This window comes from Polaromonas sp. JS666, from assembly GCF_900103405.1.
Classification (GTDB): domain Bacteria; phylum Pseudomonadota; class Gammaproteobacteria; order Burkholderiales; family Burkholderiaceae_C; genus Polaromonas.
In genome coordinates this window covers 438,656-537,110 of sequence record NZ_FNHX01000004.1, presented here as the reverse complement: position 1 = coordinate 537,110, position 98,455 = coordinate 438,656, and the positions used below count along the sequence as shown (strand labels likewise).

The 98,455-nt window shown below is 65.8% G+C and carries 80 protein-coding genes and 1 pseudogene (1 of these 81 only partly in view); 51 read left to right on the top strand and 30 right to left on the bottom strand.

The window, feature by feature from the left end; all coding sequences use genetic code 11:
• The 4 genes from BLQ85_RS13515 to BLQ85_RS24270 form a co-directional block, all read left to right on the top strand.
• A partial coding sequence (locus BLQ85_RS13515; protein WP_305790510.1) for a LamG-like jellyroll fold domain-containing protein occupies nucleotides 1–2,694 on the top strand: 2,694 nt, incomplete at its 5' end.
• A 371-nt stretch (nucleotides 2,695–3,065) separates the two neighbouring features.
• Nucleotides 3,066–4,877: a DUF6531 domain-containing protein gene (locus BLQ85_RS13510; protein WP_175456114.1), complete on the top strand. Its 1,812-nt coding sequence runs from the start codon at nucleotides 3,066–3,068 to the stop codon at nucleotides 4,875–4,877.
• A 38-nt stretch (nucleotides 4,878–4,915) separates the two neighbouring features.
• Complete coding sequence (locus tag BLQ85_RS13505) at nucleotides 4,916–7,522, top strand: Ig-like domain repeat protein (RefSeq protein ID WP_083336851.1); 2,607 nt, start codon at nucleotides 4,916–4,918, stop codon at nucleotides 7,520–7,522.
• A complete protein-coding gene (locus tag BLQ85_RS24270; RefSeq protein WP_139200970.1) occupies nucleotides 7,519–7,965 on the top strand; it encodes a hypothetical protein in 447 nt (148 codons plus the stop codon). Before BLQ85_RS13505 ends, BLQ85_RS24270 begins: the two co-directional genes overlap by 4 nt.
• Before the next feature lie 454 nt (nucleotides 7,966–8,419).
• On the opposite strand, the pseudogene BLQ85_RS13500 reads toward BLQ85_RS24270, so the two are convergent.
• Nucleotides 8,420–8,680, bottom strand: a pseudogene (locus tag BLQ85_RS13500) (alpha-hydroxy-acid oxidizing protein); the annotation flags it as partial.
• 136 nt (nucleotides 8,681–8,816) lie between these two features.
• Between BLQ85_RS13500 and BLQ85_RS13495 the strand changes: the two are divergent.
• Nucleotides 8,817–11,030: an acyltransferase family protein gene (locus BLQ85_RS13495; protein ID WP_074577727.1), complete on the top strand. Its 2,214-nt coding sequence runs from the start codon at nucleotides 8,817–8,819 to the stop codon at nucleotides 11,028–11,030.
• Nucleotides 11,031–11,210: 180 nt separating this feature from the next.
• Here the strand turns inward: BLQ85_RS13495 and BLQ85_RS13490 are convergent, their stop codons facing one another.
• From BLQ85_RS13490 to BLQ85_RS13465, 6 genes are all read right to left on the bottom strand, one after another.
• On the bottom strand, nucleotides 11,211–12,359 hold the full coding sequence (locus tag BLQ85_RS13490) for an alpha-hydroxy acid oxidase (RefSeq protein WP_074577726.1): 1,149 nt from the start codon (nucleotides 12,357–12,359) through the stop codon (nucleotides 11,211–11,213).
• A 117-nt stretch (nucleotides 12,360–12,476) separates the two neighbouring features.
• Nucleotides 12,477–13,802: a TPM domain-containing protein gene (locus BLQ85_RS13485; RefSeq protein ID WP_175456113.1), complete on the bottom strand. Its 1,326-nt coding sequence runs from the start codon at nucleotides 13,800–13,802 to the stop codon at nucleotides 12,477–12,479.
• A gap of 16 nt (nucleotides 13,803–13,818) precedes the next feature.
• Nucleotides 13,819–16,080: a penicillin-binding protein 1C gene (gene pbpC, locus BLQ85_RS13480; RefSeq protein ID WP_074577724.1), complete on the bottom strand. Its 2,262-nt coding sequence runs from the start codon at nucleotides 16,078–16,080 to the stop codon at nucleotides 13,819–13,821.
• 5 nt (nucleotides 16,081–16,085) lie between these two features.
• A complete protein-coding gene (locus BLQ85_RS13475) occupies nucleotides 16,086–16,400 on the bottom strand; it encodes a hypothetical protein (RefSeq protein ID WP_074577723.1) in 315 nt (104 codons plus the stop codon).
• Nucleotides 16,401–16,503: 103 nt separating this feature from the next.
• Nucleotides 16,504–17,193, bottom strand: a complete 690-nt coding sequence (locus BLQ85_RS13470; protein ID WP_074577722.1) for a hypothetical protein — start codon at nucleotides 17,191–17,193, stop codon at nucleotides 16,504–16,506.
• The gene (locus BLQ85_RS13465; protein ID WP_074577721.1) at nucleotides 17,190–23,171 is read right to left on the bottom strand and encodes an alpha-2-macroglobulin family protein; all 5,982 of its coding nucleotides are present in this window, start codon (nucleotides 23,169–23,171) and stop codon (nucleotides 17,190–17,192) included. Before BLQ85_RS13465 ends, BLQ85_RS13470 begins: the two co-directional genes overlap by 4 nt.
• Nucleotides 23,172–23,354: 183 nt before the next feature.
• On the opposite strand from BLQ85_RS13465, the gene BLQ85_RS24600 reads away from it, so the two are divergent.
• Nucleotides 23,355–24,083: a hypothetical protein gene (locus BLQ85_RS24600; protein WP_074577720.1), complete on the top strand. Its 729-nt coding sequence runs from the start codon at nucleotides 23,355–23,357 to the stop codon at nucleotides 24,081–24,083.
• Between the two features lie 25 nt (nucleotides 24,084–24,108).
• Here the strand turns inward: BLQ85_RS24600 and BLQ85_RS13455 are convergent, their stop codons facing one another.
• A complete protein-coding gene (locus BLQ85_RS13455) occupies nucleotides 24,109–24,846 on the bottom strand; it encodes an SDR family oxidoreductase (RefSeq protein WP_074577719.1) in 738 nt (245 codons plus the stop codon).
• Nucleotides 24,847–24,949: 103 nt separating this feature from the next.
• Between BLQ85_RS13455 and BLQ85_RS13450 the strand changes: the two genes are divergently transcribed.
• The 5 genes from BLQ85_RS13450 (at nucleotide 24,950) to BLQ85_RS13430 (ending at nucleotide 29,583) form a co-directional block, all read left to right on the top strand.
• Nucleotides 24,950–25,852: an AraC family transcriptional regulator gene (locus tag BLQ85_RS13450; protein ID WP_074577718.1), complete on the top strand. Its 903-nt coding sequence runs from the start codon at nucleotides 24,950–24,952 to the stop codon at nucleotides 25,850–25,852.
• A 65-nt stretch (nucleotides 25,853–25,917) separates the two neighbouring features.
• A complete protein-coding gene (locus tag BLQ85_RS13445) occupies nucleotides 25,918–27,138 on the top strand; it encodes a helix-turn-helix domain-containing protein (protein ID WP_074577717.1) in 1,221 nt (406 codons plus the stop codon).
• Between the two features lie 44 nt (nucleotides 27,139–27,182).
• Nucleotides 27,183–27,851 carry a Vgb family protein gene (locus tag BLQ85_RS13440; protein ID WP_074577716.1) on the top strand — a complete coding sequence of 223 codons (669 nt, stop codon included), beginning with the start codon at nucleotides 27,183–27,185 and terminating at the stop codon, nucleotides 27,849–27,851.
• A 139-nt stretch (nucleotides 27,852–27,990) separates the two neighbouring features.
• Entirely contained in the window at nucleotides 27,991–28,779 is a 789-nt protein-coding gene (locus tag BLQ85_RS13435) for a DUF899 domain-containing protein (protein WP_074577715.1), read from the top strand.
• 24 nt (nucleotides 28,780–28,803) lie between these two features.
• A complete protein-coding gene (locus tag BLQ85_RS13430) occupies nucleotides 28,804–29,583 on the top strand; it encodes a hypothetical protein (RefSeq protein WP_254806426.1) in 780 nt (259 codons plus the stop codon).
• Here BLQ85_RS13430 and BLQ85_RS13425 read toward each other — a convergent pair.
• Nucleotides 29,572–30,429, bottom strand: coding sequence for a YhjD/YihY/BrkB family envelope integrity protein (locus tag BLQ85_RS13425; RefSeq protein WP_074577714.1), 858 nt, complete (start codon nucleotides 30,427–30,429; stop codon nucleotides 29,572–29,574). The genes BLQ85_RS13430 and BLQ85_RS13425 overlap by 12 nt on opposite strands.
• 192 nt (nucleotides 30,430–30,621) lie before the next feature.
• On the opposite strand from BLQ85_RS13425, the gene BLQ85_RS13420 reads away from it, so the two are divergent.
• The 3 genes from BLQ85_RS13420 (at nucleotide 30,622) to BLQ85_RS13410 (ending at nucleotide 32,330) form a co-directional block, all read left to right on the top strand.
• The gene (locus BLQ85_RS13420; protein WP_139200969.1) at nucleotides 30,622–31,137 is read left to right on the top strand and encodes a hypothetical protein; all 516 of its coding nucleotides are present in this window, start codon (nucleotides 30,622–30,624) and stop codon (nucleotides 31,135–31,137) included.
• A gap of 72 nt (nucleotides 31,138–31,209) precedes the next feature.
• Nucleotides 31,210–31,674: a hypothetical protein gene (locus BLQ85_RS13415; RefSeq protein ID WP_139200968.1), complete on the top strand. Its 465-nt coding sequence runs from the start codon at nucleotides 31,210–31,212 to the stop codon at nucleotides 31,672–31,674.
• A gap of 8 nt (nucleotides 31,675–31,682) precedes the next feature.
• Nucleotides 31,683–32,330 (top strand): class I SAM-dependent methyltransferase, encoded by a 648-nt coding sequence (locus tag BLQ85_RS13410; RefSeq protein WP_074577711.1) that lies wholly within the window; start codon nucleotides 31,683–31,685, stop codon nucleotides 32,328–32,330.
• 44 nt (nucleotides 32,331–32,374) lie between these two features.
• Here the strand turns inward: BLQ85_RS13410 and BLQ85_RS13405 are convergent, their stop codons facing one another.
• From BLQ85_RS13405 to BLQ85_RS13395, 3 genes are all read right to left on the bottom strand, one after another.
• Complete coding sequence (locus tag BLQ85_RS13405; protein WP_074577710.1) at nucleotides 32,375–33,889, bottom strand: DegQ family serine endoprotease; 1,515 nt, start codon at nucleotides 33,887–33,889, stop codon at nucleotides 32,375–32,377.
• 74 nt (nucleotides 33,890–33,963) lie between these two features.
• On the bottom strand, nucleotides 33,964–35,358 hold the full coding sequence (locus tag BLQ85_RS13400) for an ATP-binding protein (protein WP_074577709.1): 1,395 nt from the start codon (nucleotides 35,356–35,358) through the stop codon (nucleotides 33,964–33,966).
• 2 nt (nucleotides 35,359–35,360) lie between these two features.
• The gene (locus BLQ85_RS13395; protein ID WP_074577708.1) at nucleotides 35,361–36,020 is read right to left on the bottom strand and encodes a response regulator; all 660 of its coding nucleotides are present in this window, start codon (nucleotides 36,018–36,020) and stop codon (nucleotides 35,361–35,363) included.
• Nucleotides 36,021–36,271: 251 nt separating this feature from the next.
• Here BLQ85_RS13395 and BLQ85_RS13390 point away from each other — a divergent pair, with 251 nt between their 5' ends.
• Nucleotides 36,272–37,564, top strand: coding sequence for a hypothetical protein (locus BLQ85_RS13390; protein ID WP_074577707.1), 1,293 nt, complete (start codon nucleotides 36,272–36,274; stop codon nucleotides 37,562–37,564).
• Nucleotides 37,565–37,582: 18 nt separating this feature from the next.
• Here the strand turns inward: BLQ85_RS13390 and BLQ85_RS13385 are convergent, their stop codons facing one another.
• The gene (locus BLQ85_RS13385) at nucleotides 37,583–39,049 is read right to left on the bottom strand and encodes a rhomboid family protein (RefSeq protein ID WP_074577706.1); all 1,467 of its coding nucleotides are present in this window, start codon (nucleotides 39,047–39,049) and stop codon (nucleotides 37,583–37,585) included.
• Between the two features lie 20 nt (nucleotides 39,050–39,069).
• Nucleotides 39,070–40,479: an argininosuccinate lyase gene (argH, locus tag BLQ85_RS13380; protein ID WP_074577783.1), complete on the bottom strand. Its 1,410-nt coding sequence runs from the start codon at nucleotides 40,477–40,479 to the stop codon at nucleotides 39,070–39,072.
• Between the two features lie 264 nt (nucleotides 40,480–40,743).
• On the opposite strand from argH, the gene BLQ85_RS13375 reads away from it, so the two are divergent.
• The 6 genes from BLQ85_RS13375 (at nucleotide 40,744) to BLQ85_RS13350 (ending at nucleotide 45,897) form a co-directional block, all read left to right on the top strand.
• A complete protein-coding gene (locus BLQ85_RS13375; protein ID WP_074577782.1) occupies nucleotides 40,744–41,763 on the top strand; it encodes a sensor histidine kinase in 1,020 nt (339 codons plus the stop codon).
• The gene (locus BLQ85_RS13370; protein ID WP_074577705.1) at nucleotides 41,760–42,497 is read left to right on the top strand and encodes a LytR/AlgR family response regulator transcription factor; all 738 of its coding nucleotides are present in this window, start codon (nucleotides 41,760–41,762) and stop codon (nucleotides 42,495–42,497) included. Before BLQ85_RS13375 ends, BLQ85_RS13370 begins: the two co-directional genes overlap by 4 nt.
• Nucleotides 42,498–42,562: 65 nt before the next feature.
• On the top strand, nucleotides 42,563–43,285 hold the full coding sequence (locus BLQ85_RS13365; protein ID WP_074577704.1) for an FkbM family methyltransferase: 723 nt from the start codon (nucleotides 42,563–42,565) through the stop codon (nucleotides 43,283–43,285).
• Between the two features lie 17 nt (nucleotides 43,286–43,302).
• Nucleotides 43,303–44,466, top strand: a complete 1,164-nt coding sequence (locus tag BLQ85_RS13360; RefSeq protein ID WP_074577703.1) for an AI-2E family transporter — start codon at nucleotides 43,303–43,305, stop codon at nucleotides 44,464–44,466.
• 59 nt (nucleotides 44,467–44,525) lie between these two features.
• On the top strand, nucleotides 44,526–45,302 hold the full coding sequence (locus tag BLQ85_RS13355) for a TerC family protein (protein WP_074577781.1): 777 nt from the start codon (nucleotides 44,526–44,528) through the stop codon (nucleotides 45,300–45,302).
• Nucleotides 45,295–45,897 (top strand): tRNA-uridine aminocarboxypropyltransferase, encoded by a 603-nt coding sequence (locus BLQ85_RS13350; RefSeq protein WP_074577702.1) that lies wholly within the window; start codon nucleotides 45,295–45,297, stop codon nucleotides 45,895–45,897. Before BLQ85_RS13355 ends, BLQ85_RS13350 begins: the two co-directional genes overlap by 8 nt.
• 1 nt (nucleotide 45,898) lies before the next feature.
• On the opposite strand, the gene BLQ85_RS13345 is transcribed toward BLQ85_RS13350, so the two are convergent.
• Entirely contained in the window at nucleotides 45,899–46,516 is a 618-nt protein-coding gene (locus tag BLQ85_RS13345) for an ABC transporter ATP-binding protein (protein WP_074577701.1), read from the bottom strand.
• Nucleotides 46,517–46,616: 100 nt separating this feature from the next.
• Here BLQ85_RS13345 and BLQ85_RS13340 point away from each other — a divergent pair, with 100 nt between their 5' ends.
• A complete protein-coding gene (locus tag BLQ85_RS13340) occupies nucleotides 46,617–47,087 on the top strand; it encodes a group II truncated hemoglobin (RefSeq protein ID WP_074577700.1) in 471 nt (156 codons plus the stop codon).
• A 15-nt stretch (nucleotides 47,088–47,102) separates the two neighbouring features.
• Here the strand turns inward: BLQ85_RS13340 and BLQ85_RS13335 are convergent, their stop codons facing one another.
• The 3 genes from BLQ85_RS13335 to ppc all read right to left on the bottom strand — a co-directional run bounded on the left by BLQ85_RS13335 (nucleotide 47,103) and on the right by ppc (nucleotide 58,789).
• Nucleotides 47,103–55,253, bottom strand: coding sequence for a glycoside hydrolase family 94 protein (locus BLQ85_RS13335; protein WP_074577699.1), 8,151 nt, complete (start codon nucleotides 55,251–55,253; stop codon nucleotides 47,103–47,105).
• 4 nt (nucleotides 55,254–55,257) lie between these two features.
• Nucleotides 55,258–55,485: a hypothetical protein gene (locus BLQ85_RS13330; RefSeq protein ID WP_139200967.1), complete on the bottom strand. Its 228-nt coding sequence runs from the start codon at nucleotides 55,483–55,485 to the stop codon at nucleotides 55,258–55,260.
• Between the two features lie 418 nt (nucleotides 55,486–55,903).
• Nucleotides 55,904–58,789 carry a phosphoenolpyruvate carboxylase gene (gene ppc, locus BLQ85_RS13325; protein WP_074577697.1) on the bottom strand — a complete coding sequence of 962 codons (2,886 nt, stop codon included), beginning with the start codon at nucleotides 58,787–58,789 and terminating at the stop codon, nucleotides 55,904–55,906.
• 116 nt (nucleotides 58,790–58,905) lie between these two features.
• Here ppc and hemC point away from each other — a divergent pair, with 116 nt between their 5' ends.
• Genes hemC through BLQ85_RS13305 form a run of 4 tightly spaced genes read left to right on the top strand, consistent with a single transcriptional unit; the run spans nucleotide 58,906 to nucleotide 63,161 of the window.
• Entirely contained in the window at nucleotides 58,906–59,868 is a 963-nt protein-coding gene (gene hemC / locus BLQ85_RS13320) for a hydroxymethylbilane synthase (RefSeq protein WP_074577696.1), read from the top strand.
• On the top strand, nucleotides 59,868–60,695 hold the full coding sequence (locus BLQ85_RS13315) for a uroporphyrinogen-III synthase (protein WP_074577695.1): 828 nt from the start codon (nucleotides 59,868–59,870) through the stop codon (nucleotides 60,693–60,695). Before hemC ends, BLQ85_RS13315 begins: the two co-directional genes overlap by 1 nt.
• Complete coding sequence (locus tag BLQ85_RS13310; RefSeq protein ID WP_074577694.1) at nucleotides 60,692–61,846, top strand: uroporphyrinogen-III C-methyltransferase; 1,155 nt, start codon at nucleotides 60,692–60,694, stop codon at nucleotides 61,844–61,846. The genes BLQ85_RS13315 and BLQ85_RS13310 overlap by 4 nt, the downstream gene beginning before the upstream one ends.
• 25 nt (nucleotides 61,847–61,871) lie before the next feature.
• Nucleotides 61,872–63,161: a heme biosynthesis HemY N-terminal domain-containing protein gene (locus BLQ85_RS13305; RefSeq protein ID WP_074577693.1), complete on the top strand. Its 1,290-nt coding sequence runs from the start codon at nucleotides 61,872–61,874 to the stop codon at nucleotides 63,159–63,161.
• A gap of 16 nt (nucleotides 63,162–63,177) precedes the next feature.
• Here the strand turns inward: BLQ85_RS13305 and BLQ85_RS13300 are convergent, their stop codons facing one another.
• The 10 genes from BLQ85_RS13300 to BLQ85_RS13255 all read right to left on the bottom strand — a co-directional run bounded on the left by BLQ85_RS13300 (nucleotide 63,178) and on the right by BLQ85_RS13255 (nucleotide 74,408).
• Nucleotides 63,178–63,720 (bottom strand): DUF805 domain-containing protein, encoded by a 543-nt coding sequence (locus BLQ85_RS13300; protein ID WP_074577692.1) that lies wholly within the window; start codon nucleotides 63,718–63,720, stop codon nucleotides 63,178–63,180.
• Between the two features lie 74 nt (nucleotides 63,721–63,794).
• Nucleotides 63,795–65,165 (bottom strand): DUF58 domain-containing protein, encoded by a 1,371-nt coding sequence (locus tag BLQ85_RS13295; protein ID WP_074577691.1) that lies wholly within the window; start codon nucleotides 65,163–65,165, stop codon nucleotides 63,795–63,797.
• 11 nt (nucleotides 65,166–65,176) lie between these two features.
• The gene (locus tag BLQ85_RS13290) at nucleotides 65,177–66,172 is read right to left on the bottom strand and encodes an AAA family ATPase (protein WP_074577690.1); all 996 of its coding nucleotides are present in this window, start codon (nucleotides 66,170–66,172) and stop codon (nucleotides 65,177–65,179) included.
• Nucleotides 66,173–66,187: 15 nt separating this feature from the next.
• On the bottom strand, nucleotides 66,188–67,408 hold the full coding sequence (locus BLQ85_RS13285; RefSeq protein ID WP_074577689.1) for a DUF4350 domain-containing protein: 1,221 nt from the start codon (nucleotides 67,406–67,408) through the stop codon (nucleotides 66,188–66,190).
• A complete protein-coding gene (locus BLQ85_RS13280; protein ID WP_074577688.1) occupies nucleotides 67,405–68,184 on the bottom strand; it encodes a DUF4129 domain-containing protein in 780 nt (259 codons plus the stop codon). Before BLQ85_RS13280 ends, BLQ85_RS13285 begins: the two co-directional genes overlap by 4 nt.
• Nucleotides 68,181–68,936 carry a hypothetical protein gene (locus tag BLQ85_RS13275; RefSeq protein WP_074577687.1) on the bottom strand — a complete coding sequence of 252 codons (756 nt, stop codon included), beginning with the start codon at nucleotides 68,934–68,936 and terminating at the stop codon, nucleotides 68,181–68,183. Before BLQ85_RS13275 ends, BLQ85_RS13280 begins: the two co-directional genes overlap by 4 nt.
• Complete coding sequence (locus tag BLQ85_RS13270; RefSeq protein WP_074577686.1) at nucleotides 68,926–69,924, bottom strand: stage II sporulation protein M; 999 nt, start codon at nucleotides 69,922–69,924, stop codon at nucleotides 68,926–68,928. Before BLQ85_RS13270 ends, BLQ85_RS13275 begins: the two co-directional genes overlap by 11 nt.
• Nucleotides 69,921–70,637: an RDD family protein gene (locus BLQ85_RS13265; RefSeq protein WP_074577685.1), complete on the bottom strand. Its 717-nt coding sequence runs from the start codon at nucleotides 70,635–70,637 to the stop codon at nucleotides 69,921–69,923. Before BLQ85_RS13265 ends, BLQ85_RS13270 begins: the two co-directional genes overlap by 4 nt.
• An 11-nt stretch (nucleotides 70,638–70,648) precedes the next feature.
• Complete coding sequence (locus tag BLQ85_RS13260; protein ID WP_074577684.1) at nucleotides 70,649–71,158, bottom strand: RDD family protein; 510 nt, start codon at nucleotides 71,156–71,158, stop codon at nucleotides 70,649–70,651.
• Between the two features lie 100 nt (nucleotides 71,159–71,258).
• On the bottom strand, nucleotides 71,259–74,408 hold the full coding sequence (locus BLQ85_RS13255) for an Rne/Rng family ribonuclease (protein ID WP_074577683.1): 3,150 nt from the start codon (nucleotides 74,406–74,408) through the stop codon (nucleotides 71,259–71,261).
• A 693-nt stretch (nucleotides 74,409–75,101) separates the two neighbouring features.
• Here BLQ85_RS13255 and BLQ85_RS13250 point away from each other — a divergent pair.
• The 5 genes from BLQ85_RS13250 (at nucleotide 75,102) to BLQ85_RS13230 (ending at nucleotide 79,020) form a co-directional block, all read left to right on the top strand.
• Nucleotides 75,102–76,187: an RluA family pseudouridine synthase gene (locus tag BLQ85_RS13250; RefSeq protein ID WP_074577682.1), complete on the top strand. Its 1,086-nt coding sequence runs from the start codon at nucleotides 75,102–75,104 to the stop codon at nucleotides 76,185–76,187.
• Nucleotides 76,188–76,195: 8 nt separating this feature from the next.
• Nucleotides 76,196–76,810, top strand: a complete 615-nt coding sequence (locus tag BLQ85_RS13245; RefSeq protein ID WP_074577681.1) for a hypothetical protein — start codon at nucleotides 76,196–76,198, stop codon at nucleotides 76,808–76,810.
• Between the two features lie 64 nt (nucleotides 76,811–76,874).
• Nucleotides 76,875–77,534: an HAD family hydrolase gene (locus BLQ85_RS13240; RefSeq protein ID WP_074577680.1), complete on the top strand. Its 660-nt coding sequence runs from the start codon at nucleotides 76,875–76,877 to the stop codon at nucleotides 77,532–77,534.
• Between the two features lie 28 nt (nucleotides 77,535–77,562).
• Nucleotides 77,563–77,928, top strand: a complete 366-nt coding sequence (locus tag BLQ85_RS13235; protein WP_074577679.1) for a Rieske (2Fe-2S) protein — start codon at nucleotides 77,563–77,565, stop codon at nucleotides 77,926–77,928.
• A gap of 21 nt (nucleotides 77,929–77,949) precedes the next feature.
• On the top strand, nucleotides 77,950–79,020 hold the full coding sequence (locus BLQ85_RS13230) for a S49 family peptidase (protein ID WP_074577678.1): 1,071 nt from the start codon (nucleotides 77,950–77,952) through the stop codon (nucleotides 79,018–79,020).
• 68 nt (nucleotides 79,021–79,088) lie between these two features.
• On the opposite strand, the gene BLQ85_RS13225 is transcribed toward BLQ85_RS13230, so the two are convergent.
• Both BLQ85_RS13225 and BLQ85_RS13220 read right to left on the bottom strand, forming a co-directional pair.
• On the bottom strand, nucleotides 79,089–79,856 hold the full coding sequence (locus BLQ85_RS13225) for an SAM-dependent methyltransferase (RefSeq protein WP_074577677.1): 768 nt from the start codon (nucleotides 79,854–79,856) through the stop codon (nucleotides 79,089–79,091).
• The gene (locus BLQ85_RS13220) at nucleotides 79,853–80,473 is read right to left on the bottom strand and encodes a Maf family nucleotide pyrophosphatase (protein WP_074577676.1); all 621 of its coding nucleotides are present in this window, start codon (nucleotides 80,471–80,473) and stop codon (nucleotides 79,853–79,855) included. Before BLQ85_RS13220 ends, BLQ85_RS13225 begins: the two co-directional genes overlap by 4 nt.
• A 26-nt stretch (nucleotides 80,474–80,499) precedes the next feature.
• On the opposite strand from BLQ85_RS13220, the gene BLQ85_RS13215 reads away from it, so the two are divergent.
• The 20 genes from BLQ85_RS13215 to era form a co-directional block, all read left to right on the top strand.
• Nucleotides 80,500–81,051, top strand: a complete 552-nt coding sequence (locus BLQ85_RS13215) for a YceD family protein (protein WP_074577675.1) — start codon at nucleotides 80,500–80,502, stop codon at nucleotides 81,049–81,051.
• 239 nt (nucleotides 81,052–81,290) lie between these two features.
• On the top strand, nucleotides 81,291–81,473 hold the full coding sequence (rpmF, locus tag BLQ85_RS13210) for a 50S ribosomal protein L32 (RefSeq protein WP_007873878.1): 183 nt from the start codon (nucleotides 81,291–81,293) through the stop codon (nucleotides 81,471–81,473).
• Nucleotides 81,474–81,558: 85 nt separating this feature from the next.
• Nucleotides 81,559–82,644, top strand: a complete 1,086-nt coding sequence (plsX, locus tag BLQ85_RS13205; RefSeq protein ID WP_074577674.1) for a phosphate acyltransferase PlsX — start codon at nucleotides 81,559–81,561, stop codon at nucleotides 82,642–82,644.
• Between the two features lie 30 nt (nucleotides 82,645–82,674).
• Nucleotides 82,675–83,652 (top strand): beta-ketoacyl-ACP synthase III, encoded by a 978-nt coding sequence (locus BLQ85_RS13200; RefSeq protein WP_074577673.1) that lies wholly within the window; start codon nucleotides 82,675–82,677, stop codon nucleotides 83,650–83,652.
• A gap of 45 nt (nucleotides 83,653–83,697) precedes the next feature.
• Complete coding sequence (locus tag BLQ85_RS13195; RefSeq protein WP_254806425.1) at nucleotides 83,698–85,050, top strand: sialidase family protein; 1,353 nt, start codon at nucleotides 83,698–83,700, stop codon at nucleotides 85,048–85,050.
• Complete coding sequence (locus BLQ85_RS13190) at nucleotides 85,031–85,672, top strand: hypothetical protein (protein ID WP_074577672.1); 642 nt, start codon at nucleotides 85,031–85,033, stop codon at nucleotides 85,670–85,672. Before BLQ85_RS13195 ends, BLQ85_RS13190 begins: the two co-directional genes overlap by 20 nt.
• A 92-nt stretch (nucleotides 85,673–85,764) precedes the next feature.
• Nucleotides 85,765–86,715, top strand: a complete 951-nt coding sequence (fabD, locus tag BLQ85_RS13185) for an ACP S-malonyltransferase (RefSeq protein WP_074577671.1) — start codon at nucleotides 85,765–85,767, stop codon at nucleotides 86,713–86,715.
• Complete coding sequence (gene fabG, locus BLQ85_RS13180; protein WP_074577670.1) at nucleotides 86,712–87,458, top strand: 3-oxoacyl-ACP reductase FabG; 747 nt, start codon at nucleotides 86,712–86,714, stop codon at nucleotides 87,456–87,458. The genes fabD and fabG overlap by 4 nt, the downstream gene beginning before the upstream one ends.
• Before the next feature lie 159 nt (nucleotides 87,459–87,617).
• Nucleotides 87,618–87,857, top strand: a complete 240-nt coding sequence (gene acpP / locus BLQ85_RS13175) for an acyl carrier protein (protein ID WP_007873885.1) — start codon at nucleotides 87,618–87,620, stop codon at nucleotides 87,855–87,857.
• 84 nt (nucleotides 87,858–87,941) lie between these two features.
• A complete protein-coding gene (fabF, locus tag BLQ85_RS13170; protein WP_074577669.1) occupies nucleotides 87,942–89,186 on the top strand; it encodes a beta-ketoacyl-ACP synthase II in 1,245 nt (414 codons plus the stop codon).
• Nucleotides 89,187–89,276: 90 nt separating this feature from the next.
• On the top strand, nucleotides 89,277–89,705 hold the full coding sequence (locus BLQ85_RS13165; protein WP_254806424.1) for a hypothetical protein: 429 nt from the start codon (nucleotides 89,277–89,279) through the stop codon (nucleotides 89,703–89,705).
• On the top strand, nucleotides 89,702–90,346 hold the full coding sequence (rpoE, locus tag BLQ85_RS13160; protein ID WP_074577668.1) for an RNA polymerase sigma factor RpoE: 645 nt from the start codon (nucleotides 89,702–89,704) through the stop codon (nucleotides 90,344–90,346). The genes BLQ85_RS13165 and rpoE overlap by 4 nt, the downstream gene beginning before the upstream one ends.
• Before the next feature lie 24 nt (nucleotides 90,347–90,370).
• The gene (locus BLQ85_RS13155; RefSeq protein WP_083336847.1) at nucleotides 90,371–91,021 is read left to right on the top strand and encodes a sigma-E factor negative regulatory protein; all 651 of its coding nucleotides are present in this window, start codon (nucleotides 90,371–90,373) and stop codon (nucleotides 91,019–91,021) included.
• A gap of 36 nt (nucleotides 91,022–91,057) precedes the next feature.
• Nucleotides 91,058–92,071, top strand: a complete 1,014-nt coding sequence (locus BLQ85_RS13150; protein ID WP_074577667.1) for a MucB/RseB C-terminal domain-containing protein — start codon at nucleotides 91,058–91,060, stop codon at nucleotides 92,069–92,071.
• A gap of 66 nt (nucleotides 92,072–92,137) precedes the next feature.
• Nucleotides 92,138–93,595, top strand: coding sequence for a DegQ family serine endoprotease (locus BLQ85_RS13145; RefSeq protein WP_007873891.1), 1,458 nt, complete (start codon nucleotides 92,138–92,140; stop codon nucleotides 93,593–93,595).
• A 611-nt stretch (nucleotides 93,596–94,206) separates the two neighbouring features.
• Entirely contained in the window at nucleotides 94,207–96,018 is a 1,812-nt protein-coding gene (lepA, locus tag BLQ85_RS13140) for a translation elongation factor 4 (protein ID WP_074577666.1), read from the top strand.
• 11 nt (nucleotides 96,019–96,029) lie between these two features.
• Complete coding sequence (gene lepB / locus BLQ85_RS13135) at nucleotides 96,030–97,004, top strand: signal peptidase I (protein WP_074577777.1); 975 nt, start codon at nucleotides 96,030–96,032, stop codon at nucleotides 97,002–97,004.
• A gap of 67 nt (nucleotides 97,005–97,071) precedes the next feature.
• The gene (locus BLQ85_RS13130) at nucleotides 97,072–97,413 is read left to right on the top strand and encodes a DUF4845 domain-containing protein (RefSeq protein WP_007873894.1); all 342 of its coding nucleotides are present in this window, start codon (nucleotides 97,072–97,074) and stop codon (nucleotides 97,411–97,413) included.
• Entirely contained in the window at nucleotides 97,414–98,115 is a 702-nt protein-coding gene (rnc, locus tag BLQ85_RS13125) for a ribonuclease III (protein ID WP_007873895.1), read from the top strand.
• Between the two features lie 162 nt (nucleotides 98,116–98,277).
• Nucleotides 98,278–98,455: the 5' portion of a GTPase Era gene (gene era, locus BLQ85_RS13120; RefSeq protein WP_074577776.1), read on the top strand. 767 nt of this gene lie beyond the right edge of the window; the window shows 178 of its 945 coding nt (coding positions 1–178); it begins with the start codon at nucleotides 98,278–98,280; its stop codon lies off the right edge, out of view.

The following is a 98,455-nucleotide window of genomic DNA, read 5'->3' as shown; positions in this document are numbered from 1 at the left end:
AACACCGGCCTGCCCTGGGCGCTGACCGGCAAGACCGACGAGAACAATGTGCGCCTGGCCACCTGGGCCTATGACACAGCAGGCCGTGCCATCTCCAGCGATGGCGCCCTGGGCACCGACCATTACAGCGCCACCTACACCACACCGCCGCAGGCGATCGTCACTGAAACCCTGGTGGCCGGCACTTACTACCGCAACCACACCTGGCAGGCGCCCACGGGCTTGCAGGTGACGGATGCCACCGGCACCACCTCGACCACCAATGTCGTGATGCCCAATGGTTATCCCATACTGGCGGGTATCAGCCAGCCCGCGGGCTCCGGTTCGCCGGCGACCAGCAATGCCTCGACGTATGACACGCGCGGCAACCTGCTGTCGCATGACAACTTCCAGGGTGTACGCACTTGCTACGCCTATGACGGCAAGAACCAGGAGGTCACGCGTGTCGAGGGCCTGGCCAACACGGTAGCGTGCGCCACGGTGCTGCCGACCACGGCTGCCTTGCCCGCAGGCGCGCGCAAGTACACCACCAGCTGGGACAGCAACTGGCGCGTTCCCAAACAGACCACCCAGCCTGGCTCCGTCACTACCCTGGTCTACCAGGGCCAGTCTGATCCCAAGAATGGCGGCGCGGCTGCCAATTGCTCGCCCGCCGCCGTATTGGCCACCGGCGCGCCCCTGAGCCTGCTGTGCAAATCGGTGGTCGAGATGGCGAACGGCGCCTACTTTGACAATCCCGCGGCCGCAGGCGGCGACGCCTTGATCGACAAGGTGGTCTTGTTGCTGCATGGTGAAGACGGCAATGGCTCACCGGTGATCGCGGACAGCAGCATTTACCGGAAAAGCCCAAGCAGCAAATGGGGCTATGCCTCTGCCACGACAGCCCAGAGTAAATTCGGCACTGGGTCCATCAGCCTGGACAGTGCAAGCGGAGGCGCTTTCGGCTTCGGCCCCGACAACACGCTCAAGCTCACCGGTGATTTCACCATTGAGACCTTTGTGAAACTCAACGCGCAGGCCAATCTGTCCCGGTACATCTTTGGCTGGGGCGGAGACGGTTGGAGCGGCCAGCCCACCGGCTATGTGGCCCTTGACGGGGGGGGGAATCTTGTTGCGAACTGGAGCGGGGGCGGCTCCATCACCGGGCCCGCCGTCCCGACCGGCGTGTGGCATCACGTGGCGCTGAGCCGCAGCAACGGCACCTGGGTCATGCACCTGAACGGTGTACAGGTCGGCGCCAGTGTGCTGTTCACCAATTCGGACGCATTGAACTATGGGCGCATTGAGTTGGGGCGCTCCACCTATACAACTTTTGGGAATCTGAACGGCTATCTTGATGAAGTCAGGGTCACCAATGGCGTTGCGCGCTACAGCGCCGCCTTCACGCCGCCCGCCCAGCAGTTTGGCGATCCCCTGGACCTCAACCCCACGCAGCCCAAGGTGGCGGACGTCCACTACGCCAAAAACATCTTGCTGCTGCACGCCGACGGTGCCCATGGCTCCCAGGTCATTGTGGACAGCAGTCCGCTGGCAGCTACCGGCGTGCTCAACGGGAGCGCGCAGGTTAGCACCACGGAGAGCAAATTTGGAGGTTCGTCCTTTTACGTTCCTGGCGCGACCAATTTCAGCAATTTCGGAAGAGTGAATGGTGACTTCTCGCTGACCGGGGACTTTACGGTGGAGTTCTGGATGAAGCCCGCCAGCACGACCCCCGCCACAATTGCACTTCGATTGGGCGGCAGCGGCATTCCTAACCAGGAATTCGTTTTTGTCAATGACCGCTTCGTACTCCAAACCAGCAGCGGTGCTCCATCCTGCGTATTCAGCGAGAGTCTTACCGGTTTGGCCAATGCGTGGACCCATGTGGCTTTTGTGAGGATTTCAGGGACTGTTTATTCCTATGTCAACGGTAAAAGCTACGGAAACTGCGCCTGGACCACCGCCTTCAGTGGTTCCAACGGTTACGTGATTTTTGGCTACAACAACACATCCAACGCCGTCTTTTACGACGACATCCGTATCACCAAGGGGCAGGCCCGATACACGGGCACGTTTACCCCCTCGGCCTATGCTGCGCCCAATGTGGCAACACTGTCAGCCGATGCATCGACCGTCACCACCCAGTACACCTACGACGCCACCGGCCGCTTGCTGACGGCCAAGGACACGCTGAACCGCACGACGACCTATGCCTACTACACGGCGGCCGCCTTCAGCGGCACCGCACCCAATGAAACCGGCCATGCCGCCGGTGACCTGCAGACCGTGACCAACCCCGCCGGCCATGTCACGCAGTTCACGCTGTATGACCGGGCAGGGCGCGTCAAGCAGATGGTGGATCCCAAAGGCGTGGTGACCGACATGGTTTACACCCCACGCGGCTGGACCAGCAGCGTGACGGTCACGCCTCCGGGTGGCACTGCACGGACCACGACCTACACCTATGACAACGCGGGCCAGATGACGGGCGCCACGCTGCCCGACGGCACAACTTTGGGCTACAGCTATGACGCCGCGCACAGGCTGACCGGCGTGACCGATGCCAAAGGCAACTCGGTGACCTACACCCTCGACAACGCCGGCAACAAGACCGGCGAGCAGATCAAGGACCCCTCGGGCAACCTGCAAAGAAATATCACGCGCGTCTACGACGCCCTGAACCGCGTGCAACAAGTCACGGGAGCGAGCAATTGAAAACAGTCATCCGTGCACACTGCAGAAATCTCGGGCTTGCCGTTTTTTCGGCATGGGTGCTGTCGGCTTCGGCGCAAGCCGCCCAAACCTACAGGTTCCCGCCCAATGCCTGCGGGGCTTCGGGGTATTACCCGGCGGCGGCGGGTGCTTGCACTGCCGGCGCGAACGCCATCGTCGCCTGCGGGAACAAGCTGGTGCCGGCGGCCGTGCGCACCCTGACGAGCGCGACCTTGACGGGGATGACTTGCAACGCTGTTTACCACGGTGTGCAGGTTTCGAACAACAGCAACTTCGATGACACCTTCTCCTTTACGGTTGCCGAAGAGTTGCCCCGCCCCGAAGCGGATTCCTGCAATTGCGGGAAAGATGGAATGGAAACCGCCAAGCCCATCAACCCGGCAACCGGGGAGAAGGCGCTCGACGATCACGGCTACGCCGGCGGTGGGCCGCACGCCTTAAGCCTGCTGCTCAGCTATCGAAGCGGCCGCGTGGTGGGTGCTCTCACGGGGGCGGCCGGTGCGGGCCTGGGCCAGGCCTGGTCCCACAACCACCGCGTCTACCTCAGGCTGGAAGGTCAAGCTGGAACGTCCGGCCACACCGCCAATCTTTATTTCGGCGACGACACCGTGCGCATCTTCGGCTGGGACCCTAACAGCGGCGCATGGCTCCCGGCCAACAGCGTGGACACCCTCACGGCTAACAGTGGGGGTTTTCTGTACAAGCGGCTGGAAGATGACAGCCTGTGGCAATTCGACGCTGCAGGCAAGCTGCTCACGATGACCCGGCGCAACGGCTGGGTTACCACCTATGCCTACAGCACCGGCACCACCTCCAGCGCCATCGCCCCGGTGCCCGGCCTGCTGATCGCGGTCACCAACCAGTTCGGCCGAAGCCTTGATTTTGCCTACAACGCCGCCAGCCAGCTGGTGGGCGTCACAGCCAATGGCCACCCGGTCGCCAGCTACACATACGACGGTACGGCGGAGGCTTCACGCCTGACCGCCGTGAGTTACCCCGGCAATGCCGGCGGCAGCGTCAGTAAGACTTACCTGTACGAAAACGCGGCTTTCCCGCAGCTGGTCACCGGCATCATCGACGAAACCGGCAACCGCCTGGCCACCATCGCCTACGACAGCCAGGGCCGGGCCACCAGCAGCGGCTATGCGCTCGGCGCGGACCTGTACAGCGTGAGCTACGCCAGTGCAGGCGACGCGGTGGTAACCGACCCGCAGGGCACGGCACGCACTTACCACTACGGCACCAATGCCGGTCGGCTCGCTGTTACCGGCGCCGACAAACCCAGCGGCACAGGCGCAAATTCGGCCACCAGCCGGGTGCAGGACGCCAACGGCTTTGTGACACAGGAGACCGACTTCCTGGGTGTGAACACCACGTACACCTGGGACGTCAACCGGCGCCTGCCTTTGACGACCACCCAGGCCGCCACACGGCCTGAAGCGCAGATTACGGCCACCCAGTGGCATCCGAACTTCAGGTTGCCAGTGCTGGTGACCGAAGCGGGGCGAACCACCGCCTATACCTACGACACGCAAGGCAACAAACTGAGCCAGACCGTCACCGATACGGCGACCAGCGTGGCTCGCACCACCAGCTGGACCTACAACCCCCAAGGCCAGGTAGCCACGCAGACTACCAATGGCGTCGTCTCACGGACCTATGCCTATTACGGCGCCACCAGCTTCACGGGTACGTCACCTAATGAAGTCGGTCAAACGGCGGGCGATCTCCAGTCCATCACCAACGCCGCAGGCCATGTCACGCAATTCACCCTGTACGACAGGGCGGGGCGGGTCAGGCAGATGGTGGACCCCAAAGGCGTGACCACCGACACGGTGTACACATCGGCAGGGCGGGTCAGCAGCGTGACGCTGACCCCGCCGGGTGGAGCGGCCCGGACCACGACCTACACCTATGACAACGCAGGCCAACTCACGGGCGTAGCCATGCCGGATGCCACAACGCTGAGCTACAGCTACGACGCCGCCCACCGCTTGACGGGCGTCACCGACGCCAAAGGCAACACCGTCACTTACACCCTGGACGCCATGGGCAACAAAGTCGGCGAGCAGGTCAAAGACCCCTCGGGCAACCTGCAAAGAAACATCACGCGCGTCTATGACGCCTTGAACCGGGTACAGCAAGTCACGGGAGCGAGCAATTGAACACCACCACGACCATCACTCAAGCAGGAGGAGTCAGCATGAGCAGCCTTAGCCCCAGCCGAGCTTTTACCGCGTGGCTAAGCCGCCTGGTGCTGCTCATTCTTTTGGCCCCGGCCATGGCCTTTGCCGGCCCGACGACCACGGCGCTTTCAAGCAGCGCTGGTACCGCCCCGGTCGGGCAAAACATCACGCTGACTGCGACCGTCACGGGTGCCAGTCCCACAGGCAACGTCACCTTCAAGGACGGCGGAACCACCGTGGGCAGCAGCGCCTTGAGTGGTGGCGTGGCAACCTTGACCACCAATTCGCTCGCCCTCGGGAGTCACACCCTGAGCGCTGAATACGCGGGTGACACCAACAACATCCCTTCAACTTCCGGCGCGGTCGTGGTTGCCATCAACACCGGAACCCTGACCTGGCAATACGGCTACGACGCCATGGGCCGGCCCACCACGGTGCTGGACCCCAATGGCCTGGCGACCTATACCTACTACGACAGCCTGGGCCGCCCCATCCAGACCCAGCAGCCGGCCAATATCGGCAGCGCCACCCCAACCACCACCGGCTTTGCCTACAACGCCGCCGACGGCCTGACCCAGGTCACTGACCCGCGCAACCTGGCCACGACCTACAGCCCCAATGGCCTCGGTGATGTCACCGCCCAGACCAGCCCGGACACAGGGGCCAGCCAGTACACCTATGACGGCAGGGGTAATGTGCTGAGCAAAACCGACGCCCGCGGCAAGCTGACCCAGTACACCTACGACAACATTGATCGCCTTAAAACCATCAGCTATGCCACCGGTACGGGAACGACGTTTGAATACGACGGTGGAGCCACGCCCACACCGGCTGTCATAGGCGAGCTGACCAAAATCACCGACGCCAGCGGCCAGGTGACTTACAGCTACGACAGCATGGGCCGCAAGACCGGCAAGGCCCAGACTACGGGTGCAAGGACTTTTACGGTGGGCTATACCTGGGGTGATAGCGGAAGCGCGCTCGACAAGCTGACGGCGATTACTTACCCCAGTGGAACCCGGGTCAACTACAGCTATGACGCGCAGGGTGTGGTTTCGGGCATTACCGTCAATCCACCAAACAGCAATGGCGTGGGTACCAATACCGGCTCCACCTTGCCGCTGCTATCGGGTATCACTACCAATGCCGAAAGCAAACTCACGGGCTGGACCTGGGCCAGCACCAAGACCCAGGCCATCAGCTATGACGCCAACGGCCTGATCAGTGCTTACAACCTGGGCGACCCGACAACAACCGGCATTCGCCGCACCATTCTTCGTGACACCGCGGGGCGCATCACGGGGTACACCCATGTCAGCAATGGAAGCCCTGTTCCCGCGCTTGACCAAAGCTTTGGTTATGACAATCTGAATCGCCTGATCAGCGCCACCTTGGGCAGCACGGCGATTCAGTACAGCTATGACGCCACGGGCAATCGGACTGCAAAGGTCATTAGCGGCACCAGCTATCCCAATACCATCTCGGCCACCAGCAACAAGCTGACCCAGACCCAGGATGTGGGGGGGACGGCGACCGTGGTGCATGATGCGGCGGGAAATATCACAAGCGATGGGACCAATACCTATACCTACAGTGACCGGGGTCGTTTGGCGACAATGACCAATGCGGGTGGTACGGTGACTTACAGCTACAACGCGCTGGGGCTGCGGGTTAGCAAGGTTGGACCGACAGTCTTGGTGCCTACTGGGACTACTTATTACGTCTTTGGCGATTCAGGCAAGCTGCTTGGAGAATATGACGCCAACGGAACTCCAATCTATGAAACCATTTACCTCGGTGTTCCAGTTGGGGTGGTCAAGCAAACGGGTGCGGCCACGGCGGGCGACATTGCGATCAACTTGTACAACGTCTCGACGGATCAAATTGGTGCGCCGCGCATTGTTACTCGTCAGAATGATGAAGCGATTGTCTGGCGTTGGGATTCGGCTGAGGCGTTTGGCGCGACAGCGCCGGATCAAAATCCAAGCAGCTTGGGCATTTTCAGTTTTAACCAGCGCCTGCCTGGTCAGGTTTTTGATGCAGAGAGCGGCTTGTTCCAGAACTGGAATCGGGAGTACAACCCGCGCATCGGACGGTATATGCAATCCGATCCTATTGGTCTTAAGGGCGGCATCAATACCTTTGCCTATGTTGCAGGAAATCCGTTGGGATTTAGTGACCCCCTCGGCTTGTTTGGATTTGCCGAACATGTCTGGATCACCAATAAAGCCGTCGACGGTGATCCCAACCTAGTGGAATTGGCTAAAGCAACTGCAATGGCTGATTTCTTACCAGGTAGCCAAGATCCGGAAAATTCATACTGGCACGCCATGCGGGATGGAACGGGGACCCAGACTGCTGAGCAGGCTAAGGTCCTATTTGATGAATACATCGAGCGACAGATGAGCAGTTGTACGATACAAGGCCTGGCACGTGCAGCTCATGCAGTACAGGATAGCTTCGCGGCAGGTCACCGGCATTTTCAGCCGTGGGCCGGAGGACTTCCTACGCCGAGCCACTTGCGCGGAGATGTATTACCGTCAGAGGCGACTCTTAACAAAGCAGTGGCCGCCACTAAAGCCCTTATCCTCAGATACAAACAAACCTGCGAGTGCCAAAAATGAAATTGATTGCTCTTTCGGAACGTTATGCTGCTGCTGTGCTGACGACTTCACTCGCGGTATCTGGCTGCTCAGCCGCACCGCTGGAGGTCACTCCTACTTGCGAGCGCAGCACGCTTAGCGAGTCAGCCGGTGTCAACTTTGTTGCGGGCTTGCCGTACTACGTATACCCAAAAAATGTTGACAAGCTGAATGGTTGCCAGACTATGTGGGATTCCAAAGGACGCATGGCTGTGCAGATAGTGTTTCGTGATGGAAACGCTGTGCAGTATTTGGAATACACGGATTCCGGAGCCGTACGACTCAGTTGTAGTTACGCTGAAGGCGTTGTCCGTGCGCAGACTTGCCCTGAAAAGCAAGATATTGCAACGGGTTTCAGGGTTTTGAGCATCGAACTTGAAAAATCGCTCCCCAACTTTGATGATTTACGTCGGCAAAAAAAGTAGCGCTAGTCAGAGGTAGAAGAGTTTGCGTTGGGAGACATATTTCTATTTGCCGAGTTTGCGACCTTAAATCATGACCTATCAGCGTGTTGAGTTGCATGAAGCAATTGAGAGTTCCCGAGGTGGGGTGGCCGGTGTATGGGAGTACTCTGCATCCCTAAGCGAACTCACTATCCGCGTTACCTGGAAAAGTAATACGGAGAATATGCATTTCATCTGCAATGGTTGCTCACGCATCGAAGCCTCGGCTGCATGGGGCCCTGTTGACTTTGAGATTCAGGAATTTGAAAGTGATCGATGGGTATTGAGCGATCACAAAGCCAAGTTCTTTGTAGAGTGTGGATCGATACGAGTATTTCGAATACGTACCACCTCTATTCAACGAAACTTTTGACAGATAGTCGGTGAGACCGCGCTACCCTGCAGCAGGGGATTTTGAGTCCCCTGCGCCTGACTTTCAATAAGTTCCAGGCACAAAAATCCCGCTATCCACCGCCTTGATATCTGTCCGCCCGCAAAACGCCATGGTCAAATCCAGCTCCTTGTGGATGATCTCCAGCGCCTTGGTCACGCCTTGCTCGCCCATGGCGCCCAGGCCATAGAGGAAGGCGTGGCCTATGTAAGTGCCTTTGGCGCCCGGGGCAACAGCCTTGAGCACGTTCTGGCCGGAGCGTATGCCGTAGTCCATATGCACTTCGATCTGCTTGCCGGCGGAGGCTCAATGCATACTCCATGGTTACACTGAGCAACAAGCGGCTTTTTTGAAGACGGCTCGGGTATGCAGAGGCAAATCGTATGAGATGCCAATACGCCAATAAGAAACCACATACGATCCTCTGTCGATCATTTCACGAATGACTGAATCGTTGCCAACGCGCTCCGGGCTTATCCAGCCCGCGGTAAAAAAACTTATCGCGGCGGGCGCGTTAGCCGGAAATCCGGTCTCTTCTTCCGCTGCGTTGCCCGGTAAAACCTTGACGCTCGGCAGTTCGTCATACCGGCCTGACATCGACGGCCTGCGTGCGATTGCCATACTGGCGGTTGTCATTTATCACGCCTTTCCCGGCAGCCTGCCTGGCGGGTTTGTCGGCGTAGACATCTTTTTTGTTATTTCCGGTTTTCTCATATCCAGCATCATTTTCAAAGGGCTGGAGAAGGGAGACTTCAGTTTTTCCCTCTTCTACGCGCATCGGATCAAGCGGATCTTCCCGGCCTTGATTCTTGTACTTGCAGGGTCCTATCTATTCGGCTGGTTTACGCTCGTCGCCGATGAGTTCAGGCAGCTGGGCCGGCATACCGCGGCGAGCATTGGCTTCATTCAGAATTTCGTTCTCTGGACGGAGGCGGGATATTTTGATACGGCGACAGAATTCAAGCCTTTGATGCATCTGTGGTCCCTGGCCATCGAAGAGCAGTTCTACCTGGTCTATCCACTGGCAATCTGGTGCGTATGGAAAGCACGCGTGAATGTTCTGGCGTTTGTCCTTGTTCTCGGCTTGCTCTCTTTCGGATCAGGCTTGGGGTCTCCCACCAAAACATTCCTCCTGTCTCAAACAAGGTTTTGGGAGATATTGGCGGGATCCGTGCTGGCGTATGTTCAGTTGTTTAAAAAACAGCAGCTGATGGCGTATCTGAATCTTTGGACCTCCAGATTATTTTCTCCAGAAACGGCGGGCTCGCGGTTTGACCGGACTGTCAGAAGCTCACTGTCCATAGCGGCTTTGCTCCTCCTGGCCGCAACGATTTTCGGGCTGGACAGTACGTGGGAATTCCCTGGGTGGTGGGCCTTGGCGCCCGTCACAGGAGCGGTTTTGTTGATTGGCGTGGGACCGGACGCATGGGTCAATCGAGTGATTCTCGCCAATCAAGGGATGGTGTTTGTGGGGCTTATCAGCTATCCCCTTTATCTGTGGCACTGGCCCCTCTTGTCGTTCTTGCAAATTCTGGCGCTCGGAGACGCATCCGGCATAGCCCGCCTTGTCGTGGTTGCACTGAGCTTTCTGCTGGCATGGCTGACGTACAGCTTGGTGGAGACTCCCATACGTGGCGGTTCGAATGGCCGTTTCAAAGTGGGCCTGCTTTGCGTGCTTGCCGCGGTGGTGTGGTGTGCCGGATATCACTCGGTCCTTTCGAAAGGCATAGCGTCCAGGCATGTTGTTGAACTTAACCCCGCGATTTCATCCGGACGGCTCCCCGCCTATCAGCACCACACGGTCTCCCGCTGCGGACTGGATGCGAGTGTCGAGAAAAAGTTTGAAAGATGCCTGAGCGACACCCGTGGTGCGGCGAGATTCGCATTATTGGGTGACAGCAAGGCTGCTGCGCTGGCGCCTGGTATTTTTCGGGAGTCAACTTCCAATGGCTACTGGGTATTTATTGGTGGAACGAATCGATGGGGTTCCGTTGTACCGGTAGTGACCGATGCTGTGCAATACGCCCCCTATCAAGAGGCAACAAAAATAGCTTTTGACGCCGTGATCGCAAACCCTGAAATTGAGGTGGTTGTGCTTACGACCGCAACCCGCGCGCTTTTTAAATTGAAGAATGAGCACTCCATCGAAGATCTACCCGCGCACGGAGGCTTCAACCTTGCGCTGGATGGGATGGACCGAGCTGTGGACCGGCTTGTCAAAGCGGGGAAAAAAGTGGTCATCACAGTGGACAACCCCACGTTGAAAGAGCCCAGGAAATGTGTTTCAAGAGCCAGCGGGCTTGACTTTGTGAATGATTTTCTGGGGCTGGTTCCAAACCAGTCTCTTTGCAATATCACTTTTGACAGGCATATGGAACTGTCGAGGCAATACCGCGGCTTGCTTGAAAATTTGCAAGTGAAATACGCGGGCCAACTCCGTATTTTTGATCCCCTGAATCTGCTTTGCGATATGAAGAGCCGAATATGCGGTTCATTCCTGGATGGTTTTATCCTTTACGGCTATTCAGACCATATTTCTGAGCGTGCCAGCGTGCTTGTTGCGAGCAAGCTGCTTCCGTTTGTCGAAAGCTTTGCTCGAGAGCGAAACAGCAGCGGGAGCCCGTCATCAAGCCGAGGCGCGATTGATAAAAAATAGCAAGTCCGCGGCCTTGTTTTCGGCAAGCGTGCCTCGATGCTTCCGCTGCGTGCAGAGATCGGTGCAGGCGAGCACTGCGTCGTGAAGCTCTCCCCGCCGCAACAGGGGCTGTTTGGGAACTCGCCGACGAACTGGCTGAATACCCGGCAAAGGACGATGGTCGGTCGCGGCGCTCTGCCCTCAATAAGTTCCAGGCACAAAAATCCCGCTATCCACCGCCTTGATATCTGTCCGCCCGCAAAACGCCATGGTCAAATCCAGCTCCTTGTGGATGATCTCCAGGGCCTTGGTCACACCTTGTTCGCCCATGGCGCCCAGGCCGTAGAGGAAGGCGCGGCCTATGTAAGTGCCTTTGGCGCCCAGGGCAATCGCCTTGAGCACGTCCTGGCCGGAGCGTATGCCGCCGTCCATATGCACTTCGATCTGGTTGCCGACGGCCGCGATGATCTCGGGCAGGCAGGAGATGGAGGACATCGCGCCATCCAGCTGGCGGCCGCCGTGGTTGGAGACGATGAGTGCATCAGCGCCTGAGTTGACGGCGAGTTTTGCGTCCTCAACATCCTGTATGCCTTTGAGGATCAGCTTGCCGCCCCAGCGTTTTTTGATCCATTCCACGTCGCCCCAGTTGAGGGCCGGGTCGAACTGTTTGGCCGTCCATTCCGAGAGCGAGCCCATGTTCTCCACGCCTTTGACGTGGCCGACGATGTTGCCGAAGCCGTGGCGTTTGGTGCCCAGCATGCCCAAACCCCAGCGCGGTTTGGTCATGAGGTTGAGGATGGTCGATAGCGTGGGTTTGGGCGGTGCGCTCAGGCCGTTCTTGAGGTCTTTGTGGCGCTGGCCGAGGATTTGCAAGTCGAGTGTGAGCACCAGCGCCGAGCAATTGGCCGCCTTGGCACGGTCTATCAGGCTTTCGATAAAAGCGCGGTCCTTCATCACATAGAGCTGGAACCAGAAAGGGTGGCGGTCCGTGCCGGCGGCCACGTCTTCGATGGAGCAGATGCTCATGGTCGAGAGCGTGAAGGGGATGCCGAATTTTTTGGCGGCGCGCGCGCCCAGGATTTCACCGTCGGCATGCTGCATGCCGGTCAGGCCCGTGGGTGCGATGGCGACCGGCATGGCGACCGGCTGGCCGATCATGGTGGTCGCCGTGCTGCGGTTTTCCATATTGACGGCGACGCGCTGGCGCAGCTTGATCTTCTGGAAGTCGCTTTCATTGGCGCGGTAGGTGCTTTCGGTCCACGAGCCGGAGTCGGCATAGTCGTAGAACATGCGGGGCACGCGTTTTTTGGCCAGGACGCGCAGGTCTTCAATATTGGTGATCACGGGCACGGCGATAGTCTCCTCAGGTGCCCAATGCTAAGGGTTCGGGCCGCCCGGCGATTGAATAAATTTTGGCGGGCTTCAAATTATTTCAATACGCGAGAGGCACCGGCTACGGCCGTCCTTCTACCAGCTGCCGGAAGCCCCACCGCCGCTACTGGAGCCGCCCGACGAGCTCCGGCTGCTGGAACTGGAGCTTGAACTGCTGCTCGATGAGCTGCCACCTCCGCTGCTGGTGCTGACGCTGCCCGGGAAGAAGCCAAACAGCATCGCCAGGCCGGCCGCGATCCCGGTGGGTAGCCAGGATTCCCAGTCCATAAAAAGCAGGTCGGGCGGGTTTTTGAAGGCCACATAGCCCACGATGCCGGCCACCACGGCGCAGCGCACGCCGAACTCCAGCAGGCTGCGCTTGAAGGCCATGTAAGCACCCGCACCGATGATGCCCAGCAGCAGGCAGGCAACAGCGCCCCCTGCGACGTAGAGAAAACCCAGGCCGAAGCTGTTGGCGCCCACCGCATAGGCGATGCCGGCCATCAGGCAGATCACCAGCGCGATACCGCCGACCACCCTGCGCAGGGTGCGCGAGCGGCCGCAGCCAAAACCCAGCGCAAACGCCAGCGGCACCGGGAAGGTCAGCATGACAATCGCCAGGCCGGGCGCCTTCAGGGCGGCGGCCGCCACCAGCGGCAGGGCGGCGGCCACGCCCATCGTCACCGGCCACTTCCATTTCCACTTGCGGCGCGCGCGAGCCGCACCTATGGCGAAACCCCACAGCAAGGAGGCCAAAAAGGCCCAGCCAAAGGGCGTAACGCCACGGCCCGTGTCTTCCATGGGCTGCACATCGCCGCGGACCGCTGCGCCTATGTGGTCGATGGCCGCTTGCAGCCCGCCCGCGTAGTCGCTGCGCTGAAAGCGCGGCTTCATCTGCTCGTCGATGATGCGGCCCGCCAGCACGTCGGGCACGCTGCCTTCCAGGCCCTGGCCCACCTCGATGCGCATGCGCCTGTCCTCTGTGGCGACCAGGATCAGGATGCCGTCGTCGCGCTTCGTGTCGCCGAGCTTCCATTTCTCGAACACGCGCATGGCGTATTCCTCTATGGCTTCTACGCCCGTGGTCGGCAGCATGAACACCACCACCGCCGCCCGGGTGTCGGCCTCCAGCGCCAGGATTTGTTCGTTCAAGGCCGCGACCTGCGCGGTGTTCAGCGTGCCGCTGGTGTCGAGTACGCGTGCGCTGTAGGGCGGAACGGGCACCTGCACGGCATCGATCGGCGCGGCCATCTGCGCGGCATCAGCCGATACGGCTGTCTGCGCGGCATCGACCGGCGGGGCTATCTGCCCGGCACCGGCGGTCAGCACGCACAGCGCCGCCCAGAGCACCAGCAGGGTTTGAAAGAGGCGCCGTGTGCTCGGCAGTGCTGGGGAGGGAAGGGCGGTCTGGAACTGAGGCATGGCGGGTTTGGAAAGGTCAGCGTTTGGCGGCTGGGGCGCCACGCGCGCTGGCTTCGCGCACGCCGGCGCCGCGCACTTCGAAGCGGATTTCATCGGCCACCTTGCCGCCGGCGTCGAGCAGTTGCACCACATGCCGGCCCGGCCAGGGCAGCCACTGGGCCTGCGGGCCACGCGCGAACTCCTTGCCGTCCATCAGCCAGCGCGTGCCGCGGCCTTCGGCGCTGAAGCTGATGCGCTGGTGTTTGGGCGGGATGTCCGGGTCCAGCGCGATGATGGTGCCCGAGGCCGGGGCGGTGATGCGGGGCGGGGCGTCGGGTTCGGCCGCCGTTTTTTTGCCGGACCTGGAGGCCTTGGCCGGGCCGAAATCGCCGGTGCTGGAATTCGCGGCAAATACCGCTTGCTCCGTGCCCTGGATAAACCACTCGCTGCGCGCCGCCTCCAGCGGCGTGCCGCCTTGCTTGCCGAATTGCGTGCGGCTTTGCACCAGGCCGGCGGGCGGTGTGGGCGCGCGGCTGCGTTCGGTCCTGTGCAGGTAGTTCATCAGCGCCGCCCAGATGGGCGCCGCGCCGCTGGTGCCGCTCACGTCCCACATGGGCGCGCCGCTGGCATTGCCCACCCACACGCCCACGGTGTAGCGCTGCGAGAAACCCATGGCCCAGTTGTCGCGCATGTCCTTGCTGGTGCCGGTTTTGACGGCCGTCCAGAAGCGCGTGGCCAGCACGCTGTCGGTGCCGAAGGTGCGTGCGCGCGCCAGCGGGTCGGCCATGATGTCGGTGGCGATAAAGGCGGCGCGCGCGTCCAGCGCCGGCCTGAAGACGGGCTTGGGATTTTTCGCGAGCGAGGGCGCGCTGTAGCGCCCGCCGTTGGCCAGCGTGCGGTAGGCGTTGGCAAGCGACAGCAGCGAAACCTCGCTGCTGCCCAGGGCCAGGCTGTAGCCGTAGTAGTCGCCTGATTCTTTCAGCGGCAGGCCCACGGCCTTGAGCTGTTTGTGAAAAGCATCGGGCGAGACCATCACCAGCGTGCGCACGGCCGGCACATTGAGTGAAGCGCCCAGCGCGGTGCGCGCCGACACCAGGCCCTTGAACTGCCGGTCATAGTTTTGCGGGATGTACAGCCCGCCCGAGGTCTGTATCTGGGAAGAGGAATCTTCCAGCAGCGAAGCGGCCGTGATGCGGCGCTCGGCAATCGCCTGCGCATACAAAAAGGGCTTGAGCGTGGAGCCCGGCTGGCGCAAGGCCGTCACGCCGTCGACTTCGGCCGCGTCGCTCAGTTCACCCGAGGAACCGACCCAGGCCAGCACCTCGCCCGTGGTGTTGTCCAGCACCACAATCGCGCCGTCTTCGACGTGGCGGCCGCGCAGCTCGCGCAGCTGCTGGGTCAGGGTCTGTACGGCGAAGCGTTGCAGCGGGGCGCGAACGGTGGAGGCCAACGCCAGGGGCGTGTTAGCCCGGCCTGGGGTGTTGCCGGCCTGGGCGGCCAGCAGCCTGCGCGCCAAATGCGGCGCCACGCCCTCGCTCGCATCAAAGGCCTTGCGCTGCAGCGCGGCGCTGGCAAACAGGTCCAGGCCCGTGCAATCCACCTTGGCGGGCGCTTGCATGGCTTTGAGCACGCCGCAGGCGCGCTGCGAGACCTGCGCCGCTTTGGCATTGGGCGCGCGCACCAGCGCGGCCGCGATCGCCGCTTCGCGCTCGTCCAGGCCGTGCGCGGCCTTGCCGAACAGCGTGCGGCTCAGCGCGTCTATGCCCACCATCTCGCCGCGAAAGGGCACGAGGTTGAGGTAAGCCTCCAGGATCTGGTCCTTGCGCCAGCGCGCCTCCAGCACCTGGGCCGAGACGGTCTGGCCGACTTTTTGCGTGAGGCTGCGCCCACCCGCACCGGCGCGCCAGTCTTCGTCCAGCAGGCCGGCCAGCTGCATGCTGATGGTGGAGGCGCCGCGCGTCCTGGTGTTCCACAGGTTGCCCCAGGCCGCGGCCGAGACCGCGCGCCAGTCCACGCCGCTGTGTTCGTAAAAACGCTTGTCCTCGCTGAGCACCAGCGCCGTGCGCAGTGCCGGCGACACATCGGGCAGCGCCACCCACTGGCCGCGCCGCACGGCCTTGTCGGTGCGAAGGCGCTGCAGCAGCTCGCCGTTGCGGTCCAGCACCAGGGTCTCGGAGGGTTTGAAGTCGCGTTTGACTTCGTCGAAGGTGGCCGCAGCCGACACCGTCTGCGCCTGGGCAGCCATGAGCAGGCCGGCCAGCAGCAGGGGTTTCAGGAGGGTGTCGCGCGGAAATGTCATGAGGCTCAAGGCGGTTGAATGGCGAGGTGAAAAGACAGCCAGGTCGCAGCTATGCCTGCCACTACCAGCGTGCTGATAGCCGCGCCCAGGAGGGTCAGGACTCTTTCTTTGCCTTGTGTGTTCTTCACGCCTATCCACTGGAGCGGCGCCGCCACTACCTGGCTTCCAAGCAGCCAGAAGATGGCGTGGAAAAAGCAGGTGATCTGGTTCCACCCTCGGCAGTTGATGGCCCCGCCATAAGCCTGGGCGCTGAAGATGGCCATGCCGGCGCCGAGGGCGCCGATCACCTGGCCGATGCGACCTATGAGCCGGGTGTTCATGGTATGGCTGTCTTCACTTTACCGCCTCCACCTTCACCTGCGCATGCATTACCTGCCGGAACAAGAGCTGGCGCGAAGCTTGAAAACGTCTTGGGCTTGCGATTCATTTCTTTGTGCAGAGTTTCAGGTTGGTTCGGGTCGCGCGTACGGCCGGCAGATACATGTCTGAATCGGCCGGTGGATAGTTCCCTGTGACTTCCTCGTCGGACATCGCGGCATCCTTTGCAAGGTCCTTCAAGGTCTGGATGCAGCCGGCGCGGTCGCCCAGCTTGAACTGCGTCAAGGCCAGGTCGTTCAATACCCAGGCTGAATCAACCCAATGAAGGAACGGTTTGCATTGCGTTGCAACCGGGTTGAGCACGGCCAAGGCAATGGTGTAGTTTTTGGCCTGGTACTCTTTTTTGAACTTTTTTCTCGACGCTTCCATATTCTTGAACTCGCAAAGCGGCGGGGGCTTTCGGTAAAGCCCCTCAAACCAGGCCCGCGCGCCGCAAAAATCCTGGCACGCGTCGGACCCATTGGTCGTCACCTGGAAATCCGGGCCTTGGGCTTTAAAGCTGAGCTGGCAAGCGGAGTTGTCGATCTTCGATTTGCCATTGACGATGACGCCGTCCAGGCCGCATATGTGTGCGTTGGCCCCTGTGGTTTCCAGCCTGAACTTTCCACGCGGTTCAACACTCAGCACGCCCCACGCGCCGTCATTGATCACATAGTCCCCCTCAGGGGGCGTGCTCAACTGTGCCGAGGCCGCGCTGGCGGTCAGCAACACAAGGGCGTAAACGGCCAGCTTCACTTCGCTGCCTCCACCTTCACCCGCGCATTCGGCCACTCACCGAACATCTCGGGCGCATACATGGCTTCCACGCGGCTGGGCGGCAGCGCGAAGTCGCCGACGTTGTTCAGGCGCACCGTGTATTCCATCTTCACCACACCTTTGGGCAGGTATTCGTAATAGCTGCGGAAGGCCTCGAAGCTGCGTTCTTCAAACGCGGGCCAGCCCGCGCCGGTCTTCTTCTCGCCGCTGGTGGCAATTTCAGAATCACGGCCCAGGCCACCGCCCAGGATGGTCGCGCCGCCGGGTACCGGGTCGCTGATGACGACCCAGGTCATGTCGGCGCTGGCGTTGACTTCCAGCGAGATGCGGATCACGTCGCCACGGGTGTAGACGCCCTTGACGGCCTGCTCCACCGGCGTGATGGTCTTCTTGATCTGGTAACCGGCGTTAAACGGCGCCTTGAGCTGTATGGCCGCGATGGACTGCAGTGTGAGCCAGGGCTTGCCCGGGCCCTGGTGTGTCACCGTCAGCGTGTCCTTGGGCGCAGTACCCCAAGGCAGGAACATGCTGTTGTTGCGCAGGTTGCCGGGCGAGGCGGGCGCGCCGAAGAAGGTGGTCTGGTTGGGCGCACCGGCCGCGTCCGTGGTCTTGACGCGGTCGACCTTGCTCCAGTCCACGCTCGCCACACTCGCGGCGGCCGCGGCCAGCGTGGCCTTGGTGACGCCGGCCACCGGCGTGGCTTCAAACTTGGCCGAGAACTTGTCCAGCGCCAGGCCGCCCCAGAGGTTGGCCGTGGTGGTGTGCCAGGCGCCTTTTTGCTGGCGCGCGATAAAGCCGTTGGCCAGGCGCCCCATGTCGTCTTTCCAGGCCGGGTCGTCCATCACGGCCAGCATCAGGCGCGCGGTGTTGACGTCGCCGTTGGTCATCAGCCACCACCAGTAGTCGTCCTTCTCGGTGCTGAAAATCAGCTTGGTGCCCTGGAAAGACAGGCGCGAGCGCAGCACCTGGTTGGCCTCGGCGATGCGCTGTTCGCGCTGCGGCGCGTCGGCCACACGTTTGAGGATGTTGAGCCAGTCGATCACCGCATGCGTGGGCCACTGGTTGGGCGCGATAGTGATGCTGCCCAGCATGCGGCCCTGGGCCTTGCCGTAGCGCGACAGCGCCTCCAGCGCGGCCAGCTTGCGCACGTCCAGGTCCTTGCGCGGGCTCCAGAAATCGCGCTGGATCCGGCCTTCCACGAACGCGATCAGGCCGCGCTCCATGGGCGCGCGGGCCTCGTCGGGCAGGGCAAAAGCCGGGTTGATGCCGGAGGCTTCATGCGTGGCGGCCAGCAAATAGGCCGTCAGCGCGTCGCTGCCGCGGTTGGCTTCACCGTCGCGCGGCGGGAAGTAGTTGGCCAGGCCGTCGCTGTCGAGGTAGGTGGGCAGTTGCGCCAGCACGGTCTGCCAGAGCTTGCCGTCGCGCAGGCCCACGGCCTTGCTGGTTTTTTGCTCCAGGCAGATAAAGGGGTACATCGCGAAGTAGTCGCGCACGCCGTCCATGCCTTCGGCCAATTTGGGCTGCAGCGACATCTTGAGGCCGCCGCGGCCGGGCAGGGCGTCGGCTGGCGGGTTCACGTCCAGCGTGAAGCTTCCGTCGACCTGCACCAGCGTGGCCTGCTGCACCGTCAGCGGCACAGCGGGGATGATGCGCTGGCGCGCCTTGAGGCCGTCGCGCGCGCCGCTGATCGTGTCTTTCGCTTCGATCTCCCACAGAATGGCCTCGGCCCGCGTGAGCGCCAGCTGCGCGGGCGCGGTGACCATCCAGGCCACCTCGCGCGCCTCGCCGGCGGGGATGTCCACGGTCTGCGGTTTCAGGTCGAGCAGGGTGGCGCGCGGGCTCACCTCGACCTTCATCGCGGCCTTGGTGGTGTTGCGCAAGGTCAGCTGCGCGCGGAACTGGTCGTCCTCGCGCACCAGCGGCGGCAGGCCGCTGATGATCTGCAAATCCTGCGTGGCGCGTATGGAGGTCTGGCCGGTGCCGAAGAGGCCGGTGCCGGCATCGGCCACGGCGACGATCTTGAAGGTGGTCAGCGCGTCATTGAGCGGCACCGTCACCACGGCCTGGCCCTTGGCGTCCAGCACCACGTTCGGGTTCCACAGCAGCAGGGTCTCCAGCAGCTCGCGCGTGTTGCTGCGCCCGCCGCCGCCGCCGGCCGCCACGGCCTTGCGCCCGTAGTGCCTGCGGCCAATGATTTCCATCTGCGCGGTCGAGGTCTCCACGCCCCAGGAACGGCGTTGCAGCATGGCGCCCAGCAAGTCCCAGCTGTCGTTGGGCATCAGCTCGAGCAGCGCCTGGTCCACCGCGGCCAGCGCCACTTCGGCATTGGCGGCCGGCTGGCCGTTGGGCAGCTTGGCCGTGATGGTGACCTTGGCCTGGCCGCGCACCGCGTAGCTTTCCTTGTCGGCCTTCACGCTCACCTCAAGCTGGTGGGCCTTGGTGCCCACGCGAATTTCAGCGAGGCCCAGGCGGAAGGCCGGCTTGCTCAAGTCGACCAGCGCGGTGGGCGCCACGTATTCACGGCCTTCGTACCAGAAGGAGGTCCACCACTCGCGCGGCGCCTTGTAGCCCCAGGTGAAGAAGCTGTACCAAGGCACCTCGCGCAGCCGGCCGCGCAGGGCCAGCACGCTGACGTACACATTCGGGCCCCAGCCGTCCTTGATCTGCAGGTTGACGGTCGGGTCCTGGCCGTTGAGCTGCACCACCTGGGTCTCGATCACGCCTTCGCGTTCAATCGCGACCAAGGCCGTGGCGAAACGGAAAGGCATGCGCACCTGGAATTTGGCGGTCTCGCCGGGCTGGTAGCTTTTCTTTTCGGGCAGCACGTCCATGCGGTCGTGGTCTTCGCCGCCGAACCAGAGCTCGCCCTGGCGCGTGACGTAGACATTGCTGGCCGCCTGGATGCTGTTGCCGTCCTTGTCCTTGGCCGTCACGATGAGTTCGACCTCGCCCGGCTCGCCGAGCTTGGTCTCGCACAGCAGCAGGCCGCGTGAATCGCTCTTGCCGCTGCAGACGCTGCCGAGGTCTTTGGTTTCCGTCTTGTTGTCGTAGGTGTAGAAGCCGCCCACCATGCGCTTGCGGCTGGTGGTGGTAATGCGCGCCACGGCTTTCACTTCAAGCGATACGTCCGGTGCGACTTTGCCCGTCAGGTCCAGCGCCAGGGCCTGGAACTTGATTTTCTGGCTGCTCGAGACCCAGCCCTCGGTCTTGATGCCGGCCACCACGGCGGCCGGCCAGACGGTGGAGACGCTGCGAATCGTCTGCACCTCGCCGTTGGGGTCGGCGTAGCTGGCTTCCAGCAGCAGCTCCTGGGGCTGCTTGTGCGCAGGGATGTCGTTGATGGTGAGCTTGCCCGCGCCGTTGCGGTCCAGCGTGAGCGGCAGCTTGTCGGCGATCACGCGCTGGTCCTGCGAGGCCGTGCGTTCCTCGTTGTCCTGGTTGCCGCCGCTGTCGCGGTTGTTGCGCGGCGGCATGAAGTTGAATTCCTCATAGTCGCTGTAGCTCAAACTCTTGGCGCGCACCAGCGCCGATACACGCACCGGCAGGTTGACGGCGCCGCCGCCCGAGACGTAGTTGATCTGCACGTCGGTGGGCACGGACTTCACGTTGATGAGTGCCTTCTTCTCGGAAGGGTTGATGCGCCCTTCGAGCACCGGCAGGCGGAACTCTTCCACACGGAACTGCCCGCTGCTGAAGCTGCGGGCGCGGTTGCCGCGGCCCTTGCCGCTGTCGTTCGGGGCCTTGAGCTGGACTTCGTAAATCCCCAGCTTGGCGGCCGGCGGGATCGCAAAAGTGTTCTCGGCGCTCAGGCCGCCGGTGGCCGTCTTGCGCCAGCTGATGGGCTGGGTGTATTGCTGGCCGCTGCCCACATGGGTGACGACCAGGGTGGCCGGCGTGCCCTCGGGCAGGCCGAAGCCCTTGCTGGTTTCGGTGCGCAGCACATGTTTCATGGACACGGTCTCGCCGGCCCGCAGCAAGGTGCGGTCGAATATCGTGTGGGCCCGCTCGTCGGGCATTGGGTCGCGGCTGGTCGGCACATTAAAGCGCCAGGGCTCTATGCCCTTGTGCCAGTCGCTCCAGGTAAAGGCCAGGTCCTCGACACCGGCCACTGTGCTGCGCGCGCTGACGAAGTAGGCGTTGCGGTAGTCGTCGTTGTTGCTGCCCGAGCAACGCGGCGGCTCGGACGACAGCTCGCTGAAATTCGCGATGCCTTGGGCGTTGGTGACCGCCTTGGCGATCTCAGTGCCATTGCAGCCCGAGACGCGCACCGTGGCGCCCGCCACCGGCGTGCCCTTGTCCAGCGTGGTGACCCAGGCCAGCGAATTCTCGCGGCCCAGCTTGAAATGCACGCCCAGGTTGGTCACCAGGGCCGAGGTGCGCACATACATGGTCCGGCTCGCGCCGTGGCGCTCGTCCAGCAGCGAGGTGCCGAGTTTTTGCGAGGCGATCTCGACCACGTGGAAACCGGGCGCCAGCGGGATGCCGACGACTTCAAAGGGGCGCGGGTCGTTGCCCACGGGCTTGGGCAGGTCCAGCGTCTTCACGCCGGCCTGGCCGCCCAGCAAGGACAGCATGCGCGACTGCACGTAGTCCTTGCCGCGCGCTTCCAGCGGCTTGGGCAGCGGGCCCTTGACGTCGGCGGCGGCCGCCTTGCGCGGGACCTCGTACTCGTCATAGCGCTGCACCTTGCGGAACCAGGCAATGATGTCGGCGTCGGTGCGCGGCTGCAGGTCGCTGACCTTGCCGGCGCCCGGGGCGAGGCCCTTGACCTGCAGGGCCGCTTCCACATTGCGCAGCGTGACCGGCAGCAGGGCCGGGTCGCCGGGTTTGGTATTGGGTTCGGCAAAGCGCTCGACGATGCCGAAGGGCGAGGCGGCGAATTTTGCCAGCGGCGGCATGGCGCCCGTGGCCACCTTCAGCGGAAAGCTGTCGGCATTGCGCAGCGTGCGGCCCGAGGCGTCCTTGAAATCCCGGGGCAGCTCCAGCGAGAACTGGGCCTGTTCCGGAAACAGCGGCTTGAAGGTGATGTTGGTGACCACGTTGTCGCCGTCGCTGTTGCCTTCCTCAAACGAGGGCTTGAGCGTGTCCTTGTCGCCTTTGAGGCGTATGCCCTCGGCCAGCTTGCGCGGCACGGGCGCGTTGAAAGACAGGCTCATGGGCCGCATCGGCAGGCAGGCCGACTGGGCGTTCTCGCGCTCGCAGCTGAAGGATGCCGAGAAGGGCTCGCGCACCTGGAAGTTGTAGCGTTTTTCGACCGAATTGGGCACGCCGCTGGGCGTGCTCACGCCCTTGCCGTAGACCAGCTGCAGCTTGGTAGCGGAGCTCAGGCGCCGGTTGCAGGCCAGGGTGACGTAGCGCAGCGGCTCGCTTGCCGCGGCCTTTTCCAGGCCCTGCGACTTGAGCAGTTCCTCGCGCTCCTTGCCCTCGATCAGCTTGACGGGCACGCGCTCGCCCAGGCCTTCGACGGCGCACCAGACGTTCTCGCGGACGCTTTGCAAGGTGGCCGGGCCGTTGAGCTGCAGCAGGAAGTACTGCTCTTCGTCGATGCGCTGGTAGGTGCCGGGGCGCAGGTTCTGGATGAACGGGCCACCGGTGTTGAACTTGTAGGAAGAGGGGCCGGCCACGGGCAGGCCCTTGGGCGACTTGAAGGTGCCGACCAGGTTGACTGTGCAGCTCACGCCGGGCGGCAGGTCGTTCTCGAATTCAAACGCCCATTCGCGCTCGTTGATCCAGCGGCCCGAGCCCTTGGTGGCCTGGGCGTCGCTGCAGCTCAGCGACAGCGGGGCGGGCGCTTTCGGGTCGCCAAAATTGACGGCGCCTTCATCGAACTTGGCGACGATCTGCCGCACGCGCGCGACCTCGCCCTGGGGCGAAAGGCTGGTGACCTGCAGGGCATGGGCATGCAGCGAGACCGCCGCGATCAGTGCCAGGGCGGCTTTTTTTATGGTTGGGCTCACGTTTCCTCCTCTTTCGGAAGGGCAAGCGTAGCCGATTTATATGTAACAAAATATGTATGGTGAGGGGAAAATTGCCGGGGCATTCACCGCGGGTCACCGTGGCGTACCCGGCGACAAAACAGCTGTCGTCGGCGCGGCCCACAGCGGATATGTAAGCTGTCGACATCTATCGGAAGCATCCAAATGCCAAACACAAACCCCTCACCAGGCCTTTCATCCCTCAAGTCCCTGTTCGCCTACAAGGCCTGGGCCAACCTGGCATGCCTGCTGATGCCCATGCTCTCATGGGCCGGTGGCGCGGAATTCGCGCTGCGCTGGAGCAGCGGCGGGCCGGTGTCCGCCGAAGAGGCCGTGGCGGTGATGGGCCTGGAGGGCGGTCGCAAGGTCACGGAATATGAGGTGGAGTACTTCACGGTGTCGGCGCCGCCGGTGGCCACCGATCCGCCGGCAATCGGCCGCAGGCGAACCCGGTCCGACGGCAAGGTCGAGCTGACGCTGAAATACCGCAGCCCGCAGCCCTTCGGCAGCGGCTTTGACACGGAGGCGGCCTGCGCCCTCGGGAAAAACACCAGCGTCAAACAAGAGACCGATATATCGGTGCTCCAGACGCTGCAACCCGGCCGGGCCTATTCGGTTTCCTGCGAGCGTGAAGCGAAGAAGACGCTCGATTTTCCCGAGGCCATGCGCGCGAAGGCCATGGGCTGCAAGAACCGCATGAAACGCGTTGCTGTCGGCGCGTTCAAGGTGGAGGAGTGGCAGCTCCCGCAGGGCCGGCTTCTGGAAGTGTCCATGCCGGGGAGTGACACGCCGCAGGACCTTGCGCTCTTTATGGCCAAGGTCAAGCCCCTGCTGGACAAGGGTGTGGTGCTCGTGGACCGCAGCAAGACCCAGGCGGGAAGCGGTTGCAGCTAGGATTTACGCAGGTTAAAGAGCAGGACTACCGGGCAAGCGCGACCGCATCGGCACCCGCCGGGTAGTGCAGCGTCCCGTCCGCATCGTTCACGGCACGCCATACCGCCTGCGCCACGTCCGCCGCGGTGGTCACGGCCGTCATCGTTCCCAGCGAGGCAAAAATGCTTTGCGCCAATGGCGCATAAGCCTCGGGAATCAGGCCCTGCATGCGTTCGGCCCCGTTCGCGGTGAAGCGCGTGCCCGGCCCGTAACCCGGCTCGACCAGCTTCACGCCGATATTGAAGGGCGCCAGCTCCAATGCGAGCGATTCGGTAAAACCGGTGATCGCCGTCTTGCTCGCGGTATAGGCGGCTACCAGCGGCATGGGCGCCAGCGTCACGGTGGATGTCACGTTGACCACCAGGCCGGCCTGGCGGGCGCGGAACTGCGGCAGCACGGCCTGGGCCATGGCCATCATGCCGAAAGTGTTGGTTTCGAAGATCTCGCGCACCGTGGCCATGGGCGTCGCCTCGAAGGCACCGAAGAGGCCCAGGCCGGCGTTGTTCACGAGGACGTCGATAGGGCCGGCGGCCTCGATCGCCGCGGCGATGCTCTCGGGCCGGGTCACGTCCAGCGGCAGCACGCGCAAGTGTTCCGAAGGCGGCAGCACCTCCGTTCGCGGTGTCCGCATGGTGGCAATGACCTTCCAGCCCTGGGCGTGGAAGTGGCGCGCGATTTCCAGGCCGTAGCCGGAGGAGCAGCCGGTGATCAGAATGGTTTTCATGTTGTGTTTCCTTGGGTGCGGGTTTGAGGTGGCGTAACGATATCGCCCAGGGACAGGACTTACTACAATTCAGAGTCCGTAATTAATTGGCGAAAGTCCGGATATGGTCGACCCCCTCGCCGAAGTCATCGCGCTGCTCAGGCCGCGCGCCGTGTACTCCAAGGTGATCAGCGGCGCTGGTGCCTGGGCCGTGCGCTATGCGGAATTCGGCCAGCCGAGCTTCTGCACCATGCTGGAGGGCGAATGCATCCTGGCCGTGGACGGGCAGCAGCCCATCACGCTGATGGCCGGCGATTTTTTGCTGATGCCGGCCACTCCCGGGTTCACGATGTCCGCGGTGGCGCCGGCGGCTCCCGTGTGGATCGATCCCAAGGCAGGGCCCGTGCCCGAGGGTGAAATTCGCCATGGCCATCCTGAAGGCCCGCCCGACGTGCGCATGCTGGGCGGCTACTTCGCTTTTGATTCACCCGATGCGGCCCTGATGGTCTCGCTGCTGCCGGCCGTGCTGCATGTGCGCGGCATAGGGCGGCTGCCGCTGCTGGTGCAGCTTGTGAGGGAGGAGTCCACGGCGCAGCGGCCCGGCCGTGAGCTGGTGCTCGGGCGGCTCATCGAAGTGCTGCTCATCGAAACGCTGCGTGGTGCGCCCACCGAAGGCGCACCGCCGGGCCTGCTGCGCGCCCTGGCCGACACCCGGCTGGCCGCCGCGATGCGGCACATGCACGGCGAGCCCGCGCGCGCCTGGACGGTGGTGGAGCTCGCGAAGAAGGCGGCGCTGTCGCGGTCGGCTTTCTTTGAGCGCTTCTCGCGCGCCGTGGGCCTGCCGCCCATGGAGTACCTGCTGGCCTGGCGCATGGCCATCGCGAAAGACCTGCTCAGCCGCGGCGGCGTCGCGCTGGCCGAGGTGGCCGAACGCGTGGGCTACAGCTCGGCCAGCACCTTCAGCACCGCGTTCAGCCGCCATGTGGGACAGGCACCCGGTCGCTATGCGCGGCGATCCCCGCCGTGATGGGCGCCCGCCCCGGATCCCGCGGCGTATCCATCTGCATTCGCAGGACGGTGTAGCCTACGCCCATGGATTCCCTGATCACCGCCTCTTCGCGCGCGCTGGCCGCCGGTGATGCGCTGGGCGCGCTCAAACGCGTGGCGCTGCGCGACGACCCGCCGGCGCTGGCCTTGCGCGGCATTGCCATGGCCCAGCTCGGTGAGCACCCGCGCGCGCGTGAGCTGCTGCGGCGCGCGGCGCGCGGCTTCGGCGTGCATGAAGCCTTGTCGCGTGCCCGCTGTGTGGTGGCCGAGGCTGAGGTGGCGCTGGCCATGCGCGACTTCACGGGTTCGCCGCGCGCGCTGGCGGCGGCTTCCGCCACGCTGGACGCGCATGCCGACCACGCCAATGCGCTGCAGGCCTGGCTGGTCACGGCGCGCCGGTTTCTGCTGCTGGGCCGGCTCGAGGAGGCCAGGGCCGCGCTGGCGCGGCTGGATGCGCGGGGCCTCAGGCCCTCGCTGAGGGCGGTGGCTGAAATGACCGCGGCCGAGCTGGCGCTGCGCTCGCTGCAGGTCGGCGAGGCGCGCCTGGCATTGGCGCGTGCGCAGGCGGCGGCCGAGCGCGCGCAGGTGCCTGCGCTGCAGGCCGAGGTGGCGGAGGCGCGCGCCGCGCTGGACAGACCCGCGGCCCGGCGGCTCACACCGGGTGGCGAGCAGCTGCTGCGCCTGGATGAGGTGTCGGCGCTGTTGGCTTCGGATGCGCTGGTGGTCGATGCCTGCCGGCATGGGGTGGGCGCCGGCGGGCAGTGGCGGCCGCTGGCGCGCCGGCCCGTGCTGTTTGCGCTGGCCCGGGCGCTGGCCGAAGCCTGGCCCGGCGATGTGGAGCGCGAGGCCTTGATTGCGAAGGTGTTTCGCACCAGGCACCCTGACGAGACACACAGGGCGCGCCTGCGGGTCGAGATAGGCCGGCTACGCGCATTGGTCAAGCCGCTCGCGGCGATTGAGGCGACCGGCCGGGGTTTTATCCTGAAACCGCTGGGCGGGCGCGACGTGGCCGTGCTGGCGCCGCCGCTGGACGGCGAGCAGGCCTCGCTGCTGGCGCTGCTGTCGGACGGCGCGGCCTGGTCCACCTCGGCCCTGGCGCTGGCCCTGGGGGCCAGCCAGCGCACGGTGCAGCGCGCCCTGGCCGAGCTGGAAGGCGAGCAGCGGGTGCGTTCCCTGGGGCGGGCAAGGGCCCAGCGCTGGCTGGCGCCGCCGCTGGCCGGATTCACGACGATCTTGTTACTCCCCGCTGCGCTGCCGATTGGATAGAGTTGTCTCCATGGCGTCGATGGACGGCGCGACAAGGAAGCACGATGACAAGCAAGACCCTCAAGCAAGCCCCCGAGCCCAAGGCGCGCCCCGCCGAGATCGTGCGCGAATACGGCTTCCCCGGCATCAACGACATCGCCGGCGTCACCCATGACGGCCAGCGCGTCTGGGCGGCCGCGGGCAGCCAGCTGATCGCTTTCGACCCGGCCAGCGGCGAGCAGACGCGCACGCTGGACTGCGCGGGCGACGCCGGTACCGCCTTTGACGGCAAATACCTGTACCAGATCGCCGAGTCGCGCATCACCAAGATAGACCCGGCCAGCGGCAAGGTGCTGGCCACCATCCCGGCGCCTGGCGGCGGCGGCGATTCGGGCCTGACCTGGGCCGAAGGCAGCCTGTGGGTGGGCCAGTACCGCGACCGCAAAATCCACCAGATAGACCCCAAGACGGGCGCCATCCAGCGCACGATTGAATCGAACCGCTTCGTCACCGGCGTGACCTGGGTGGACGGCGAACTCTGGCACGGCACCTGGGAGGGCGACGAAAGCGAGATACGCCGCATAGACCCCCAGAGCGGCGCCGTGATCACGCGGCTCGAAATGCCGCAGGGCGTGGGCGTCAGCGGGCTGGAGTCCGACGGCGCCGAGCTGTTTTACGCGGGCGGCGGCAAGAGCGGCAAGGTCCGCGCCGTGCGGCGGCCCAAGGCGGCGTAAAGCGATATAGAACGCAGCGCGCAAGGCAGGCAGAGCCCTTGCGCTGAGAGTTTCCCCGGCCTTAGTGCCACAACGAGCGCACCCGGAACCAGCACGGGTCGGGCAGCGCATTGACCCACGAAAAACTCAGGAGAACACCGTGAGCACAGCCAACACAGAAACCAGTACCGTGAACCATGCCATTGTGCCCAGGGACCAATGGCTGGCCGAGCGCAAAACCCTGCTCGCGCAGGAGAAGGAACTGACACGCCTGCGCGACCAGGTCGCCCGCGAGCGCCGCGCGCTGCCCTGGGTCCAGATCGAGAAGAACTACGTCTTCGACACGCCCCAAGGCAAACGTTCGCTGGCCGATCTATTTGAAGGCCGGCGCCAGCTGATGGTGCAGCACTTTATGTTCGGCCCGGGCTGGGAGCAGGGCTGCCCGAGCTGCTCTTACATGGCCGACCACACGGCCGGCATGCAGGTCCACCTGGAGCACCGCGACGTGACGTTTGTGGCCGTCTCGCGCGCGACCCTGCCCGAGATTGAGCGCTTTCGCCGGCGCATGGGCTGGCAGTTCGCCTGGGTGTCGTCCAACGGCAGCGACTTCAACTACGACTTCCATGTGAGCTTCAGGCCGCAAGACCGCGTCGACGGCATCGTCAACTACAACTACGGCATGACGGAATTCCCGGCCGAGGAAGCGCCCGGCATCAGCCTGTTCTACAAGGACGGCGAGGGCCGGGTCTTCCACACCTATTCCACCTACGGCCGCGGTGTGGAAGTGATGATGGGCACCTACAACATGCTGGACCTCACGCCCAAGGGCCGCGACGAGCATGACGGCTTTTACAAAATGGACTGGGTGCGCCACCACGACCGCTACGAGTCCCAGGCTGTGTTCACGCCCGCGCCCGAAGCGGCTTCGTGCTGCGGCGCAAAAGCCTGAGCGGGCAGGGTAGGCGAAAACACCATGGCAAGCCTTTGGCCCTGGCTGGCGGTGGCCGGCATGGGTGCCCTGCATGGGCTGAATCCCGCCAACGGCTGGGCTTGCGCCGCCGCCTGGGGCCTGCGTTCACACGACCGCGCGCAGGCCTTGCGGGCGCTGTGGCCTGTTGCCGTGGGGCATGTCGCCTCGATTGCGCTGGTGGCCGGCGCGGTGGTGTGGGGCGTCGCCATGGACCGCTTTGCATTGCAGATGCTCGCGGGCGGCCTGCTGGCGGCCTGTGTCGTGCTTCAGCTGTGGGGCCGTGCGCCCAGGGCGGCACGCGCACCCGCGGGCCATGCCGGCCTGGCGCTGTGGTCCTTCATGATGGCCGGCGCGCAGGGCGCGGGCCTGATGCTGGTGCCGGCACTGGTGCCGCTGTGCGCGGGAGAGGCATCGCTGGCCGGGATAGACGGCGTGGGCCCACTGGCACTGGCGTTCGCGGCCTTGGTGCTTCATACCGCGGCCATGCTGGCCGTCACCGGTCTGGTGGCCAGCGGGGTGTGCCGTGGTGCGGAGGCCGGCGCCCCTTGGCTGGGCCGCCTCAGGGATTTAGCCGAGCAGGCGAAACAGGCCGTAAAGCGACAGCAGCGCCGTCAACACCAGCATGCCGGTCTTGACGCCGCGGCCACCGACCAAAGTTCCGATCACGCTGCAGGCCAGGATGGCGCCGAGGATGTAAGTGGTTTTCATGCGGCAATGGTAAAGCCTTGTGCCCCGCAATTCGGCCCGAAAAGAACGGCTGTGGCTGGAAACCTACGCGCGTGAAAGCCGCCGTGTGGCCTGCGAGCCGCCGCGCGGCAGGCTGGCGCTGAGCAGCGCGGCGGCCAGCGTGACCAGCCACGAGTAATACACCCACAGCAGGAAAGCCAGCAGCGGCGCGAAGGCACCGTAAATCGTGCGGTAGGTCGGCACATTCGCCAGGTAGATCGCAAAGCCCTGCTTGCCGAGCTCGAAGGCGACACCGGCCAGCAGGCCGCCCGCGATCGCATCGCGCCAGCGCACCACGGTGTGCGGCACAAAGCGGAACAGGCAGGCAAAACCCGCGGCGCTGAGCGCCATAGGCCCGATGTTCAGCGCATGCGGCAGCCAGCCGGGCCGCGCCACCGGCAGCCCGCTGGAGGCCGTCGCCAGATAGGACGCGGCCCACAGGCTCGCGCCTATCAGCACAGGGCCGGTCAGCAGCATGCCGAGGTACAGGCCCAGCCGGCGCAGCAGCGGGCGCGGTTTTTTGACCTGCCAGATCCGGTTCAGCGTGGTCTCCACACTCATGAGCAGCGCCAGCGCCGACACCAGCAGCAATGCAAAGCCGACTTGCGTGAGGCCGCCTGTATTGCCCGCGAACTGAGCGAGGTGCTTGAGCATCGTACGCGCAATGCCGTCCGGCAGCAGGCCGCGCAGCAAGTGCTCACGTATCGCATCCCCGGCCGCATGCAGGGCCGGGATGCGCGCGAACAGCGCAAAGCTCAGCGCCAGCAAAGGCACCATGGACATCACCATGGTGAAGGTCAGCCCGCCCGCCGCCTGCGGCAAGCGCTCCTCCCGGCCACGCCGCAGCAGCCGGCTGATCAGGCCGCCGGGGTTTCTGCTGCTGCTTGTGCTCGTCGTTGCCATGCGGGGAATATAGCGGGGGCTGTGGGGGTTTCCGCCGACGTGTTGGGAAATACAGGGATTTGCGTGGGTAAACGCGGCGCGTGCGCGACAAAACCGGGCCGACCATGCCGCTGGATGAAAATGCGGGTTTTATACATAGAGCTTCAACCACGTCCTGACGGGCGCCGGCCACCTCCAACAACAGGTTTCAGCGTGACAGTCACCCCTGCCCGGTTACAAACATTGGTCGAAAACGAACTCGCCGGCATCCGCGACGCGCGTGTTGTCCAACATATCCGAAGCTTGTTGGTGGAGCCGAAGGCCGTTTTACGACCGTGGAACTACGGGGAAGATGATGAGGCCTACCCCTGCTGGTCAGTACTGGACCACGTCCGCTCATCCACGGGCATCGCATACTGCGAGTACGGATTCGGGCCCGGCCGCCCGTGGGGCCTGGTGGGGCTCGCCGGCTTTGCCGATCAGTCGCTCGGTATGGATTCCGGCTGGTTCTCCACTTTCACCGATGCATTTTTTGAATCCGCAGCCGCTACCGATCTTCCGATCTGGCGCGTCTTCAAGCAAGGTTCGGGCCCCTACCCGGGTGTGGCTCTTACCGGGGAGGCTGATTGGGATTCCACATGGGAGAAGGTCTACGCGTTGAGGGCCGGCGATCCTGATGGCCGCTACCATTGCGCCCATGACATCCGGTTTCGGCCGGATGAAGCCTGACTCCTCCCTTGAGAGCAACTGGATTTCGAATGCCGTCACGCCATCCCGTGGCTTCCTGCGCAAGAAAATAACTTGGCGACAAAATCAGAAAAACTCTTGGCGGCCTATGCACGCTTTGCGCAGGCCATTACCGCCATTCCGGATGAAAAGGCCTGGGAACTCGCGCTGGTCGCCACCGGGGTTCCAACCTTTGTTGCCGAAGCCCGTCCACAAGGTGCCAAGCCCACAAGTTCACAGGTCGTCTCCGGCCTGGAGCAGGGATTGAGGGACATGCCGCATTTGATTGGCGAGGTGGATAGCCAGTGGCGTGGGGCGGTTTCAAAGGCGTTGCACGACGCGATCACGGCGGAGTATCCCGAATTCCTGCGCCTTGAGACTGCCCGTCTGGAAAAAGTTATGGCACGGGGAAAAATCAGGACCGAGGCCGAGTTCCATCTTGTGAGGTACAGGATAGATGTTCTGGAGGCAGAGCCGGAGTTGCCTCAGGCCTTGGGGCGGCTTTATGCTTTGGTTGAGGCGTTTAAAGCCCGTGGTTAGGCTGAAACATGAAACCCGGAACACTGAAGGCCATTGGCCACAACATCATCCCCCCAGGCACCCAAGGCTACGCCGAGCAAGCCGAGGTGCTGATTCCCCAGTACGAATCCATTCCCTTTGGCAAACGCCACGAGGTCGCGCTGCATCTTTTGCCAACGACACCAAGCCGCATCCTGGACATAGGGGCGGGGACAGGTGTGGATGCGGCCTGGTTTGCGGAGCAAGGGCATAGCGTCCTGGCTGTGGAGCCGACTGCGGAATTCCGCACGGCGGCCATGCGGCTTCACCCTTCGCCCTTGATCGAATGGCTGGACGATGTCCTGCCCGGGCTGGAGGCTGTGCTGTCGCGTGGGCAGCGCTTTGACGTCGTCATGCTGAGCGCGGTGTGGATGCACCTTGACGAGGCGGAGCGCCGCGCGGGCATGCCCAGGCTGGTGTCGCTGCTGGCGCCGGGCGGGCTTATGCTGCTGTCGCTCAGGCACGGGCCCATTCCCTCGGGGCGGCGCATGTTTGAGGTGTCGGGGGAGGAGACGATGGCGCTTGCGCGCCAGCATGGGCTTAAGGCCGTGCTGAATACCCAGACCGGGTCATTGCTGCCGGGCAATGTTGCCGCTGACGTCACCTGGACCCGGCTTGCCTTCAGGCAGGAAGGCTAGCGGCCCCGGGCAACACGCCAGGGGCCGCGCGCTCGAGGTTTGATTTAACCCAGATTCACCGGCACAAAAATCTTGCTGTCCCCGCGCTGTATCAGCAGGGCCACGGATTTTTCGGACTTGGCCACGGTGGCGCGCACCTGGTCTATGTTTTTCACGGGCACGCCGTTGATGGACAGCAGCACGTCGCCGGGCTGCACGCCGGCCAGGGCCGAGGGGCCGCTGGCTTGCTCCACGACCAGGCCGCTGTCGACGCCGGCCTCCTTCTTTTCATCGGGTTGCAGCGGGCGCAGGGCCAGGCCCAGCTTGCCGTGGTTGGGGCTGTCTTTCTTGGCGACGACCTGGCCGGTTTTGTCGTCGGCGCTGCCGAGTTTGGCGCTGATCTCCTTGGCCGATCCCTGGCGCCAGACGTCGAGCTTGAGGCTGTCGCCGGGGGCTGCCAGGCTGATGAGGGCGGGCAGGTCACCGGAGGAGACGATGGGCTGGCCGTTGACGCGGCGGATCACGTCGCCGCTTTGCAGGCCGGCCTTGTCGGCGGGGCCGCCTTTTTCAACGCTGGAGACCAGCGCGCCTTCGGGCTTGTCGAGCTTGAAGGAGTCGGCAAAAGCCTGGTTGACCTCCTGCACCGCCACGCCCAGGCGCGCGTGCTCGACCTTGCCGGTGGCCACAAGCTGGTTCTTGATCTTGGCCGCCACGTCGATGGGGATCGCGAAGGACACGCCCTGGTAGCCGCCGCTGCGGGTGTAGATCTGCGAGTTGATGCCCACCACCTCGCCACGCGTGTTGAAGAGCGGCCCGCCGGAGTTGCCGGGGTTGACGGCCACGTCGGTCTGGATAAAGGGCACGGCGCTGTCGTCGGGCAGCGAGCGGCCCTTGGCGCTCACGACGCCGGCGGTGACGGTGTTCTCAAAACCGAAGGGCGAGCCTATGGCCAGCACCCATTCACCGACCTTGAGCTCGCTGACCTTGCCCAGGGTGACCACGGGCAGGTTTTTGGCCTCGATGCGCAGCACGGCGACATCGGTCTTGGGGTCGGCGCCCAGCACCTTGGCGCGGTACTCGCGGCGGTCAGTCAGCTTGACGGTGACTTCTTTTGCATCACGCACCACATGGGCGTTGGTCAGGATGATGCCGTCGGCGCTGACGATAAAACCCGAGCCCTGGCCGCGTGTGGGCATTTCCTGCTGCGGGGCGCCGTTACGGCCGCCGGGGCGGCCCTGGCCCTGCTGGAAGCGTTTGAAGAACTCGAAGAAGGGGTCGCCGGAGAACGGCGAATCGTCATCATCGTCACCTTGGGCGACTTCATTGCGGACCTTGGTGGTGCCGGTCACGCTGATGTTGACCACGGCCGGGCCGTAGCGTTCGGTGATCTGCGAGAAGTCGGGCAGGGCCATGGGGACGGGGGCCGCGCCGGTCGTGGCGGGTGCCGTGATGGCCGGCGGCGTGGCGGCGGTGGCGGCGGAATGCAGGATGTTGATCGCGCCGACGCCGGCGCCGCCAATGGCGCCCGCGGCCAGCAATGCGGCGACAAGCCGGGTGTTCTTCAATGCAGTGGATGACATGGCGTGCTTCCTTGGGTTGATGGCACTCCCTGGTGCCAATGCCCTAACTATGGGGATGCAGCCTTAGACGGGGCTTAAGCGGAGCCAGAATCCTGGGTAACCGGAAATCGCACCTCAACCCTGAGCCCGCCCAGGCGTTCGGAGCGGACCAATTCCAGCGTGGCGCCGTGCCGTCCGGCAATCGCCTTGACGATGGCCAGGCCCAGGCCGCTGCCGGTGGGCGGGGCCGCATCGGCGCCGTCCCCCTCCTGGGCCGCGCGGAAGAAGCGGTCGAACACGCGTTCGCGGTCCTGCTCGTCTATGCCGGGGCCGCTGTCTTCCACCGCGAGCACGGTCTCGCCGTCCTGCGGGGCCAGCGACACGTCGACCCGGCCGCCGGCCGGTGTGTACTTGACGGCGTTGTCCAGCAGGTTGCGCAGCAGCACGCGCAGGGCCTCGGCCTGGCCCGTCACCTGTGGCGGCCGCGGCAGGGCGGGGCCTGCGACCATGCCCAGATCTATCTGTTTGTGCACCGCATGCGGCAGCACGTCGGCCACGGCGAGCTTGATGACGTCCTGCAGGTCCACGGGCGCGGCGGCCGCGGCCTGGCCCGTGCCGGTTGCTCCAGCGGTTTCGCCGGCTTCCTCGCGGGCCAGCACCAGCAACTGCTCGACCAGGCGTATCGCCCGGTCTATGCCCTGGTTGAGCCGGGCGATGCCGGCCTCGTGTTCGGCGGGCGTGCCGCCGTTACGGCGCAGGGCCTGGGCCTGCAACTTGAGCGCGGTCAGCGGTGAGCGCAGCTCGTGCGCCGCGTCGGCCACAAAATGTTTTTGCGCCTCGAAAGCGCCGCGCACCCGGCTGAACAGCAGGTTGAGTTCGTCCACCAGGGGCCGCACCTCGTCGGGCAGGCCTTCGGCGGCCAGCGGCGACAAATCGTCGGCGCGCCGGCCCGCCACCTGGCGCCGGGTGCGTTCAATCGGCGCCAGCGAGCGGCTGATGACCCACCAGACGGCCAGCATCAGCAGCGGCGTCAGGAACACAAAAGGCAGCACGGCGCGCACCGCCAGCGCGCGCGCGCGGGCCGAGCGCGCGTCCAGGTCCTGGGCGATCTGCACCGTCTGCAGCGCGGTCTGCAGGGTGTAGACGCGGTAGCGGTTGCCATGGGCCTCCACGTCGGAAAAGCCCAGCACCGCACGCGGCGGCAGCGCCGAGCGCGTGGAGCGAAAGATCTGCGTGCCGTCCTGGCCCCAGATCTGCACATACACCTCGAAGCGGTCGTCGGCGTCGGCTTCGTCCAGCGGGAAGTTGAAGGGCACGCCGCTGCGCAGCGAGCGCGCCATCTGCCGCAGGTGCTCGTCGAACATTGAATCGGCCTGCTGCAGCGCGCCACGGTAGGCGGTGGCCGCCTGCAATAGTGCCGCCAGGAAGATCGCGGCGAGCACAAACCAGAGCAGCCGCTTCCTCAAGGAATGGGTCACCGGCCTGTTCATGGTCATTGTTTAGGCACCAGGTAGCCCAGGCCGCGCACCGTCTGGATGATGTCGTTGCCGAGTTTTTTGCGCACGCCGTGGATATAGACCTCGACGGCATTGCTGCTGACGTCGTCTTTCCAGCTGAAGAGTTTTTCCTCGAGCTGGGCGCGCGAGAGCACCACGCCGGGGCGGGCCAGCAGGGGTTCGAGCACCGCCCACTCGCGCGCCGACAGGGTCACGGGCTGGCCGTTGAGGCTGGCTTCGCGCGTGGCCGGGTTCAGGCTCACGCCCTTGTGCTCGAAGGCCGGCTCGGCGCGGCCGGCGCTGCGGCGCAGCAGCGCGCGTATGCGCGCCAGCATCTCGTCGGTGTCATAGGGTTTGACGACGTAGTCGTCGGCGCCGGCATCCAGCCCGGCGATGCGGTCGCCGACCGCGTCGCGCGCGGTGGCCACCAGCACCGGCGTGGTGTCGCGGCGCGCGCGCAGGGCACGCAGCACCTCGAGGCCGTCGCGCTGCGGCAGGCCCAGGTCCAGCAGCACCAGGTCGTAGTGTTCGCTGCGCAGGACCTCATCGGCCATGCGGCCGTCGCGCACCCAGTCGACCGCGTAATGCTCGGCGCGCAGCACCTGCAAAACCGTCTCGCCGATCATGGCGTCGTCTTCAACCAGCAATAAACGCATTGGGGGACCTTGCTTCCGAAGGTACAAGTATGCATGCACTGACTTAGGTGGAGCTTAACCAGTGGGCCGTGCGGCGGCGTCTTATCCCAGGGGGAGGGGACGGGGCAGCAGCCCTCAAAAGAGCATGTTGGGCCGGTCACGCCGGTGCCGCGCAGCCCCACCCCCTAAAATCACCGCACAACAACGGGAGCTGAGATGGGAGAGTTCATACAGGTAGGGCGGTCCGGTGCAACGCACGGCGCCTTGTAGGCATGGCGGCCGGCAAGCCCGCGGTCAAGCCGTTCTGGCACCGCCTCAATAAATTCTTTGCCTTCCCCTTCCAGGCCACGCCTTTGGCCTATGGGCTGTTCCTGGCGTTCTGCAGCCTTTTGCCGGAGGTGCTTTTTTTCCTCCCGCGGGTGTTCATGTGGCTGATTGTCGAGCTCGGCATCCTGCTGGCGGCGAGCCGCTACGGCTTCAAGGTCGCGGTGCTGGGTTCGCGCGGCATCTCGCGCGCCAGCGACTTTCCGTCGCGGCTTGACGACGAGTGGAGCAGCCTGCCCTGGAAGCTGTTCGGCGTCTTTGTCGTGCAGGCTTTTGTCCTGGGCCTGGTGGCGTCGGTCAACGCCAAGCTTGCCACGGCCGCGACTTTTGTGCTGTCGTTTCTGTTCCCGGCGACCGTGATTGTCCTGGTGCAGTCGGGCAGCGCGATGCGCTCACTGAACCCGGCCGCGCTCTGGCAGGTTGTGCGTGTCCTGGGCGCGCCTTATCTCGCGCTGTGCTTGTTCCTGTTTTTGCTGGGCAGCGGTGCGCAGGTCGCGCTGGCGCTGCTGCTGCCCCTGGTCAGCCTCTGGCTGCTGGTGCCGCTGTTCAATTTTGCCTTTATCTATTTCGGCTGGGTCATGGCCAGCTTGCTTGGTTATGTGATGTACCAGCACCATGAGGGGCTGGACATCGACTTGCTGCCGGGTGCGGGGGCGGACGAAGTGCCGCCCGAGCGGCGCAGCCCCGAACAGATCGCGCGCCAGGAAACCGACGCGCTGGTCGCCGAGCTGGTGACCGACGGCGATATTCCCGCCGCGCTGAATATCGCCTACGAAGACCAGCGCCTGCGGCCCAACGACGTCGCCGCGCTGCGGCGCTACCACCGCGTGCTGTTGATGACCGACAAGGCGCCGGTGCTGCTGGAGCACGCGAAGCGTTTTATCGCGCTGCTGCTGCAGCAGGAGCTGGGGGCCGAGGCACTCAAGGCCTGGCAGGACTGCCGCGCCCGCGAGCCGGCCTTTGCCATCGAGGATGCCGGGCAGACTTTGGCCCTGGCCCGCGCCGCCTGGCGCGCCGGCGACGCCCAGGCGGCGCTGGCCGCGCTGCGCAGCTTCGACAAGCGCTTTCGCGGCCATGATGCGATTCCGCAGGCTTATGAACTCATCGCTCGGGTGCTGACCCAGGGCATGAACCGCCCCGACCTGGCGCGCCCGGTGCTGGCCATGCTGGAGGAGCGCTATCCCGACAGCGAGCCGACGCGCGAGGTACGCTGGCTGCTGCGCGACCCGCCGGCGGCCTGACGCGGCTGAAGCGGTGGCTCAGGCCTGCGCGAGCGCGCGTGTGGCCATGTCATTGGGCGCCAGCCGCTGCAGGTGCGGCAGCCAATAGAGGGCGCGCTCGCGCTGTCCCGCGCGCAGCCAGCCCTGGGCGCAGATGCCCAGCGTGTCGGCAAGCCCGGAATGTTCCGGGGCGCTTTTGAGCAGGGCGCGGCACAGCTTGTCGGCGTCGTCGAACTGGCGGGCGCGCGTGAAGCGGCGCGCCAGCCGCGCCATGTCGTCGGGCTTGAGCCGCGCGCCGGGTTTGGCCTGGTCGAGGTAAGTCCGGTAGCTGGCATGCTGCAGTTCCAGCGTGGCGTCGTCGCTGGGGCCCAGGCGGAAGATGCGCTGCGCGGCACGGTGGAAGTCTTCGCCCGCCGGCTGCAGCCGCGCGGTGTTGAACCAGGCGCGCAGCACTTCGCCGTCGGCGGGCCGCAGTTTCGCCGCGGCACGCCATTGCGTGCAGGCGGCGTCGAATTTCATTTCGGCCGCCAGCCGTTTGGCCTCGGCAACATGCTGCTCGAAACCGTCGCTGGTGCGCTCGGCGGCCGCGGGCGGCGGCGTGAGTTTGCGCCAGCGCATGGCCGCGGCCATCAGCAGCGCGCCCGTGAGCAGCCCGCCCAGGTGCGCCATATAGGCCACGCCCTTGCCGCCTATCAGGTGTTGCAGCATCTCGTTGGCGATCCAGGCCGGCAACAGCAGCAGCGCGGGCGCCGTGACGTAATTGAAATAGAAAAACAGCTGGTAAAAAAAGCGGATGCGGCGCAGGCGGTACATCACGGCATACATGCCCATCAGGGCCGAGATCGCACCCGAGGCGCCCAGGCCGTACCCACCTTGCCCGGCATAAGCCCAGCCCGCCAGCAACGAGGCGCCGAGCGCCCCCGCGAGGTAAAACGCCAGGTAGAGGCCGCGGCCCAGCGCGAGTTCGACGGAAAAACCAAACAGGAAGAGGAACACCATGTTGCCGATCAGGTGGCTGGTGTCGGCGTGCAGAAAGGCCGCGGTGATCCAGGTCACGGGGCGAAACGGCGCGTCCTTGGTGTTGTCCTGGGCCCAGCGGGTGGTGAACGGGGCCGGCTGCAAGGCTTCGTAGCGGCGCCGGTCCTGCTCCCACTGTGCATGGGCCGCTTGCCCGGGCCGGATGACCAGGCCGCCGTGCAAGCGCGCCAGGAAGTCTTTTTCGTGTTCCAGGCCGTCGAGCAGCGCGCCGTAGCGGCGTTGCTGCAGCATACGCCTGGCCGCCGGCGCGCGCGGGGATGCGGTCTCTTCAAGCCAGCCGACGAAGGCCGGCAGCTCCAGCGCCGGCAGGCTGCTCGAAAGATAAAACGCCGCGGCTTTTTTCTGGGCATTTTCTTCGGCGCGCTGCGGTCCCCAGAACACCGCCATGTTCACGAGGATCAGCAAAATCGTCAGCCATGGCGGGTTGCGCCAGGTCGGCCGGTTTTCCAGCGGAATTGCGTAAAACATGCCTCCGCCGGTGCGTCAGCTCAGCCCAGCCGCGCGCGGTGCCGGGCGATCTGCGCCTTGACCTGGGCCGGCGCCGTGCCGCCCAGGATGTTGCGGGCGTTGAGCGAGCCGCGCAGGCTTAAGGCATCGTAGACGTCTTTTTCGATCTTGGGGTTGAATTCCTGCAGCACGGCCAGCGGCAGCTCGGACAGGTCCACCGCATGGGTGGTGGCGGCCTTCACGGCATGGGCCACGGTTTCGTGGGCGTCGCGGAAGGGGATGCCTTTTTTCACCAGGTAGTCGGCCAGGTCGGTGGCGGTGGCGTAGCCGCGCAGCGCGGCCTGCTCCATGGCCTCGGGCTTGACGGTGATGCCGGCCACCATCTCGGCGAAGATGCGCAGCGTGTCTTTGAGCGTGTCGACGGTGTCGAACAGCGGCTCCTTGTCTTCCTGGTTGTCCTTGTTGTAGGCCAGGGGCTGGCCCTTCATCAGGGTGATCAGGCCCATCAGGTGGCCGACCACGCGGCCGGTCTTGCCGCGCGCGAGTTCGGGCACGTCGGGGTTTTTCTTCTGCGGCATGATGGACGAGCCGGTGGTGAAGCGGTCGGGGATGTGGATAAAGCCGAAGTTCTGGCTCATCCACAAGATCAGCTCCTCGCTCATGCGGCTGATGTGCACCATGGACAGCGAGGCGGCGGCCGTGAACTCGATGGCGAAGTCGCGGTCGCTGACCGCGTCCAGGCTGTTCTGGCACACCTGGGGCTTGCCGTCCTCGTCGACCATGCCCAGGGTCTTGGCGGCGCGTTCGCGGTCCAGCGGGTAGCTGGTGCCGGCCAGCGCGGCGGCGCCCAGCGGCAGGCGGTTCACGCGCTTCCTGATCTCGCGCATGCGCTCGGCGTCGCGGCTGAACATTTCGACATAGGCCAGCATGTGGTGGCCGAAGCTCACGGGCTGGGCCACCTGCAGGTGGGTAAAGCCCGGCAGTATGACCTCGGCGTTTTTCTCGGCAATGTCGACCAGGGCTTTTTGCAGGTCGGTCAGCAGCCCGCCGATCAGGTCGATCTCGCCGCGCAGCCACAGGCGCACGTCGGTGGCGACCTGGTCGTTGCGGCTGCGGCCGGTGTGCAGGCGCTTGCCGGCATCGCCGACCAGCTGGGTCAGGCGCGCCTCGATGTTGAAGTGCACGTCCTCGAGGTCCAGCTTCCACTCGAAGGCGCCGGATTCGATTTCCGAGGTGATCTGCGCCATGCCCTTCTGGATGTCGGCATAGTCGGCCGCGGGGATGATTTTCTGCGCGGCCAGCATCTCGGCGTGGGCCAGCGAGCCGGCGATGTCGGCCTGCCACAGGCGTTTGTCGAAGAATACGCTGGACGTGTAGCGCTTGACCAGGTCGCTCATGGGCTCGGAAAAGAGGGCAGACCAGGCTTGGGACTTTTTGTCGAATTGGTTCACGTCAGGCTTTCTTTGGGTGGCGGTCAGGGTGCCGGCCGCGCCGGGCCGTGGATTCAGGGCGCCGGATGCGCTATTCTGGGCAGCCACGGGCCGGCGACGGCCTTAATTGTCTTCCAGGCCGCCGCCGCGGGGGCGCGACCGGTGCAATACTCGGCATCACGGTGATTTTATCCATGTGCCCAAGGTCCGGCCTTTCCTCGACATCCACGTATGCACGCCAAGAAGCCTTCGCCTGATCCGCAGACCTTCGGGGAATCGACCCTGATGGGCAGCGTCATCTCTGTTGATGAGGAGCCGGCGCGGCGAAGCAGCGTGCGCGCCGGCATGTTTGACGCCTGCCAGGTCGGGGTGGTGCTGCGCGCCGTGCTGTTCGCGGAGGCCATGGTGGGCGTCACCGCCATGTTCGACGCCGACACGGCCCTGCAGTGGCTGCTGCGTTTTGCCTTGCTGACCGGTGGGGTGCTGCCGGCCACGCTGGCCTGGCTGATCGTGGCCTGCGCCCTCAAGTCGCGGCTGAACCGGCTCAGGTCCTGGCTGCAGTGGACGGCCGGCGTGCTGCTGGGCGCGGGCGCGGGCCTCTACGGCTGCGGGCTGCTGTCGGTGATGGGGCTGCTGGTGCGGCCGCCCTGGTGGGCCAGCGCGGCGGCGGGCGCCCTGCTGTCGGCCATGCTGCTGGCGGGCCTGTACTGGCGCGCCAAGGCGCGCACACCGGCGGCCACGGCGGCGCGCCTGGCCGAGCTGCAGTCGCGCATACGCCCCCATTTTTTGTTCAACACCCTCAACAGCGCCATCGCGCTGGTGCGCGCCGAGCCGGCCAAGGCCGAGGCCGTGCTGGAAGACTTGAGCGAGCTGTTCCGCCACGCGCTGGCCGACCCGGCGGAATCGGTCACCCTGGGCCAGGAAATCGCGCTGGCCCAGCGCTACCTGGCCATAGAGCAGGTGCGCTTCGGCGAGCGCCTGCAGGTGCAGTGGAGCCTGGACGCCGAGGCCGACCAGGCCAAGCTGCCGCCGCTGCTGCTGCAGCCGCTGGTGGAGAATGCCGTCAAGCACGGCGTGGAGCCCAGCGCCACCGGCGCGCAGCTCAGGATTTCCACGCTCAAGCGCGGCGGCACGGTGGTGATCAAGGTCACCAACTCGACCCCGGCGGGCGCCGGCGAGCGCGGCCACGGCCTGGCGCTGGCCAATGTGCGGGAGCGGCTGGCCTTGCTGCATGATGTCGAGGCGAAATTCAGGACCGTGTTCAAGGACGGCATATTTCAGGTACGCATGGAGATTCCCGCATGAAACTCAAGGTACTGGTGGTGGACGACGAAGCGCTGGCCCGGTCGCGCCTGCGCACCCTGCTGGGCGATTGCACGGCGCCTGCCGCGGTGGTGGGCGCGGAAGCGGCCGATGCCGCGGAGGCCATGGGGGCCCTGCAGCGCGAAGCCTTTGACGCGGTGCTGCTGGACATCCGCATGCCGGGCGCCGACGGCATTGCGCTGGCCCAGATGATCGCCACGCTGCCGCGCAGGCCCGCCGTGGTGTTTGTCACGGCCCATGCCGAGCATGCGGTGCAGGCCTTTGAACTCGAGGCCATCGACTACCTGACCAAGCCGGTGCGCCTGGAACGCCTGCAGCAGGCGCTGCAGAAGGTGGAGCGCCTGGCGCAGGCCGCGCGCCCCGGCCAGCCGCCCGCCGAGGAAACGCTCATCATCCAGGACCGGGGCCGCACCGAGCGTGTGCCGCTGGCCGAGGTGATCTACTTCAAGGCCGAGCTCAAGTACATCACCGTGCGCACGGCCAGCCGCAGCTACATCCTGGACGGCTCGCTGAGCGAACTGGAGGAGCGCCACGCGGCGCGCTTCATGCGCATACACCGCAACGCGCTGATCGCGCGGCATGCGGTGCGCGCCCTCGAAAAACATTTCGACCCCGAGGAGGGCGAGGGCTGGGCGGTGCGGCTCAACGGCATCGACGAGCTGCTGGCGGTCTCGCGCCGCCAGCTCAGCGCGGTGCGCGAGGCCATCACGGCCTGATACGCCCGGCGGCTGTTCCCGGCATCCCCGGTCTCTTTTTTCCGTTTGCTGTTCCCCCTCTCCACATGCCCCCACACGTCGATTTCACCCAGCGCCATATCCACCGCTTCAGCAACCAGCCCGCCGTCGAGCAGCAGCTGGTGCGCGATTTTTTTGCCGGTAAAACCGGTTTTTACGTGGATGTGGGCGCCAACGACCCGGTGCTGGACTCCCAGTCCCAGCACCTGGAGGCGCTGGGCTGGACCGGCCTGCTGGTCGAGCCCGACCCGGATTGCTGCGCGCTGCTGCGGCAAAGCCGCAAGGGCACGGTGATCGAAATGGCCTGCTCCAGCCCCGAGAACGCCGGCAAGCTGCTGCAGCTGAACCGCGCGGGCCCGCATTCGACGCTGGAAGACCGGCCCATTGCACTGGGCGCGGTGGTGCGCTCCACCGTGGCGGTGCGCTGCGAAACCCTGGACACCATGCTGCGCGAACACGGCGCGCCCGTGGGCTTTGATTTACTGTCCATCGACATCGAGGGGCATGAGCTGGTCGCCCTGTCGGGTTTTGACTTCGCGCACTGGCAACCCCGGCTGGTGCTGATCGAGGACCATGTAACCCACCATCGCAAACATGCGCTGATGCGGCGCAACGGCTACCAACTGCTGCTGCGAACCGGCCTCAACAGCTGGTACGTTCCGGCGAAAGCGTCCTACACGTTTTCCTGGGCGGCCCGGTTTGAATATCTGCGTAAGTACTACCTGGGGCTTCCGTCGCGGAAGTTTCGCTATTCGCGCCAGGCGACTTGAACGGACACGGGGGACACATGACACAAGAAGAAGCCGACTCGCCGTCGCCGGCCGACGCGGCCCTGGCCGCAGAAACGCAGCGCGTGCTTCTTCACATGCCGGTCGACATCCGCAACATGTCGCTGGTGGTGCTGGCCGGCCTGGCTTTCCTGTTCGTGCTGCACTGGGCCAAGGCCGTCTTCATCCCGGTGATGCTGGGCGTGTTGTTCAGCTATGCGTTTTCGCCGGTGGTCAACTGGTTTGAAGCCAGGCGGGTGCCGCGCTGGCTGAGCGCGGCCGTGCTGCTGCTGGCGATTCTGGGCGGCATAGGCGGCACCGCCTGGTCGCTCGGTGACGAGGCCACGCAGCTGGTGGAGGCGCTGCCGGCGGCGGCGCAGAAGTTCCGCCAGGCCGTGAAGGCGCGCACCGGCCGCTCCGACAGTGCGCTGGAAACCGTGCAGAAAGCCGCATCGCAGATTGAGCAGGCCGCGCAGGAGAGCTCGGCACCCGGCACCACGCGCGGTGCCATGCGTGTGGTGGTCGAGCCCGCGCGCTTTGACATCAGGCACTACCTGTGGTCGGGCACCGTCGGCCTGATCGCGCTGATAGGCCAGGCCACGGTGGTGGTCTTCCTCACCTACTTCCTGATGATCTCGGGCGACACCTTCAGGCGCAAGCTGATCAAGCTGGCGGGCGACAGCCTGAGCAGCAAGAAGATCACGCTGCAGGCCCTCAATGAAATCACCGGCCAGATCCAGCGCTACCTGCAGGTGCAGCTGCTGACCAGCGCGCTGGTGGGCGTGCTGACCTGGCTGGCCCTGCTGGCCCTGGGCCTGGACAACGCCGCCGTCTGGGGCGTCGCGGCGGCCGTGCTGAACCTCGTGCCCTATGTCGGCTCGCTGGTCACGGCGGCCGGCTCGGCGCTGGTGGGCTTTATGCAGTTCGGCTCGCTCAACATGGCGCTGGCCGTGGGCGGCGCCTCGCTGCTGATCCACACCCTGGTCGGCAATTTGCTCACGCCCTGGCTCACCAGCCGCACCAGCCGCATGAACCCGGTGGCGGTCTTTATCGGGCTGCTGGCCTGGGGCTGGCTGTGGGGTGTGTGGGGCCTGCTGCTGGGCATCCCCATCCTGATGATTGTCAAGGCGATTTGCGACCGGGTGGAGGACTTGAAACCCATCGGTGAATTTTTAGGTTCTTGACCGAATAAACTGCACGCGGGGATGGACCCGATGATGGCCTGGCGCCAGGAAAGATGCCCATGATGGAACTGCTGACCGACCCGCAAGCCTGGATTGCCTTTGCCACCCTGACCGCGCTGGAGCTGGTGCTGGGCATAGACAACATCATCTTCATCTCCATCCTGGTCGACAAGCTGCCCAAGGCCAAGCAGGAACTGGCGCGGCGCCTGGGCCTGTTCATGGCCATGTTCATGCGCATAGGCCTGTTGCTGGTGCTGTCCTGGATCATCGGGCTGGTGGAGCCGCTGTTTACCGTGTTCAAGCAGGAAATCTCCGGCCGCGACCTGATCCTGATCGCGGGCGGCCTGTTCCTGATCTGGAAGAGCACCGGTGAAATCCACCAGTCCATGGAGGGCGAGGAAGGCCATGCCTCGAGCGCCGTCAAGGCCACCTTTGCCGCCGTGATCGTGCAGATCATGATCGTCGACATGATTTTTTCGCTGGACTCCATCATCACCGCGGTCGGCATGGTCGACAGCATCGCGGTCATGATCGCCGCCGTTATTGCCTCGGTCGGCCTCATGATGCTGTTCGCGCCGGCCATAGGCCGCTTTGTCTCCACCCACCCGACCATCAAGATGCTGGCCCTGTCCTTCCTGGTGGTGGTGGGCGTGGTGCTGATCGCCGAAGGCCTGGACCACCATGTGCCCAAGGGTTATGTCTACTTCGCCATGGCCTTCTCGGTGGCGGTGGAAATGCTCAACATCCGCATGCGGCGCAAGACCGCCCGGCCCGTGCACCTGCGGAACGCCTATTCGGCGGAGGGCGATAAGGCCGCGGACAGCCCCCGTGACTGAGCCGGCGGGGCGCGCGGCCTGCGGCGTCTGCCTGCGGCCGCAAAGCGCCTGCATCTGCCAGTGGATCAGGCCGGTGGCGCATGAAGCCGGGGTGCTGATCCTGCAGCACCCGCTGGAAGCGGGCCATGCCAAAAACACCGGCCGCCTGCTGCAGCTGAGTTTGCCGCGCAGCCGCATGCTGATGGGGGAAACGTTTGAAGAAGCCGGCCTGCGCGCGGCGTTGGCCGAGACGCCTGCCTATACGGTGCTGCTGTACCCGCCCACGCCGCAGGACGATGACACGCCCGCCCTGGACCTTGAGCGGCTCAAAGACCCGCCGCGTGTGCGCCTGGTGGTGCTGGACGCGACCTGGCGCAAGAGCCGCAAGATGCTGCACCTCAACCCGTTGTTGCGGCGGCTACCGCGCCTGTCGCTGGAAGATGTGCCCGCGTCGGCTTACCTGATCCGCAAGGCCCACAAGCCGGGACAGCTGTCGACGCTGGAGGCGGCTTGCGCAGCACTCGTGCAGCTTGAAGGGGATGCTGGCAGATATCGGCCGCTGCTCCAGGCCTTCAACGGCTTTGTGGCGCAGCAACAGGCATTTGTTCCGAAGTAGTTCAGTCGCCGAGATCGATCACACCGGCCAGCGTCACCCCGCTGGGGGCTGCATAGTCCGCAATCACCGCCGCGCGGCCGGCTTGTGTCGAAATAGCCTGAAGCTGTTCTTTGACAAAAGCAATCGAGGGCGCATCGAGTGCGGCGAAGGGTTCGTCGAGCAGCAACAGCGCCGCGCCCGAGGCAAACGCCGCCGCCAGCCAGACCTTGCGCTTGGACCCCGTGGACAGCATGAAGAGTTGCTTGTCGATGTGAGGCTCCAGTCCCAGTCCTTCGACCAGCGGACCTGTCAAACCCGCATCAAAACTTGAATACTTGCCTCGAACAGTTTCGAAATACTGCAGCGGTGTGAGCTGGTCGAAGTCGGTGCTGCGCGGCTCCATCCAGAACAGCTGCCGGCGATAGGCCTCGGGTTGTTCTGCCAGCGATACGCCGTTCAGCTGCAACTGCCCCGCATCGGCAGCCAAGGCGCCTGCCATCAGGCGAAGCAAGGTACTTTTGCCGCGCCCGTCACCGCCTTGCACCAGCGTGACGCCGGGTGGGATGGTGGCGGACAGGTGGGCGAAGAGTTCCACCCTGGGATTGGGGTAGCGAAAGCTGAGGTTTTTAATGATGAGCACGATGGGTGTTTGGTAGGCGCTACCTGGTGAGGCGGAAGCAAGCGCTGATGTTAATCTGCGAATTTTCGGACTGCACCCAGCAACCTGCCAGGAAATAGCCATGCCCGATCGCAATATTCCAAGCCTCTATGAATGGGTGGGCGGCATAGACGCCCTGACCCGCCTGACCACGCGCTTTTATGAACATGTGAAGAAGGACGATGTGCTCGGACCCGTCTTCGCGCACATGGGCGGCGAGCATCCGGCCCATGTGGCTGCCTTTCTCGGCGAAGTGCTGGGCGGGCCAGCCACGTATTCGACGCAGCATGGCGGCCATCCGCACATGATCCGCCAGCATTTGAACCGGCACCTTGACCAGGCACAGCGCCGCCGCTGGGTCGGGCTGCTGCTGGAGACGGCGGACGAGCTGGGCATGCCCGAGGATCCCGAGTTCCGCTCGGCCCTGGTGGGCTACCTGGAGTGGGGCTCACGGCTGGCGGTCATCAATTCGCAGCCGGGGGCCACCGTCGATCCCGACGCGCCCATGCCGCGCTGGGGCTGGGGCGAGGTCAAGGGGCCATACCTCGGCTGATCTTGACCGAGGCGATCAGCCTGTAGCCTGCACCAGCAGGCGCGCAGCTTCCGGCAATTCGGCGAGCAGGACGACCTGCCCAGGTGTGAGCACGCGATCCGCCGGAAAGCTGTCTTCAGCCGCCGCGCCGTCACGCTGCCAGCGCACCGTCAGCGCATGGCCCTGCACATTGAGGGCTATCTCGAACGAGGGCCAGTGCGCCGGCACACAAGGTGACAGCGAGAGTTCACCCTGCTGCACGCGCAGGCCCAGAATGTTTTCCAGCGCGGCGCGGTGCAGCCAGGCGGCCGAGCCGGTGTACCAGCTCCAGCCGCCGCGGCCCACATAGGGCGCTGTGCCGTAGATGTCGCCGGCCATCACATAGGGCTCAAGCTCGTAGGCCGGGCCGCGCAGCGGGTGTTCGCTGCGGTGGGCGGGGCTCAGGGCCTGGAAGCTCTTCCACGCGGCCTCGGCGTCGCCGGTGGCGGCCTGGGCCATCATGGCCCAGACGGCGGCGTGTGAATACTGGCCGCCGTTTTCGCGCACGCCGGGCGGGTAGGCCTGAATGTAGCCGGGGTTGTTGGCCGAGTGCTGCAGCGGCGGCGTGAGCAGGCGCAGCAGGCCGGCCTCGTGGTCGACCAGCTGGTCATTCATGGCCTGCATCGCGGGCACCGTGAATTCGTCGCTGGAGGCGCCGGACAGCACGGCCCAGGCTTGGGCGATCAGGTCGATGCGGCATTCGTCGTTGGCGGCCGAGCCCAGCGGCGCGCCGTTGTCGAAAAACGCGCGGCGGAACCAGGCGCCGTCCCAGCCGTCTTTGTGCAGTGCGCTGACCCAGCCCTGGCGTGCGGCCCGCCAGCTGTCGGCGCGGCGGGTGTCGCCGCGCGCGCGGGCCAGGGGTTCAAAGTCCTGCACCACGCGGCATAAAAACCAGGCCAGCCACACCGACTCGCCGCGGCCCTCATGGCCCACGCGGTTCATGCCGTCGTTCCAGTCGCCGGTGCCCATCAGCGGCAGGCCGTGGGCGCCGGTGGCCAGGCTCTTGTCGATGGTGCGCGCGCAGTGCTCAAACAGCGTGGCGCTTTGCGCGCTGGCTTGCGGTGCGTAGTAGGCGTCTTCCGCGCCTTCGGGAATCGCCGGGCCGTCGATAAAGGCGGCCTGCTCGTCGAGGATGGCCGTGTCGCCGGTGACCTGCACATAGTGGGCGCAGGCATAGGGCAGCCACAGCAGGTCGTCGGAGAAATGCGTGCGCACGCCTTCGCCGCCGGGCGCATGCCACCAGTGCTGCACATCGCCTTCGGGAAACTGGCGCGAGGCGTTGAGCAAAATCTGCCGGCGCAGGCGGCCGGGCTCGGTGAGGGCAAAAGCCATGGCGTCCTGCAGCTGGTCGCGAAAACCGAAGGCGCCGCCGGCCTGGTAGAAGCCGGCCTTGGACCACAGGCGGGATGCCAGGGTCTGGTACAGCAGCCAGCGGTTGACCAGCGCGTCGAACAGCGGGTCCGGCGTGCGCACCTGCACCTTGCCCAGCAGGCCGGCCCACCAGGCCTTGACCTCCTGCAGCGCCGCTTGCGTATCGCGGCCTTGCCAGGCGCGGGCCAGTTCCGCGGCCTGGGCCGCATCGCCGGCATGGCCCAGCACAAAGCTCAGCGTGATGCTTTGGCCCGGCTGCAAGCTGAAATCACCGGCCAGCGCGGCGCAGGGGTCTATGCCGCCGTCGGCGTTGCGGCCCAGGACGGCGGGCGGCGCGAGGCGGCCCGCGGCATCAAAAAACTCGCCGCGGTCACAGGTCCATTGCGGCGCATCCGGCAAGCCGGCCAGCGCCAGGAAGGCGGTGCTGCCGCCGAAGCCCGCGCGGCTTTCGCGCTGCTGCGCGAACACGGCCTTGAGCTCGGCGTCCTTGGCCCTCCAGGTCTGCACGGTGCGGCGCTCATGGCGCGCCGCACCCATCTGCCACTCCACCATGGCCAGGGCACGCAGGCGGCGCACATCGTTTCCCTGGTTATGCAGGCGCAGCTGCACGCACTTGACGGAATCCTGGAGGTCGGCGAACCAGGTGGTCTCAACCCGCAGCGCGCCATGCATGCGTTCAAACGTGCTGTAGCCCTGGCCGTGGCGCACGCGGCAGGATGCCCCGGGCTCGATGGAGGCGCCCAGCGGCAGCTGGGTTTGTGTGTCCAGGTCCTGCAGCAAGTAGTGCTCGAAGCTGGGGTCGGTGACCGGGTCGTTGGACCAGGGCGTGAGCTGGTGCAGCCGGCTGTTGCCGGCCCAGGTGTAGCCGGCGCCGGCTTCCGAAACCTGGAAGCCGAAGGCGGCGTTGGCGATGATGTTGACCCAGGGGCGCGGCGGGCGGTGCAGGGCATCGACCTCGAACTGGAATTCGCCGGTGGCCGGGTCAAAGCGGCCTTGCGGCGCCTGCGTAGCCCCGGATGCCTGCGGCGGCGGGGCGGTGGCAGCGCGGCTGGGGGTGTGGCTGGGAGTGTGGCCCAGGGCCTGCAGCGCGCCGGTCTGCAGCTCCAGCGGCCGGCCGTCGGCCGCGAGGATGAGGCGGGCCAGGCCCGTGAGCGCGGCTTTTTCCGAGGGCACGATTTCTTGTTCGCGCAACAGGAAAAAGCCGCCCACGTCACTGCGCGGGAAACTGTTTTCGGCCTGCTGCAGCGTGCGGTCGCGCAGCGCGAGGATGTCGCGCTGCAGCGGCATCAGGTAGGAATTGGCCTCGCTGTTGAGGATGACCACATCGGCGGCCAGGCCGCAGAAACTCCACCAGGGCTGGGCCCGCAGCAGCGCGTGCACCAGCGCCATGCCGTTGCTGGAGTGAATCAGCACCAGCACGATGGGCTTGTCGCCCGAGAGCCCGAAACGCCAGAGCTGGCGCTGGTCGATCAGGCCGCGCTCGGGGGCCGGCCGGGCGCAGCTGTACATCAGCGCGGTGTTGATATCCTGCAGCGCGGCGTTCTCGCCGGGGTCCACGCCGAGGTCGCGCAGCCGCACCTGGGCCAGCGTGGCGGCCATGCGGGTGGCGCGCTCCACGTGCATGGGCTGCAGGTATTTGTCGATGCGCGCGGCCAGCTCCTCGGTGTTGGGCGCGGCGGCGGTGGCAAAGCTGAGCCGGGCCAGGCCGCCGGCGGGAATGCGCAGGCGCACGCGCAGGCCGGCCACCGGGTCCAGCCCGTTGATGGGCGTGTGGCCCTCGCCGCGCGCCTCGGCCAGCAGGGCCGGCTCGCCGGGGCCGCGGCCCCGGCCCAGGAAGGCGCGCCGGTCCGAGATGAAATCGATGGTGCGCACATTGGCCTCGGAGTCGGCCAGGAAGTGCGCGGCCGCCATGGCCGGGTCGCCCTGCAGCCTGGGCCTGCGCGACAGCAGCAGGGCGCGCCATCCGGCGTGCCATTCGGTCTGCACAAACAGGTTGGAAAACGCCGGGTGCGCCTCGTCGGCGCGCGGGTCGGTCAGCACGGCCTCGAAACAGGAAACGAGTTCCAGTGTCACCTCTTCGCTGGAGAGGTTGCGCAGGGTGACGGTGCGCAGCTCGGTGTCGTCCTCGGGGCTGACCAGCACGGTGGTGGTCGCCTCCAGCGTGCTTGACGCCATCTCGAACTGCACGCGGTCGGCCAGGAAGGTGGCCTGGTAGCGCCAGTCGGGGTGCGGCGCCGGGTGCTGGGTGAGCGAGTGAAAGCGCTCCTGCGGCGCGGCGCGCAGGTAGATGAAGGTGCCGCAGGCGTCGCGCAGCGGGTCGTCGCGCCAGCGCGAGACGTTGTAAGTCCGGTTGCCGCTGCGCCAGCGGCTGACGCCGGCGCCGTTGGCGCGCAGCGCCACGCTGTAGCGGCCGTTGGACAGCAACTGCGTGGGCTGCCAGCCGGGCGCGGCGGGGTCGATCTCGCGCGAATGGTAAAGCCGGGCTTCGGCGCTGTCCTCTGGCTCGGGCGGCTCGCGCGGGTCGGCGCTTTCGATGATCTGGCGCGGGGTTTTTTCGTGCAGCAGCGAGTCAAAGGCCTGCACCAGCGGCGCCGAGGCGAACCAGCGGCGCGGCGCCCCGTCGCACAGCACGTTGCACAGCGCCACCAGCGACATGCCCTGGTGGTGCGCCATGAAGGTGTTGACCAGGCTCAGCGCCTGCGCGCCGGGCTGGCGCGCGACGGTGAAGTCCAGCGCGTCGACAAAACCGTATTCGCCGCGCGCGCCCCACTGCTCGAGCTGGCGCAGGTTGGCCGTGGCCTCGCGCGGCATGAACTGGGCCGCCATGATGCTGGCATAGGGCGCGACCACGCGGTCGGTGGGCGGCGTGCGGCGCAGGGCCAGGCGCGGCACGCCGAAAGGCGAGTACTGGAAGGCCAGCGTGTGGTCCTGCGCGAAATAGGCCGACTCCGAGACGCCCCAGGGCAAGCCTTGGGATTCGCCGAAGGCCTGCTGCTCCTTGACCGCGGCCAGGCCAGAGACCTGCAGCAGGCCCTCGTCGGGCTCGCTCATGACCAGCGAGGGCATCAGGTATTCGAACATGGAGCCCGACCAGGATTTCAGGCCCGGCGTCACGCCCACGGTCAGGAAGGCGCGGCCCAGCGCCCGCCAGTGGCGGCGCGGCACGTCGCCCTTGGCGATCGCCAGGAAGCTGGTCAGCCGCGCCTCCGAGGCGAGCAGGTCGTAAAAGCTCGCGTCCAGCGCCTGCTCGTGCACGCGCAGGCCGATGTGGAACAGGTGGCGCTTGGCGCTGTAAAGGCCGCTGAAATCCATGGCCATGCACAGGCGTTCGCAGCGCCCGGCCAGCTGCAGCAGCGGGGCGGACTCGGCCCCGGCGGTGTCCGCCCGCCCGGCCAGCAGCCGGCAGTTCTGCGCGACCGCCAGCAGGTGGCCCGCGAAGTTGCCGCTGTCGACCGTGGAGACGTAGGCCGGCGGCAGCACCTGCAGGGTTCGCGTTTCATACCAGTTGAGCAGGTGGCCCTGGTGCTTGGGCAGGGCCTCCACGGTGTCCAGCGTGGCGGCCAGGCGCGCGATCATCTCGCCGGTCGATATCCAGCTGAACTCGCGCGCGCAGGCCACCGCCATCAGGTACAGGCCTATGTTGGTCGGCGAGGTGCGGTGGGCCAGCGTCGGTTCGGGCTCCATCTGCAGGTTGTCGGGCGGCAGGTGGTGGTCTTCGGGGCCAACCACGCGCTCGAAAAAACGCCAGGTCTGTTGCGCCAGCTGCAGCAGGTAGTCGCGGTCCGCGGCGTCGGGCACGGTGCCCCGGCCGGCGGCGCCGGGCTGGCTGCCCCACCAGGCCAGCAGCGGCGCCAGGGCCCACAGCACGAACAGCGCAGGGCCGGCGAAGGGATGGGGGCTCCAGCAGGCGGCCGCGGCGAAAGCCAGGCACAGCGCGGACACGCCCGCGTGGCCGCGCGCAAACGCGGCCGGTGTGTAGCGGGCCGAGGTCTGGGCCTGGGCCGCGGTGGTCCATTGCAGCAGGCGTCGCCGGCTCACGGCCATGCGCCACAGCGCCCGCGTGATCGCGTCCAGCAGCAGCGCGGCCTGCACCGCGAGCTGGCTGAACTGCCAGGCCGCCTGTGCCAGGCTGCGCCCGACGTCGCGCATGCCGATGTCGAAAAAATGCAGCCAGGCGATGCCGCGCCGCGTGGGCACCAGCCCGGCCAGCGCGCCCATCAGCGGGCCGGCCAGGAATGCGAGGACGGTGAAGGTCAGCGCCGTTCCCAACGGCAGCGCGCCGCTGAAAACCACCCAGGCCAGCAGCGCGAAGCAGGCCGGCGCCACCAGCGAGCGGCGCAGGTTGTCGGCCATGCGCCACAGGCCCAGCGCGTCTATGCCGAAGGTTTTGGCGCGCAGCATCAGCGGCAGCAGTTGCCAGTCACCGCGCGTCCAGCGGTGCAGCCGCGAGGCGGCCACATCGGCATGGTGGGGCTGGTCTTCCATCAGCACCACATCGCTGACGTAGGCGCAGCGCGCGATGCTGCCTTCGAGCAGGTCGTGGCTCAGGATGGCGCCCTCGGGCAGGCGCCGGTCCAGCACGGCGTGCAAGGCCTCCACGTGCAGCAGGCCCTTGCCGCTGAAGTTGCCCATGCCGAACACGTCCTGGTAGAGGTCGGAGTTGCCGCTGCTGTAAGGGTCCAGGCCGCGCTGGCCGGCGAACAGGGTGTGAAACGGCGAGCGCTCGCGGCGCGCGGGCAGGGGCGTGGCCACGCGCGGCTGCAGGATGCCGTAGCCGGCGGTGACGCGGCGGCTTCTGCGGTCCACCTGCGGCGTGTTCAGCGGGTGGGCGGCGATGGCCACCAGTTCGCGCAGGGCGCCGGGGGGCAGGCCGGTGTCGCTGTCCAGGGTCAGCACATAACGCGTGCCTTCGGCCAGCCGCATGGCGTCGCCCGCCGGCGTGAAGGGCGAGGCCGAGTGCCCGGCCAGGTGCCGCAGCAGCATCTCGAGCTTGCCGCGCTTGCGCTCCCAGCCTATCCAGCGGCGCTCCGTGGCCGACCAGCTGCGCGGCCGGTGCAGCAGCACAAAACGCGCGGGCTGGCCGTGGGCCGCCGGGTAGCTCGCGTTGAGGGCGCGCAGGCGGGCCAGCGCGTCGTCGAACAGCGCCTGGTCGTCGGGCCGGTGTTCGGTCTCGGTATCGGCCCAGTCGGTCAGCAGTGCGAACTGCGCGTGCGCCTCGCGGCTGGCCAGCCAGTGCAGCTGCAGCCGGTGCACCAGCTCGGCATTCGCCGCGGCCGAGCTGAGCATGCAGGGGATCGCCACCAGCACGCGGTGTTCGGCCGGGATGCCGGCGCTGAAGTCCAGGCGGGCCAGTGGCTGTATGCGGGTGGACTCGGCGATCAGCCGGTGCATCAGCGCGGCCACGGCTTCCGAGGCCGGCCAGGCCATGAGCAGCACTGCCACCCAGCCGGGCCAGGGCAGGGCGGCCAGCGGTTGCGCGGCCCAGGCCAGCAGCGCGGCGGTGCCGGCGAACCAGGCCGCGGCGAACAGCGGCAAGCGCCAGGCGCGCGGTGTGCCGCGGGCCGGCAAGGGCCTGTGCGGGCCGGCGGACGGACCCAGCGCGGCTTCGAGCAGCGGACGGCCCGGCCCTATCAGGTAGTAGCCGGCGGTGCGCGCCACCAGCGAGTTGTTGGGCTGGCGCGCCGCGGCCAGCACGGCTTCGGCGACGGCGCGTTCGGGCTTGCCGGTCTGCTGCGCCAGCCTTTCCATGGCGCGCGTGATCTGCTGGCGCGTGATCTCGCTTTCGCGCGAGAAGCTGGGCAGGCGGCGCAGCACCTGCAGCGAGTGGCTGACGGGCTCTATCAGCTCCGCCCATTCGACCTGGCCTATCAGCCTGAGCGTGGTGATGATGTTGCTGACCGTGAGGTTGGCGGCCACCTGCGCGGTCTGGCCCTCGCCTATCATGCCCAGCGCGTCGGAGCAATGCTGGGCGGCCCAGCGCACCAGCGGCAGGGGCGGCGGCGCGTCGGGTTCGGGGCGCCCGGCCGGCATGCGCTGCCAGAGCTGGGTCAGGTAGGCGCGCTCCAGGCCGTGGGACTGCATCAGGGCCAGCAGTTCGTCGAGCTCGCGCAGGTTCAGCGCCTCGACCTTGTCCCAGGCCGCATGGGCCACCTCGCGCGCCACCTTGTTCCAGGCGATGCGGTCGGCCATGCGGCGCAGGTTTTCCAGCAGCACCACGCGCAAGGTGGTGGGCAGGGCCCAGAGTTCCCCGAGGTTGAGTTCGCTGACCTCCTGGTAGGCATGCAGGAAGGCGGTGAACAGGACTGGGTCGAGCACGCTGTCGGTATGCGCCACATAGGCCCAGGCGATGCCGTAGACGCGCGGCAGGCCCTGCAGCGGCTTGTCGGCAAGCTTGGGCAGGTCGGCGTAGTAGCGGTGCGGCACGCCGTCCTGGATCTGCTGCAGCTGGGCCTCGACCAAATGGAAATTGTCGAGCAGCCATTCGGCCGCCGGCGTGACGTAGTGGCCGCTGCGGGAGGTCAGCGCGATGTAGTCGTAGGCCAGGCGTATGGCGGCAATGTTTTCCTGCACGCGCGGGAAAAACGGCGGGCCGCCGTGCTCGCTGCCGGCGGGCAGCACGGCCTGGGCTGCGGCCAGGCTGCGGCCGTGTTCCTCAAAACGCTGGGCGCCGAACAGCTCGGCGCGTATGGGTTGCTGTATGTCGCTGCGGCGGCCGCCCAGCAACTGCCGGGCATAGGCGCTTAAGTTGTCCAGCCGCTCGAGGACAGCGGTAGCCACGCGCTCAGGCTAGCGCCAGCATGCCAAGGCAGACCGCCACGATGAGCGCCACTGTCACGATGCGCGGCAGGAGCACCGAATGCGCGGACTGCAGGCCGGTCTGGAGCGTGAAAAAACGGCCGCGCGAATGCGCGCACTGGTCCATGTGCGACGCCAGGTCGGCGGCGTCGGTGGAAACAAAATCGTTGCGAATGGCCGACGGTGTATCGGCCATGATCTCCAAGGTGGTCATGATTTTGTGCTCCGGGCTGGGGTGGGCAATGCGTGCGGAATGCGGCATTGCTCCGAGTTCAAGAAGCTGTTCACGATCCAGACGGAGCCATGAACAGCTTCTAGCACCATGCTAAAACCCGGCACCGCAAGGCGCCATCGGAAGACGCTGGAGTTTGTCTAGGACAAAGCCTACACAACAGGGGGAGTATGCGCTTCTCGAATACCCCTATGGTTTGCTACCCGGCGCGGGTGGCGTCGTTGATGCCGATGCGACTGCCATCAACCTTGCTCCGGCGGTGTGCCCTTTGCATGGGTTTGTTGGCCGGGGTTGCCCGGCGGCAACTCACTTTTCTTTGGCGAAGCAAAGAAAAGTGCCTCGCCCGCCGGGGCGAGACCCGGCCAACTGAACTTAACAAGGGGGGAGAGGGAGGAACGCCCTAGCCTGTATTGCGCAAACCAGCCGCGATCCCGTTGATCGAAATATGTATACCGGTCTGGACCCGCTGGTCAGCCTGCCCCGCCCGGTAGCGCCGCACCAGTTCGACCTGCAGGTGGTGCAGCGGGTCGATATAGGGAAAGCGGTGGCGGATGGAGCGCTGCAGTGCGGCGTTGCCGGCCAGGCGCTGTTTTTCGCCGGTGATCAGGGCCAGGGCGTCGGCCGTAAGGTGCCATTCGGCCTCGATGGCGCTGAAGATTTTTTTGCGCAGGCGCGCGTCGCCGACGAGGTCGGAATAGCGCGAGGCCAGGGCCAGGTCGCTCTTGGCCAGCACCATGTCCATGTTGCTGAGCAGGGTGCGAAAGAAGGGCCACTGCTTGTACATTTTCTGCAGCAGCGCGAGCGCTTCCTTGCGCGCGGCGGGGGTGCCGCCCTGGCCCAGCATGTGCGCGATGGCCGAGCCGAAGCCGTACCAGCCGGGCAAGGTGAGGCGGCATTGGCCCCAGCTGAAACCCCAGGGGATGGCGCGCAGGTCTTCGATTTTTTGCGAGGCCTTGCGCGAAGCCGGGCGCGAGCCGATGTTGAGTTCGGCGATTTCGCGTATCGGCGTGGCGCTGAAAAAATATTCGGTGAAGCCCGGGGTGTCGTAGACCAGCGTGCGGTAGGCCGCCATGCTGGCTTGCGAGAGTTCGGCCGCGGCCTGCAAAAAGGCCTTGGTCGCGGGTTTGGTCGGCTGCAGCAGCGTGGCCTCCAGCGTGGCGGCGACCAGGGTTTCGAGGTTGCGCCGGCCGATCTCGGGATTGGCGTATTTGGAGCCTATGACCTCGCCCTGCTCGGTCAGGCGTATCTGCCCGCGCACCGTACCCGGTGGCTGGGCCAGGATGGCCTGGTAGCTGGGGCCGCCGCCGCGGCCCACGGTGCCGCCGCGGCCGTGGAACATGCGCAGCTGGATGTTGTGCGAGTTGGCCAGCACGTCGAACAGCTCGACCAGCGCGATCTCGGCGCGGTAAAGCTCCCAGTTGCTGGTGAAGATGCCGCCGTCCTTGTTGCTGTCGGAGTAGCCGAGCATGATGTCCTGCTCGGCGCCGCTGCGCTTGACCAGCTGGGCAATGCCGGGCAGGGCGTAGAACTCGCGCATGATGGGCGCGGCATTGCGCAGGTCTTCAATGGTTTCGAAGAGCGGCACCACGATCAAATCGTTCGTCGCGTTGCTGTCCAGCGTGCCGTGCATCAGGCCGACTTCCTTTTGCAGCAACAAGACTTCGAGCAGGTCGCTGACGGTTTCGGTGTGGCTGATGATGTAGTGGCGTATCGCTTCCTTGCCGAAGCGCGCGCGCGCCGTGCGGGCCGCTTCAAAAATCGCGAGCTCGCTTTGCGCATGGGCCGAGTAGGCGCTGCCGACCACGCGCAGCGGCCGCGCGTCGTTGAGCAGGCCCACCAGCAGCGCGCGCTTGGCGGCTTCGTCGAGCTTGGCGTAGTGGGGCTCTATGCGCGCGGCGGCCAGCAGCTCGGCCACCACTTCCTCATGCTTGTCGGAGCTCTGGCGCAAGTCGACCGTGGCCAGGTGAAAGCCGAAGACCTCGACCGCGCGTATCAGCGGGTGCAGGCGCTGGGCGATCAGGGCCTCGCCATGGTGGGCCTTGAGCGAGGCTTCAATGGTGCGCAGGTCGGCCAGGAAGTCCTCGGACTTCAGGTAGGCGTTTTGCGGCGCGACGGCGTGGCGCGCGGCATCGCCGCCGGTCAGCTCCTTGAGCGTGGCGGCCAGGCGGGCATAGACGCCGGTCAGGGCGCGGCGGTAGGGCTCGTCCTTGCGGTGTTCGCTGGTGTCGGGCGAGCTTTCGGCCAGGGCGCGCATCTCGGGGCTGAAATCGACCAGCATGGCCGACAGCGAAAGCTCGCCGCCCAGGAAGTGGACCTCGGTCAGGTAGTGGCGCAGCGCCACCTCGGCCTGCCGGCTCAGCGCGTAGTTGAGGGTCTCGGCGCTGACGTTGGGGTTGCCGTCGCGGTCGCCGCCTATCCACTGGCCCATGCGCAAAAAGCTGTGCACCGGCTGGTTGCCGAGTTCACGCTCGAGGTTGGCGTAGAGCTTGGGGATTTCGCGCAGGAAGGTGGCTTCGTAATAACTGAGCGCGTTCTCGATCTCGTCGGCCACGGTGAGTTTGGAAAAACGCAGCAGCCGGGTCTGCCACAGCTGCATGACGCGGGCGCGCAGCTGGGCCTCGTTGGCGGCCAGCTCGCGCGGCGTGAGGGCGTCCTTGGCGGCGTTGTGGGCCAGGGCCAGCGCCTTGATGTCGTCGCGCGCGGTCAGCAACTGGGCGATGTCGCGTTCGGCGTCCAGGATGCTTTTGCGCTGCACTTCGGTGGGGTGGGCGGTGAGCACAGGCGAGACAAAGCTGTGCGCCAGCGTATTGGAGATGGTGCGGGTCGAGATGCCGGCCCAGCGCAGGCGGGCCAGCGCCACTTCGATGCTGCCCTCCTGGGTGTCGCCCGCGCGCTCGTGCACGGCGCGGCGGCGTATGTGGTGGCGGTCCTCGGCCAGGTTGGCCAGGTGGCTGAAATAGGTGAAGGCGCGTATCACGCTGACCGTCTGGTCGCCCGACAGGCCCTTGAGCAGCTTCTTGAGGGCCTTGTCGGCTTCGGGGTCGGCGTCGCGCCGGAAGCTGACGGAGAGCTTGCGCACCTGCTCGATCAGCTCATAGGCGGCCACGCCTTCCTGCTCGCGGATCACGTCGCCCAGGATGCGGCCCAGCAGGCGTATGTCTTCGACCAGGGGGCGTTCGTTGTCCCGCGAGCGGGTGGAAGCCTTGGGCGCCGCGGCTGCCGCGCCGTCCCTGGCGCCCTCGCTGGCGTGTTGTTGTAGCTTCTTGGCGCGCGCGGAAGTGACCATCTCTACCCTCTAGTTCTTAAGCTTGTTCTTAAGCCCTGCATGCTAGCATTCACTTCCCCCCAAGTATTACAAGCAGGTTACGAGTGTCCGCAGTGTCTGAATCCAACCCCCCTGAGATGAAGAAGGTGGTCATCGCCACACGCGAGAGCCGCCTGGCGATGTGGCAGGCCGAACATGTGAAGGCCTTGCTCGAGTCGAGCCTGGGCTGGCAGGTCGAGCTGCTGGGCATGACCACCCAGGGCGACCAGATCCTGGACCGTTCGCTGAGCAAGGTCGGCGGCAAGGGCCTGTTCGTCAAGGAACTCGAAGTGGCGCTCAGCGAAGGCCGGGCCGACCTGGCCGTGCATTCGCTGAAAGACGTGCCCATGGACCTGCCCGAGGGCTTTGCGCTGGCTTGCGTGCTGGAGCGCGAGGACCCGCGCGATGCTTTTGTGTCTAATCAATTCGCCGGCCTGGCCGATTTGCCGCAGGGTGCGGTGGTGGGTACCTCCAGCCTGCGCCGGCTGGTGCTGCTCAAGGCCTTGCGGCCCGACCTGGTGATACAGCCGCTGCGCGGCAACCTGGACACGCGTTTGCGCAAGCTCGATGAAGGCCAGTACCAGGCCATTGTGCTGGCGGCCGCGGGCTTGAAGCGCCTGGGGCTGGAATCGCGCATACGCGCCACTTTTGAGCCGGCTCAGATGCTGCCCGCCGCGGGGCAGGGCGCATTGGGCATTGAAGTGCGCGCCGACCGCGCCGACCTGCTGGCCGCGCTGGCCACGCTGGCGGATATGCCGACCTGGCTGGCTGTGACGGCCGAGCGCACGGTCTCGCGCGCCATGGGCGGCAGCTGCTCCATGCCGCTGGCGGCTTTCACGCAGGGCGCGGCGGCGGGCGGCAGCATGCAGCTGAGCGCCGCCTGGGGCGACCCGGCCACGGCCGAGGCGCCGTCCGGCAGCGCCGCCCCATTGGCGCCCCTGGTGCAGGTGAAACAAAGCGCCCAGGTGCGCAATTTCGCCGAGGCCGAGGCCCTGGGCGAGGCCGTGGCGGCGCAACTGCGCGCCGGCGGAGCGGTCTGGGCCGGCAAGGGCCAGGCCTGATGCACCCCATGCCGGCGCCTGCGGCCGGTGCGGCCCCCGTCATCGTGACGCGCCCCGCGGCGGATGCGCGGCACTGGGTCCACGAGTTGCGGCAGGCCGGCTTCGCGGCCGAAGCGCTGCCGCTGATCGATATCGCAGCCGCGCTTGACACCGGCGCGCTGGCGCGGGCCTGGCAAACGCTGGACCGCTATGCGGCCTGCATGTTTGTCAGCGGCAACGCGGTGGCGTATTTTTTCAACTCCTCCCTGGCGAGCGGCCTGCCGCCCACGCTGCGCCTGATGGCGCCCGGGCCCGGCACCGTGGCGGCCTTGCTGGCCGCGGGTGTGCCTGCCGCGCAGGTCGATGCGCCGGCCGCCGACGCCGGGCAATTTGACTCCGAGGCGCTGTGGGCTGTGGTCGGGCAGCGCGACTGGCAAGGAAAGCGCGTGCTGGTGCTGCGCGGTGAAAGCCCCGATGCCGCGGGCGGCGCGGTGTCCTCTGGGCGCGACTGGATCGCCCGCCAGTGGGAGGCCGCCGGCGCCCAGGTGGATTTTGTCGGCGTGTACCAGCGCCGTGCGCCCCAGTTCAGCGAAGCGCAGCTGGCGCGCGCGCGCGCCGCCAGCAAAGACGGCTCGGTCTGGCTGTTCAGCAGTTCGGAGGCACTGGCAAACCTTACGCACCAGCCGGCCCTGGCCGGCGTCGACTGGCGCGGCGCCCGCGCGGTGGCGACGCATCCGCGCATCGTGGACGCGGTGCGCGCCGCGGGCTGGGGTGTTGTTGTGGCGTCACGCCCCGCCCTGACGGACATCAGGGAGACATTGGCCTCGATAGAATCCCTTTATCCATGAGCGATCCCCACATAGCCCAGCCCACGCCTTCCACGCCCGACAAGGAGCCTGTGCTGGAGCGCGCTCTGGTGGTGGCCGAACCGCTGGTCCCCGCGTCCGATACCTGGCTGGTGCCGCGCAAATGGGCGCTGGTGGTGGCCGCGCTGGCGGCCGGCGGCCTGCTGGCCAGCGGCCTGCTGTGGCAAAAGCTGGCCACCATCCAGGAAGAACTAGCCCGCCGCAGCCTGGACTCCGGCGCGCAGGCCATCGAAGCGCGCGCGCTGGCGCGCCAGGCCCAGGAGGCCACGCGCGAACTCTCGGCGCGGCTGGCGATCCAGGAAACCCGCATCAGCGAAGTCAGCCTGCAGCGCACCCAGCTTGAAGAACTGATGCAAAGCCTGTCGCGTTCGCGCGATGAAAACCTGGTGGTGGACGTGGAGTCCGCGCTGCGCCTGGCGCAGCAGCAGGCCCAGCTCACCGGCAGCGCCGAACCGCTGCTGGCCGCGCTCAAGTCGGCCGACCAGCGCCTGGCGCGCGCCGCGCAGCCGCGCCTGAACCCGCTGCAGCGCGCCATTGCCCGCGACATGGACCGCATCAAGGCCGCGACCCTGACCGACGTGCCGGTGCTGATGCTCAAACTCGACGAACTGGCGCGCCTGGCCGACGACCTGCCGGTGGCCAACGCCATGGTGGCCAACAGCCCCTTGCGCGCGGTGCCGGCCCTGGCCGCGACCGCCCCGGCCGCGCGCGCCAGCGCGCCGGCGGCCGACAAGCCCTCTGAGGGGATGTTCGACAAACTTTCGCTGAGTGCTTGGTCGCAGCGCACGCTGGACAACCTGCGCGATGAAGCCCGCAAGCTGCTGCGCGTGAGCCGCATCGAGCAGCCCGAGGCGGCCCTGCTGTCGCCCGAGCAGTCCTTTTTCCTGCGTGAAAACCTGAAGCTGCGCCTGCTCAATGCGCGCCTGGCCCTGCTGTCGCGCCAGAGCGATTCGGTGCGCACCGACCTCGCCAGCGCCAGCGCCTGGCTGGGCAAGTATTTCGACCCTTCCTCGCGCAAGACCCAGGCCGCGGCCCAGCTGCTGGCCCAGGTGCAAGGCCAGCTCAAGACCAGCGAGCTGCCGCGCCTTGATGAAACCATGGCCGCGCTGGCCACGGCGGCCGCGGGCCGCTGATTCTTCGCAAAGGCAGGACACACGCATGCGCGCCGCCCTCTGGCTACTGGCCCTTTTTGGCGTGGCGGTTGCCGTGGCGCTGTTCGCGGGCAACAACCAGGCCGTGGTCACCATCTTCTGGCCGCCGCACCGGGTCGATATTTCCTTCAACCTGGCGGTGATGCTGCTGGCCGCGCTGTTCTTTGTGCTCTACCTGGCGCTGCGCGCGGTGTCGGCGGTGTTCTCGTTGCCGGCCGAGGCGCGGCGCTGGCGCGCCCAGCAAAAAGAGCGCGCCATGTACGGCGCCCTCATGGATTCGCTGGCCCATCTGCTGGCCGGGCGCTACATACGCTCGACGAAATCGGCGCAGAACGCGCTGGCGCAGGAAAAAAGCCTGCGCCCGCTGGCCGACCACTACAGCCACATAACCGGCCACAGCTCCAGCCGCGGCGCCCAGCTGCGCGCGCTGGCCCACCTGCTGGTGGCCGAGGCCGCGCAGTCGCTGCAGAACAAGGGCTTGCGCGACCAGCACCTGCACCAGGCGCTGAAAAGCTCGGCGCCGCGCCATGCGCAGGAAGTGCGCGAGGGCGTGCAGTTCCGCGCGGCGCGCTGGGCGCTGGACGACCGCGACGCGGGCGCCGCGCTCGACTGGCTGGCCCAGCTGCCGCAGGGCGCCTCGCGCCGCACGCTGGCCCTGCGCATGAAGCTGCGCGCCTCGCGCCATGCGCGGCAGACGTCGCAGGCGCTGGAAACCGCGCGCCTGCTGGCCAAGCACCGCGCGTTTTCACAGGCGGCGGCGCAAAGCATCATCCGCGGCCTGGCGCTGGAGCTGCTCAACGACGCGCATGACCCCGTGCAGCTGCAGCAGGCCTGGCTCTCACTCGACCAGAGCGAGCGCGCCATGCCCGAGCTGGTGGTGCATGCCGCATCGCGCCTGATGGCGCTGCACGGCGAGCCGGACCTCGCGCGCAGCTGGCTGTTGCAGGTCTGGGACGCGATGATGCAGCCGCGCTCGGACATAGGCGACAACCTGCGCATCAAGCTGATCGGCGTGCTGGAAGCCGGGCTGGATTCGCTGGACGCCGCCTGGCTGGCGCGCATTGAAACGGCGCAGCTGAGCCGGCCGCGCGATGCCAACCTGCAATACCTGGCGGGCATGGCCTGCCTGAACCGCCAGCTCTGGGGCAAGGCCCGCCAGCTGCTGTCGCAGGCCGCGCCGGCCCTGCAGGACGTGGCGCTGCACCGCAATGCCTGGCGCGCGCTGGCCCTGCTGGCCGAGCAGCGCGAGGACGAAGCCGCTGCGGCCCAGGCCTACAAGCGCGCGGCCCAGATTTAAGAAGCTCTTTAACGGCTTAGGGCTTGACCACCTGGGCCGCCTTGGCCCGTTGCGTATAACCCTGGTAAGCCGGCAAGGCGATGGCGGCGATGAGGCCGACGACCATGATGACGGGGAAGGCCAGGCCGCCTATCTTGACCAGCGTGGTGTTGGGCGGCGGCGGCGCGCCGAAGCGGTTGCCGCCCTTGGTGCCCGGGTTGAACAGCCACACCAGGCCTACCAGCGGGATCAGGGCCAGCAGTATGGTCCAGCCGGACCATCCCATGTCGTGGCTGCGCTGTATGCTCAGCAGCACGATGAAGATGAAGTAGGGGATGGTCGCCAGCATGCCGAGCACGCCGGCGGCCTTGCCGAAGCCGAGGGCGCCGGCAATAAAGCCCAGCACGACGGCCGCCACCACCATCAGCAGGTAGCCGCCCAGGTTGTAGGCCAGGTAGCGCAGCCGGCCGACCCGGCCCCTGGCCGAAAACAGCTTGACGGGCTGCACGCCCGCCTCGTTGTCGAAAACATCATCCACCACGGCCTTGGGCGCTGCATACGGGTTCATTGCTTCGGACATCGCATCCCTCCTGTTGTTGAGACCCGAAGGATAACCGTTGCCGGGGCGCCTGTGGACCCCCCTTTAGGCAACGCTTACAGCAACCCGGCGCGCTTGACCGCGTGGTAGCGGTTGACCAGCGAGACGGCCAGCTGCGCCGGCTCCACGTCCATGGAGAGCGGGTCCGCGCCGACCACGCGCGCGAAGGCGTCGCGCCGCGACTGCGCGAACAGGTGAGCGGCGGCCACGTCGACCGCGTCCGTGGGAGTGGACAGGGCCTGGCCGGCGATGCGGCCCAGCACGCGCTCGCGCAGGCTGGCCACCAGCACAAGGTGCTGGCGGCGCAGCAGCTTGATCGCCGGGCGCAGCTCGGCGGCGTCCTCGTCGCGGAAGTTGGTCAGCACGATCACCAGCGCGCGCCGGCGCTGCACGCGCAGCAGTTCCTGGGCGGCCAGCAGGTAGTCCGAATGCATGGCGCCGGGCTGGATGTCGTGCAGGCGGTTCATCAGGGCGTTGAGCGTGGCCGCGCCCTTGCGCGGCGCGAAATCGCGGCGCTGCCCCGGCAGGCCGCCGAAGGTCATGGCGCCGACCTCGTCGCCTTCTTTCAGGGCGACGTAGCTCAGCAGCATCAGCGCGTTGAGGGCTTCGTCGAAATGGCTGCTGCCTGGGGCCGCGTCCTGCTCCGGCCCGCCTTCGTCGGCGCGCATGCGGCGGCCGCAGTCCAGCAGGAAGAACACGCACTGGTCGCGGTCGTCCTGGAATTCGCGCACGATGGGCCGCTGGTGGCGCAGCGTGGCCTTCCAGTCGATGTGGCGCAGCGAATCGCCGGTCTTGTAGTCGGCCAGCTGGCGGAAGTCGGTGCCCAGGCCGCGCTGCACATAGGTCTTGATGCCGATCTGCGCCAGCCGCCGGTCGCCGGACAGCCAGGCGTAGCGCGCCAGCGCGGCGAAGTTGGGGTACACGCGCAGCTTGCCGGGCTGGCCCAGCGATTGCTGCACTTCGAAGCAGCCGCCGCGGCTGCGCCAGCGCAGCTGGGTGCTGCCGAAAAGCGCCACGCCGCGCTCGCGCGCGGTCACCGTGTAGCGCAGCTCGGCGCGCGAAGCCGGCGGCACGGTCAGGGATTGCGGCAGGCCCTCGAAGGCAAAGCGCGGGTCCACCTCGTCGAACACGGTCACGGACCAGGCCAGCGGGCCTTCGTTGACCAGCACCAGCGTGAGCACGGTGGGCACGCCCAGCGAAAAGGCGCCGGGCAGCGTGCGCTCCATGCGCAGCGGCGCCTGGCGCCACAGGCGGCGGCTGCGCCAGAGATCGAACAGCGCGCCGGCCAGCGCCGGCAGCAGCACGGCGCCGGCCAGCAGGGCCAGCGTGCCCACCGGCAGGCCCGCGAGCAGGGCCAGGCAAGCGGCCACGGCGGCGCCGGCCAGCGCCTGGACCATGCCTGCCGTGGGAATCACCAGCCAGCGCATGCGGGCCGGCCTCAGAGACGCGGCGCCTGCACGCTGCCCTGGGCGCTGCGCAGCAGCTCGTCCACGCCCAGGCCCTCGAGCTGGGCATCGGGCGAAATCATTACGCGGTGGCGCAGGGCCGGCAGGGTCTGGCGCGCCACGTCGTCGGGCGTGATGAAGTCGCGCCCGTCCATCAGCGCGCCGGCGCGCGCGGCGCGCACCAGCGCCATGGTGCCGCGCGGCCCCGCGCCGGACGAAAGGCCGGGCCAGTCGCGCGTGGCGCGCGCGATGCGCACCGCGTAGTCGATGACCTGTTCATGCGCCTGCACCAGGCTGGCCAGGCGCTGCAGCTCCAGCACCTGGGTGTCGTCCAGGCAGGGCCTGACCGCGTCCAGCGGCAGCTGGTTGCCGGCGCGCTGGCCGGTGGTCAGCTGCACCACCGCCTTTTCTTCGGCGTGGCTGGGGAAGGCGATGTTGATCTTGAGCAGGAAGCGGTCCAGTTGCGCCTCGGGCAGCGGGTAGGTGCCTTCGGTGTCTATCGGGTTTTGCGTGGCCATCACCATAAAGGGGCGCGGCAGCGGCATGGCCCGGCCTTCCAGCGTGACCTGGTATTCCTGCATCACCTCGAGCAGCGCGCTCTGAGTCTTGGCCGGCGCGCGGTTGATTTCATCGGCCAGCAGCAAATGCGTGAAGACCGGCCCCTGGTGCACGCGTAGCGTGCCTATGCCGGATTCACCGCGGGTGGACGGATCCAGCACCGAGTGGCCGGTGATGTCCGAGGGCATCAGGTCGGGCGTGAACTGCACGCGCGCGTAGCGCAGGCTCATGGCCTGTGCCAGCGCCCGCGCCAGCAGCGTCTTGCCGAGGCCGGGCACGCCCTCGATCAGCACGTGGCCGGACGCGACCAGCGCCACCAGGGTCTGGTCGACGGCTTCCGTCTGGCCGACCACGGCCTTGCCGACTTCGTGGCGCAGGGTCTGCAGCCATTCGGCCGCGCGTATCAGTTCGTCGTTGGGAATCGATGACATGGTGGTTTCTCGGTTTCAGGATGAAGAAGGGGATGAAGCGGCGGATGAAACAGGCGGCGGGACGGGCTCGCGCGCGTCCAGCCGCCGGCGCGCGGTTTCCAGCAGTTCGAGGTCGGCGGCCAGCGCGCCGCGGTTGCGCGCCCTGTCGGCCTGCGCGTGTTCGAGCGCGCGCACGTCCAGGCCGGTGGCGCGCGCGATCTCGGCGGTGCGCCGTGCCGGCTCGAGTTGCGAAAACCGGGGCAGCTGCCGCGCGGCCGATGCGTGCAGCGCGCGAAGCTGGGCCGTGTGCAGTGCTTTCGGCCCGTGCATGTGCAAAAAGCGCGCGGTGCCGCGCACCTGCTCGGCCATGGAGCGCCGGTGCGAGGGCGCGGACGGCGCCAGCGGCCCGAAGCGCACGCCGGCGCGCCACAGGGCCAGCGCCAGGGCCAGCAGGCCCAGCAGCAGCGCCACCCAGGCCTGGTGCCAGAGCCAGGACGCAAACGGTTCCCTGGCCTCTTCGGCGACAAACCAGAACTCGGCGCCGGCGCGCGCCTGCAGCGCCGCGGCCGCCACCTGCGCGTTGTCGGCGCGTAGCAGGTTGCTGTTGCCCAGCAGGCCCCAGCCGCCGAGCACGGTGACCGTGCCCTGGCCGACCTGCACGCGCACGGCCTCGGTGCCGGCCGTGCCGCGCAGCGACCACAGCGGCGCGGCCAGGCGGTTCACCGGCAGGTACTGCGGGCCGAAATAGGCGCCGCAGACGCGAAAGACGCGGCTGTCGCCGTAGCTGGGCGCGACCTCGACGGGCTCCTCCAGCGCGCGGCAGTCCAGGTCCTTGGCGGTCCTGTCGAAAGGCCGCGCCGGCGTGATTTTCTGCGGGCTGATCGCGTTTTCCTCGGTGACGGGAAGCCAGCCCGTGAGCGATGTGTGCCGGGCCAGGAAGCCCGGGATGACCAGGTGCCCGCCCTGCGCCACCCAGGCGCGCAGGCGCTGCGCGCGTTCGGGGAACAGGTCCCAGTTGCGCGACACCAGTACCAGCCGCGCCTGCGGCGGCGGCATGGCGTCCAGGCTTTTGTGCTTCACGACTTTCGCGCCCAGGGCGCCCAGCAGTTTTTCGGTGGCGTACAGCGGGTTGGTCAGGGCTTCACCCTTGGCCGGCGTGGGGACATCAACGTCGACCCATTCGGTGGCCGACACCAGCCAGATGCCGCCCGCCAGCAGCAGCACGCCCAGCAGGACCAGGATCAACCGGTCCTTCATGGCGCCGCCTTCCCTGGCGCGACCGCTGCGGCCGGCGCGCCCAGGCGCGCGTCAAATTCGGCGCACAGCGCCAGCACGCCGGCCGTGGGCGGCAGGCGCCCGCCATAGGCCGCCAGTTGCCAGGCGGCCACCAGGCGGGCAAAAAAATCGAGCGAGGGCGGCGCCAGCCGGCTTTCGCTGAGCGCCACGCATTCGCCTTCGGTGCTGGCGTTGCGTATGGGCACCGCATGCAGGTGCACCAGGCGCGAGAGCGCGCCGCGGTAGAGCAGCGACAGCGCGGGCCGGCGCTGGCCGCGCTGCCACAGCGAGGCGACCGCCGAGCCCACGTCGTCGGGCAGGCTTTCGGGGCGTATGTCCAGGCTGCCGATGTGGCTGGGCAGGGGCGCCATGCGGTGCCGGCCGCCGCCGGCGCGCACCTGCGCCCAGCGCCGTATGCGGATCACCAGCCAGGCCAGGGCCAGCGCGCCCAGCGCCCACACCAGCAGGCGCGCGGCTTCGGAGACCCTGGTCACAAAATCCCTGAGCCAGCCCAGGCCGTCGCTGTCCTTCTTTTTGTCCTCGGGTTTTTTGTCCCTGTCCCTCAGCCGCAGCGTCTTTTCGCTCTTGCTGCCGGGCAGGTTGGGGTCGGCGCGCACCCGTTCGGCGGCCGATTGGACCTGCTGGCGTGAGGGCGGCTCGCCCGGTGCCGCGGCAGCCGCGCCGGCCGCGCAGCAAGCCGCGACCAGTGCGCAGGCCAGGGCCTGCCGCCATCGGGCATCACGGCATGCGGTCCTCATGCGCCGGCCTTTGCCGGCGCGGGCGTGAAGGCACGGCGAAATTCCTGTTCGATGTCCCAGGCTTCGAGCTCGACGCGGCGGTTCAGGTACATGGCAAAGCCGGCCGCCACAAAAAAGGGCTCGACCAGCCCGACGGCGAAGGCGTAGACCACGGCAAGGCTCAGGCTTTGCAGCGTCGACTCCGTGGCGATCAACCAGCGCCAGAGTTCGGAAAGGCTGCCCTCGGGCGCGAACCAGAACAGGATGGAGAGCAGGGCGAACTCCAGCGCGATCTCGACGTTGGAAAAAACCAGTTGCATGCCCGCGGCCGCGCCACGCCGCCCGCGCAGCAACTGGTCGCGCCGCTTGCGCCTGGCGCCGCCGCGCTGGCCTTCGAGCTGGTCTATGGCCTGGGTGTAGGAGCGCCAGGGCGACAGCCGCCGCCACAGCAGCGTGCGCAGCAGCTGCCCGCCCCACACCTGGGCGCGGTGCTCCCAGAGGTCTTTCCAGCGCGTGGATTGACCGAACACCGCGCGCGACAGGATGAACAGCAGGCTGCGGTCAAACCAGGGCTTGAGGCAAAAGATCAGCAGGCCGGGCAGCCAGTAGGCGAGCTCGATGGTGCACAGCAGCAGCGCGATGACCACGACATACATGGGCAGGAAGGTGCGCCAGATGGAAGCGGCATGGCGGCGCACCAGCGCGACGCCCAGGTCGGCGGCTTCGGCCATGGGGCGCGGGCGCAGCGCGACGGCCAGCGCGTCAACCTGCATGGCGCTGCCCTTCGCCCGCGGGCGCCTGGCCGGCGCGCGGCCGTCCTTGCCAGCCCAGGTAGGCAAGCACCAGGGCCCAGCAGGCCGCGCCGGCGCCGTATTTCACGGCGGGCGTGACCCAGCGCGCCGAGGACCAGAAGGCTTCGACGGCGGCGGCGATCAGCAGCAGGCCGATGACGCCGTAGACCACCACGATGGCGTGGCGCGCCGCCAGGCGCAGCGCCTCCAGTCGCGTGTGCCGGCCCGGCGCGATCAGGGCGTAGCCCAGGCGCAGCCCGGCTGCACCCGCCAGCACGATGGCCGTCAGTTCGAAGGCGCCGTGGGTGACCACAAAGGAGCAGAAGTTCTGCCCGTGGCCCGAGGCGATCAGGTAGCCGCCCACGGCGCCTATCTGCACGCCGTTGAACAGCAGCACGGCCGCGCTGCCGATGCCGCCGAAAATGCCGGCGGCGAAGCAGCGAAAGCCGATGCCGATGTTGTGCATGACGTAAAAGCCGAACATCTGCCAGTCGCCGCTGGCGTCGCGGTTGCGCCCGAAGGACTTGGCGCTGTCGCTGTACATGCTGTCGAAGTTCTGCACCTGTGCCGCATCCAGCAGATGCAGGATGAAACCCGGGTCGCGGTAGGTGGCCAGGCCCGCGGCCAGCAGCGGCACCACGAACAGCAGGGCCGCCACCAGCAGGTAGGCGCGGTGCGCGCGCACGGCCTGCGGGAAGTCGACCAGCGCCAGCGTGCCCAGGCGTGCCAGGCCGTAGTCGTGGCGCCGGTAGATCAGCCGGTGGGCGCTTTGCGTCAGGGCTTCCAGCCGCTGCGTCAGGTGCACCGGGTAGGCGCGGGCCTGCGCCAGCGCCAGGTGCTCGCAGACGCGGCGGTACAGCGTGGCCAGCCGCGCGCCGTCGAACTTGCGCTCGGTCTCGGCGACGCCTATGACCTTCTCGAGCTCGTTCCACAGCGGCGCATAGGCCGCTTCAAACTGCAAGGGCGTCATGGCCGGGCTTCTCCCTCACGCCGGCCCATCAGCCATTGCGCCACGCCCAGCAGGCGCTGGGTGGCGCTGCTGCCCGGCGCGCCCGCACCCAGCACCGGTTCGGCCAGGGCGGCGAGCTCGCCCAGGCGCTCGGGCGTCAGCCGCGTGGCCCGGCCGGCCCAGGCCAGCACCGAGGCTTGTTCGGCGGCCGAAAGGGGCCGTGCGGGGGCCAGCGGGGGCGACAGGGGCACCTCGCCGTGCAGCTTGACGGCATCGGTGAACACTACCAGCGTGCCGGCGGCCAGGTCGCCCAGGCGTTTGCTGTCGCGCCGCCAGAGCATGGACACCAGCCCGGCGCCGAACAGCGCGGGCATGAAGTCGGCCGCGCGCAGCAGGTTGCGCGTCAGCGAGGCGGCGGGTGTCACCGGCAGGCCGGAATCCATCACCACGCGCAGGCCCATGGCCCGTTTGCCGGGTGTGGCGGCCGCGCGGGTCAGCTCGAACACCACGGGGTAAAACCATTCGAGGCCGAAATACGCGAGCAGCAGCACGGCCCCGCCGGCCTTGCCCATCAGGCCGACCACAATGGCCACGGCGATGAACAGGCAGGCGCGTATGGCCAGGTCTATCAGGTAGGCCAGCCCGCGCGCGACGATGCCGGCGGGCCGCAGGGACAGGGTGATGCCTTCGGGCGTTTCAGCCGTGTAAATCGTGTCCAGGCGCGCGTTGGCCACAGGCTGGGGCCTCAGGCCTTGACGACGATGGTGTCCGCGATCTCGTCGTGCAGGCAGCGGCGGGATTTGCGAAAGATCATCAGGCAGTCGATCAGCGAATAAATCCAGACCACGGCCATGACGAGGCCGGCCACAAAGCCCGCGCCGTAGCGCAAGGCCAGGCGCGTGGGGGAAACGGCTTCGCCCGAGGGCCGGACAATACGCAGCTTGAGCAGGACCTTGCCTATCGTCTGGCCCCGCGTCGCGAGCAGGTAGCCGTTGAGCAGGACGAAGATCAAGGCGCCGATGGCCATGCCCAGCGGGTTGAAGGACCACGCGCCTGTTCCTTGCACGGCCCAGGGGTTGTAGGGGGTGAGCACCGACACCAGCCAGAGCACTAGGCTCTGGAAAACCGTGTCGAGAATGGCGGCACCCAGTCGTTCGACGCGGCCGGCCAGCTGCGGGCCGTCATTGACGTCGGCCACATCCGCCACCGTGGCTTGCGGCGGCGCGTAGCGGGCATCGTGCGTGGGCTGGTCCATCGTCCTCTTCCCCTGTCGTTTTGTTGGCCTGATTCTAGGGCTTGTTTTGCGGCATAAAAAAAGGCCCGCATGGGCGGGCCTTTTTGGGAGGGCGGGGCGCTTACTGGCCTGGCGATTTCTCGAAGGGCAGGGACATGGCGCCCAGGTCGCGCCGGGTTTCGACCAGCACCAGCGGGCCTTCGTCGGCCACGACCAGCGGTGGGCGCTCGCGCGGCACGTGCACCGGCTTGACCTCGGCGGCGATGGCGGCTTTGGCTTCGGCGATCTTGGCCGCGTCGGAGTTCACCCACTGCAGGCCCGATGACTGGGCCACCTGGGCCAGCTCGTCGAGGGGCAGCGCGTAGGACTGGACCTTGGGCAGGCTGATGGCCGCGGCCGCCGGTGCGGGCTGCACTGGCGCCACGGGTGCGGGCGCGGGTGCCGGTGCGGCCACAGCCACGGGGGCTGTGTAGGCGGGTGCCGGTGCTGCTTCAGGCACAAAAGGCGCGGCGGGCGTCACAGCGGCAGCGGGTGCCGCGTAGCTGGCGACGACTTCCGGTGCGCGTTCTTCGCGGGCTTGCGGCTGCGGCTGGGCTTGCGCGAAACCGGCCTGGCCGGCGTCGGCGCCTTCGGCCGGCTGCTGCTCGCCGCGTTCGCCGTTCTCACCGCGTTCGCGGCGGTCGCGGCCGTAGCGGTCGCGGCTGCGGCGTTCGCGCGGCTGGCGCTGTTCGTCACCTTGGGCGCCCTGGCCGTTCTGCACGGGAGCGACCGGATTGCCGGCTTCGTCGAGCACAGGTGCCGCTGCGGCCTCGGGGTTGAAGCCGGCACCGGCATTCTGGCCCTCGGCGCCTTCAGGGCGGTCGCTGCCGCGGCGCTCGCCACGGCGGCCGTTGCGGTCGCCGCGTTCACGGCGGCCTTCACCGCGTTCACCGCGTGCTTCGCGGTTGCCCTGGCGTTCACCGTCCTGGGGTGCGCGCTCCTGGCGCGGCTCGGCGGTTTCGCCACCCATGGCGGCTGCCATGGCGGCCTGGTTGGCCAGCGCGAGGTCCTGCTCGACGGCGTCGCGCTGGATACGTTCGCCGCGCTCGCCACCGCGTTCACCGCCACGCTCGCCGCGTTCACGGCGGTTGCGGCCGCCTTCGCGACCTTCCCGGTTGGGCGTCTCGCCGCGCGGCTGATCGCCCGCGCCTTCGGGGCGGGCTTCACCGGCCGGACGTTCCTGGCGGCCTTCGGCATTGCGCTCGCGGCGTTCGCCGCCGCGGCCTTCACCGCGTTCACCACGGCCTTCGGGGCGTGCTTCTCGGCCTTCGCGGGTTTCGCTGCGGCCTTCCGCACCACGGCCCTCGCCGCCACGGCCTTCGCTGCGGCCACGGCCGCCGCGCCGGCCGTCACGGCCGCCGCGCTCACCACCGCGATCGGAGCGCTCGCCACGCTCGCCGCCACGGCCTTCACCGCGACCTTCGCGCCGGCCTTCGCCGCGCTCGTCTTTTTTCACTTCCTTGGCGGCAGGCGCCGGGGCCGGTGCTTCGGCGCCGCCGAACAGGCTCTTGATCCAGCCGAAGAAGCCTTTTTCAGCGGGTGCCGCCACTGCGGGTGCGGGACGGGCAGCCGGCTTGGGCGCCGCCGCATGCGGAGCGGGTTCCGGCTTGGGCGGTGCCACGGGAGCGGGCGCATCGGGCAGCACGCCCTTGATGACGGGCTCCTGCTTGTTGTGCTTTTCCTGGCTGCGGCGCGTGACGGTGGTCGGGTCCTCGACTTCCTCGGCCATCTTGTAGCTGGCGGCGATGTTGTCCAGGCGCGGGTCGTCGTGTTTCAGGCGTTCCAGGCGGTAGTTGGGGGTTTCCAGCGTCTTGTTGGGCACCAGCAGCACGTTGATGCGCTGCTTGACTTCGATCTTGGCGATCTCGGAGCGCTTTTCGTTGAGCAGGAAGGAGGCCACATCGACCGGGACCTGGCACAGCACCGAGGCCGTGCTGTCCTTGAGGGACTCTTCCTGGATGATGCGCAGGATCTGCAGCGCCGAGCTTTCGGTGTCGCGGATGTGGCCGGAGCCGCCGCAGCGCGGGCAAGGGATGGATGCGCCTTCCGAGAGGGCCGGGCGCAGGCGCTGGCGGCTCATTTCCATGAGGCCGAACTTGCTGATGGTGCCGAACTGCACGCGGGCGCGGTCCTGGCGCAGCGCGTCGCGCAGGCGGTTTTCCACATCGCGGCGGTTGCGCGACTCTTCCATGTCGATGAAGTCGATGACGATCAGGCCGCCCAGGTCGCGCAAACGCATCTGGCGCGCGACTTCGTCGGCGGCTTCCAGGTTGGTGCGGGTGGCGGTTTCCTCGATGTCGCCGCCTTTGATGGCGCGGGCCGAGTTGACGTCGACCGAGACCAGGGCCTCGGTGTGGTCGATCACGATGGCGCCGCCCGAAGGCAACTGCACGGTGCGGGCATAGGCCGACTCGATCTGGTGCTCGATCTGGAAGCGGCTGAACAGCGGCGCGTCGTCGCGGTAGCGCTTGACGCGGTGCTCGTGCTCGGGCATCACGTGGGCCATGAACTGCTTGGCCTGCTCGTAGACGTCGTCGGTGTCGAACAGGATGTCGCCGATGTCGCTGTTGAAGTAGTCGCGGATGGCGCGTATCACCAGGCTGGATTCCTGGTAAATCAGGAAAGCGCCCTTGCCGCCCTTGCCGGCGCCGTCGATGGCGGTCCAGAGCTTGAGCAGGTAGTTCAGGTCCCACTGCAGTTCAGGGGCGCTGCGGCCTATGCCGGCGGTGCGCGCGATGATGCTCATGCCATTGGGGTACTCGAGCTGGTCCATCGCTTCTTTGAGCTCGGCCCGGTCGTCGCCCTCGATGCGCCGGCTAACGCCGCCGCCGCGCGGGTTGTTGGGCATCAGGACCACATAGCGGCCGGCCAGGGAGACGAAGGTGGTGAGGGCCGCGCCCTTGTTGCCGCGCTCTTCCTTTTCGACCTGGACCAGCAGTTCCTGGCCTTCCTTGATGACGTCGTTGATGCGCGCCTGGCTGACCGGCACGCCCTGGGCGAAATACTGCTTGGAGATTTCCTTGAACGGCAGGAAGCCGTGGCGGTCTTCGCCGTAGTCGACGAAGCAGGCTTCCAGCGAAGGCTCGACGCGCGTGACGACGGCCTTGTAGATGTTGCCCTTGCGCTGTTCGCGCCCTTCGATTTCAATTTCGTAGTCGAGGAGTTTTTGTCCGTCGACGATCGCCAGGCGGCGTTCTTCAGCCTGAGTGGCGTTTACCAGCATCCGTTTCATGGGTAGCCTTCCTTATCGTTCTTCGTTTTGATGTCATGTCTCGAACATCAATCACATGCCCAAAATGGGCCAACGACGCCGGAGGGACGCAGTGCGAACGTGGAGGAATTGCCGGAGAGCTTTTGACGGCGCGCGGCCGACCGAAATGAATCGGTCAGCGACGTGGTCTGGGCGTAGGCGCGTGGATGGAGCGAGCAGGGGTCAAACGGGTGGGTGCCGCGCAAAGCGCGGCTGCTGGCGCCCACTGCACAAAGGCTGGCGGCTGATTCATGCCGAATGCGGGGCACACGAATGTCGTGAGGCGCCGCAGGCATATATAAATCAGACTGACCAGTGTTGTCATCAGAGGGCTACCCGTTAAAGGACTTGATCTCGGCTGGATCCGTGTGCAGCCTGCTGTTCATGACTTGGGCTGCGCACATGGTATTCCGTAGTTGTGTTCGCAAAACGTCGACTCGTCTACCGTGCAAGACGCTCGCCGCGAGGTGCCTGGCACTCGTCGCTTGCGGGCAATTGCCGGCGTGGGCATCGACCTTCCAGCGAGGCTGCTTGTTCGCCTTTTCAGGGCCGGGGACGTGTGTGGACTAAACTCCAGACAAATCAACCACTTACAGCGCATCGCTAGTGAAACACATTATAGGGTCAGCCAGGGGCTTGGCAAGGAAACCCGGGAAAACACCGGGTCGCCCGCCCGTGGCCGCCGCCAGGCCCAAACCTGCAACCGCCTCAACTCCGCCGATTCCCCAGGCGCCGGCCCCGGCTGCGCCCCAGGCCACGCTGGTGACCGTGGACGAGGACTACGCGGGCCAGCGGCTGGACAATTTTTTGATCCGCCAGCTCAAGGGCGTGCCCAAAACCCATGTTTACCGCATCATCCGCAGCGGCGAGGTCAGGGTGAACAAGGGCAGGGCGCAGGCCGACACCCGTGTGGAGGCCGGCGACGTGGTGCGCCTGCCGCCGGTGCGCACCTCCGAGCGGGCCGGCCAGAAGGCCGAGGCCATGGCCCAGGAAATCGCCCGCCACGGCGCCAGTTCCACCACCGGCGGCTATGCGCCCTCGCGCGAATTCCCCATCCTGTTTGAAGACGACTTCGTGCTGGCCATCGACAAGCCGGCCGGCGTGGCCGTGCACGGCGGCAGTGGCGTGAGTTTTGGCGTGATCGAGCAATTGCGCATGGCGCGGCCCGAGGCCGACTTCCTGGAACTGGTGCACCGGCTGGACCGCGAAACCAGCGGCATTTTGCTGATCGCCAAGCGGCGCATGGCGCTCAAGCTGCTGCAGGAGCAGTTCCGCGAGCGTGAAACCGACAAGGTCTACCTGGCGCTGGTCGGCGGCGACTGGCCGGCCAAACACCGCGTGATCGACAAGGCACTGCACAAGTATTTGCTGCCCGACGGCGAGCGGCGCGTCAAAGTGGTGGACAACGACCACCCCGACGGCATGCGCTCGGTGACGCTGGTCAAGGTCAAAGCGGCGGTTCCCGCCAGCCCGCTGGCCCCCGCCACACCCTTCACCCTGCTGGAAGTCACCATCAAGACGGGCCGCACGCACCAGATCCGCGTGCACCTGGCCAATGAAGGCCACCCCATCGCCGGCGACGACAAGTACGGGGATTTCGAGCTGAACCGGGCGCTGCAGAAAACCGCGGGCGGCGCGGTGCCGCTCAAGCGCATGTTTTTGCATGCCTGGAGCCTGAAGTTCAACCACCCAAAGCTGCGCAAGGTGGTGCACCTGCAGGCGCCGCTGCCGCCCGAATTGCAGCAGTTTTTGCCCGCATAGGTATTCAAATGGTTCATGACCTTCCTGAGGCGCCTGATTCCAGGAGCGCAGCCGGTTCGATCCGGGGAAAGCTCGGCGGCCTGGGCGCGACGGTGCTGATGTTCGTCGTTGCCGGCCCCGCGCTGTATGGTGTGGCGTACTACCTGGTGGCGGGTGACTTCGGGCGCGGCGAATTCCGCTGGAGCCAGCTGCCTTCAGTGGTGTTCTGGCCGCTTCTGATGGAGTTTTTGTTCTGGGTGTCGTTGGGCAGCCTTGACGCAGTGCTTCAGGTTTCGCTGCCTACCGTTTTGGCTGCGGTGATTTTCTGGCTCTTGAACAAGAGGGTGATGCCTTCTGTGAACGCCATGTCCCCCTTCCGTCTTGTTTTGTCCAGATCGGTAGCCGGCCTGCTGGTGTGCGTGTGCGCTTTTGTGGCCTTGAATCCGGCGACAGTGACGCAGGGATGGGACGCGCTGTATTTTTACAATCCCCACATTCGGGCTTCGTACGACGACTCGGCGTGGGGATTCCTTGAAAAATACGGGCAACTTTTCCACCTTGTTGTACTTGGCCTTGCCGGCGCCTTGTTGGGGGCAGCGTACGGGCTCTCATCGTGGTGGTTCAATCAACGCCGGGACAACTGACGTGCGCATTGCGGCTTTTGTCCCTATGCGCCAATATGCGGGCCGTCCCTAAGACAATATCCCCATGCAAACCCGAAATTTCGACCTGATCGCCTTTGACTGGGACGGCACGCTGTTTGATTCGACCGGCATCATCGTGCGCTGCATCCAGGCCGCGGTGCGCGACGTGGGCGGAACGGTGCCTACCGACAAGGAGGCCGGTTACGTGATCGGCCTGGGCCTGATGCAGGCCCTGGCCCATGCCGCGCCCGATGTGCCGCCCGAAAAATACCCCCAGCTTGGCGAGCGCTACCGCCACCACTACGCCGCGCACTACGATGACCTGAGCCTGTTTGACGGCGTGCTGCCCCTGCTCGACGCCCTGAAGGCGCGCGGCCACCTGCTCGCGGTGGCCACCGGCAAGTCGCGCCGCGGCCTCGACGAGGTGCTGCGCACCGTGGAGCTCAGGGGCATGTTCGACGGCTCGCGCACCGCCGACGAGACGGCCGGCAAACCCGACCCGCGCATGCTGCACGAGCTGATGGCCGAGTTTGACGTCGCGCCCGACCGCGTGCTGATGGTGGGCGACACCACGCACGACCTGCAGATGGCGCTCAACGCCGGCTGCCCCAGCGTGGGCGTGAGCTACGGCGCGCATGAACCCGACAGCTTCGCCGTGCTGGCGCCGCGCCACGTCGCGCATTCGGTGCCGGAATTGCAGGCCTGGCTGCTGGCCCATGGCTGAAGTCCGGCGTTAAGAGGCATCAAAGGCCATGGACGAACGGCAAGCCCTGTGCAACAGCCGCGACCTGCTCGAAGGCGGGCTGGCGGTGCCGTTTGACGTGGTCTACGCCGGCCAGACCTGCCGTGCTTTCGCCGTGCGTTTTGAGGGCGTGGTCCACGCCTACCTCAATCGATGCAGCCACGTCGCGATGGAACTCGACTGGCAGCCCAACCGGGTGTTTGACGACCAGGGCCAGTGGCTGCTGTGCGCCAGCCATGGCGCGGCCTACCGTCCCGACACCGGCGAATGCGCGGGCGGGCCTTGCCAGGGCGGGCTGATCAAAATCGCGCTTTCTGAAGCCGAGGGGGTTGTTTATTGGCATTCTGCTTACAACCTTAAACCGCTACAGTTCTAATACCTCTCTAAACTAGTGCTTATGAACGATCCCCAACGCCCTGATCCCTCCACCGATCCCGATTTGCTGCGCGAATCGGACTTCCGGCCCAACCAGCCGGAATCCCTTCCGCCCTATAACAACCCGGTGAACCAGGCGAAAAAATCTTCGGCAGACCCGACCAACACCCCAGGTTGGGAGCGCGCGACGCTGGAGAAACTGGCCTTTGCCGCGCTCAACGAGCAAAAGGCCACGCGCCGCTGGAAGACTTTTGTGCGCCTGGCCTGGCTGGGTTTTTTCGTGGCCCTGGTCTGGATGCTGCTGCACCGCGGCACCCCCGCCAGCGACGCGACCGTGCCGCACACTGCCGTGGTGGAAATCAAGGGCGAGATCGCCGCGGGCGCTGACGCCAGCGCCGAGTTCGTCAATGCGGCCCTGCGCGCGGCCTTTGAGGACGAAGGCGCCAAGGCCGTCGTGCTGCTGATCAACTCCCCCGGCGGCAGCCCCGTGCAGGCCGGCATGATGAACGACGAGATCCTGCGCCTGAAGGCCAAACACAAGAAACCGGTCTACGCCGTGGTCGAGGAAACCTGCGCCTCCGCCGCTTACTACATCGCCGTCTCGGCCGACAAGATTTATGTCGACAAGGCCAGCATCGTGGGCAGCATAGGCGTGCTGATGGACGGCTTCGGCTTTACCGGCCTGATGGACAAGCTGGGCGTGGAGCGCCGCCTGCTGACGGCCGGCGAGAACAAGGGCTTTCTGGACCCCTTCAGCCCGCAAAACGAAAAGCAGCGCGTCTTTGCGCAGGCCATGCTGGACCAGATCCACCAGCAATTCATCTCGGTGGTGAAAGCCGGCCGCGGCAAGCGCCTGAAGGAAACGCCAGAGATGTTCAGCGGCCTGTTCTGGAGCGGCCAGCAGGCCGTCGAACTGGGCCTGGCCGACCAGCTCGGCAACCTCGACTACGTCGCGCGCGAAGTGGTCAAGACCGACGAGATCATCGACTACACGCGCCGCGACAACGTGGCCGAGCGCCTGGCCAAGAAGTTCGGCGCCGCCATGGGCGAGGGCGCGATGAAGGCTTTCAAGGCGATTCCCGCGCTGCGTTAAGCGATTCATCGGCCCCGCTAAAAAGCCCGCTTCGTGCGGGCTTTTTAGTGGGCGCTGTGGCGGCTTTTTTAACGGCCTATGGCAAACACGGTTGGCAAATCCAGCGGGGCCTGGGGCTTGTCGCGCTTCCAGTTGCTCACCTGCGCGCTGTGAGACCAGGCCGTGCCCAGGGTCATGCCGCAGCTCAGCGCCAGCCGGGTGTTGCCCTGCAGTGTTTGCAGCAGCGACTGGAGCAGGGCCGCGTTGCGGTAGGGGGTTTCGATAAAGAGCTGGGTCTGGCCGGATTTCAACGCCAATGATTCCAGCTCGCGCAGGCGCTGCGCGCGCTCGGCCGGCGTTTGCGGCACATAGCCGGCAAAGGCGAAGCTCTGGCCGTTGAGGCCGCTGGCGGCCAGCGCCAGCATCAGCGACATCGGGCCCGTGAGCGGCACGACTTCCAGTCCCAGGTCGTGCGCCGCGCGCACCACGGAGGAACCCGGGTCGGCAATCGCCGGCATGCCGGCTTCGCTGACCAGGCCGATGTCGCGGCCTTCCAGGGCGGCTGCCAGCAGGGGGCGCGCGTCGAAGTTGCCGCCGTGGTCGCCTTTTTTGTGGACCTCGCGCGGCAGCTCCTGGATCTGCAGCGACTGCAGCGGCGCGGCCAGCGGCTGCAGCGCGTCTATGCGCTTGAGGTAGGCGCGCGTGCTTTTGGCGTTCTCGCAAATCCAGCAGGACAGCCGCGATGCGAGTTGCAGGGTTTGCAGCGGCATGACGTCCTGCAGCGGCGCCTGCGTGTCGCAGCCGAAATCCAGCGGCGCGGGCACCAGGTAGAGCTTGCCTTTCACGGCGGCGTTCATGGCCGGCCTCCGGACAGCAGCTGGATGCCGGCCGCCTGGATCAGCCGGCAGGTGCGTATCAGCGGCAGGCCGACCAGCGCCGTCGGGTCGTCGTTGTCTATGGACTCCAGCAGCGCGATGCCCAAGCCTTCGCTTTTGGCACTGCCCGCGCAGTCGTAAGGCTGCTCAATGCGCAAGTAATGTTCGATCTCATCGTTGCTCAGCTCGCGGAATTTCACCTTGACCGGCGCCAGGCTTTGCGCCTCGTAGCCGCTTTCCAGGCACACCACGGCCACGGCGGTCTGGAAAATCACGGTGCGCCCGCGCATGCGGCGCAACTGCGCCACGGCCTTTTCATGGCTGCCGGGCTTGCCCAGCGGCTCGCCATCCAGGTCGGCTACCTGGTCTGAGCCTATGACGACCGCGCCGGGAAAGGCGGCGGCCACAGCGCGGGCCTTGGCCAGGGCCAGGCGCTCGGCCAAGGCCTGCGGGGCCTCGCCGGGCTGCGGGGTTTCGTCCACCTCGGGCGCGGCGACCTCAAACGGGATGTGCAGCCGCTGCAGCAATTCGCGGCGGTAGCGTGAGGTCGAACCCAGGACGAGAGGGCGGTTTGTGGCGGGAGGGGAAACAAGGGTCATGGCCTCGATTCTCTTACACTGCATCCATGTCCAGACCCCTTCAGCCCAGCCGGCTCAACATGAAAGCGTTTGCCCAGGAGGGCGTGGCGCTCGCTGAAACCACTCCGCTACAAAATCTGGAGCGCCTTGCCGAGGAAACGCAAGGGCTGCAGGCCGATTCAGCCGTTCAATGGGAGGCGCGCGGCGAGTTGCGCCCGCGCACCGGCGCCGATGACGAGGTATGGCTGCATCTGCAGGCCCAGGCCACTGTTCCGCTGACCTGCCAGCGCTGCATGGGCGTGGTCGAGACTCCCGTGGAGGTGGACCAGTGGTACCGTTTTGTCGCCAGCGAAGACATCGCCATGGCCGAGGACGACCAGTCCGAAGAGGATTTGCTGGTGATGGAGCCCCAGTTCAACCTGCTCGCCGTGCTGGAAGACGAACTGCTGATGGCCTTGCCCCTGGTACCCATGCATGAGGAGTGCCCGGTCGCGCCCAGGCTTCAGGCTGGTGATGTGGAGGCGCCGGGTGCGGCGGGAGAGCCCGCCGGAAAACCCAATCCTTTTGCCGTGCTGGCGCAGCTGAAGAACAAGAAGTAGTAACTTAGTATTACTAAATTCATGCGAAAAACCACTGGATTCAGGGACATTTCGCCCGTCTGAGGCCGGGGTGATGAAAATGACCGCGCATCAAGCTATAATCAAAGGCTTCGCGTACCAATGCGGTGGATACGGTGTCATGGCGCTCAGGCTGTCATGGGCTGATATTCAGGTCCAGCTGTCTGAACTCGGAATTTGGTGCGTAATTTACCAACCTAACACCCCATCAGGAGCGGATCATGGCCGTCCAGCAAAACAAAAAGTCACCTTCGAAGCGCGGTATGCACCGTTCGCACAACGCACTCACCGTGCCAGGCATTGCCGTGGAATCCACCACCGGCGAAACCCACCTGCGCCACCACATCAGCCCCACCGGTTTCTACCGTGGCCGCAAGGTGCTGAAAACCAAATCCGAAGCGTAATTCCACGCTTTGAGCATGGGCCCGCACTCATCCTGCGGGCCTTTCTTTTGCCTGAATTCCACCTCTTGACTGCACCGGTCGCCCCATGATCAGGATTGCTGTCGATGCCATGGGCGGCGATATCGGCCCTGCCGTGACGCTGCCCGCCAGCCTGGCTTTTCTGGACGGCCATCCCGATGCCGCCGTGGTGCTGGTGGGCCAGCCCGAAGTGCTGGCTGCGCATCCCCTGCACGCGCGGCTCCAGGCCCATCCGCGCTGCCAGATCGTTCCGGCCAGCGAGATCGTCACCATGGACGATCCCATCGAGATCGCGCTGCGGCGCAAGAAAAATTCCTCGATGCGGGTTGCGATGAACCAGGTCAAGGACGGCGTGGCTCAGGCGGCCGTGTCAGCCGGCAATACCGGCGCCCTGATGGCGATTGCCCGCTACGTGCTCAAGACCCTGGAAGGCATTGACCGCCCGGCCATCGCCACCCAGTTGCCCAATGCCCTGGGGGGGGCCACCACCGTGCTGGACCTGGGCGCCAACGTCGATTGCACCGAAGACCACCTGCTGCAGTTCGCCGTGATGGGCTCGGCCCTGGTGGCAGCCATCACCGCCAACCCCACGCCCAGCGTCGGCCTGCTCAATATTGGAGAAGAGGCGATAAAAGGCAGTGAAATGATCAAAAAAGCTGGGGAATTGTTGCGATCTGCTTCCAATTCCGGCGATTTGAATTTTTATGGAAATGTCGAGGGTAACGATATTTTCAAGGGAACGACAGACATCGTGGTCTGTGACGGCTTTGTGGGCAATGTGGCACTCAAGGCCAGCGAAGGCCTTGCCAGCATGATTGGTGGCTTCATCAAAACCGAGTTTTCTCGCAATATCTTCACAAAAATCTCCGCCATCATTGCCTATCCGGTGTTAACTGCATTTAAAAATCGGGTTGATCACAGGCGTTACAACGGTGCGGCATTGCTGGGCCTGCAAGGCCTGGTGTTCAAGAGCCACGGTTCGGCGGACGCCTTTGCTTTTGAGAGGGCGCTGAATCGGGCTTATGATGCGGCTCGGAACAATTTGCTTGAGAGAGTCCGCGAACGCATCGCCCATGCGGCCCCTTTGCTGGTTGCGGCGCAGGCGGTACCCCCCGCCGATGCGCCCGCCGAAGCCCTCCTCAATGCCAGTTGACTCAGCAGTTTCAACACCGGCCACTCATTAATGACCCGTTACTCACGCATCGCCGGCACCGGTAGTTATTTGCCGCCGCGCCGACTGACCAACGCCGAACTGGCTGCCGACCTGGCCACCCGAGGCGTGGAAACCTCCGACGAATGGATTGTGGAGCGCACCGGCATCCGGGCCCGCCACTTTGCCGCGCCCGATGTGACCAGCAGCGACCTGGGCGTGGAAGCCGCCAAGAATGCCCTGCAAGCCGCGGGCCTGCAGGCATCCGATATCGACCTCATCATCGTGGCGACCTCGACGCCCGACATGGTGTTTCCGTCGGCCGCCTGTATCCTGCAAAACAAGCTGGGCATCGCCGGCTGCGCGGCCTTTGACGTGCAGGCCGTGTGCAGCGGTTTCGTCTACGCGCTGACCGTGGCTGACGCCATGATTCGCACCGGTTCGGCCAGCAAGGCGCTGGTGATAGGCGCGGAAGTGTTCTCGCGCATCCTGGACTTTTCGGACCGCACCACCTGCGTGCTCTTCGGCGACGGCGCCGGCGCCGTGGTGCTCGAGGCGTCGGAGACGCCCGGCATTCTTGCCAGCGACCTGCATGCCGACGGCAAGCATGTCGGCATCCTCTGTGTGCCCGGCAATGTCTCGGGCGGCCAGATTCTGGGCGACCCGCTGCTCAAAATGGACGGCCAGGCCGTGTTCAAGCTCGCCGTGGGTGTGCTCGAAAGCGCCGCGCGCGCCACGCTGGCAAAAGCCAACCTGACCGACGCCGACATCGACTGGCTGATCCCGCACCAGGCCAATATCCGCATCATGCAGAGCACGGCCAAAAAACTGAAGATGCCGCTGGAAAAACTGATCGTCACGGTCGACCAGCACGGAAACACTTCCGCCGCCTCCATCCCGCTCGCGCTGGATTCGGCCGTGCGCAGTGGCAAGATCCAAAAAGGCGACACCCTCATGCTTGAAGGCGTGGGCGGCGGCTTTACCTGGGGTGCGGTGCTTCTCAAATACTGAGCGGCTCCCTACCCATCCGCCAGGCTTTCACAGACAGGTGGGCACTTGAATTTCAAACCGTCCGGTGCACTGGAGCGCCTTGCAGCTGCCTTGCTGGTGCTGGCCTTCGCCCTGGCCGGATGGAAGATCCTGCAGCGTCCGCCGGCTTCCCCGTTTGTGGTGCCGTTCGCCGACGCATCCCAAGGCCCATCTCGCATTCACCCGCCGGCACAGCAACGCTCACCGGACGGCCGCTTCCGCTTCGACGCGCAGTTTGTGTCGTCCTCTCCCGGCCAGGCTGTGCATGCCGCGTCGCTGGTCGAGCTGCGCGACGGGCGTTTGCGGGCGGTCTGGTTCTCGGGCTCGCGCGAAGGCGCCGGCGACGTCACCATCCAGAGCGCCGTGACGGACGCCACCGGTTTGCGTTGGGGCGCGGAAAGCACGCTGTTCGACCGGCAGGCACTGCAGCAAGGCCTGTGGCGCTATGTCAAAAAACTCGGCAACCCGGTGATTGCCCGCGCGCCCGATGGCTCGCTGAACCTGTGGATGGTCAATGTGTCGCTGGGCGGGTGGGCGGGCAGTTCCATCACCTGGGCGCGCTCCACCGACGAAGGCGCGAGCTGGAGTACGCCGCGCCGGCTGGTGACCTCGCCCTTCCTGAACATCAGCACCCTGGTCAAGGGCACGCCCGTCATCTTCGAGAGTGGTGAAACCGGCTTGCCGGTGTACCACGAGTTCGTCGCCAAATTCGGTGAAGTCCTGCGCATCAGCTCCCAGGGTCAGGTCGTCGACAAGGTGCGCATTCCGGGTAGCCGCACCAGCTTGCAGCCGGTGGTCCTGGTGTCGGGGCCGCAGACGGCGCAGGTTTATATGCGCTCGGGCAATGCCACGGCACTGATGGCCTCCAGCACCACCGATGCCGGCAAGACCTGGTTGCCGGCCCATGCAAGCGCCTGGCCGAATCCGGATTCCGCCCTAGCCGGCACCATGACGAATAGCAGCACGCAATGGCTGGCCCTGAATCCGGCGCCCCGCAACCGCGAAACAATGGCCTTGCTGCAGACCGCCGCGGGTGGCTCATTTGATGGGGTGACGCCCTGGATCGTGGAGTCCTCCGCCAATCCGCAGGCACGCACATCCATGGGCGACTACGAACGCCTGCTGACCCAGGAACTCAAGGCCCGCGGCGCCAGCGACGGCGAGGCCCAGGCCTATGTGGCCAGTGCCCGGCGCCAGCTGTGCGGCGGCCAGAGCTGCTCCCAGGAGTTTTCCTACCCCTACCTGCTGCAAAGCCGCGACGGCTACCTGCACCTTGTCTATACCTGGCACCGCACGCGCATCAAGCATGTGCGGCTGGATCCCCTGCAAACCCTAGAGGCCGCGCAAGCGGCGCCCGGCCATGTTTCCTCCGGCAAATGACCTGATTGCCCTGCTGGGCATCAACCTGGTGCTCAGCGCCGGCTGCCTGCGCCTGCTGAACTGGCGGCATGGCGTCACGCCCTGGGGCAAGTGGGCCAGCGCCGCGGTGTTCTTGCTGCTGTGGTGCCCGGTGGGCCCGGCCCGTTTGCCGCTGGTCGCGTATGTGCGCGGCATCAGTTCGGACCTGAGCATTTCCCTGGTGGCCATCGCTTGCCTGGGTATGTACCGGCGCCTGCGCGGCATGGCCCCCGTGGCGCAGCATGAACGCATGGTGCTGAGCCTTGCCTTCGCGGCCGGCGCATTGTTTTTGTATCCCCTGGCCCTGGGCTGGGGCGATTGGGATGCCTACCGGTTGGGCTGGGGCTCGCCGGCTCTCTGGGCGGCGCTTCTGGCGCTGTCGCTGGCCTGCTGGGCCGGGGGCTTGCGCCTGCTGCCAATGCTGGTGGCCCTGGCTTTGCTGGCCTGGGTGGCCGGCGCGCTGGAGTCCACCAACCTGTGGGATTACCTCATTGACCCCTGGCTGGCAGTTGCGGCAATTTTTCAGTGCATCAAATCGGCCATCGTCTGGGGGCTTGCGCGGCTTCGGGCTGCTCGCCATGGCGCCATGCCGTCTTCGGCTTGAGAGGCCGCGCTTCAAAAAATGGCTGTTCATCTTCTTAAAATGCATGCGGGCGCCTTTGCGCGATCCAAGAATTCGATCCATGGAGTAATCATTTGAAATCGTTTGCCATTGTTTTTCCCGGCCAGGGCTCGCAGTCGGTCGGCATGCTGGACGCCTGGGGCGACCATCCTGTGGTCGCGCAGACGCTGGCCGAAGCCTCCGAGGCGCTCGGCGAGGATGTCGGCCGCCTGATCAAGGAAGGCCCCAAGGAGGCGCTGGCCCTGACCACCAACACCCAGCCCGTGATGCTGGTCGCCGGCGTGGCGGCCTACCGCGCCTGGATGGCCGAGACCGGCGCGGCGCCGGCCGCCGTGGCGGGCCATTCGCTGGGCGAATATTCCGCGCTGGTGGCTTCCGGCGTGCTGACGCTGGCGCAGGCCGCACCGCTGGTGCGCTTTCGCGCGCAGGCCATGCAGGACGCCGTGCCGGTCGGCGTCGGCGCGATGGCGGCCATCCTGGGCATGGAAGCCTCCAAGGTGATCGAAGGCTGCGCCGAGGCCGTGCGCAGCTTCGGCGCCAACACCGCCGAAGTGGTGGAGGCCGTCAACTTCAACGACCCGATGCAGACCGTCATCGCGGGCAGCAAGGCCGCGGTCGAGAAAGCCTGTGAAGTGCTCAAGGCCAATGGCGCCAAGCGCGCCTTGCCGCTGCCGGTGTCGGCACCCTTTCACTCCAGCCTCATGAAGCCCGCGGCCGAGAAGCTGCGTGAAAAGCTGGCCGCCGTCGATTTCGCGGCACCGGCAATCCCGGTCGTCAACAATATCGATGTGGCCGTCGAAACGGACGCGGACCGCATCCGCGCGGCGCTGTACCGCCAGGCCTTCGGTCCCGTGCGCTGGGTGGAATGCGTGCAAGCCATCAAGGCGCGCGGCCTCACCACGCTGGTCGAGTGCGGGCCGGGCAAGGTGCTGGCCGGCATGGCCAAAAGAATCGATCCCGAATTGGCGGGCGTTCCCCTGTTTGATCCCGCCTCACTGGCGGAAGTGAAGGAGTTACTGGCATGAGCGAAGTGAAGTTTGAAGGCCAGGTCGCGCTGGTCACCGGCGCGTCGCGCGGCATAGGCGCGGCCATCGCGCTCGAGTTGGCCCAGAAGGGCCTCAAGGTCATAGGCACGGCGACCAGCGACGAAGGCGCGGCCAAAATCGGCCAGGCCCTCGCGGCTTTCCCGGGCTGCGCCGGCAAGAACCTGAACGTGAACGACGCCGTCGCGGCCGAAGCGCTGATCGAGGCCATCGTCAAGGAACACGGCGGCCTGCAGGTGCTGGTCAACAACGCGGGCATCACGCGCGACATGCTGGCGATGCGCCTGAAGGACGAAGACTGGGACGCGGTGCTGGATACCAACCTCAAGGCCGTGTTCCGCATGAGCCGCGCGGTGATGCGCACCATGATGAAGCAGCGCTACGGCCGCATCATCAGCATCACCTCGGTGGTCGGCGCCTCGGGCAACGCGGGCCAGTCCAATTACGCGGCCGCCAAGGCCGGCGTGGCCGGCATGACGCGCGCGCTGGCACGCGAGCTCGGTTCGCGCAACATCACGGTTAATTGTGTGGCGCCGGGCTTTATCGAGACCGACATGACGGCCGGCTTGCCCGAAGAGCAGCAAAAAGCGCTGCTGGGGCAGATACCGCTGGGCCATTTGGGCAAGCCACAAGACATTGCGCACGCCGTGGCCTTTGTGGCCAGCCCGCAAGCGGCTTACATCACCGGCCAGGAGATTCACGTCAACGGCGGCATGTATATGTAGGCCTTGGGGCCGTCAGGCAGCGGTTTCATGAAAACCGCGGCTTGACAGTGGTAAAACACGGGAAATCGAAGCCGGTTTTTATCCGTCCGGCGCGGTGCTTAGGGAAACGACTCTAACGCGGTAAAATCACGGATTAATTTACAACCCTCAGAGGGAACTATGAGCGATATCGAAGCACGTGTTAAGAAAATCATTGCCGAACAACTCGGCGTGGAAGAAGGCCAGGTCACCAATGAAAAAGCCTTTGTGGCCGATCTGGGCGCTGACTCCCTTGACACCGTAGAACTGGTTATGGCTCTGGAAGACGAGTTCGGCATTGAGATTCCCGACGAAGACGCCGAGAAGATCACCACCGTCCAGAACGCGATTGACTACGCGAACACCCATCAAAAGGCCTGAGGCCGCAGGTTTGCGCCTGTGACTCTGCCGTCACCAAGCCTGAAAAGCCACAGGGCCTTTTCAGGTTCTTTTCAGGATTTCTGAATGAGCCGTCGTCGTGTCGTCGTGACAGGTCTGGGTTGCGTCAGCCCGGTAGGTAATACCGTGGCCGAGTCCTGGACCAATCTTCTTGCCGGCAAGCCCGGGATTGATCTTGTCACCGGGTTTGATGCCAGCAACCTCGCCTGCAAATTCGCCGGCGAGGTCAAGGGTTTCAATATCGCGGACTACATCCCCGAAAAAGAAGCCCGGCACATGGACCGGTTCATCCACCTGGGCCTGGCCGCGGCCTTCCAGGCGGTCGCCGACAGCGGCTTGCCGACCGGCGAGGCGCTGGGTGACGAGATGGCCACGCGCATAGGCTGCAATATCGGCTCGGGCATCGGCGGTTTGCCGATGATCGAGCAGATGCACACCGAACTGGTCAATCGCGGCCCGCGCCGGATCTCCCCGTTTTTTGTGCCTGCCTCCATCATCAACATGATCTCGGGGCATGTGTCCATCAAGTTCGGCTTCAAAGGCCCCAACATCGCGGTCGTCACGGCCTGCACCACCGGCCTTCACGCGATCGGCCTGTCGGCTCGCATGATCGAGTACGGTGATTGCGACGTGATGGTGGCCGGCGGCGCGGAGTCTTGCGTGTCTCCCCTGGGCATAGGCGGCTTCGCGGCGGCCCGTGCCTTGTCCACCCGCAATGACGACCCGAAAACGGCCTCGCGCCCCTGGGACAAGGACCGCGACGGTTTTGTGCTGGGCGAAGGCGGCGGCGTGCTGGTGCTCGAAGAGTACGAACACGCCAAGGCCCGCGGCGCGAAAATTTATGCCGAGCTGACCGGCTTCGGCATGAGCGCCGACGCGTTCCACATGACTGCGCCCGATATCGACGGCCCGCGCCGCTCCATGGTGATGGCCTTGAAGAATGCCGGTGTCAATGCCGACGAGGTCCAGTACCTCAATGCGCACGGCACGTCCACGCCGCTGGGCGACCTCAACGAAACCAACGCCATCAAGGCGGCTTTCGGCGACCATGCCAAAAAGCTGATGGTCAGCTCCACCAAATCCATGACCGGCCACCTGCTGGGCGGGGCCGGCGGCATCGAATCGGTGTTTACCGTGCTCTCGCTGCACCACCAGAAGATTCCGCCGACCATCAATATCTTCAACCAGGACCCCGAGTGCGACCTCGACTACTGCGCCAATACCGCGCGTGACGCCAGGATCGAAGTTGCCGTGAAAAACAACTTCGGCTTCGGCGGCACCAACGGCACGCTGGTTTTCAAGCGCGCCTGATTGTTAGCCGCGCTTCGCAAGCCCTTGGCTACGCACAACGCCCCTCCGGTTGTTTATCCGTTGGGGCGTTCGCGTTTTCTGGGCGCGCTCTTGCTGGGCCTGTGGCTTTGCGGCTTGTTACTGACCCTGCTGTGGTTTCTCCAGGGCGCCGGGCGGCTTGACTGGCGTATCGCGCTGGCGCTTGTCTGTGTTGCCGCAGCCGGGGCGGCGGCCTACGTCGGCTGGCGAAACGCCCCGGCAGGCCAGCTCGCCTGGGACGGCGCGGTCTGGCGCTGGGAAAGCCCGGGCTACCAGGCCGGTGTCGCCGAATACGGCCTGTCGGTCCTGGCCGATTTCCAGAATATCCTGCTGCTGCGGCTTGAAAACCAGGCCCACGCCTGTTTGTGGCTCTGGATGGAACGGCGCAGCATGCCCGAGCGCTGGCTGGACTTGCGCAGGGCGGTTTATTCGCCGCACAAAGCAGCTGTGGCAGTATCGGGGGCTATGCATTCCTTAGACGGCGGGCCAAACCCTTCATGAGCGCCGACCTGCCACTTTTGCCGCTGGAAAAAGCCACCGACAGCGACGCCATGCTGGTCGAGCGCACGGTCGCGGGCGACCAGAAAGCCTATGAGCTCCTGGTCATCAAGTACCAGCGGCGCATCCAGCGCCTGATAGGCCGCATGGTCCGCGATGTCGACCTTGTGGAGGACATCGCCCAGGAGACGTTTATCCGGGCCTACCGGGCCCTGGCGCAGTTCAGGGGTGAGGCCCAGTTTTACACCTGGCTGTACCGGATCGCCGTGAATACCGCGAAAAAGGCCCTGATGGACCTCAAACGGGACCCGACCGTTTCAGAAAATGCCTTCAAATCGGGCCAAAGCGAGGAAAGCGATGAAACTTCCCCGCTGGAAAACGAACTAACAAGCTCGGAAACGCCGGATGCCGTGCTGGCCAGCAAGGAAATCGCGGAGATCATCAATGCCGCCATGGAAGCCTTGCCGGAAGAGCTCCGCCAGGCCATCACCCTGCGTGAAATCGAAGGGCTGAGCTATGAAGAGATCTCGGAGGCCATGGATTGCCCCATAGGCACGGTGCGCTCCCGGATTTTCAGGGCGCGTGAAGCGATTTCGCAGAAGGTGAAGCCTTTGCTGGAAAACCAGAGCGGCAAGCGCTGGTAAGGCCGCGGCATCCAGGAGCCATCCATGAACCCCACGAACAGCAAAAACATCATGAAACCGTCTATGCAAACCAGCGAACTCATGTCCGCCTTGGCCGATGGCCAACTGGGCGGGGAAGACTTTGCGGCCGCGCTTCACGCCAGCCGGCATGATGATTCAGCGCTTGCGTGCTGGGATACCTATCACCTGATCGGCGATGCGCTACGGTCTGCCCATGGCGCGCGCGGCGCGAACCCGGCATTCCTGAGCCGCCTGAACCAGCGCCTGGCGCAGGAAGCCTCGCCGGCCGCTGCGCCTCGTCCCGTCCAGCCGGCCGTCCAGGATTTGCCCGCGGCCCCGCCTGATCACCGCGGCCAAGCTGCCAACGACGGCGAGTTCCGCTGGAAGCTGGTGGCGGGCTTTGCCTCGCTCGCGGCGGTGTCCGCCATCGCATGGAATGCCGCCGGCCTGCTGACCCCCGCCGCCGCGCCGCAGCTGGCCCAGGCGCCCAGTTCTCCCACTTCTGCCCAGCAGGTGGTGGTGGTCGCCTCGCCGCAAGGCCCGGTGGTGCGCGATGCGCGGCTTGAGGAACTGCTGGCCGCGCACAAACAGCTGGGCGGCACCTCGGCGCTGCAGGAGCCGTCGGGCTTTCTGCGCAATGCCACTTTCGAGACGCCTCGCAATGCAGCGCGCTGAGCGCAGGCTGCACAGCGACCGGGCTTTGGCGACACCATGAACCTCAAGCTACTTCGTCTTCTCGCCCTGGCAGGGTGCACCTTGCCGGCCGTGGGCTATGTAGCGGCACAGGCCACGCCTGCCCCCGCGGCATCTGCCGTGGAATCCCGCAGCATCAACGACTGGCTGATGCGCATGCACGAGGCCTCCCGAAAGCGCTCCTACATCGGCACCTTTGTGGTCTCGTCAGGCGGCGCCATGTCCAGCGCCAAGATCTGGCATGTCTGCGAGGGCGACCAGCAGATGGAGCGGGTCGAAACGCTCACGGGCGCGCCGCGCTCCATCTTCCGCCACAACGACCAGGTGGTCACCTTCATGCCCGACCACAAGGTGGTCCGCAGTGAAAAGCGCGAGTCGCTGGGCATGTTCCCGCAACTGCTGCAGTCTGCCGACGGCCGTATCGCCGATTACTACAAGGTCAAGCAGGAGGGCGCCGAGCGCGTGGCCGGCGTCGAAGCCGACATCGTGCTGCTGGTGCCCAAGGACAGCATGCGCTTTGGCTACCGCGTCTGGACCGAGCAGAAAAAAGGCCTGGTCGTGAAGCTGCAGACGCTGGACACCGACGGCAAGGTGCTGGAGCAGGCGGCGTTTTCCGAGCTGCAGCTCGATGCTCCGGTCAAGATGGACAAGCTGCTGCAGATGATGGGCAAGGTCGACGGCTACCGGGTCGAGAAACCGGTCCTGGTGAAAACCACCGCCAGCGCCGAAGGCTGGGTCCTGAAGGCACCGGTGGCGGGCTTCAAGCCCATGAGCTGCTACAAGCGGCCGGCGACGGCCAACCCGGCGCCCGGCGAAGAACCCCTGCAATGGATTTTTTCGGACGGCCTGGCCTCGGTGTCCATCTTTGTGGAGCCCTTCGACCGGCAACGCCATGAGAGGGAGTCCAGCCTGTCGATGGGCGCCACGCAGACCATCACGCGGCAGCTCGATGCCTATTGGGTCACCGTCATGGGCGAAGTTCCCATGGCCACCCTCAAGCTCTTTGCCAACGGTCTGGAGCGCAAGAAATAATATGCCCCTGGCGTTCCGGCGATGGACCGGATTGCCTGACGACCCCTATTTTTGACGAGGCTGACGATGCTTGAATTGAACTGGAAACCCCTGCGCTCCTGCCTGACAGCCGGTCTGGTGGCGGCTGCCGCAGTCGCCACGCTGGTGCCGGTGGCGCCCGCATGGGCGCAAACCCGCACTTTGCCCGATTTCACGGATCTGGTGGAGCAGGTGGGCCCGTCGGTGGTCAATATCCGCACCCTGGAAAAAGCCAAACCCTCGGCCGGCGGAAGCGCCGACGAGCAGATGCTGGAGTTCTTCAAGCGCTTCGGGATCCCGGTGCCGCCCAATATGCCGCGCGTGCCCCGGCCCGACCGCGGGCAGCCCGACGAAGACCAGCCGCGCGGCGTGGGCTCCGGTTTCATCCTGACGGCGGACGGCTTTGTCATGACCAATGCCCATGTGGTGGAGGGCGCCGATGAGGTTCTCGTCACCCTGGCGGACAAGCGCGAATTCAAGGCCAAGATCATCGGCGCCGACAAGCGCAGCGACGTGGCCGTGGTGAAGATCGAGGCAACCGGCCTGCCGGCCGTCAAGATCGGCGACATCAACCGCCTCAAGGTGGGCGAATGGGTGATGGCCATAGGCTCGCCTTTCGGCCTTGAGAACACCGTGACGGCGGGCATCGTGAGCGCCAAGCAGCGCGACACCGGCGACTACCTGCCCTTCATCCAGACCGACGTGGCCATCAACCCGGGCAACTCGGGCGGCCCGCTGATCAATATGCGCGGCGAAGTGGTCGGCATCAACAGCCAGATCTACTCGCGCTCGGGCGGCTTCCAGGGCATTTCCTTTGCCATTCCCATTGATGAGGCCGCCCGCGTATCCGACCAGCTGCGCAGCAGCGGCAGGGTCACGCGCGGCCGCATCGGCGTGCAGATCGATCAGGTCACCAAGGACGTGGCCGAATCCATAGGCCTGGGCAAGGCGCAGGGTGCTTTGGTCCGCGGCGTTGAAAGCGGCGCACCCGCCGAAAAAGCCGGCATCGAGGCCGGCGACATCATCATCAAGTTCGACGGCAAGCCCATCGAAAAATCCAGCGACCTGCCGCGCATGGTCGGCAACGTGAAGCCCGGCACCAAGGCCGTGGTGACCGTCTTCAGGCGCGGCGCGAGCAAGGACCTCTCGGTCACCATCGGCGAGGTCGAGCCTGAAAAACCGGCGCGCAAGGCTTCGGGCCCTGAACCCAAGGCGCCGGCCGTGGGCGCGGCCCAGGCGCTGGGCCTGGTGGTCAGCGAAGTGAGCGACGCGCAGAAGAAGGAACTCAAGATCAAGGGCGGCGTCAAGGTGGACACGGCCGAAGCCGCGGCTTCGCGTGCCGGCCTTCGCGAAGGCGACGTGATCGTGGCGATCGCCAATTCGGAAATCACCAGCGTCAAGGAATTCGAAGCGGCCCTTGCCAAGATCGACAAGACCAAGGCCATCAACGTGCTGTTCCGCCGTGGTGAATGGGCGCAATACGCGCTGATCCGGCCCGCGCGCTAACCGGCATCGCAGGGGCGGGCCCAGGCTGAATCAACGGGTTCATTCACGTCCGGTCAGGGCCTGTGCCCTGGCGCCGGGTACCCACCCAAAGGCCTGGAAGGCCCCCATACCCTGCTGGGGTTTATGGGTTTTGCCGGTATCCAGGCCTTTTTTAAGCCCTCTCAAAAATATATTTTTCAGCGGCCCGGTACTTGCTTTTTGTTAGTGACTGCTCACAACAAAATCAGGTCACGGACGGATTTCGGTAGAATAGGGGCTTGCCTCTGTGTCTTTTGGATATATCGGGGACTCCAAAATCCCGCTTTCCAACTTGATTTTGGGTAATACACACTGATCCACAGATCACCCACAAGTTGTTCAGAGACATGCAGTTTAAAAATGTGAATAAGTTGTGTATAAGATTCCTGTTGCTAGCCTGCAACGACAAAAATATGGCAATTTCGGGACTGTTCGGCTCTGGCTTTTTGCCTACAATGAAGTTCCAACTATCGCAGTTGCCATAGATTGTTGGTTCAGGGCGCGTCGCTAATCGACGCGCCCTTTTTTATGGCCCCTCGCGAATCGCACCCAATCTCTTCGCAATACTTTCAAGTACTTAGGCGTTCTCGTTGATGAATCACATCAGAAATTTTTCGATCATTGCGCACATTGATCACGGCAAATCCACCTTGGCCGATCGACTCATCCAGCGCTGCGGTGGTTTGCAGGACCGCGAGATGAGCGCGCAGGTTCTGGATTCGATGGACATCGAAAAAGAGCGTGGGATAACCATCAAGGCGCAGACCGCTGCGCTCAAATACAAGGCACTCAACGGCGAGGTTTACAACCTCAATCTGATCGACACGCCGGGCCACGTCGACTTCTCTTATGAGGTCAGCCGCTCGTTGTCCGCATGTGAGGGCGCGCTGCTGGTGGTGGACGCGAGCCAGGGTGTGGAGGCGCAGACCGTCGCCAACTGCTACACCGCGCTGGACCTCGGCGTCGAGGTCGTGCCGGTGCTCAACAAGATGGACTTGCCGCAGGCCGACCCCGAGAACGCCAAGCAGGAAATCGAGGAGGTCATCGGCATCGACGCGACCGACGCGATTCCCTGCAGCGCCAAGACCGGCATGGGCATCGATGAAATCCTGGAGGCCATCGTCGCCCGGATTCCCTCGCCCAAGGGCAACCCCGACGGCCCGCTGCGCGCCATGATCATCGACAGCTGGTACGACGCCTATGTGGGCGTGGTCATGCTGGTGCGCGTGGTCGACGGCCGGCTTGCCAGGGGCGACCGCATCAAGCTGATGGCCAGCGAGGCGATGTACAACGCCGAGCAGCTGGGTGTCTTCACCCCGCACACCGAACCGCGCCAGTCGCTGGAGCCCGGCGAAGTGGGTTTTGTGATCGCCGGCATCAAGGAACTGCAGGCCGCCCGCGTGGGCGACACCGTCACGCTGGTCAAACCCGGCACCGGCGGCGCGGCGTTCACCGCCACCGAGGCGCTGCCCGGCTTCAAGGAGATCCAGCCGGCCGTTTTTGCCGGCCTCTACCCTTCCGAGGCCAGCGAATACGAGTCCCTGCGGGACGCGCTGGAAAAGCTCAAGCTCAACGACGCCTCGCTGCACTACGAGCCGGAGGTCAGCGAAGCCCTGGGGTTCGGCTTTCGCTGCGGGTTCCTGGGCCTGCTGCACATGGAGATCGTCCAGGAGCGGCTGGAGCGGGAGTTCGACCAGGACCTGATCACGACGGCGCCCAGCGTCGTTTATGAGGTGCTCAAGTCCGACGGCGAGACCATCATGGTCGAGAACCCGTCCAAAATCCCGGATGCCGGCCGCGTCAACGAGATCCGCGAGCCCATCGTGACCGTGCACTTGTATATGCCGCAGGATTACGTGGGCGCCGTCATGACGCTGGCCAACCAGAAGCGCGGCATCCAGCTGAACATGGCCTACCACGGCAAGCAGGTCATGCTGACCTACGAGATGCCGCTGGGCGAGATCGTGCTGGACTTCTTCGACAAGCTCAAGTCCGTCTCGCGCGGCTACGCGTCCATGGACTACGAATTCAAGGAATTCCGGGCTTCGGACGTGGTGAAGGTCGACATCCTGCTCAACGGCGAGAAGGTGGACGCGCTGTCCATCATCGTCCACCGCAGCCAGTCGGCCTACCGCGGGCGGGCCGTGGTGGCCAAGATGCGCGAGATCATCTCGCGCCAGCAATTCGACGTCGCGATCCAGGCCGCCATCGGGGCCAACATTATTGCGCGTGAGACAATCAAGGCGCTTCGCAAAAACGTGATCGCCAAATGCTACGGCGGCGATATTTCACGCAAGCGCAAGCTCCTAGAGAAACAAAAAGCGGGTAAAAAACGCATGAAACAAATCGGTTCCGTTGAAGTCCCCCAGGAAGCCTTCCTGGCCATTTTGCAGGTGGAAGACTGATGCGCGGCGCAATGAGCACGATCACGGCCGTGGTGCTGGCGGCCTTTGTGGGTTACGGCGCCGCCTGGTACTTCGGCGCCGTCGAAGGCAACTTCTCCCTGCTGCTGTTCCTGGCATCGGTGGTCACCGGCATCTACTGGCTGGCCGAGCGCTTTTATTTCCTGCCGCAGCGCTACAAGGCCGCCGCGGCGCTCGAGGAAAGCGCCGCCAGGCGCCAGGCCGAGCTGGCCCAACAAGGCATTACCCAGGTCGACAACAACAACCTCGGGGAGGCCCGCGCACGGCTCATCATGCAGCCCTGGTGGCTGGACTGGACCGCCGGCCTCTTCCCGGTGATCGTGGTGGTCTTCCTGCTGCGCTCCTTCCTGTTCGAGCCCTTCAAGATCCCCTCCGGCTCGATGATCCCGACCTTGCTGATCAACGACCTGATCCTGGTCAACAAATTCCACTACGGCGTGCGCCTGCCCGTGCTGAACATCAAGGTCATCAACAACCAGAGCCCGCAGCGCGGCGACGTGATGGTGTTCCGCTACCCGCCCAAACCCAGCCTGGACTACATCAAGCGCGTGGTCGGTGTGCCGGGTGATGAAGTGGCCTACATCAACAAAAAGCTGACCATCAACGGCAAACCCCTGCCCAAGACGCCGCTGCCGGACTTCTTCGACGAGGACGTGCTGCGCTACGCCAAGCAGTTCGAAGAGGTCAACGGTGGCAAGAAGTACCGCCTGCTCAATGACGACACACGGCGCGCCGGGCTGGACGAGCGTGAGGTCATGGACTTTCCTTTCAAGCAAAATTGCCGTTACAGTAGCGAGGGCATGGTCTGCAAGGTGCCTGAGGGGCAGTACTTCATGATGGGCGACAACCGCGATAATTCGCAGGATTCGCGCTATTGGGGCTTTGTCCCGGAGGCCAATATCGTGGGCAAGGCCTTTTTTGTCTGGATGAATTTCGGCAACCTCAAACGTATCGGCTCTTTCGAATAGCAACATGGGCGGCGGTGCCGTCCGGGACGGCGGGCCGGAGGGTTTTCTAGTCAGAGCAGGAGAAAAAATGAAACATCAGCAACGCGGCATTTCCTTCATCGGCCTTCTGTTTTTCTGCGTCATCCTGGTTTGCGCGGGGATTCTGGCCGCCCAGGTTTTCCCCACGCTGGTTGAGCTCCAGGCCATCACCAAGGCCGTCAACAAGGCCAGGGACGGCAATACCGTCGTTGAAGTCCGGACCATCTTCGACAAGGCGGCCCAGATTGACGACATCAAGTCCATCAGCGGCAAGGACCTGGAAGTGACCAAGGACGGTGATAAAACGGTGGTGTCCTTCGCCTACAACAAGGAAATCCACATGGCCGGCCCCGCCTTCTTGCTGCTCAAGTACAGCGGCAAATCCAAATAAGTGCGAGCCAGCGCCACCTCGAGCCCGGGCCTGCCAGCGCTGCAAAAGCGCCTGGAGCATGAGTTCTCCAACCCCAAGCTGCTGCTGCAGGCACTGACGCACCGCAGCTTTTCGTCCGACCACAACGAGCGCATCGAGTTTCTGGGCGATTCCGTCCTGAACCTGGCGGTGGCCGGCCTGCTCTATGAACAACTGAGCGAGCTGCCCGAAGGCGACCTGTCCCGCGTGCGCGCCAACCTGGTCAAGCAGGACACCCTGCACAAGCTGGCGGTCGGGCTGGGCCTGCCCGAGATGGTGCGCCTGGGCGAGGGCGAGGCCAAGTCCGGCGGCCACAAGCGGCCCTCCATTCTTGCCGACGCGCTGGAGGCCGTGATAGGCGCGGTCTACCTCGACGCGGGCTTTGACACCGCCGCCCGGCTGGTGCACCGCCTCTTCAAGGATGTCGAGATCAACCCCCAGATGCAGGCCATCGGCAAGGACCCCAAGACCGAATTGCAGGAGTGGCTGCAAGGGCGCAAAATGAACCTGCCCATCTACCGCGTGGTAGGTACCATGGGTGCCGCCCACAAGCAGACATTCGACGTCGAGTGTGAAATCGCGGAATTCGGGCGGGCCGAGCGCGGCATAGGCGGTTCGCGCCGGGCCGGCGAGCAGGCCGCCGCCGCGGCCATGCTGATGTTTGTCAAGACGCTGGAATCCTGACTCCGCGCCTGCCGCCGCCCAGAGGCTGCGGGCCAACACCCCAAAATTATGAGTACAGGTAAAAAAGAAGCCAAGAAACCCGCGGCCGCACCGGCAGCCGAGCCGAAAAAGCGCCCGGCCAAGGCCCTGGAACCCGTCCAGCCGCCCGATGCGCTCGAAGCCATGCTGGCGCAGGCCCTGTCCTCGCGCGGCGCGGCCGTGCCGGCCGCCGACACGCCGCCCGTGGGCGAGCAGCGCTGCGGCCTGATCGCCATTGTCGGCAAGCCCAACGTGGGCAAGTCCACCCTGCTCAATGCCCTGGTGGGGCAAAAGATCAGCATCACCTCACGCAAGGCCCAGA

What these genes read in the sequence shown, in the direction of transcription:
- BLQ85_RS13510 (WP_175456114.1), top strand. Translation starts at nt 3,066, where the DNA reads ATGGAAACCGCCAAGCCCATCAACCCGGCAACCGGGGAGAAGGCGCTC.
- BLQ85_RS13505 (WP_083336851.1), top strand. Translation starts at nt 4,916, where the DNA reads ATGAGCAGCCTTAGCCCCAGCCGAGCTTTTACCGCGTGGCTAAGCCGC.
- BLQ85_RS24270 (WP_139200970.1), top strand. Translation starts at nt 7,519, where the DNA reads ATGAAATTGATTGCTCTTTCGGAACGTTATGCTGCTGCTGTGCTGACG.
- BLQ85_RS13495 (WP_074577727.1), top strand. Translation starts at nt 8,817, where the DNA reads ATGACTGAATCGTTGCCAACGCGCTCCGGGCTTATCCAGCCCGCGGTA.
- BLQ85_RS13485 (WP_175456113.1), bottom strand. Translation starts at nt 13,802, where the DNA reads ATGCCTCAGTTCCAGACCGCCCTTCCCTCCCCAGCACTGCCGAGCACA.
- pbpC (WP_074577724.1), bottom strand. Translation starts at nt 16,080, where the DNA reads ATGACATTTCCGCGCGACACCCTCCTGAAACCCCTGCTGCTGGCCGGC.
- BLQ85_RS13475 (WP_074577723.1), bottom strand. Translation starts at nt 16,400, where the DNA reads ATGAACACCCGGCTCATAGGTCGCATCGGCCAGGTGATCGGCGCCCTC.
- BLQ85_RS24600 (WP_074577720.1), top strand. Translation starts at nt 23,355, where the DNA reads ATGCCAAACACAAACCCCTCACCAGGCCTTTCATCCCTCAAGTCCCTG.
- BLQ85_RS13455 (WP_074577719.1), bottom strand. Translation starts at nt 24,846, where the DNA reads ATGAAAACCATTCTGATCACCGGCTGCTCCTCCGGCTACGGCCTGGAA.
- BLQ85_RS13450 (WP_074577718.1), top strand. Translation starts at nt 24,950, where the DNA reads ATGGTCGACCCCCTCGCCGAAGTCATCGCGCTGCTCAGGCCGCGCGCC.
- BLQ85_RS13445 (WP_074577717.1), top strand. Translation starts at nt 25,918, where the DNA reads ATGGATTCCCTGATCACCGCCTCTTCGCGCGCGCTGGCCGCCGGTGAT.
- BLQ85_RS13440 (WP_074577716.1), top strand. Translation starts at nt 27,183, where the DNA reads ATGACAAGCAAGACCCTCAAGCAAGCCCCCGAGCCCAAGGCGCGCCCC.
- BLQ85_RS13430 (WP_254806426.1), top strand. Translation starts at nt 28,804, where the DNA reads ATGGCAAGCCTTTGGCCCTGGCTGGCGGTGGCCGGCATGGGTGCCCTG.
- BLQ85_RS13425 (WP_074577714.1), bottom strand. Translation starts at nt 30,429, where the DNA reads ATGGCAACGACGAGCACAAGCAGCAGCAGAAACCCCGGCGGCCTGATC.
- BLQ85_RS13410 (WP_074577711.1), top strand. Translation starts at nt 31,683, where the DNA reads ATGAAACCCGGAACACTGAAGGCCATTGGCCACAACATCATCCCCCCA.
- BLQ85_RS13405 (WP_074577710.1), bottom strand. Translation starts at nt 33,889, where the DNA reads ATGTCATCCACTGCATTGAAGAACACCCGGCTTGTCGCCGCATTGCTG.
- BLQ85_RS13400 (WP_074577709.1), bottom strand. Translation starts at nt 35,358, where the DNA reads ATGAACAGGCCGGTGACCCATTCCTTGAGGAAGCGGCTGCTCTGGTTT.
- BLQ85_RS13395 (WP_074577708.1), bottom strand. Translation starts at nt 36,020, where the DNA reads ATGCGTTTATTGCTGGTTGAAGACGACGCCATGATCGGCGAGACGGTT.
- BLQ85_RS13390 (WP_074577707.1), top strand. Translation starts at nt 36,272, where the DNA reads ATGGCGGCCGGCAAGCCCGCGGTCAAGCCGTTCTGGCACCGCCTCAAT.
- BLQ85_RS13385 (WP_074577706.1), bottom strand. Translation starts at nt 39,049, where the DNA reads ATGTTTTACGCAATTCCGCTGGAAAACCGGCCGACCTGGCGCAACCCG.
- BLQ85_RS13375 (WP_074577782.1), top strand. Translation starts at nt 40,744, where the DNA reads ATGGGCAGCGTCATCTCTGTTGATGAGGAGCCGGCGCGGCGAAGCAGC.
- BLQ85_RS13370 (WP_074577705.1), top strand. Translation starts at nt 41,760, where the DNA reads ATGAAACTCAAGGTACTGGTGGTGGACGACGAAGCGCTGGCCCGGTCG.
- BLQ85_RS13365 (WP_074577704.1), top strand. Translation starts at nt 42,563, where the DNA reads ATGCCCCCACACGTCGATTTCACCCAGCGCCATATCCACCGCTTCAGC.
- BLQ85_RS13360 (WP_074577703.1), top strand. Translation starts at nt 43,303, where the DNA reads ATGACACAAGAAGAAGCCGACTCGCCGTCGCCGGCCGACGCGGCCCTG.
- BLQ85_RS13355 (WP_074577781.1), top strand. Translation starts at nt 44,526, where the DNA reads ATGATGGAACTGCTGACCGACCCGCAAGCCTGGATTGCCTTTGCCACC.
- BLQ85_RS13340 (WP_074577700.1), top strand. Translation starts at nt 46,617, where the DNA reads ATGCCCGATCGCAATATTCCAAGCCTCTATGAATGGGTGGGCGGCATA.
- BLQ85_RS13330 (WP_139200967.1), bottom strand. Translation starts at nt 55,485, where the DNA reads ATGACCACCTTGGAGATCATGGCCGATACACCGTCGGCCATTCGCAAC.
- ppc (WP_074577697.1), bottom strand. Translation starts at nt 58,789, where the DNA reads ATGGTCACTTCCGCGCGCGCCAAGAAGCTACAACAACACGCCAGCGAG.
- hemC (WP_074577696.1), top strand. Translation starts at nt 58,906, where the DNA reads ATGAAGAAGGTGGTCATCGCCACACGCGAGAGCCGCCTGGCGATGTGG.
- BLQ85_RS13315 (WP_074577695.1), top strand. Translation starts at nt 59,868, where the DNA reads ATGCACCCCATGCCGGCGCCTGCGGCCGGTGCGGCCCCCGTCATCGTG.
- BLQ85_RS13310 (WP_074577694.1), top strand. Translation starts at nt 60,692, where the DNA reads ATGAGCGATCCCCACATAGCCCAGCCCACGCCTTCCACGCCCGACAAG.
- BLQ85_RS13305 (WP_074577693.1), top strand. Translation starts at nt 61,872, where the DNA reads ATGCGCGCCGCCCTCTGGCTACTGGCCCTTTTTGGCGTGGCGGTTGCC.
- BLQ85_RS13300 (WP_074577692.1), bottom strand. Translation starts at nt 63,720, where the DNA reads ATGTCCGAAGCAATGAACCCGTATGCAGCGCCCAAGGCCGTGGTGGAT.
- BLQ85_RS13295 (WP_074577691.1), bottom strand. Translation starts at nt 65,165, where the DNA reads ATGCGCTGGCTGGTGATTCCCACGGCAGGCATGGTCCAGGCGCTGGCC.
- BLQ85_RS13290 (WP_074577690.1), bottom strand. Translation starts at nt 66,172, where the DNA reads ATGTCATCGATTCCCAACGACGAACTGATACGCGCGGCCGAATGGCTG.
- BLQ85_RS13285 (WP_074577689.1), bottom strand. Translation starts at nt 67,408, where the DNA reads ATGAAGGACCGGTTGATCCTGGTCCTGCTGGGCGTGCTGCTGCTGGCG.
- BLQ85_RS13280 (WP_074577688.1), bottom strand. Translation starts at nt 68,184, where the DNA reads ATGAGGACCGCATGCCGTGATGCCCGATGGCGGCAGGCCCTGGCCTGC.
- BLQ85_RS13275 (WP_074577687.1), bottom strand. Translation starts at nt 68,936, where the DNA reads ATGCAGGTTGACGCGCTGGCCGTCGCGCTGCGCCCGCGCCCCATGGCC.
- BLQ85_RS13270 (WP_074577686.1), bottom strand. Translation starts at nt 69,924, where the DNA reads ATGACGCCCTTGCAGTTTGAAGCGGCCTATGCGCCGCTGTGGAACGAG.
- BLQ85_RS13260 (WP_074577684.1), bottom strand. Translation starts at nt 71,158, where the DNA reads ATGGACCAGCCCACGCACGATGCCCGCTACGCGCCGCCGCAAGCCACG.
- BLQ85_RS13255 (WP_074577683.1), bottom strand. Translation starts at nt 74,408, where the DNA reads ATGAAACGGATGCTGGTAAACGCCACTCAGGCTGAAGAACGCCGCCTG.
- BLQ85_RS13245 (WP_074577681.1), top strand. Translation starts at nt 76,196, where the DNA reads ATGGTTCATGACCTTCCTGAGGCGCCTGATTCCAGGAGCGCAGCCGGT.
- BLQ85_RS13240 (WP_074577680.1), top strand. Translation starts at nt 76,875, where the DNA reads ATGCAAACCCGAAATTTCGACCTGATCGCCTTTGACTGGGACGGCACG.
- BLQ85_RS13235 (WP_074577679.1), top strand. Translation starts at nt 77,563, where the DNA reads ATGGACGAACGGCAAGCCCTGTGCAACAGCCGCGACCTGCTCGAAGGC.
- BLQ85_RS13230 (WP_074577678.1), top strand. Translation starts at nt 77,950, where the DNA reads ATGAACGATCCCCAACGCCCTGATCCCTCCACCGATCCCGATTTGCTG.
- BLQ85_RS13225 (WP_074577677.1), bottom strand. Translation starts at nt 79,856, where the DNA reads ATGAACGCCGCCGTGAAAGGCAAGCTCTACCTGGTGCCCGCGCCGCTG.
- BLQ85_RS13220 (WP_074577676.1), bottom strand. Translation starts at nt 80,473, where the DNA reads ATGACCCTTGTTTCCCCTCCCGCCACAAACCGCCCTCTCGTCCTGGGT.
- BLQ85_RS13215 (WP_074577675.1), top strand. Translation starts at nt 80,500, where the DNA reads ATGTCCAGACCCCTTCAGCCCAGCCGGCTCAACATGAAAGCGTTTGCC.
- rpmF (WP_007873878.1), top strand. Translation starts at nt 81,291, where the DNA reads ATGGCCGTCCAGCAAAACAAAAAGTCACCTTCGAAGCGCGGTATGCAC.
- plsX (WP_074577674.1), top strand. Translation starts at nt 81,559, where the DNA reads ATGATCAGGATTGCTGTCGATGCCATGGGCGGCGATATCGGCCCTGCC.
- BLQ85_RS13200 (WP_074577673.1), top strand. Translation starts at nt 82,675, where the DNA reads ATGACCCGTTACTCACGCATCGCCGGCACCGGTAGTTATTTGCCGCCG.
- BLQ85_RS13190 (WP_074577672.1), top strand. Translation starts at nt 85,031, where the DNA reads ATGTTTCCTCCGGCAAATGACCTGATTGCCCTGCTGGGCATCAACCTG.
- fabG (WP_074577670.1), top strand. Translation starts at nt 86,712, where the DNA reads ATGAGCGAAGTGAAGTTTGAAGGCCAGGTCGCGCTGGTCACCGGCGCG.
- acpP (WP_007873885.1), top strand. Translation starts at nt 87,618, where the DNA reads ATGAGCGATATCGAAGCACGTGTTAAGAAAATCATTGCCGAACAACTC.
- fabF (WP_074577669.1), top strand. Translation starts at nt 87,942, where the DNA reads ATGAGCCGTCGTCGTGTCGTCGTGACAGGTCTGGGTTGCGTCAGCCCG.
- rpoE (WP_074577668.1), top strand. Translation starts at nt 89,702, where the DNA reads ATGAGCGCCGACCTGCCACTTTTGCCGCTGGAAAAAGCCACCGACAGC.
- BLQ85_RS13155 (WP_083336847.1), top strand. Translation starts at nt 90,371, where the DNA reads ATGAACCCCACGAACAGCAAAAACATCATGAAACCGTCTATGCAAACC.
- BLQ85_RS13150 (WP_074577667.1), top strand. Translation starts at nt 91,058, where the DNA reads ATGAACCTCAAGCTACTTCGTCTTCTCGCCCTGGCAGGGTGCACCTTG.
- BLQ85_RS13145 (WP_007873891.1), top strand. Translation starts at nt 92,138, where the DNA reads ATGCTTGAATTGAACTGGAAACCCCTGCGCTCCTGCCTGACAGCCGGT.
- lepA (WP_074577666.1), top strand. Translation starts at nt 94,207, where the DNA reads ATGAATCACATCAGAAATTTTTCGATCATTGCGCACATTGATCACGGC.
- lepB (WP_074577777.1), top strand. Translation starts at nt 96,030, where the DNA reads ATGAGCACGATCACGGCCGTGGTGCTGGCGGCCTTTGTGGGTTACGGC.
- BLQ85_RS13130 (WP_007873894.1), top strand. Translation starts at nt 97,072, where the DNA reads ATGAAACATCAGCAACGCGGCATTTCCTTCATCGGCCTTCTGTTTTTC.